110 protein-coding genes and 2 pseudogenes (2 of these 112 only partly in view) are annotated in these 112,657 nt (G+C 60.9%); 52 read left to right on the top strand and 60 right to left on the bottom strand.

What is annotated here, in order from left to right; all coding sequences use genetic code 11:
• From mdh to lpdA, 8 genes are all read left to right on the top strand, one after another.
• Window positions 1–169 carry the end of a malate dehydrogenase gene (mdh, locus tag EK369_RS09065; RefSeq protein ID WP_127113712.1) on the top strand. The gene continues 794 nt to the left of window position 1, outside the view, so only the last 169 of its 963 coding nucleotides appear in the window; its start codon lies off the left edge, out of view; its stop codon occupies window positions 167–169.
• Window positions 170–1,054 (top strand): putative nucleotide-diphospho-sugar transferase, encoded by an 885-nt coding sequence (locus tag EK369_RS09060; protein ID WP_127113710.1) that lies wholly within the window; start codon window positions 170–172, stop codon window positions 1,052–1,054.
• Between the two features lie 156 nt (window positions 1,055–1,210).
• Entirely contained in the window at window positions 1,211–2,404 is a 1,194-nt protein-coding gene (sucC, locus tag EK369_RS09055) for an ADP-forming succinate--CoA ligase subunit beta (protein WP_127113708.1), read from the top strand.
• Window positions 2,404–2,934, top strand: coding sequence for a hypothetical protein (locus tag EK369_RS09050; RefSeq protein ID WP_127113706.1), 531 nt, complete (start codon window positions 2,404–2,406; stop codon window positions 2,932–2,934). Before sucC ends, EK369_RS09050 begins: the two co-directional genes overlap by 1 nt.
• A 10-nt stretch (window positions 2,935–2,944) precedes the next feature.
• Complete coding sequence (sucD, locus tag EK369_RS09045; RefSeq protein ID WP_127113704.1) at window positions 2,945–3,826, top strand: succinate--CoA ligase subunit alpha; 882 nt, start codon at window positions 2,945–2,947, stop codon at window positions 3,824–3,826.
• A 734-nt stretch (window positions 3,827–4,560) separates the two neighbouring features.
• On the top strand, window positions 4,561–7,521 hold the full coding sequence (locus tag EK369_RS09040; RefSeq protein ID WP_127113702.1) for a 2-oxoglutarate dehydrogenase E1 component: 2,961 nt from the start codon (window positions 4,561–4,563) through the stop codon (window positions 7,519–7,521).
• 3 nt (window positions 7,522–7,524) lie between these two features.
• Window positions 7,525–9,030, top strand: coding sequence for a 2-oxoglutarate dehydrogenase complex dihydrolipoyllysine-residue succinyltransferase (gene odhB / locus EK369_RS09035; RefSeq protein WP_127113700.1), 1,506 nt, complete (start codon window positions 7,525–7,527; stop codon window positions 9,028–9,030).
• Between the two features lie 692 nt (window positions 9,031–9,722).
• Complete coding sequence (gene lpdA, locus EK369_RS09030) at window positions 9,723–11,123, top strand: dihydrolipoyl dehydrogenase (RefSeq protein ID WP_127113698.1); 1,401 nt, start codon at window positions 9,723–9,725, stop codon at window positions 11,121–11,123.
• A gap of 102 nt (window positions 11,124–11,225) precedes the next feature.
• Here the strand turns inward: lpdA and EK369_RS09025 are convergent, their stop codons facing one another.
• Genes EK369_RS09025 through EK369_RS09010 form a run of 4 tightly spaced genes read right to left on the bottom strand, consistent with a single transcriptional unit; the run spans window position 11,226 to window position 14,137 of the window.
• Window positions 11,226–11,831: a pyridoxamine 5'-phosphate oxidase family protein gene (locus tag EK369_RS09025; protein ID WP_127113696.1), complete on the bottom strand. Its 606-nt coding sequence runs from the start codon at window positions 11,829–11,831 to the stop codon at window positions 11,226–11,228.
• Window positions 11,818–12,558, bottom strand: a complete 741-nt coding sequence (locus EK369_RS09020; RefSeq protein WP_127113694.1) for a lysophospholipid acyltransferase family protein — start codon at window positions 12,556–12,558, stop codon at window positions 11,818–11,820. Before EK369_RS09020 ends, EK369_RS09025 begins: the two co-directional genes overlap by 14 nt.
• Entirely contained in the window at window positions 12,558–13,463 is a 906-nt protein-coding gene (locus EK369_RS09015) for a cell division protein FtsX (RefSeq protein ID WP_127113692.1), read from the bottom strand. Before EK369_RS09015 ends, EK369_RS09020 begins: the two co-directional genes overlap by 1 nt.
• Entirely contained in the window at window positions 13,460–14,137 is a 678-nt protein-coding gene (locus tag EK369_RS09010) for a cell division ATP-binding protein FtsE (RefSeq protein WP_127113690.1), read from the bottom strand. Before EK369_RS09010 ends, EK369_RS09015 begins: the two co-directional genes overlap by 4 nt.
• Before the next feature lie 153 nt (window positions 14,138–14,290).
• Between EK369_RS09010 and EK369_RS09005 the strand changes: the two genes are divergently transcribed.
• On the top strand, window positions 14,291–15,370 hold the full coding sequence (locus EK369_RS09005) for a zinc-ribbon domain-containing protein (RefSeq protein WP_164726948.1): 1,080 nt from the start codon (window positions 14,291–14,293) through the stop codon (window positions 15,368–15,370).
• A gap of 6 nt (window positions 15,371–15,376) precedes the next feature.
• Here the strand turns inward: EK369_RS09005 and EK369_RS09000 are convergent, their stop codons facing one another.
• The 6 genes from EK369_RS09000 to argH all read right to left on the bottom strand — a co-directional run bounded on the left by EK369_RS09000 (window position 15,377) and on the right by argH (window position 21,958).
• Complete coding sequence (locus EK369_RS09000; protein ID WP_127113686.1) at window positions 15,377–17,953, bottom strand: TIGR02302 family protein; 2,577 nt, start codon at window positions 17,951–17,953, stop codon at window positions 15,377–15,379.
• A gap of 34 nt (window positions 17,954–17,987) precedes the next feature.
• Window positions 17,988–19,253, bottom strand: coding sequence for a diaminopimelate decarboxylase (gene lysA, locus EK369_RS08995; protein WP_127113684.1), 1,266 nt, complete (start codon window positions 19,251–19,253; stop codon window positions 17,988–17,990).
• Between the two features lie 168 nt (window positions 19,254–19,421).
• Window positions 19,422–19,748 carry a DUF2834 domain-containing protein gene (locus EK369_RS08990; protein ID WP_127113682.1) on the bottom strand — a complete coding sequence of 109 codons (327 nt, stop codon included), beginning with the start codon at window positions 19,746–19,748 and terminating at the stop codon, window positions 19,422–19,424.
• A gap of 453 nt (window positions 19,749–20,201) precedes the next feature.
• On the bottom strand, window positions 20,202–20,339 hold the full coding sequence (locus EK369_RS21760) for a hypothetical protein (RefSeq protein ID WP_164726947.1): 138 nt from the start codon (window positions 20,337–20,339) through the stop codon (window positions 20,202–20,204).
• Between the two features lie 60 nt (window positions 20,340–20,399).
• Entirely contained in the window at window positions 20,400–20,588 is a 189-nt protein-coding gene (locus tag EK369_RS08980) for a hypothetical protein (RefSeq protein ID WP_127113678.1), read from the bottom strand.
• Entirely contained in the window at window positions 20,564–21,958 is a 1,395-nt protein-coding gene (gene argH / locus EK369_RS08975; RefSeq protein ID WP_127113676.1) for an argininosuccinate lyase, read from the bottom strand. Before argH ends, EK369_RS08980 begins: the two co-directional genes overlap by 25 nt.
• A 27-nt stretch (window positions 21,959–21,985) precedes the next feature.
• Here argH and EK369_RS08970 point away from each other — a divergent pair, with 27 nt between their 5' ends.
• Both EK369_RS08970 and truB read left to right on the top strand, forming a co-directional pair.
• A complete protein-coding gene (locus EK369_RS08970; RefSeq protein ID WP_127113674.1) occupies window positions 21,986–22,582 on the top strand; it encodes a TlpA disulfide reductase family protein in 597 nt (198 codons plus the stop codon).
• 249 nt (window positions 22,583–22,831) lie between these two features.
• Entirely contained in the window at window positions 22,832–23,737 is a 906-nt protein-coding gene (gene truB, locus EK369_RS08965; RefSeq protein WP_127113672.1) for a tRNA pseudouridine(55) synthase TruB, read from the top strand.
• On the opposite strand, the gene EK369_RS08960 is transcribed toward truB, so the two are convergent.
• Window positions 23,734–24,900 carry a hypothetical protein gene (locus EK369_RS08960; RefSeq protein WP_127113670.1) on the bottom strand — a complete coding sequence of 389 codons (1,167 nt, stop codon included), beginning with the start codon at window positions 24,898–24,900 and terminating at the stop codon, window positions 23,734–23,736. The two genes, truB and EK369_RS08960, sit on opposite strands and share 4 nt — an antisense overlap.
• Window positions 24,901–25,288: 388 nt before the next feature.
• Between EK369_RS08960 and EK369_RS08955 the strand changes: the two genes are divergently transcribed.
• The 4 genes from EK369_RS08955 (at window position 25,289) to EK369_RS08940 (ending at window position 28,983) form a co-directional block, all read left to right on the top strand.
• Window positions 25,289–25,828: a DUF1643 domain-containing protein gene (locus EK369_RS08955; protein WP_127113668.1), complete on the top strand. Its 540-nt coding sequence runs from the start codon at window positions 25,289–25,291 to the stop codon at window positions 25,826–25,828.
• 101 nt (window positions 25,829–25,929) lie between these two features.
• Entirely contained in the window at window positions 25,930–26,928 is a 999-nt protein-coding gene (locus EK369_RS08950; protein WP_127113666.1) for a calcium-binding protein, read from the top strand.
• Window positions 26,929–27,085: 157 nt separating this feature from the next.
• Window positions 27,086–27,355, top strand: a complete 270-nt coding sequence (rpsO, locus tag EK369_RS08945) for a 30S ribosomal protein S15 (protein ID WP_127113664.1) — start codon at window positions 27,086–27,088, stop codon at window positions 27,353–27,355.
• Window positions 27,356–27,672: 317 nt separating this feature from the next.
• A complete protein-coding gene (locus EK369_RS08940) occupies window positions 27,673–28,983 on the top strand; it encodes an FAD-dependent oxidoreductase (protein WP_127113662.1) in 1,311 nt (436 codons plus the stop codon).
• 249 nt (window positions 28,984–29,232) lie between these two features.
• On the opposite strand, the gene EK369_RS08935 is transcribed toward EK369_RS08940, so the two are convergent.
• Complete coding sequence (locus EK369_RS08935; protein ID WP_164726946.1) at window positions 29,233–29,913, bottom strand: SGNH/GDSL hydrolase family protein; 681 nt, start codon at window positions 29,911–29,913, stop codon at window positions 29,233–29,235.
• Between the two features lie 298 nt (window positions 29,914–30,211).
• Here EK369_RS08935 and pnp point away from each other — a divergent pair, with 298 nt between their 5' ends.
• The 5 genes from pnp (at window position 30,212) to EK369_RS08910 (ending at window position 35,878) form a co-directional block, all read left to right on the top strand.
• Window positions 30,212–32,362 carry a polyribonucleotide nucleotidyltransferase gene (gene pnp, locus EK369_RS08930; protein ID WP_127113660.1) on the top strand — a complete coding sequence of 717 codons (2,151 nt, stop codon included), beginning with the start codon at window positions 30,212–30,214 and terminating at the stop codon, window positions 32,360–32,362.
• Between the two features lie 23 nt (window positions 32,363–32,385).
• Entirely contained in the window at window positions 32,386–33,129 is a 744-nt protein-coding gene (locus EK369_RS08925; RefSeq protein ID WP_127113658.1) for a hypothetical protein, read from the top strand.
• 291 nt (window positions 33,130–33,420) lie between these two features.
• Window positions 33,421–34,077 (top strand): FkbM family methyltransferase, encoded by a 657-nt coding sequence (locus EK369_RS08920; RefSeq protein WP_164726945.1) that lies wholly within the window; start codon window positions 33,421–33,423, stop codon window positions 34,075–34,077.
• Between the two features lie 5 nt (window positions 34,078–34,082).
• The gene (locus EK369_RS08915) at window positions 34,083–35,132 is read left to right on the top strand and encodes a glycosyltransferase (RefSeq protein ID WP_127113654.1); all 1,050 of its coding nucleotides are present in this window, start codon (window positions 34,083–34,085) and stop codon (window positions 35,130–35,132) included.
• Entirely contained in the window at window positions 35,129–35,878 is a 750-nt protein-coding gene (locus EK369_RS08910; RefSeq protein ID WP_127113652.1) for a glycosyltransferase family 25 protein, read from the top strand. Before EK369_RS08915 ends, EK369_RS08910 begins: the two co-directional genes overlap by 4 nt.
• Here the strand turns inward: EK369_RS08910 and EK369_RS08905 are convergent.
• Entirely contained in the window at window positions 35,875–36,528 is a 654-nt protein-coding gene (locus EK369_RS08905) for a peroxiredoxin (RefSeq protein WP_127113650.1), read from the bottom strand. The two genes, EK369_RS08910 and EK369_RS08905, sit on opposite strands and share 4 nt — an antisense overlap.
• 225 nt (window positions 36,529–36,753) lie before the next feature.
• Between EK369_RS08905 and EK369_RS08900 the strand changes: the two genes are divergently transcribed.
• Entirely contained in the window at window positions 36,754–38,184 is a 1,431-nt protein-coding gene (locus EK369_RS08900; protein ID WP_127113648.1) for an aldehyde dehydrogenase family protein, read from the top strand.
• A gap of 131 nt (window positions 38,185–38,315) precedes the next feature.
• Here the strand turns inward: EK369_RS08900 and EK369_RS08895 are convergent, their stop codons facing one another.
• Complete coding sequence (locus EK369_RS08895) at window positions 38,316–38,972, bottom strand: RluA family pseudouridine synthase (protein WP_127113646.1); 657 nt, start codon at window positions 38,970–38,972, stop codon at window positions 38,316–38,318.
• A 116-nt stretch (window positions 38,973–39,088) separates the two neighbouring features.
• Here EK369_RS08895 and EK369_RS08890 point away from each other — a divergent pair, with 116 nt between their 5' ends.
• The 3 genes from EK369_RS08890 (at window position 39,089) to EK369_RS08880 (ending at window position 41,811) form a co-directional block, all read left to right on the top strand.
• The gene (locus tag EK369_RS08890; RefSeq protein WP_127113644.1) at window positions 39,089–39,499 is read left to right on the top strand and encodes a nuclear transport factor 2 family protein; all 411 of its coding nucleotides are present in this window, start codon (window positions 39,089–39,091) and stop codon (window positions 39,497–39,499) included.
• Window positions 39,500–39,578: 79 nt separating this feature from the next.
• On the top strand, window positions 39,579–41,105 hold the full coding sequence (locus EK369_RS08885) for a DUF2125 domain-containing protein (RefSeq protein ID WP_127113642.1): 1,527 nt from the start codon (window positions 39,579–39,581) through the stop codon (window positions 41,103–41,105).
• Between the two features lies 1 nt (window position 41,106).
• The gene (locus tag EK369_RS08880) at window positions 41,107–41,811 is read left to right on the top strand and encodes an SGNH/GDSL hydrolase family protein (RefSeq protein ID WP_127113640.1); all 705 of its coding nucleotides are present in this window, start codon (window positions 41,107–41,109) and stop codon (window positions 41,809–41,811) included.
• Here EK369_RS08880 and rarD read toward each other — a convergent pair.
• From rarD to EK369_RS08815, 13 genes are all read right to left on the bottom strand, one after another.
• The gene (gene rarD, locus EK369_RS08875) at window positions 41,793–42,695 is read right to left on the bottom strand and encodes an EamA family transporter RarD (RefSeq protein WP_127113638.1); all 903 of its coding nucleotides are present in this window, start codon (window positions 42,693–42,695) and stop codon (window positions 41,793–41,795) included. The genes EK369_RS08880 and rarD overlap by 19 nt on opposite strands.
• 81 nt (window positions 42,696–42,776) lie before the next feature.
• A complete protein-coding gene (locus EK369_RS08870) occupies window positions 42,777–43,334 on the bottom strand; it encodes an REP-associated tyrosine transposase (protein WP_127113636.1) in 558 nt (185 codons plus the stop codon).
• Between the two features lie 74 nt (window positions 43,335–43,408).
• On the bottom strand, window positions 43,409–45,859 hold the full coding sequence (locus EK369_RS08865; protein WP_127113634.1) for a GcvT family protein: 2,451 nt from the start codon (window positions 45,857–45,859) through the stop codon (window positions 43,409–43,411).
• Between the two features lie 140 nt (window positions 45,860–45,999).
• Window positions 46,000–46,521, bottom strand: a complete 522-nt coding sequence (locus tag EK369_RS08860) for a GNAT family N-acetyltransferase (protein ID WP_127113632.1) — start codon at window positions 46,519–46,521, stop codon at window positions 46,000–46,002.
• A gap of 8 nt (window positions 46,522–46,529) precedes the next feature.
• Entirely contained in the window at window positions 46,530–46,787 is a 258-nt protein-coding gene (locus EK369_RS08855) for a YjhX family toxin (protein WP_127113630.1), read from the bottom strand.
• Between the two features lie 278 nt (window positions 46,788–47,065).
• Window positions 47,066–48,052, bottom strand: a complete 987-nt coding sequence (locus tag EK369_RS08850; protein ID WP_127113628.1) for a GlxA family transcriptional regulator — start codon at window positions 48,050–48,052, stop codon at window positions 47,066–47,068.
• Between the two features lie 3 nt (window positions 48,053–48,055).
• Window positions 48,056–48,955 (bottom strand): homocysteine S-methyltransferase family protein, encoded by a 900-nt coding sequence (locus EK369_RS08845; protein ID WP_127113626.1) that lies wholly within the window; start codon window positions 48,953–48,955, stop codon window positions 48,056–48,058.
• A 67-nt stretch (window positions 48,956–49,022) separates the two neighbouring features.
• Window positions 49,023–51,479 (bottom strand): GcvT family protein, encoded by a 2,457-nt coding sequence (locus EK369_RS08840; protein ID WP_127113624.1) that lies wholly within the window; start codon window positions 51,477–51,479, stop codon window positions 49,023–49,025.
• 13 nt (window positions 51,480–51,492) lie between these two features.
• Entirely contained in the window at window positions 51,493–51,864 is a 372-nt protein-coding gene (locus EK369_RS08835; RefSeq protein ID WP_127113622.1) for a GFA family protein, read from the bottom strand.
• A gap of 10 nt (window positions 51,865–51,874) precedes the next feature.
• On the bottom strand, window positions 51,875–52,447 hold the full coding sequence (locus EK369_RS08830) for a helix-turn-helix domain-containing protein (RefSeq protein WP_127113620.1): 573 nt from the start codon (window positions 52,445–52,447) through the stop codon (window positions 51,875–51,877).
• Window positions 52,448–52,618: 171 nt separating this feature from the next.
• Window positions 52,619–53,077: a GAF domain-containing protein gene (locus EK369_RS08825; protein ID WP_127113618.1), complete on the bottom strand. Its 459-nt coding sequence runs from the start codon at window positions 53,075–53,077 to the stop codon at window positions 52,619–52,621.
• Between the two features lies 1 nt (window position 53,078).
• Window positions 53,079–54,122 carry an alpha/beta hydrolase gene (locus EK369_RS08820; RefSeq protein ID WP_164726944.1) on the bottom strand — a complete coding sequence of 348 codons (1,044 nt, stop codon included), beginning with the start codon at window positions 54,120–54,122 and terminating at the stop codon, window positions 53,079–53,081.
• A 414-nt stretch (window positions 54,123–54,536) separates the two neighbouring features.
• On the bottom strand, window positions 54,537–55,709 hold the full coding sequence (locus EK369_RS08815) for a thiolase family protein (protein ID WP_127113614.1): 1,173 nt from the start codon (window positions 55,707–55,709) through the stop codon (window positions 54,537–54,539).
• A gap of 189 nt (window positions 55,710–55,898) precedes the next feature.
• Here EK369_RS08815 and EK369_RS08810 point away from each other — a divergent pair, with 189 nt between their 5' ends.
• The 4 genes from EK369_RS08810 to EK369_RS08795 all read left to right on the top strand — a co-directional run bounded on the left by EK369_RS08810 (window position 55,899) and on the right by EK369_RS08795 (window position 58,746).
• Window positions 55,899–56,228, top strand: a complete 330-nt coding sequence (locus EK369_RS08810; protein WP_127113612.1) for an STAS domain-containing protein — start codon at window positions 55,899–55,901, stop codon at window positions 56,226–56,228.
• A 48-nt stretch (window positions 56,229–56,276) separates the two neighbouring features.
• A complete protein-coding gene (locus EK369_RS08805; RefSeq protein WP_127113611.1) occupies window positions 56,277–56,711 on the top strand; it encodes an ATP-binding protein in 435 nt (144 codons plus the stop codon).
• 67 nt (window positions 56,712–56,778) lie between these two features.
• Entirely contained in the window at window positions 56,779–58,356 is a 1,578-nt protein-coding gene (locus EK369_RS08800; RefSeq protein ID WP_127113609.1) for a gamma-glutamyltransferase family protein, read from the top strand.
• Window positions 58,357–58,359: 3 nt separating this feature from the next.
• Window positions 58,360–58,746: a rhodanese-like domain-containing protein gene (locus EK369_RS08795; protein ID WP_127113607.1), complete on the top strand. Its 387-nt coding sequence runs from the start codon at window positions 58,360–58,362 to the stop codon at window positions 58,744–58,746.
• A 106-nt stretch (window positions 58,747–58,852) separates the two neighbouring features.
• Here the strand turns inward: EK369_RS08795 and hspQ are convergent, their stop codons facing one another.
• Window positions 58,853–59,179 carry a heat shock protein HspQ gene (hspQ, locus tag EK369_RS08790; RefSeq protein ID WP_127113605.1) on the bottom strand — a complete coding sequence of 109 codons (327 nt, stop codon included), beginning with the start codon at window positions 59,177–59,179 and terminating at the stop codon, window positions 58,853–58,855.
• 83 nt (window positions 59,180–59,262) lie between these two features.
• Between hspQ and EK369_RS08785 the strand changes: the two genes are divergently transcribed.
• Both EK369_RS08785 and EK369_RS08780 read left to right on the top strand, forming a co-directional pair.
• On the top strand, window positions 59,263–60,144 hold the full coding sequence (locus tag EK369_RS08785; RefSeq protein ID WP_127113603.1) for an AEC family transporter: 882 nt from the start codon (window positions 59,263–59,265) through the stop codon (window positions 60,142–60,144).
• 76 nt (window positions 60,145–60,220) lie between these two features.
• Window positions 60,221–60,811 (top strand): transglycosylase SLT domain-containing protein, encoded by a 591-nt coding sequence (locus EK369_RS08780; protein ID WP_127113601.1) that lies wholly within the window; start codon window positions 60,221–60,223, stop codon window positions 60,809–60,811.
• 54 nt (window positions 60,812–60,865) lie between these two features.
• On the opposite strand, the gene EK369_RS08775 is transcribed toward EK369_RS08780, so the two are convergent.
• The 4 genes from EK369_RS08775 to EK369_RS08760 all read right to left on the bottom strand — a co-directional run bounded on the left by EK369_RS08775 (window position 60,866) and on the right by EK369_RS08760 (window position 67,033).
• Window positions 60,866–61,468 (bottom strand): LolA family protein, encoded by a 603-nt coding sequence (locus EK369_RS08775; protein ID WP_127113599.1) that lies wholly within the window; start codon window positions 61,466–61,468, stop codon window positions 60,866–60,868.
• 66 nt (window positions 61,469–61,534) lie between these two features.
• Window positions 61,535–64,378 carry a DNA translocase FtsK gene (locus tag EK369_RS08770; protein WP_127113597.1) on the bottom strand — a complete coding sequence of 948 codons (2,844 nt, stop codon included), beginning with the start codon at window positions 64,376–64,378 and terminating at the stop codon, window positions 61,535–61,537.
• A gap of 16 nt (window positions 64,379–64,394) precedes the next feature.
• Entirely contained in the window at window positions 64,395–65,570 is a 1,176-nt protein-coding gene (locus EK369_RS08765; RefSeq protein ID WP_127114057.1) for an aminotransferase class I/II-fold pyridoxal phosphate-dependent enzyme, read from the bottom strand.
• 128 nt (window positions 65,571–65,698) lie between these two features.
• Window positions 65,699–67,033 (bottom strand): amidase, encoded by a 1,335-nt coding sequence (locus tag EK369_RS08760; protein WP_127113595.1) that lies wholly within the window; start codon window positions 67,031–67,033, stop codon window positions 65,699–65,701.
• A gap of 102 nt (window positions 67,034–67,135) precedes the next feature.
• On the opposite strand from EK369_RS08760, the gene EK369_RS08755 reads away from it, so the two are divergent.
• A complete protein-coding gene (locus EK369_RS08755; protein WP_127113593.1) occupies window positions 67,136–68,350 on the top strand; it encodes an FAD-dependent monooxygenase in 1,215 nt (404 codons plus the stop codon).
• A 71-nt stretch (window positions 68,351–68,421) separates the two neighbouring features.
• On the opposite strand, the gene EK369_RS08750 is transcribed toward EK369_RS08755, so the two are convergent.
• The 12 genes and pseudogenes from EK369_RS08750 to EK369_RS08700 form a co-directional block, all read right to left on the bottom strand.
• Window positions 68,422–68,607, bottom strand: coding sequence for a Trm112 family protein (locus EK369_RS08750; protein ID WP_127113591.1), 186 nt, complete (start codon window positions 68,605–68,607; stop codon window positions 68,422–68,424).
• Complete coding sequence (locus EK369_RS08745; RefSeq protein ID WP_127113589.1) at window positions 68,604–69,248, bottom strand: LON peptidase substrate-binding domain-containing protein; 645 nt, start codon at window positions 69,246–69,248, stop codon at window positions 68,604–68,606. Before EK369_RS08745 ends, EK369_RS08750 begins: the two co-directional genes overlap by 4 nt.
• 27 nt (window positions 69,249–69,275) lie before the next feature.
• Window positions 69,276–69,548 (bottom strand): annotated as a pseudogene (locus EK369_RS22700) (tetratricopeptide repeat protein); the annotation flags it as partial.
• A 27-nt stretch (window positions 69,549–69,575) separates the two neighbouring features.
• Window positions 69,576–70,193 (bottom strand): annotated as a pseudogene (locus EK369_RS08740) (thioredoxin domain-containing protein); the annotation flags it as partial.
• A gap of 120 nt (window positions 70,194–70,313) precedes the next feature.
• On the bottom strand, window positions 70,314–71,102 hold the full coding sequence (locus tag EK369_RS08735) for an exodeoxyribonuclease III (RefSeq protein WP_127113585.1): 789 nt from the start codon (window positions 71,100–71,102) through the stop codon (window positions 70,314–70,316).
• Window positions 71,103–71,230: 128 nt separating this feature from the next.
• On the bottom strand, window positions 71,231–72,220 hold the full coding sequence (locus EK369_RS08730) for an adenosine kinase (RefSeq protein ID WP_127113583.1): 990 nt from the start codon (window positions 72,218–72,220) through the stop codon (window positions 71,231–71,233).
• Complete coding sequence (gene nth / locus EK369_RS08725) at window positions 72,217–72,861, bottom strand: endonuclease III (protein ID WP_127113582.1); 645 nt, start codon at window positions 72,859–72,861, stop codon at window positions 72,217–72,219. Before nth ends, EK369_RS08730 begins: the two co-directional genes overlap by 4 nt.
• A gap of 53 nt (window positions 72,862–72,914) precedes the next feature.
• A complete protein-coding gene (locus tag EK369_RS08720; RefSeq protein WP_127113580.1) occupies window positions 72,915–73,262 on the bottom strand; it encodes a hypothetical protein in 348 nt (115 codons plus the stop codon).
• A 64-nt stretch (window positions 73,263–73,326) separates the two neighbouring features.
• A complete protein-coding gene (locus EK369_RS08715; RefSeq protein ID WP_127113578.1) occupies window positions 73,327–74,169 on the bottom strand; it encodes a sterol desaturase family protein in 843 nt (280 codons plus the stop codon).
• Entirely contained in the window at window positions 74,169–74,714 is a 546-nt protein-coding gene (locus tag EK369_RS08710) for a TetR/AcrR family transcriptional regulator (RefSeq protein WP_164726940.1), read from the bottom strand. The genes EK369_RS08715 and EK369_RS08710 overlap by 1 nt, the downstream gene beginning before the upstream one ends.
• Before the next feature lie 90 nt (window positions 74,715–74,804).
• Window positions 74,805–75,623 (bottom strand): ion transporter, encoded by an 819-nt coding sequence (locus tag EK369_RS08705; RefSeq protein ID WP_127113574.1) that lies wholly within the window; start codon window positions 75,621–75,623, stop codon window positions 74,805–74,807.
• Between the two features lie 39 nt (window positions 75,624–75,662).
• Window positions 75,663–76,550 (bottom strand): fatty acid desaturase, encoded by an 888-nt coding sequence (locus EK369_RS08700; RefSeq protein WP_127113572.1) that lies wholly within the window; start codon window positions 76,548–76,550, stop codon window positions 75,663–75,665.
• A 205-nt stretch (window positions 76,551–76,755) separates the two neighbouring features.
• Between EK369_RS08700 and EK369_RS08695 the strand changes: the two genes are divergently transcribed.
• The 5 genes from EK369_RS08695 (at window position 76,756) to EK369_RS08675 (ending at window position 80,983) form a co-directional block, all read left to right on the top strand.
• Window positions 76,756–77,814, top strand: a complete 1,059-nt coding sequence (locus tag EK369_RS08695; RefSeq protein ID WP_127113570.1) for a DcaP family trimeric outer membrane transporter — start codon at window positions 76,756–76,758, stop codon at window positions 77,812–77,814.
• A gap of 85 nt (window positions 77,815–77,899) precedes the next feature.
• Complete coding sequence (locus EK369_RS08690; protein WP_127113568.1) at window positions 77,900–78,748, top strand: bifunctional helix-turn-helix domain-containing protein/methylated-DNA--[protein]-cysteine S-methyltransferase; 849 nt, start codon at window positions 77,900–77,902, stop codon at window positions 78,746–78,748.
• Between the two features lie 87 nt (window positions 78,749–78,835).
• Window positions 78,836–79,465 carry a LysE family translocator gene (locus EK369_RS08685; protein WP_127113566.1) on the top strand — a complete coding sequence of 210 codons (630 nt, stop codon included), beginning with the start codon at window positions 78,836–78,838 and terminating at the stop codon, window positions 79,463–79,465.
• Between the two features lie 222 nt (window positions 79,466–79,687).
• A complete protein-coding gene (locus EK369_RS08680; protein ID WP_127113565.1) occupies window positions 79,688–80,341 on the top strand; it encodes a YiaD family glycine zipper/OmpA-like lipoprotein in 654 nt (217 codons plus the stop codon).
• Between the two features lie 105 nt (window positions 80,342–80,446).
• Window positions 80,447–80,983, top strand: a complete 537-nt coding sequence (locus tag EK369_RS08675) for an NADPH-dependent FMN reductase (RefSeq protein ID WP_127113563.1) — start codon at window positions 80,447–80,449, stop codon at window positions 80,981–80,983.
• Here the strand turns inward: EK369_RS08675 and EK369_RS08670 are convergent.
• On the bottom strand, window positions 80,980–81,378 hold the full coding sequence (locus EK369_RS08670) for a VOC family protein (protein ID WP_127113561.1): 399 nt from the start codon (window positions 81,376–81,378) through the stop codon (window positions 80,980–80,982). The genes EK369_RS08675 and EK369_RS08670 overlap by 4 nt on opposite strands.
• A gap of 40 nt (window positions 81,379–81,418) precedes the next feature.
• On the opposite strand from EK369_RS08670, the gene EK369_RS08665 reads away from it, so the two are divergent.
• Window positions 81,419–82,222, top strand: coding sequence for an HTD2 family dehydratase (locus EK369_RS08665; protein ID WP_127113559.1), 804 nt, complete (start codon window positions 81,419–81,421; stop codon window positions 82,220–82,222).
• A 219-nt stretch (window positions 82,223–82,441) separates the two neighbouring features.
• Here EK369_RS08665 and EK369_RS08660 read toward each other — a convergent pair whose 3' ends face one another.
• A complete protein-coding gene (locus EK369_RS08660; protein ID WP_438672160.1) occupies window positions 82,442–83,542 on the bottom strand; it encodes an NAD(P)/FAD-dependent oxidoreductase in 1,101 nt (366 codons plus the stop codon).
• Between EK369_RS08660 and mnmC2 the strand changes: the two genes are divergently transcribed.
• Together mnmC2 and EK369_RS08650 are read left to right on the top strand one after the other, a co-directional pair.
• Complete coding sequence (gene mnmC2 / locus EK369_RS08655; protein ID WP_127113557.1) at window positions 83,541–84,215, top strand: tRNA (5-methylaminomethyl-2-thiouridine)(34)-methyltransferase MnmC2; 675 nt, start codon at window positions 83,541–83,543, stop codon at window positions 84,213–84,215. The genes EK369_RS08660 and mnmC2 overlap by 2 nt on opposite strands.
• Window positions 84,212–85,081: a DMT family transporter gene (locus EK369_RS08650; protein WP_127113555.1), complete on the top strand. Its 870-nt coding sequence runs from the start codon at window positions 84,212–84,214 to the stop codon at window positions 85,079–85,081. Before mnmC2 ends, EK369_RS08650 begins: the two co-directional genes overlap by 4 nt.
• On the opposite strand, the gene EK369_RS08645 is transcribed toward EK369_RS08650, so the two are convergent.
• Window positions 85,078–85,740: a DUF6629 family protein gene (locus tag EK369_RS08645; protein ID WP_127113554.1), complete on the bottom strand. Its 663-nt coding sequence runs from the start codon at window positions 85,738–85,740 to the stop codon at window positions 85,078–85,080. The genes EK369_RS08650 and EK369_RS08645 overlap by 4 nt on opposite strands.
• Before the next feature lie 155 nt (window positions 85,741–85,895).
• Window positions 85,896–87,845: a lytic transglycosylase domain-containing protein gene (locus tag EK369_RS08640; RefSeq protein ID WP_127113552.1), complete on the bottom strand. Its 1,950-nt coding sequence runs from the start codon at window positions 87,843–87,845 to the stop codon at window positions 85,896–85,898.
• 160 nt (window positions 87,846–88,005) lie between these two features.
• Between EK369_RS08640 and dapA the strand changes: the two genes are divergently transcribed.
• Window positions 88,006–88,878 (top strand): 4-hydroxy-tetrahydrodipicolinate synthase, encoded by an 873-nt coding sequence (gene dapA, locus EK369_RS08635; protein WP_127113550.1) that lies wholly within the window; start codon window positions 88,006–88,008, stop codon window positions 88,876–88,878.
• Window positions 88,879–89,012: 134 nt separating this feature from the next.
• Window positions 89,013–90,194 carry an anaerobic sulfatase maturase gene (locus EK369_RS08630; RefSeq protein ID WP_235871375.1) on the top strand — a complete coding sequence of 394 codons (1,182 nt, stop codon included), beginning with the start codon at window positions 89,013–89,015 and terminating at the stop codon, window positions 90,192–90,194.
• Here the strand turns inward: EK369_RS08630 and EK369_RS08625 are convergent.
• The 4 genes from EK369_RS08625 to EK369_RS08610 all read right to left on the bottom strand — a co-directional run bounded on the left by EK369_RS08625 (window position 90,191) and on the right by EK369_RS08610 (window position 93,432).
• Complete coding sequence (locus tag EK369_RS08625; RefSeq protein ID WP_127113546.1) at window positions 90,191–91,180, bottom strand: 4Fe-4S dicluster domain-containing protein; 990 nt, start codon at window positions 91,178–91,180, stop codon at window positions 90,191–90,193. The two genes, EK369_RS08630 and EK369_RS08625, sit on opposite strands and share 4 nt — an antisense overlap.
• A gap of 176 nt (window positions 91,181–91,356) precedes the next feature.
• Window positions 91,357–91,770 carry a thioredoxin family protein gene (locus tag EK369_RS08620; protein WP_127113545.1) on the bottom strand — a complete coding sequence of 138 codons (414 nt, stop codon included), beginning with the start codon at window positions 91,768–91,770 and terminating at the stop codon, window positions 91,357–91,359.
• Between the two features lie 15 nt (window positions 91,771–91,785).
• The gene (locus EK369_RS08615; protein WP_127113543.1) at window positions 91,786–92,499 is read right to left on the bottom strand and encodes a cytochrome c biogenesis CcdA family protein; all 714 of its coding nucleotides are present in this window, start codon (window positions 92,497–92,499) and stop codon (window positions 91,786–91,788) included.
• A gap of 57 nt (window positions 92,500–92,556) precedes the next feature.
• Complete coding sequence (locus EK369_RS08610; RefSeq protein ID WP_127113541.1) at window positions 92,557–93,432, bottom strand: DMT family transporter; 876 nt, start codon at window positions 93,430–93,432, stop codon at window positions 92,557–92,559.
• Between the two features lie 125 nt (window positions 93,433–93,557).
• On the opposite strand from EK369_RS08610, the gene EK369_RS08605 reads away from it, so the two are divergent.
• From EK369_RS08605 to EK369_RS08595, 3 genes are all read left to right on the top strand, one after another.
• Window positions 93,558–94,784: an MFS transporter gene (locus tag EK369_RS08605; RefSeq protein ID WP_127113540.1), complete on the top strand. Its 1,227-nt coding sequence runs from the start codon at window positions 93,558–93,560 to the stop codon at window positions 94,782–94,784.
• Complete coding sequence (locus EK369_RS08600) at window positions 94,781–95,155, top strand: VOC family protein (protein WP_127113538.1); 375 nt, start codon at window positions 94,781–94,783, stop codon at window positions 95,153–95,155. The genes EK369_RS08605 and EK369_RS08600 overlap by 4 nt, the downstream gene beginning before the upstream one ends.
• Before the next feature lie 141 nt (window positions 95,156–95,296).
• A complete protein-coding gene (locus tag EK369_RS08595) occupies window positions 95,297–95,983 on the top strand; it encodes a Crp/Fnr family transcriptional regulator (protein WP_127113536.1) in 687 nt (228 codons plus the stop codon).
• An 85-nt stretch (window positions 95,984–96,068) separates the two neighbouring features.
• On the opposite strand, the gene EK369_RS08590 is transcribed toward EK369_RS08595, so the two are convergent.
• From EK369_RS08590 to ade, 3 genes are all read right to left on the bottom strand, one after another.
• Complete coding sequence (locus tag EK369_RS08590; protein WP_127113534.1) at window positions 96,069–96,356, bottom strand: HU family DNA-binding protein; 288 nt, start codon at window positions 96,354–96,356, stop codon at window positions 96,069–96,071.
• Window positions 96,357–96,636: 280 nt separating this feature from the next.
• Entirely contained in the window at window positions 96,637–98,115 is a 1,479-nt protein-coding gene (locus tag EK369_RS08585) for an AMP nucleosidase (protein ID WP_127113532.1), read from the bottom strand.
• Window positions 98,112–99,923: an adenine deaminase gene (ade, locus tag EK369_RS08580; RefSeq protein ID WP_127113530.1), complete on the bottom strand. Its 1,812-nt coding sequence runs from the start codon at window positions 99,921–99,923 to the stop codon at window positions 98,112–98,114. The genes EK369_RS08585 and ade overlap by 4 nt, the downstream gene beginning before the upstream one ends.
• A gap of 72 nt (window positions 99,924–99,995) precedes the next feature.
• Between ade and EK369_RS08575 the strand changes: the two genes are divergently transcribed.
• A complete protein-coding gene (locus EK369_RS08575) occupies window positions 99,996–100,415 on the top strand; it encodes a VOC family protein (protein WP_127113528.1) in 420 nt (139 codons plus the stop codon).
• 306 nt (window positions 100,416–100,721) lie between these two features.
• Here EK369_RS08575 and EK369_RS08570 read toward each other — a convergent pair whose 3' ends face one another.
• Window positions 100,722–101,603 (bottom strand): LysR family transcriptional regulator, encoded by an 882-nt coding sequence (locus tag EK369_RS08570; protein WP_127113526.1) that lies wholly within the window; start codon window positions 101,601–101,603, stop codon window positions 100,722–100,724.
• A 107-nt stretch (window positions 101,604–101,710) separates the two neighbouring features.
• On the opposite strand from EK369_RS08570, the gene EK369_RS08565 reads away from it, so the two are divergent.
• From EK369_RS08565 to EK369_RS08555, 3 genes are all read left to right on the top strand, one after another.
• Window positions 101,711–102,466, top strand: a complete 756-nt coding sequence (locus tag EK369_RS08565) for a class II aldolase and adducin N-terminal domain-containing protein (RefSeq protein ID WP_127113524.1) — start codon at window positions 101,711–101,713, stop codon at window positions 102,464–102,466.
• Between the two features lie 70 nt (window positions 102,467–102,536).
• Window positions 102,537–103,505, top strand: a complete 969-nt coding sequence (locus tag EK369_RS08560) for a sterol desaturase family protein (protein WP_127114053.1) — start codon at window positions 102,537–102,539, stop codon at window positions 103,503–103,505.
• Window positions 103,502–104,467, top strand: coding sequence for a sterol desaturase family protein (locus EK369_RS08555; protein WP_127113522.1), 966 nt, complete (start codon window positions 103,502–103,504; stop codon window positions 104,465–104,467). The genes EK369_RS08560 and EK369_RS08555 overlap by 4 nt, the downstream gene beginning before the upstream one ends.
• Here EK369_RS08555 and EK369_RS08550 read toward each other — a convergent pair.
• Window positions 104,464–105,405: a GlxA family transcriptional regulator gene (locus EK369_RS08550; protein WP_127113520.1), complete on the bottom strand. Its 942-nt coding sequence runs from the start codon at window positions 105,403–105,405 to the stop codon at window positions 104,464–104,466. The genes EK369_RS08555 and EK369_RS08550 overlap by 4 nt on opposite strands.
• A 76-nt stretch (window positions 105,406–105,481) precedes the next feature.
• Between EK369_RS08550 and EK369_RS08545 the strand changes: the two genes are divergently transcribed.
• From EK369_RS08545 to EK369_RS08535, 3 genes are all read left to right on the top strand, one after another.
• Window positions 105,482–106,645 carry an acyl-CoA dehydrogenase family protein gene (locus EK369_RS08545; protein WP_127113518.1) on the top strand — a complete coding sequence of 388 codons (1,164 nt, stop codon included), beginning with the start codon at window positions 105,482–105,484 and terminating at the stop codon, window positions 106,643–106,645.
• Between the two features lie 105 nt (window positions 106,646–106,750).
• Complete coding sequence (locus EK369_RS08540) at window positions 106,751–108,781, top strand: acetate--CoA ligase family protein (RefSeq protein WP_127113516.1); 2,031 nt, start codon at window positions 106,751–106,753, stop codon at window positions 108,779–108,781.
• Between the two features lie 140 nt (window positions 108,782–108,921).
• On the top strand, window positions 108,922–109,707 hold the full coding sequence (locus tag EK369_RS08535) for a carnitinyl-CoA dehydratase (protein ID WP_127113514.1): 786 nt from the start codon (window positions 108,922–108,924) through the stop codon (window positions 109,705–109,707).
• Window positions 109,708–109,747: 40 nt separating this feature from the next.
• Here EK369_RS08535 and EK369_RS22295 read toward each other — a convergent pair whose 3' ends face one another.
• The 3 genes from EK369_RS22295 to EK369_RS08520 form a co-directional block, all read right to left on the bottom strand.
• Complete coding sequence (locus EK369_RS22295) at window positions 109,748–110,995, bottom strand: autotransporter domain-containing protein (RefSeq protein ID WP_127113512.1); 1,248 nt, start codon at window positions 110,993–110,995, stop codon at window positions 109,748–109,750.
• Window positions 110,996–111,185: 190 nt separating this feature from the next.
• Window positions 111,186–111,374, bottom strand: a complete 189-nt coding sequence (locus EK369_RS08525) for a hypothetical protein (protein WP_127113511.1) — start codon at window positions 111,372–111,374, stop codon at window positions 111,186–111,188.
• Between the two features lie 42 nt (window positions 111,375–111,416).
• Window positions 111,417–112,061 carry a class I SAM-dependent DNA methyltransferase gene (locus tag EK369_RS08520; RefSeq protein WP_127113509.1) on the bottom strand — a complete coding sequence of 215 codons (645 nt, stop codon included), beginning with the start codon at window positions 112,059–112,061 and terminating at the stop codon, window positions 111,417–111,419.
• Window positions 112,062–112,140: 79 nt separating this feature from the next.
• Between EK369_RS08520 and EK369_RS08515 the strand changes: the two genes are divergently transcribed.
• A protein-coding gene (locus EK369_RS08515) for an SDR family oxidoreductase (protein WP_127113507.1) crosses the window boundary here: on the top strand, window positions 112,141–112,657 show its 5' portion. The gene runs 341 nt beyond the window's last position; only the first 517 of its 858 coding nucleotides appear in the window; its start codon is at window positions 112,141–112,143; its stop codon lies off the right edge, out of view.

The raw sequence follows: 112,657 nt of genomic DNA, 5'->3' as shown, positions 1-112,657 counted from the left end.
CGTGAAGGACATGTATGTCGGCGTGCCCACCGTCATCGGCGCCGGCGGCATCGAAAAAATCGTCAACATCAAGCTGAACAAAGACGAGCAAGACGGTTTCAACACCTCCGTCAAAGCCGTTCAGGGCCTGATGGAAGCCTGCAAAGGTATCGACGGTTCGCTCGCATAAATGACACACGGCTTCATCTTTGCCGTGACAGGGCCAGACTATACCGGTCTGGCCCGCCAAGCCGCCGCCACCGTGGCGCAGCACAACCCCGACATTCCGATTGACCTTTATACCGATCAGCCCTGCGATGATCCGGTATTCGCCAAGGTACACCAGCTTTCAACCAGCGGCCCCCGCCCCCGGTTCGAAGCTCTCCTGCGCTCGCGGTTTGACCGGACACTCTATCTCGACGCCGATCTTTTCGTGATTGCCCCCCTGGATGATGTGTTCGACGTGCTCAAGCACTTTGACATCGCGGCCATCCACGACCAGCGCGGCAATATGGGCACGCACACCCTCGCGCTGCACAGCAAACCGATCCCGGCCGCCTTTCCGCAATACAATGGCGGCGTGATTGGACTGCGCAGATCCGATGCGACCCGCGCTTTCCTGACCCAATGGCAATCCGAATTCGAAGCCTCGGAGTCCGGCATTGATCAGCCAATCCTGCGCGAACTGTTGTTCGACAGTGACCTGCGCATTGCCACCCTGCCCGTTCAGTACAATGTCATCGACCCCGACCTGATTCGGTCGTTTGACAGCCGCACACCGGCACCGCGCATCCTGCATTCCTCGCTCTTGCGCGCAGGCTACAAAAAATCCACATCCAGGGCCCAAACACCCCAAGAGCTGTATGGCGCGCCCTTCATGGCATTTATCCAAGCCTGGCAAGAAGCCGACGGGACCCTGCAAAACCGTCCCCACCCGGCGCCGGTGCCATCGTTTGCCGACACGCATCCCAGCCAAAAGGTGCATCCGGAAAACGACTTTGCCATGCGCTACCGCAAAAATACCCGCTTGCGCCGGTGGTGGTCTGGATTGAAAGTACCTTTCATAGACAGTTGATTCATAGATTCTTTCGAATGTTTGCGCTTTTGTGATCACAGCTGCAAATCGTGTGATCACAAATTACGAAAATTTCATCAGAATCACAAAAACCTCTTAGAACACGGGTTTTTTGCCCGTATATCCGTTTCAATCGTAGCAAGATGGGACAGTTCCATGAACATCCATGAATACCAGGCGAAGGCTTTGCTTCGCTCCTACGGTGCCCCCGTTTCCGAAGGACGCCCCGTCCTGAAGGCCGAGGACGCCAAAACCGCAGCCGGTGAACTTGATGGGCCACTTTGGGTCGTCAAGGCACAGATCCACGCAGGTGGACGCGGCAAGGGCTCGTTCAAAGAGGCCGACGCTGGCGAAAAAGGCGGCGTGCGCCTGACGAAATCGGTGGAAGAAGCCGCCGAAGAAGCCAAGAAGATGCTGGGCCGCACCCTTGTGACCCACCAGACCGGCCCCGCGGGCAAACAGGTCAACCGCATCTATATCGAGGCCGGCTCCGGCATCGAACGCGAACTTTACCTCGCCCTGCTGGTCGACCGTCAGACATCACGCGTGTCTTTCGTCTGCTCGACCGAAGGCGGCATGGACATCGAAGAAGTTGCCGCGGCAACGCCTGAAAAGATCCTGTCGTTCAGCGTTGATCCGGCCACCGGCTATCAGGCCTACCACGGCCGCCGCATCGCCTTTTCGCTGGGTCTGACCGGCGCGCAGGTCAAACAGTGCGTCAAACTGATGGGTCAGCTTTACCAGGCCTTCATGGAAAAAGACATGGAGATGCTGGAAATCAACCCTCTGATCGTTGCGGATGACGGCAACCTCAAGGTTCTCGACGCCAAGGTCAGCTTTGACGGCAACGCCATGTACCGCCACGCGGACATCGCCGAGCTGCGCGACGAGACAGAAGAAGACAGCAAAGAGCTGGAAGCGTCCAAGTACGACCTGAACTACATCGCGCTGGACGGCGAGATTGGCTGCATGGTCAACGGCGCGGGTCTGGCGATGGCCACCATGGACATCATCAAACTCTACGGTGCCGAGCCTGCCAACTTCCTCGACGTGGGCGGCGGTGCGACCAAAGAGAAGGTGACCGAAGCGTTCAAGATCATCACCTCGGACCCCAACGTCAAAGGCATCCTCGTGAACATCTTCGGCGGCATCATGCGCTGTGACGTCATCGCCGAAGGCGTTGTCGCCGCGGTGAAAGAAGTCGGCCTGCAGGTTCCGCTGGTTGTCCGTCTCGAAGGCACCAACGTGGAAGCCGGCAAAGACATCATCAACAACTCCGACGTTGATGTGATCGCTGCCGACAACCTCAGCGACGGCGCCGAAAAGATCGTGAAAGCGGTGAAAGGCTGATGAACGCACTCCAAAGACCATATCTTGGATTTGTCTTTGCAATCAGCCTCGGTTTGGCGGCTTTGACGTCAAGCGAGGCGCATGCAGGCAAGAAGAAAGATCGAAAGCTAATGCAAGCCGCAGCGGTGGATATCGTTAACGTTTGCTCAGCTATTGTGGTGTCGAGAGACTCTCTGGATTCCGCCGTCTCTGGCAAAGATTTCGAGATCGCTAAGACCTCTAAAATCGGTCAGGCCTCTTTCAAAAAGGTTTACCGCAAAACCTACGGCAACGGAATGTTCAAAACCATCTCTGAAGTTGCTGTGGGCTCCAAAGGCGAATGCGTTACGAAAGTGACGAACAACTACGAGTCTGAAGCACTTTGGGGTGCGGTAGATTCTGGTCTGCTGAACATAGGTTATCAAAACAAAGACAAACCGATTGTGGCAAGTGGCATGTACATTGGCAGCTACAAGAAAGGCAGCAGAATCCTTGTCGCCATCGGGCGTTCCGGCCAGTCACAGTCAACAACAATCATTACGCGAAAATAGGAGAGGCCTAATGGCAATCCTCGTAGACGAAAACACCAAGGTCATCTGTCAGGGCTTCACCGGCTCGCAGGGCACCTTTCACTCTGAACAAGCCATCGCATATGGCACCAAGATGGTCGGCGGCGTGACGCCGGGCAAAGGCGGTATGGACCACCTCGGCCTGCCGGTCTTTAACTCGGTGCACGAAGCCAAGGCCAAGACCGAAGCCAACGCTTCCGTCATCTATGTCCCCCCGCCCTTCGCGGCAGACTCGATCCTCGAGGCCATCGACGCCGAGATGGAATTGATCGTCTGCATCACCGAAGGCATTCCGGTGCTGGACATGATGAAGGTGCAGCGCGCCCTTGAAGGCTCGGCAAGCCGCCTGATCGGCCCCAACTGCCCCGGTGTCATTACCCCTGACGCCTGCAAAATCGGCATCATGCCCGGCCACATCCACAAACGTGGCTCGGTCGGTGTTGTGTCGCGTTCGGGCACTCTGACCTATGAGGCCGTGAAGCAGACCGCTGACATCGGCCTCGGCCAGTCGACCGCCGTCGGCATCGGTGGTGACCCCATCAAGGGCACCGAGCATATCGACATCCTCGATATGTTCCTTGACGACGACGAAACCCAATCGATCATCATGATCGGTGAGATCGGTGGTTCCGCAGAAGAAGAAGCCGCCGAATTCCTCGCCAACGAGCGCAAGAAAGGCCGCTGGAAACCGACCGCTGGCTTTATCGCAGGCCGCACGGCACCTCCGGGCCGCCGCATGGGCCACGCCGGTGCCATCGTTGCCGGTGGTAAAGGCGGTGCAGAAGACAAGATCGAAGCCATGAAAGAGGCCGGTATCGTTGTCGCCGACAGCCCCGCGGGTCTGGGCGAAGCCGTGCTGAAAGCAATCGGCTAACCAATGACGGACCGTCCGGCATATGCACATAGGGTAGCGCCCGTCCCGACGGGGGGGGTGCAAAGCGCCCGCCCGTCACGCCAGAGGCGTGCCACTAACCTGCGGCGCACCTTTGGTGCGACGTGGGGCGGGACGGGCGCTGCCCGGCGTTGCCGCCGGGCGGTTCTCTCTACCTTTGTGCTGATCGCTACAACGGTTCAATCTTATGCGGTCGCCCAGACTGCGTCAGATGGGCTTGTTTGCGTAACCTCCGAAATTTCAAATGCGGAAAGGCGTGAGTTTTTCGCTACGGTAAGCTGGAGAGCCGATTCTAAGGCAGTGCCTACGGCGCTAGAAAGTGCGTTTTTTCTGGGAAACGTAGATGGTGACTCACCAGAGACTTGGACAGCTACTTACAATTGGGCCAAGGAACTTTCCGCATCGGGAACCAATCCTGATTTTGCCTTTTCTTGGGACAATTCAACCGTCCTATTCGGGCGCAACTCTGCCAACCAAGAATACTGCATACTGGTTTCGGACGTTAGCTTACTCGATGAATTGCGTCGCCAGTTGCCGGACGCGCCCGTCCACCAAATTGGACCAAAGCGCTTTCTACATTACGAAAAAAGCGCACTAAGAATATCGGCTAGCGAACTCCCAGCCGAGAGCCTTGCGGCTCAACCAAACCACAAGAACCCAGCGGTCTTCACCGCAACTTTGGTCAATCGCCAAAACACTGGCACGGAGGCAAACCAATGACCGACCAATCCCCCAACGACCAATTCCACGCCTCTTCCTTCATGCAGGGGCATAATGCGGAATACCTCGAACAGATGTATGCCCGCTTTGCCAATGACCCCAATGCGGTTGACGAAGCGTGGCAATCGTTTTTCCGTCAGCTGGGTGATGCCGAGCTGGACGTCAAAGCCGAGGCCTCTGGCCCGTCCTGGGCACGGGGCGATTGGCCGCCGATGCCCGCTGACGAACTGACCAGCGCGCTTACTGGCGAATGGGCACAGCCCGCCGAGGTCAAAGGGGCCGGTGACAAGATCAAGGCCAAGGCAGCCGAAAAGGGTGTTCAGGTTTCGGACGAAGCGGTCAAACAGGCCGTGCTCGACTCGATCCGCGCGCTGATGATCATCCGCGCCTACCGGATCCGGGGTCACCTTGTGGCCGACCTCGACCCGCTGGGCATGCGCGACGCGACTCCGCATCCCGAGCTTGACCCGAAATCCTATGGCTTTGCCGAATCCGACATGGACCGTCCGATTTTCATCGACAAGGTTCTGGGTCTGGAAATCGCCACGATGCGCCAGATCATCGACATCGTGAAACGCACCTATTGCGGCACCTTTGCCTTGCAATACATGCACATCTCGAACCCCGAAGAGGCCTCTTGGCTGAAAGAGCGGATCGAGGGCTACGGCAAGGAAATCGCCTTTACCCGCGAAGGCCGGAAAGCGATCCTGAACAAGCTGGTCGAGGCCGAGGGTTTCGAGAAATTCCTGCACGTCAAATACATGGGCACCAAGCGCTTTGGCCTTGATGGCGGCGAGAGCCTGATCCCCGCGATGGAGCAGATCATCAAGCGCGGTGGGAACCTCGGCCTGAAAGAGATCGTCATCGGCATGCCCCACCGGGGCCGCCTGTCGGTGCTGGCCAATGTGATGGCCAAACCCTACAAGGCAATCTTCAACGAATTCCAGGGCGGGTCGTTCAAACCCGAGGACGTGGACGGCTCGGGTGACGTGAAATACCACCTCGGCGCCTCGTCCGACCGCGAATTTGACGGCAACACCGTGCACCTGTCGCTGACCGCCAACCCCTCGCACCTCGAGGCGGTGAACCCGGTGGTTCTGGGCAAGGTCCGCGCCAAGCAGGATCAGTTGAACGATACGGAACGGACCAGCGTCATGCCAATCCTTCTGCACGGCGACGCAGCCTTTGCCGGTCAGGGCGTTGTGGCAGAGTGTTTCGCACTGTCGGGCCTGCGTGGTCACAAGACCGGCGGCACCATGCATATCGTGGTGAACAACCAGATCGGGTTCACCACCGCGCCACACTTCTCGCGCTCGTCGCCTTATCCCACCGACAACGCTCTGGTGGTTGAGGCGCCGATCTTCCACGTGAACGGCGACGACCCCGAGGCCGTGGTCCACGCCGCCAAGGTTGCCACCGAGTTCCGCCAGAAGTTCCAGAAAGATGTCGTCCTGGACATGTTCTGCTACCGCCGCTTTGGTCACAACGAGGGCGACGAGCCCATGTTCACCAACCCGGTGATGTACAAGAAGATCAAGGGCCACAAGACCACCCTGTCACTCTATACCGAGCGTCTGGTCAAGGACGGCCTGATCCCCGAAGGCGAAATCGAAGACATGAAAGCCGCCTTCCAGGCCTACCTGAACGAAGAGTTCGAGGCCGGGAAAGACTATAAGCCGAACAAGGCCGACTGGCTGGATGGCCGCTGGTCTGGCAAAGACAAAGAAGATGGCGTCTATCAACGCGGTCAGACCTCGATCAAACCCGAAACTTTCCAGGAAGTGGGTGCCGCGCTCAGCCGCGCGCCCGAGGGCTATCCGATCCACAAAACCGTCGGCCGCCTGCTGGAATCCAAGGCCAAGATGATGGAAACCGGCAAAGGGTTCGACTGGGCCACAGCCGAAGCGCTGGCCTTTGGCTCGCTCCTGACCGAAGGCTACCCTGTGCGGCTTGCCGGTCAGGACGCCACCCGCGGCACCTTCTCGCAGCGCCATTCGGGTATCGTCAACCAGGACACCGAAGAACGCTACTACCCGCTGAACCACATCCGCGCCGGTCAGGCGCAATACGACGTGATCGACTCGGCGCTGTCGGAATACGCGGTGCTGGGCTTTGAGTATGGGTATTCGCTGGCCGAACCCGACACGCTGACCTTATGGGAGGCGCAATTTGGCGATTTTGCCAACGGCGCGCAGATCATGTTCGACCAGTTCATCTCGTCAGGCGAGGCGAAATGGCTGCGAATGTCCGGTCTGGTGGTTCTGCTGCCCCACGGTTTCGAGGGCCAGGGCCCCGAACACTCGTCAGCCCGTCTGGAACGCTTCCTGCAAATGTGCGGCGGTGACAACTGGATCGTGGCCAACTGTACGACGCCCGCGAACTACTTCCACATCCTGCGCCGTCAGATCCACCGCAGCTTCCGCAAGCCGCTGATCCTGATGACGCCGAAATCGCTGTTACGTCACAAGCTCTGCATCTCCGAAGCCGAGGAATTCACCACCGGCTCGTCCTTCCACCGCGTCCTCTGGGATGACGCGCAAAAGGGCAACTCGGACACGCAACTGAAAGCGGATGACAAGATCAAGCGCGTCGTCATGTGCTCGGGCAAGGTCTACTATGACCTTCTTGAAGAACGCGACAACCGCGGTATCGACGATGTCTACCTGATGCGGATCGAACAGTTCTATCCCTTCCCTGCGCACTCGCTCATCAAAGAGCTTGAGCGCTTCAAAGGGGCCGAAATGGTCTGGTGTCAGGAAGAGCCCAAGAACCAGGGCGCATGGTCGTTTATTGAGCCCAACATCGAATGGGCGCTGACCCGTATCAAAGCCAAACACACCCGCCCGGTATACGCAGGCCGCCCCGCGTCGGCCTCGCCTGCAACCGGTCTCTCAAGCCAACACAAAGCACAACAAGAGGCGCTGGTGAACGCCGCCCTCTCGATGGAAGGAAACTAACCCATGACCGAAGTTCGCGTCCCCACCCTAGGCGAGAGCGTCACCGAGGCCACCGTGGCCACCTGGTTCAAGAAACCGGGCGATGCGGTCGCTGTTGATGAAATGCTCTGCGAGCTGGAAACCGACAAGGTGACCGTCGAAGTGCCGTCGCCCGCCGCTGGCGTCATGGGCGAAATCGTTGCCGCCGAAGGTCAAACCGTTGGCGTTGATGCGCTCTTGGCCACCATCGCCGCCGGCGAAGGCGCCGCCCCGACCCCGGCTGCCAAAGCCCCCGCCGCAGCCCCGGCTGACACAGGCAGCAGCGTTGACGTCATGGTCCCGACCTTGGGCGAAAGCGTGACCGAAGCCACCGTGTCAACATGGTTCAAAGCCGTGGGCGACAGCGTCAAACAGGACGAAATGCTCTGCGAATTGGAAACCGACAAGGTCTCGGTCGAGGTTCCTGCCCCCGCCTCTGGCGTTCTGGCCGAAATCATTGCCGCCGAAGGCGCCACCGTGGATGCCACCGCCAAACTGGCCGTGATCTCGTCTTTGGGTGCGCCCAACCAAAGCAATGACGCCAACAATTCCGAAGTTGTGATTTTCGACACAGAAGGCAAAGACGTCGAAAACGCCCCCTCGGCCAACAAGCTGATGGCGGAAAAAGGCATCGACCCGGCAACTGTTCAGGGCACCGGCCGCGACGGTCGCATCATGAAAGAAGACGTGGCAAACGCCTCGGTGCCTGCACCGGCCCCAGCCATCGCAGCCCCGGCCCCTGCCCCGGCAGCCGCCGCCGTGCCGCGCGCGCCGGTACCAGCCGACGACGCCGCCCGCGAAGAGCGCGTGAAAATGACCCGCCTGCGCCAGACCATCGCGCGCCGCCTCAAGGACAGCCAGAACACCGCCGCCATGCTCACCACCTATAACGAGGTGGACATGACCGAAGTGATGGCACTGCGCAACGAATACAAAGGCGAGTTTGAGAAGAAACACGGCGTCCGTCTGGGCTTCATGTCCTTCTTCACCAAGGCCTGCTGCCACGCGCTGAAAGAGGTCCCCGAGGTCAACGCCGAGATCGACGGCACCGACATCGTCTACAAGAACTTCGTGCACATGGGCGTTGCCGCCGGCACCCCCACCGGCCTCGTTGTGCCGGTGATCCGGGATGCGGACTCGATGAGCTTTGCCGCCATCGAAAAAGCCATCGCCGAAAAGGGCAAACGCGCCCGTGACGGCAAACTGTCCATGGCCGAAATGCAGGGCGGCACCTTCACCATCTCCAACGGTGGCGTCTATGGCTCGCTGATGTCCTCGCCCATCCTGAACCCGCCGCAGTCCGGTATCCTCGGCATGCACAAGATTCAGGACCGCCCCATGGCGATCAACGGTCAGGTTGTCATCCGCCCGATGATGTACCTCGCCCTCAGCTACGACCACCGCATCGTCGACGGCAAAGGCGCCGTGACCTTCCTCGTCCGCGTCAAAGAAGCGCTCGAGGATCCGCGTCGGTTGTTGATGGATCTGTGATCCGGGTGTCGGGCTAAAGCCCGGCCTACGGACAACCTGTAGGGTGGGTTTATAACCCACCACACGCAAACAATTCTCGGTAGGGCGGACTTCAGTCCGCCAGACCTTCACGCCAAAGGCAACCAGATGTCATCAATCGCGGTCATGCAAAAACTCAGGATACCCAAGATTGCCTTTTGGATTTTCTTGGCATTCTGTCTTTTGCAGGCCTGGATTCACTATCTAACCGCATATCGAACCTTCCCCTCGACCATTGCAGCTTTCGAGAGTCTGACTTCGTCAGCCGCGCGGCACGTTGGCTTTCTTGACTATGTTTATGCTTCCATGCCGATCGCGTTCTTAGCCTGCATTTTGCTGCTATTCACTCTGGCTGTCAGGAGCTTATGGAGCATCCCAATCGCCATTGGGATTGGGAGTTACGATTTGTGGTTTGCAGCCTATCATCCACTCAATCTTCGCAAAGGGTGGGAGAGTTTCGGGGAACACGGTGATTGGACACTCATTTGGATGGCAACACCGTTCGTGGTCTTGCCAATAGTTTTGTGGGTCCTTGGCGAAATAGTTCCGAGTTCCGGCAAACAGAGCGCAAAATGAAAAAAGCAGATTTGGATTCGGCCAAGGCAAATACACCGACGCAATACCGACACTATACCGACGTGATACCGACGTCGAAAAACAAAGGAAAATGACCCATGTCCCAATATGACGTCATCATCATCGGCGCAGGCCCCGGCGGCTACGTGTCGGCCATCCGCTGCGCCCAGCTGGGCCTCAAGACCGCAGTCGTCGAAGGCCGCGAAACCCTCGGTGGCACTTGCCTGAACGTGGGCTGTATCCCGTCCAAAGCGCTGCTGCACGCCAGCCACATGCTGCACGAGGCCGAGCACAACTTTGCCGCCATGGGCCTCAAGGGCAAAAGCCCTTCGGTCGATTGGAAACAGATGAAAACCTACAAGGAAGAGACCATCGGCCAAAACACCGGCGGTATCGAATTCCTGTTTAAAAAGAACAAGATCGACTGGCTCAAGGGCTACGGTTCGATCGAAGCCGCTGGCAAGGTCAAGGTGGGCGACACCTCTTATGAGACCAAGAACATCGTGATCGCCTCGGGCTCCGCCCCCTCGTCGCTTCCGGGCGTTGAGGTCGACAATGACAAGGGCGTCGTCGTCGACTCCACCGGCGCGCTGGAACTGCCCAAGGTGCCGAAGAAAATGGTCGTCATCGGCGCGGGCGTCATCGGGCTGGAGCTTGGCTCGGTCTACCAGCGTCTTGGCGCCGAAGTGACCGTTGTCGAATACATGGACGCCGTCTGCCCCGGCATGGACGCCGACGTACAGCGCAGTTTCAAGCGCATCCTTGAAAAACAAGGGCTTAGCTTTGTGATGGGCGCTGCGGTGTCCGGTGTCGAAGCCACCAAAACCAAGGCCAAGGTCAAATACGCGACCAAGAAGAAACCCGACGACGAGCAAGTTATCGACGCCGATGTCGTCCTCGTCGCCACGGGCCGCAAACCCTATTCCGAGGGCCTCGGCCTTGACAAGATCGGCGTCGCCATGACTGAACGCGGCCAGATCGCCACCGACACTCAATGGCGCACCAACGTCCCCGGCATCTATGCCATCGGCGACGTGATCGAAGGCCCGATGCTGGCCCACAAGGCCGAAGACGAAGGCATGGCCGTGGCAGAAGTCATCGCAGGCAAACATGGGCACGTGAACTATGGCGTCATCCCCGGCGTGGTCTACACCACGCCCGAGGTCGCCACCGTCGGCCAGACCGAAGCCGCGCTGAAAGCCGAAGGTCGCAAGTTGAAAGTGGGCAAGTTCATGTTCATGGGCAACGCCCGCGCCAAGGCTGTGCATCAGGCCGAGGGCGGTTTCGTCAAGATCATCACCGACAAGGAAACCGACCGCGTGCTGGGCGCCGCGATCATCGGCCCGGCAGCGGGTGACATGATCCACGAGCTATGCGTCGCGATGGAGTTCGGTGCCTCGGCCCAGGACATCGCCCTGACCTGCCACGCTCACCCGACCTATTCAGAAGCGGTGCGCGAAGCGGCGCTGGCCTGCGGCGACGGGCCAATTCACAGCTGAACCAGACCCAGAAAGGGCGGCCAATCGCCGCCCTTTTCTTACTTACTACACAGAATTTTCTAGAAAATTCTGGAACCCGAAAAACCTTCTAGAAGGTTTTTCCTACCACATCGTCTCTTTCGCCCGTGCCAACCAGCCGTCGTCATAGGGTTTACCTCCCTCGGCCCCATCGGTCATCTCGGCCAGAATATCCCCGGCAGACGGCAACCCCGCGCTTTCATCCCCGCTGGTCCAGAGCCGCGCCCGCATCGGCGCGCGGGCGCATTGGGTGTACACTTCGCCAATGCGGATCACGATGACCGAGCGCGGCTGACGTCCCTTGAACTGGAACCGGGCGCGCAGGTTGTCATCCACCGTCATCCGCGCATAGCCATTCACCCGCACAATCGTGTTCGACCCCGGCACCATGAACATCAGCGAGATGCGCCCGTCCTCGACGATGTTGCGGAGCGTGTCCATGCGGTTGTTGCCACGCCAGTCGGGCATGGCCAGCGTCTGTTCGTCCAGTTCTGCGACCACCGGACCATCATCCCCACGCGGGCTGCCATCGGTGCCGCTGGCTCCCACGGTCGACACCACGCAGAACCGCGAAGCCACGATCCATTTGCGATAACCAGGTGTCAGCCGGTCCGCCACCTTGTTCAGCGAGGCAGACCCCGGCGTGCCGTAAATCGACTCGAGCTCGGCAATATCCTCAATCCACTGCATGTCCGACAAACCCCGCTTCGCCCATCAACCTGTTCGAGCCATCCTCGATCACCGCTTCCAGCTCGGCCATAAAACCGTCCTGGCGTGCGCCGGGTTCAATCGGGTCCAGGAACTCTACCACGGCCAGCCCCGGCGTGCGCAGCATCGTGCCCTTGGGCCAGAACATCCCGGCATTGGTCGCCACGGGCACAGCGCGTTGGCCGGTTTCCTTGTAAAGCACGTAAGGACCCACCTTATAGGGGCGATACTCACCAACCGGTACGCGGGTGCCTTGCGGATAAATCACCAGCTGCCCCGGTGGGACACGGCCACTGTCCACATCGGCCAGCATCGATTTGATCGCCGCCCCGCGTTTGCCACGGCGCACTGGAACACAGCCCAGCCGCCATGCGTAGATGCCGATGACCGGGGTGAACAACAGCTCGTACTTCATGATAAAGCGCGGCTGTGGCACGGCCTTGAAGATCATCATGATATCCAGGAACGACTGGTGCTTGGCCGGGACTAGGCAGGCGCCCGAGGGCACCTCTCCGCGCACTTCAGACCGGATGCCAACCATCCAGCGCGCCGTCCAGATTGCCCAGGTCGCATAGGACTTGCAGGCCGCCATCGCGCCCTTGGGTGAAACCAGCGCCCAGGGCAGGAACACGATGCCCATCAACAGCATCATCACCGCGTTCTGGACGACAAAGAGAATGGACAAAACCCATTGAACAGCGAGGCGCATCAATCAAGCTCCGACAAGGTACGGCGCGCGGCGGCACCGGTTGCAAAATAGGCGACCATCGCGGCCAAAAGCGGAATCAACACCGGCCAGGCCCAACCCAGCCCCTGAAAGCCAAGCCCGGTCAGGAACCCTCCGGCCTCTTGTGCGGCTGGCAGCAGCATCACCGCCAACAGCCCGGCCACGGTGCCCACCAATGCCCCCAACAACGCCCGAAGAGTAAAGCGGCGCACAAAGGCATGGGCGATGTAACTGTCCTGCGCCCCCACCAACCGCAAGACCGCAATCACCTGCGCGTTCGCGGCCAGCGCGGCATTGGCCGCCAGCGTAATCATTGTGCCCGTCGTGGCAGCAATCAACAGGATCGACACCCAGCCCAACATGCGCAAACGGCCCGCAGCCTGTTCCAGCGGTTTGCGCCAGCGGGTGTGATCGTCCAGCACCGCGCCGGGCACCTCGGCGGCCAACCGCAGCCGCAGCCCCGCCGCATCATACCCATCCTCGGTTTCCTGAATTTCGATCAATTGCGGAACCGGCAAGGTTTCCAACGGCAAATCGGGTCCGAACCACGGCTCTAACAGGGCACCTTGTTCTTCGCCCGAAAGTGCCCGCGCCTCGGCCACGCCCGGCGTTGTCTCAAGCACCCGCAGCGCAGCGGCCGTCTGTGCTGCCATCTGTTCCACCGGCGCCGAGATACGCAGCGTTGAACTGCGCGCCAGCTCATCGCCCCAGCGCTGTGCCAAACGCCCCGATGCCAGCGACAGCGCCAGCGCGAATACCGCCAGAAACGCCATGGCGCCAGCGGCAAAGCTGGTCAGCCGCGCCGTAAAACCCGAGGGCGGCACCACGCGGTCCGCCTGTGCATCGCCAGCGACAAAGGCCCGGACCTTTTGCAACAGCGCGCTCACAGGTCCGCCCCCGCCAATTGCAACTTGCGGTTCGCAATGCGCAGCACCCGCGCCTGTACTTGACCCTTGGCCGCGCGGATCAGGTTCAGATCGTGCGTGGCAATCATGATGGTCTTGCCCATCTTGTTCAGCTCGATCAGCAATTGCAGCAGGCGTTGCGACATTTCCCAGTCGACATTGCCTGTTGGCTCGTCGGCCAACACCACCTCGGGCGACATGATCACGGCGCGGGCCAGTGCTGCGCGCTGGCGTTCCCCCCCCGAGAGCGTTGGCGGCAGCGCACCGGCGCGTTTGCCCAGGCCGACCCAGCCCATCAATTCCTTGAGATCCGCGACATGTTCGATGCTGTCCTTACCCGACACGGTCAGCGGCAGCATCACGTTGTCGGCAATCGGCAGGTGATCGAGGAACTGACAGTCCTGATGCACCACCCCGATGCGCCGCCGTGCCATCGCGTGGTCATCACGGTCCATGGCCCGCACATCCTGTCCAAACAGACGCACATCGCCCGACGTCGGCGACAGCGCGCCATAACAGAGCTTTAGAAAAGTTGTCTTGCCCGACCCGGACGGCCCCGTCAGGAAATGAAACGACCCCGGTGACAATTTCAGAGAAATCTCACTCAGAAGCTCGCCGCCCCCATAGCTATAGGCCATGTTTTCCAGTTCGATCACAGCGGCTGCCCCGTTTTTGTGCCTGCCCTGTTGTGCCCGAGCATCGTCCCGGTTTCAATCCGTCCCGTTACGGCTTTTGTCTTTCACTGGGCAAAGTTACGCCATATGCTTGGCGCAATAACCGGGAACCCGGGGGACAAGCAGGGGATCATCATGCGGCTGAGCTGCCCGAATTGCGGCGCCCAATACGAAGTACCTGTCGAGGTCATTCCGCAGGATGGCCGCGATGTGCAGTGCTCGAGTTGCGGCCATACTTGGTTTCAAATGCACCCGGATCAGGATGTCGAGATGGCATCCGATGTCGGGGGATCCCTTCCGGACGAAGGCTGGGATCCGAACGAAGATGCCGATGTCGCCGAAGAGCCAGGGCAGGAAGAGCAAAACCGAGAGGTCCAGCCGCCAGAACCCGAGTTTGATGCAGAGCCGGAAGAGGACTTGGCCGACTCTCTGGAAGAAACTGCCCCAGAGGCAGAGGACTACGCCCCCGTATCTGACGCAGAGCTGGAAGAGTATCCCGAGCCAGAAGACGAACCTGACCTTGCAGAGGAACCTGAGCCCGAGGACGACCCCGAGCTTGAGGACGACCCAGTGGCCGACGCGCCATCCGGCGAGCGCCAGCAACGCAAGGCCATCGACCCGGCCATTGCTGATGTTCTGCGGCAAGAAGCCGAATACGAATCTCAGGCCCGCGAGGCTGAAAACCGCGAAACACTCGAGACTCAGACCGAACTGGGCCTGGAAGAGCCTGGACCACAGATCGACAAGCGCGCCAGCGAAGCACGCGAACGGATGCGCCGCATTCGCGGGCTGGCGGAAATCGATGACGGCAACTCTGCGGATGAGCCTGAAACAGCCTCAGAGGCTGCCTTGGAAGAAGCGGCTCATGCCTCGCGGCGTGACCTGCTCCCGGATATTGACGAAATCAACTCGACCCTGCGATCCGCAGATGGCCGGGATGCTTCTGACGGTTCCGTGGTGGCCGTCGCGGCCCGCCAACGCAAGCGCAGCGGGTTCCGGCTCGGCTTTGGCTTTGTCATGCTCTTCGCGGCCCTGGTAATCATGGCCTATGTCTACAACAAGGAAATCATCGCGGCTTATCCCGCGTCTGAACCTTATGTTGTCAGTTTCATGGAAACCATGAACGACGTGCGCGTCTGGCTGGACACACAGGTGACTTCGGCGATGCTGTGGCTTGATAACATTGCAGGATCGGCAGGCGGCAACGTCAAATAAGTCCGATCAGAACCGATCCAGCAACCGCCTGAGATATCCGCGTTCCTGTTCCGTGCGCTCGGCCTCGCCCGCACGGCGGCGGATTTCGTCCAGCAATTCTCGTGCCTGTCGATAGACATCCTCACCCTGCAACAGGTCCTCTTCGGACCCGGCCGGCCCACGAGCACCATTGCTGCGCCCCAAGGGGTCGGACGCGTTGCCGCGGGCTTGTTCGCGACCTTCCTGCCCCTGACCCTGCTGCTGCGCCATGGCCTCGCCCAGATTGCGCATGCCGTCCCGCATGGCTTCCATGGCCTGTGCCTGTTGGTCAATTGCCTCGGCCAGGTCGTCATCGCGCAGCGCCTCTTCGGCCCCGTCCATCGCCTCGCCCGCACGGCCCAGCGCGTCGTTGGCGGCATCACCCTCGGGCGTGCCACGCCCTGGCATCTGTCCCTGCAGGTTCTCCAGCTGTTGCCGCAGTGCTTGCTGACGGTCTGCCAGGCTTTGTTGCTGGCCTTCGCCCGGCGTTTGACCTGACTCGCCGTCCTGCCCGTCACTGCCGCTGCCCTGCCCCGTGCCGTCATGGGCCTGACCCCGGCCTTCGCCACCGCTGAAGCCTTCGTTGTCCTGCGACTGCCCGGCATTGGCGCCCGGATTGAACTGTTCCTGCAACTCGCGGAATGCCTCATCCGACAGACCCTGCTGTTCGCGCAGAGTATCGGCCAGACCTTCCATGGTCTCTTCGCCCGGGCTTTGCTCACCATTGCCCTGACCCTGGGTGACACGCATGTTCTCCATCATGCGCTGAAACTCTTCGAGAGCTTGCATCGCCTCGGCCATGCGGCCCTCTTCCATCAATTCCTGAATGCGATCCATCATGCGCTGCAGATCGTCCGAGTTCAGCTGAATGGTGTTTTCTGCGGTCTGCTGATCTTCGCCGTTCTGGCCGCCATCCTCACGCTGCTGACGCGCCAGCTCGCGCATGTAATCCTGTGTGGCCTCGCGCAATTCCTGCATGAGACGGGCAATCTCTTCGTCACTGGCGCCGTTCTTCATGGCTTCGGCCAGCCGCTCACGCGCCTGCTCCATCCGCGCCATGGCATCACCCAGATCGCCCTCTTCCAGCATCAGCGCCAGGTCCCACATGGCCTCGACAATCTCGTCACGCTGAGGGTCTGCAAAGCTGTCGTTCTTCACCATGTTGTCCAACCGCCGCAGGATCGTACGGAACCGCAGATAGCTGGTTTCATCCGGAAACAGCCCCTCTTCGGGCTGATAAGACACCGCGCGCAACAATTGCACCACACGCGGAGCATTGAGCTTGGACCACAACAGATCGCGACGCAGTTCGATCACCGCCGCGGCCAGCGGATCAAAGAACCGACGCGCTGGCAGCACCGTCTGCAATTCGGGTGCCGTGCCGGTTTGCTCCAGCGCATCCCTAACGCTGAGCGATACACGCACCGGCAAATGTGCCCAGGCATGCTGCGAAAAATCCTCGATCAGCACCTCGTCAAAGGCCGCACGATCCCCTGCAATCGGCAGAGGCAGGGGCACTTCGATTTCTGCCACCTGCTCGGGGTCGACAGCCAAGCCATGCCGGCGATCCAGCGAGTCGAGGTCCAACGTGATCCGCGCCATGCCACCGGTGATCTCATAGTCATCCGCCGCTTCGAACGGCAGGCTCATTTCTCCCCGCCCGGAAACCTCGGCCTCACCGGTAATCGAAACCCAAGGCGGCTCATCCGCAAGCATCTCGACCTGCCAGCTGCGCCCACCCGGTCCATCCACAGACAGCAGTCCGGACGTGGTTACAACAAACTCCTGCTCGGGATCTGCGGCGCTCGGCACGCCGTCCACCCTCCCCGAAACCGACTCGGCCAAGGTCAACGCACCAACTTCGCCATAAAGCCGCACCAACACGCGACTCCCCTGCGGCAAGATCAGGGCGCCCTCGGGTTGATCCGGCAGGTAAAGAGCGGGCTTGCCGGTGTAAAGCGGCGGCTCGATCCACCCTTCCCAGCTGGGTCCCGTCAGCGGCGCGCCTCCACCCGAGGCCACATCTGCCACGGACCCAACCCGCGAAAACGATCCGAACAGCAAAGCCACCGACAACGCCAGCACAGCGACATAGCGCAACCCAAAGGGGTCGAGCCGTGATATCCGCAAATTCGGCTCGGGCGCCTCTGCTCCGGATGCCTGCGCCGCCATGCGCGCCTGGTGCACCCGCCACAAGCTCTCCGCCGCGCTGTCCCCTGCTCCTACCACAGGATGATCCCGCAACGCCTGCAAAGGGCGTCCGGGCAGGGTCGCGTCCAATCGCACAAAGGCCTCTTCCCGGCTCGGCACATGAAAACCACGAACACCCCGCCACAGGAACCAGACCCCGGCGAACCCCATCACCAGGGCACCTGTCCATAACGCCTCAAGGCTGACCTGTTCGTGGACTCCCATCATCAGCGCCGCCAGCGCGACAAAGGCTATCGACCACACCGGCCAGAAATTCCGCGTGACAGATTCGGCCAGCAGGCCCAGTCGCGTCAGCGCCAGAACCCGTTTCAGCCGTCTCAGTACCCTTTCGGGGCTATCTGTGGGTGTCGCCATTCATCCATCCGAACGGCCCGATTGGCAAAATGCCTCAGAGCCACTCTGGAATGGTATCTCGGTTTATCATTTCGTCCAAGGTCGGGCGTCGGCGGATAACCGCAAATTGATCGCCATTCACAAGCACTTCTGGGATCAGGGGGCGCGAGTTGTACTCGCTCGCCATCACCGCACCATAAGCTCCGGCACTGCGAAAGGCGATCAGATCCCCTGCCGCGATCGGCTCCATCATACGTTCCTTGGCAAAGGTATCGCCGCTCTCGCACACCGGACCTACAATGTCATAACGACGTTTTTCGATACCAGCTTCGGCCTCGACAACCGGCACGATGTCATGATGCGCCTCGTACATCGCGGGGCGGATCAGGTCATTCATCGCGCCGTCGACTATCATGAACTCGCGATCTTCGCCTTCTTTCACATAGATCACCTTCGACACCATGATCCCGGCATTGCCTGCAATCAGCCGCCCCGGCTCAATCTCGATCTCGCAGCCAAGATGTCCCAGGGTTTCCTTGACCAACGCGCCATATTCCGTCGGCAGGGGTGGCGCGTCATTCGACCGGGTATAGGGAATGCCCAATCCGCCCCCCAGATCGAGCCGGGTAATCTCATGTCCATCCGCGCGCAGCTCTTCCGTCAACTGCGCCACCTTCTCATAGGCCAGCCTGAAGGGCTCCAGCTGCGTCAGCTGGCTGCCGATATGCACATCAATCCCGATGACCTTCAGCCCCGGCAGACTGGCGGCATGGGCATAAACCTCGCGCGCACGGCTGATCGGGATACCGAACTTGTTCTCACTCTTGCCCGTGGCAATCTTGGCATGGGTCTTGGCATCCACATCCGGATTCACCCGCACGGTGATCGGCGCCACAACGCCCAGCTCCAGTGCAACCTCATTGATCACCGCCATTTCCGGCTCGGATTCCACGTTGAACTGGCGAATCCCGCCGCTCAGTGCTGCGTGGATTTCTTCCCGCGTTTTGCCGACACCGGAAAACACGATCCGTTCACCGGGCACGCCCGCCGCAATCGCACGGGCATATTCGCCGCCCGAAACCACATCCATACCCGCGCCCAATGCGGCCAATGTCTTCAAAATCGCCTGGTTCGACGCCGCTTTCATGGCGTAGCACACCAGATGCTCCATGCCTTCCAGCGCCTCATCAAACAGGCGGAAATGCCGCTCCAGAGTGGCCGTGGAATAACAATAAAACGGCGTGCCGACCGCGGCCGCAATCTCGGCCACCGGCACATCTTCGGCAAAAAGCGCGCCGTCACGATAAAGAAAATGATCCATGCCAGGGCCCTTCCGCCATCAAGTCCGCGCCCCTCATAGCCAGCACACTGATTTCAATCAATGGCTCCCTGTTCCATCTTGGTGGAAATACGTCCACCAGAGGCAATCCCGAGGAGGCGGGCCAACGGCCCGTCGACGAGATATCCTGCGCGCCGCAAGGCGCTCAATTCACGTGATAGGTCGCGACCGCAGATAAAGATAAAGCGGCAAACCACAGCTCACCCCGATCAGAAACGTCGCGGGGATGGCAATCAGCGCCAGCCAGTTCCGCCGGACCGAGACCTCGGCGACAATCCAGACCGTCAAGGCAATCGCCGCGATCACCAGGTCCCAATACAGGCCGGTCACCAGCTCATTGGCCTTCCAGGCCGCCACCATCGCCTCTAGCGTCGCAAGGCTCGCGCCGTTTTCCTGAACAAAGGGCCCGAAATAGGACATCGGGTGCACAGCCCCCCAGATCGCAAGCCCCAGAAAAATCAATCGCAACAAAGACATATCATACTCCTCGGGTCCAACGGCCCCGCAGTCAATCGTTCAGGAAATCTCGATTACCAGCAGGTATAACAGCTGCGCCCGTTCCCCACCGAAACTGAAAACGGTCCGCGATGCACGCTCGCCCGGCCAAAAACCCCGTCCGAGCTCACGCCGACCGTGCCGCTCATAGTTGGGGCTTCAGGCTCGCCATCAACCCCACATCCTGCGACGAACAACGCCACACACAAGACCGCAAGAACACGCATCTCAAATCTCCGCAATAGATACGGTCACCCTAACGCAGCTTTTGGCTGGCGTCATCCTTAACGGCCATATCCACAGTGCGCGCCACCGTTGCACATACCACCAGCTTCATAGCCGGGGCGTACAGCCGTGGGCGTGCCCGTAGTCTGGCACGCAACCAGCGCGGACAATGCCACCATCATCAATGCCAATCTCACAATTCGGCCCTTTCTATCTGTAGCCACCGCAATGGGCACCACCATTGCACATGCCCCCGGCCTCATAGCCTGCACGAACCTGGGTTGTGCCCGTCGTTTGGCACGCGGCCAGAACACCGAGCAGACCCATCACAACAATCAATTTCTTCATGACAAAACCTCAATTGCTCCACCACTTCAGATGGTGTGAAAACGCCCAAAGTCAATTGCCCTACCGCGAACGATACACCGCACCAACGCGCGCCGAGCCGCTGACGGTCACACCGGTGCCGTTCTGTGTCTGGGTCGTCTGGCTGCCATACTCGGGGTAGGGACTGCCACCTGGGTCACAAGCCGCAACAAGGCTCAGTGAAACAAGGGCTGCAACCAGCAGGCCTATCCGTTGATGCGCTCTTGCCATGCTTTCACCTGCGCGCGCACCTGAACCGGTGCCGTGCCCCCGTAAGAGGTCCGGGACGCCACGGAATTGTGAACCCCCAACACGCCGAACACATCGTCTGTGATCTCTGCGTGCACCGACTGCATATCCGCAAGGGTCAGGTCCGGCAAATCACACCCGCGGGATTCCGCCATTGCCACCAGCGTACCCGTCACATGGTGCGCGTCGCGGAACGGCATGTTCAGCGCCCGCACCAGCCAGTCTGCCAGATCGGTCGCGGTCGAGAAGCCACTGCCTGCCGCGGCCTCCAGCGAATCGCGGTTGGCCGACATGTCCTTGACCATGCCTTCCATCGCCGCCAGAGCCAGCATCAGGTTGTCGGCGGCATCAAACACCTGTTCCTTGTCTTCCTGCATGTCCTTGGAATAGGCCAGTGGCAACCCCTTCATCACCATCAACAGCGCGGTGTTCGCCCCAAATATCCGACCAATCTTGGCTCGAATCAGCTCGGCGGCATCCGGGTTCTTTTTCTGCGGCATGATCGACGACCCGGTCGAGAACCGATCCGACAAAGTGACAAAACGGAACTGCGCCGAGGACCAGATCACCAGCTCTTCGGCAAAGCGCGACAGGTGCATCGCGCAGATTGACGCAGCCGCGAGGAACTCCAGCGCAAAGTCACGATCAGACACCGCATCCAGCGAATTCGCCGCCGGGCGGTCAAACCCCAGCGCCTCTGCGGTCATGTGCCGGTCAATCGGAAACGATGTCCCCGCCAGCGCCGCAGCTCCCAGGGGCGATTCATTCATCCGCGCGCGGGCATCCTGAAACCGGCTCATGTCACGACCGAACATCTCGACATAGGCCATCATGTGATGGCCCCATGTCACCGGCTGGGCGGTCTGCAGATGCGTGAAACCCGGCATGACCCAATCCGCACCCGCCTCGGCCTGGGCGAGGAGCGCTCGGATGAGCGCGAGGAGCCCGTCGACCGCCGCGTCCATCTGGTCGCGCACCCAGAGTTTAAAGTCGGTCGCCACCTGGTCGTTCCGGCTGCGTCCGGTGTGCAGACGCCCTGCCGGTTCCCCGATCAGATCCTTCAGCCGCGCCTCGACATTCATGTGAATGTCTTCCAATGCGGTGGAAAATTCAAAACTTCCGCCCTCAATCTCTGACAAGACGGTGAGCAGCCCTTCCCTGATCGCCTGTGTATCGCTATCTGTCAGGATGCCCGTCTGGCCAAGCATCGCCGCATGGGCCCTTGACCCGGCGATATCCTGTGCCGCCATCCGCTGGTCGAACCCGATCGAGGCATTGATTGCCTCCATGATCGCGTCCGGTCCGGCGGCGAAACGGCCGCCCCACATCTGGTTCGAGGTCTTCTTGGTCATGATCTGCCCTTCGGAGGGAATGAAGTAATGTCAAAGTCCGCGCTGGTTTACCTTGGCGTTGCGGCAATCGCAATTGCCGCTATCGCCTTTGTTGCGCTCCGCAACCCCGCCACCACCGGCGCCGCACCCGACATGAGCGCCGTGGCTGCATTGCGCCAAGGGGACATGAAGAAACTCAACTTCCACCCCGAATTGCGCGAAACCTCCAAACTGACCTTTATCACCGCCGATGGCGGCACCGGATCGCTCGCCGATTACAAGGGCAAGGTCGTGCTCCTGAATTTCTGGGCCACATGGTGTGCGCCCTGCCGCAAGGAAATGCCCATGCTCGCCGAGTTGCAACGCGAACTGGGTGGCCCAGACTTCGAAGTCGTGACTCTGGCCACGGGACGCAACCCCGTCCCCGCCTTGAAAAAGTTCTTTGACGAGATCGGCGTCGACAACCTGCCCCTGCACCGCGACCCCAAGCAAGAGATCGCCCGCGAAATGGCTGTTCTCGGCCTGCCTGTCTCGATGCTCATAAACCGCGAGGGCATGGAAATCGCACGCCTGACCGGTGACGCAGACTGGTCCAGCAACTCGGCCAAGGCGATTCTGACCAAGGTGATCGAAGGGTCGAAGTAACGCGCAACAAAGGTTCGCGCCCGACCCCGAGGGTGGGCACCTTTCAACTTTCGCAACCTTGTTTGCAAAAACACACGTCGCGCCTCGATGACACCACAGGATCAATTTGCGCCCGCTCTGAGGGGCGGGGTCGGGCGCGGACCGGATCGCAAGCGATCCGGGGACCCTTCCATTCCCCATTTCCCAAATTGACAGCCGCCCGCCCGTGGGCTACCCCGCCGCCCTCACACATTGCATATGGATCGCATCATGGGACGCAGACGCAAGGGCCGCGATATTTCGGGCTGGCTGGTGGTGGACAAGCCCGCCGGGATCACCTCGACCTCGGTGGTGAACAAGGTCCGCTGGGCGCTCGACGCCAAGAAAGCAGGCCACGCCGGCACCCTCGACCCCGACGCCACCGGCGTTCTCGCCGTGGCATTGGGCGAAGCGACCAAGACCGTGCCCTACATTACCGACGATCTGAAATGCTACACCTTCACCGTGCGTCTGGGTCAGGCCACCAACACCGATGACGCCGAAGGCGAAGTCATCGCAGAAAGCGATGTCCGCCCGCCGGATGACGCGATCAAAGCCGCGCTCGGCGCTTTTGTCGGTGACATCCAACAGGTGCCACCCAAGTTCTCTGCCGTGAAAATCGACGGCCAGCGCGCCTATAAACTCGCCCGCGACGGCGAAGACGTGGAACTCGCCGCGCGGCCACTTTGGGTCGAGGAACTGGTGATGATCGACCGCCCCGACGCTGACCACGTGACGCTGGAAATGACCTGCGGCAAAGGCGGCTACGTGCGCTCCATCGCCCGCGACCTTGGTGAAGCACTCGGGTGCCACGGCCACGTGCGCGAACTGCGCCGCATCTGGTCCGGTCCCTTCCGCGCCGAAGACGGGCTGACGCTGGAACAGATCGACGACATGGCCAAGTCACCCGACCTCGACACATACTTGCGCCCCTTGGAAGAGGCGCTTACCGATCTCCCAGAGGTCAAAGCCACCCCCGAGGGTGTCACCCGCCTGCGCAATGGCAACGCAGGCATGGTCATCGCCCATGATGTCGACTACGGCGACGAAGCCTGGGCCTCATTCGAAGGGCAACCCGTCGCCATCGGTGTGTTCAAAGCGGGCGAGCTGCACCCCAACCGGGTGTTTGTACTCTAAGCACTCAGCCAGGACGGCGGCGGCACCTGGTACTCGTCATAAACGATCGCGGCGTGGCCATCCATGATGACAATATCCATGCCCTCCAACGCATCCCGGCTGATGGGGTTGCCTTCGGCGTCAAAACTGTCAGCACCACTGTCAATTTCTTCAAAGGCCGCGAAGCCGACGCTCAGGCCCGTGCGATCCCCTTCAAAGCACGCCACCTCATCACCGAACACCGTCAACGTAGTCCGGTCAGTGGTCACATCATAGCTCAGCTGTGTTGTCTCCAGCGCGCGCTCCAGATCAGCCTCGGGCCCAAGAGCATAGTGGACATGCAGCGAATCCTCGCCAGCAGTGAAATCCACGAACTCCGCGGGATCCCCCTCGCGCCCGCCGTGCGGGTCGGCCACCATGTTGAACGTGTCATCCCCCTCGCCACCGACCACCGTCGCGTTTAGACCAACCCAGATGTGATCGTCGCCGTCACCACCATCCACCAAAACCGGCTCATCCGTAAACAGCGACAGATACCCCGGATCATGGTTAAAGGCGTCGGGATCATCCCGGAAGGTCCAATAACTGCCCGAGCCAGTCTGAAGTTCGTCACCGCCATTGCCGCCAAACAGCACATGGTGCGCTGCCTGTGCCTCGTCCCACTCATAGAAAGAAAGACCCTCGGGATAATCCTCGGGCGACAGGGTGACAGTATGCTCTTCTTCACCCACCCTGTAGGTATAGCTCAGCGTCTCGCCATCCATCAGCTCCAGATTGGGCAGATCGACAAAGCTCTGCAGCGGCGCGTCTTCCTGCGCCAACCGGAACCCGGAGCCCTCGGGATTGCGATACAGCCGATACACGGGCTCTTCCGTCGCTGAGGTGCGGTCTTCAATAACAAGCTGATCTTCCTCGGGATCGAAATCCTTGATCTGCGACTGTCCATACTCGACGTCCCGGATATCCTCATCCGCCGGATTCTCCAGCCACTGGTCTGTGACGACAAAGGTCTCACTGTCCTCACTGCCATCGGCCTGATCCCCGGCTCCCAGGACAATCGTCTCATCCTCTTCGGGGGTCTCATCCTTTTCCGAGGCCGGATCCTCGTCATCCTGATCGTCGACCAGTGCCATGAGGCCCATGCCAACGGTTAAGGTTCCCAAAATCGCTAAAATGGTCAGCATACGACGACTCACTCAATTCCCGTCCAAGCTGTATGCGCGACCTGAACACACCTCAACCAGCAGCCAGACATCCTTTCGGTCTGACGCTTATCAGCAACATCTCCACTTTCCCCGGCCTCTCCTCCGGAGGCCAAGAAAATTCGAATTTTCTTGGCACAATCCCACGTTGGAATCTTGCACCGTGCGTTTCTGAAACGGTCTGCGTTCAGATCCAAAACACCGACGCAGTACCGTCGCGATAGAGATGGGGGTTTTGACCTTTAATCACAGGGTTTTCAGGCCGGTTCGCGCCAAGTGCCCGCAAACACCCGCTCACCGAGGTCAGACTCTCTTAACCACGCACGCCCGCCAGCTTGCCTGCACTCCACAATCCGGGCACAAGGCCCCTATGATCACGCGCCACCACCAAAAAGACGACGCGGCCTCGACCGCCGACTACTCGGATTGCGAGACCTATCGCTACGCCCTGACCCGCGTCTGGGACGATACGGCCCCCCGCGTGACCTTCATCATGCTGAACCCGTCAAAAGCGACCGAGGTTCAGAACGACCCCACCATCGAGCGCTGCGAACGGCGGGCCCGGGCGTTGGGCTTTGGCGGCTTCTGCGCGGTGAACATCTTTGCCCTGCGCGAAACCGACCCTCACAAGATGCGCGCCCACCCCGCCCCGGAAGGGCCGGACAATGACGCCGCCATCACCCGCGCCTGCCTTTGGGCGGATACCATTGTGGCGGGCTGGGGCGCGCATGGCGACCACAAAGGGCGTGGCAAGGTCATGCGCGACGTGCTGCGCGCCACGGGCCGCGACATTCATTGCCTTGGAGTGACCAAGGCCGGACACCCGCGCCACCCGCTGTACATCGCTTATGCACAACGCCCAGAGCATTGGAATATCAGTGCCTTAGACGATCTTGACGGCAACACATGAATCCGCTTCACGCCCGTTAACCAACAGCCCAGTTTTGGATTTACTGACCCCCGGATTTGCGAGAGAATACCGTGGGGCGATTGTGGGTGAGTGTGTGAACCATGTTGATTTTTGCAGGGCTGTTGGGGCTTGTGGCTGCGGGTGCCGCGGCCATGGTGACCTTTGACTCCGGGGTTGAAGACGTCGATGAAGACATCGATCAGGAAGAGACCCTGGACATTGACGAGGATGGAATCGACAACCTTTTCGGCCTCCCTGACATTCCCGACGACACGCCCCCCGCCCCACAAACCGAGGAAGACCAGATTATCGCCGGTTCGGAACCAGACGAGCTGATGAACGGCGGCGCGGGTGACGACCAGATCAACGGATATCAGGGTGACGACACGATCCATGGACACGACGGTGACGATCATCTTTACGGCCAGGATGGCAACGACAACCTGAGCGGCGATGCGGGCAGCGATCTTTTGCATGGCGAAGACGGTGAAGACAGCCTGAGCGGTGGCGCAGGTGATGACAGCTTGTTTGGCCACATGGGCGACGACCTTCTCGACGGCGGTGAGGGCGACGACAGCCTGACCGGCGGCTTTGGCGACGACACCCTGTCAGGCGGAGAGGGCGACGATGCCCTGCATGGCGGCTACGGCGACGATCAGATGCACGCGGGCGAGGGCGGCGACACCCTGTTTGGCGGCGATGGCAACGATGTTCTTTACGGCGCCGGGGACAGTGCGGCGAGCGGGCCTGACTTTCTCAATGGTGGAGACGGGGACGATACGATCACCGCGGGTGCCGGGGATTGGGTGACCAGCGGCGACGGCATGGACCTTATTTTACTGGACAACTGGCCATCCGAGGGCGAGGCGATCCGGATCGTCGACTTTGATGGACTCGAAGACAGCCTGGTGCTGTTGTACGATGCCTCCAGCGGCGTTGAACCCAGTGTTGAGCTGCGCGAGGACCCTGACACGCCCGACCAGTCCGACCTCTATGTCGAAGGTCTGCTGGTCGCCTCGATCCAGGGCGGCGCGGGGCTGACGGCGGCAGATATCGTGCTGCTGGCGCAGGATGCGGCGCCGCCGCCACCGGTGGTGTAACAGGGCCGGAACAGGGCAATTCGCACCACCCCCTTTTCATTCCCAGAAATATACCCTATACGCGCGCATCCCCTGTGTTTGCAGGGGATTCTCTCCATGGACCCTGCTGGACGACATCCCGGCTTGTGCCCTCAACCCTCAATCATAGGAGACCCCGATGTCGATCACTGTTGAAGAAAAAGCCCGCGTCATGGCGGAATACGCAACCAAAGAAGGCGACACCGGTTCGCCCGAAGTTCAGGTTGCTATCCTGTCGTCGCGCATCGCTACCCTGACCGAGCACTTCAAGACCCATAAAAAAGACAACCACGGCCGCCGTGGTCTGCTGAAAATGGTCGCCCAGCGCCGTAAATTGCTGGACTATCTGAAGAGCAACGACGAGGCACGCTATGCGGACCTCATCAAGCGTCTCGGCCTGCGTCGCTAAGAATTCGATCCCCTCGGATCACGAAAACGCCTGCTCTTTGGAGCGGGCGTTTTTTTGTGAAGTAACCATTTTGTACAGCTTTTTTCGGGGCGACTCTCTAATTTGTACAACATGGAGAGGTCCGGTTTTTCGTGAATTGCACGTTGATTTTCACCGGACCTTAACCTCTGCTCCGACCCATTTCCCCAGAATCACCCCCCTGTATCGCCCCCGGTATCGCCCCTGTTCAGTAACGCGCCGTTAAGGAAGTCGTTAACAGAGTTGCGCCGTCGCAAAGCGCGCCCTCTTAATGGTCGGACAACAGGATGAGGCGCGATATGGGTGATCTGACGACGGATGTGCTGGTGATCGGCGGCGGCACGGCGGGCTTTGGTGCCGCAGTGGCGGCGGCGCGGCAGGGGCTGGCGGTCACGCTGTTGGAGGCGGGCAACAAGGTCGGGGGCGTCATGGCCTTTTGCCCCGGCATGCCCTGGGGGGCGGCCTATCCCTGCGACACCAGCATCGGCGGACTGATGGAGGAACTGGCCGGACGGCTTTTCGCGATGACGCCCGCACGGGCGGAAAAGCGGGCCTGCACGCTGGAAAATTTTGGCGCCGAGATTGTCTATGACCACGACACGGCAATCACCACCATGTTCGACATGCTGGAAGAGGCCGGCGTGCGGGTGTTTCTGAATGCCGTCGCCCACGACCCGGTGATGGCGGACAACGCCATCGCTCAAGTCACCTTTCACGACCGCCACGGCCTGCACCGGATCTCCCCGAAAATGGTCATAGACTGTTCCGGCGATGGCGATCTGTCGGCGCGGGCGGGCGTGCCGTATACGCTGGGCGACGACACCGGCAACATGATGGGCGTGACCCTGTCCTTTATGATGGAGAACGCCGACTGGGGCCGGGTGTTTGCAGCCAACGATCCCTATTTCAGTGACTATGCCGCGCGCGGCATTGCCGAGGGGCGGCTGCATGAGGACCTGGGGCAACTGTACCTGATGAAGGGGTTTCACGAGAATACCGTGTTCTGCAACTCGGTGGTGATCCGCGGTGTTGACGGCACGGACGCCAGCGCCGTCAGCCGCGCCACGCAGGAGGGGCGGCGGCGGGCGTTGCAGATGGCGGCGTTCCTGCGCGACGACATTCCGGGGTTCGAAGCGGCGCATATGACCATGCTGGGGCCAACCGTGGGGGTGCGCGAGACGCGGCGGTTGCAGGCGATGTATCGCGTGACCGGGGCGGATCTGGCGGCGGGGAGACGGTTTGCCGATGGCATCGTCTGTTGCGACAACCCGATCGACGACGTCATGCGGGACAGCGATGCCATGACCCATGACGCCATTGTCGGCGCGGGCAGCTATTACACAATTCCGTTCCGGTCACTGGTGCCGGAAGAGATCGAGAACCTGATGTTCGCGGGGCGGATCATCTGTGCGGATGCCACGGCCTTTGCCTCGGTCCGGGGCATGCCGCAATGCATGGCCATGGGGCAGGCCACGGGCACAGCCGCAGCCATGGCGATCCGGGCGGGGGTCACAGTGCAAGAAGTGGACCACGCGGCGCTGGTGGCGGAATTGCAGGCGCAGGGCGTGCGGGGGTTGGGGGTAGAAAATCTGTGGGGGCAGGAAGCCTAAGTATAAAATGGACTGCTTAAATTAGATTTCTCATTTATTCCTCGATGTACCCGAACACGACCGGTACACCGTGAAGGCAAAAACTAATGCCAGAGTCATACCAGCCACTCTTAGCGGTCCTGCATCCAGCTTAAAACCCATCAAGAATGCTGCAACTGCGCAAAAGCCGATCCAGACGTTTTCTTTTATCGCGCTAGTCAGCCGCATGACGTTTTAAACACTCTCCGTGCACACCTGGCGATAGGCGCCCTACTCGTTCGCCTTGATCACCTCGGCCAGACGTTTGCCAATCGCTGCACTCCCCTTCACCGAGGGGTGGATCATGTCGACACCGTGAAAGCTGCGGTCGCCGTGGGGGACGAGATCGGCGATGGAGACAAAGTAGAGGCCCTTGTCGAGTTTTGACATGGCCTCGATCCGGGCTTCGAATTCATCCCCGGCGGGGCGGCAGCTGTCGATGACCGAGCCAACGCCGGGGCTGCGCAGGTAGCCGACATAGATCACCCGCGCGCCGGATTGCCGGAGATTGCTGACCATGCCCGGCACAACGCCCTTTTTGCCATCGTCCGAGATCATGCGGTTGAGGCGTTTGTCACAGGCGGTGCAACCACAGCCCAGCCACAGGTCATTGCCGCCGCCATTGACCACGATCCAGTCCCAGTCGCCCTTGCGGTACTGGTTGGTGATCTTCATCCCCATCGCGCCGCTGATCGGCAGGTTGTAGATGATGCGGGCGCCGCCAATGGCCTGACTGACCACCGGTTCGCCCAGTTCGTTTGAAATAACCTGCGGGATCGAGCGGCCTGACACGTTGTGCCAGGCCATCATGCTGTCGCCCATGGCGAGGATGCGGGGCCTGGGGTCTTCTGCCACCAGGACGGACGCCACCAGCGAGACCATGGCGACCAGGATCAGAATTCGTTTTTTCATGCCTACACTTTGACGTAACGGGCGTATGGGGGCGCACCCAGAATATAGTGTGACCCTTGCTCTCTCAAAGAGCAACAATCCGCGAAAACTGTGGAATTTTCATGGCCGAGGGGAAAAAAGTCGGCTGCACTTTCCAGTTTCCAAAGCACTTGTTTTCCTATATGGCCGCTCCATCTGAGACGTGGTGCCCTGATCCCGGCACCCGAAACCAGGATGAATAGGGATCGGCGGCATGGGGCCGCCATTGAAACGGAGGACCCGGGAGCGCCTGGGAGTGCCTCCAACTAGGATACGATATATGTTTGACGTAACGACGAAATCTATGCAGTGGGGCGAAGAAACCCTCACGCTGGAAACGGGCAAGGTTGCCCGTCAGGCCGACGGCTGTGTGATCGCCACTCTGGGCGAAACCTCGGTCATGGCCGCAGTGACGTTTGCGAAAGCGCCGAAACCCGGTTTCGACTTTTTCCCGCTGACCGTTCACTACCAAGAGAAATACTATGCCGCCGGTAAAGTGCCCGGTGGCTTCTTCAAGCGTGAGGCCCGCCCCACCGAGAAGGAAACGCTGACCGCGCGTCTGATCGACCGTCCGATCCGCCCGCTGTTTGTCCCCGGCTTCAAAAACGAAGTTCTGGTGATGTGCACCGTGCTGAGCCACGATCTGGTCAATGACCCCGACATGGTTGCGATGATCGCAGCCTCGGCCGCGCTGACCATTTCCGGCGCACCCTTCATGGGCCCGATTGCCGGCGCCCGCGTTGGTTTCGAGGACGGCGAATACGTTCTGAACCCGACTGTCGACGACATGCAGGACCTGCGCAACAACCCCGACCAACGTCTGGACCTTGTTGTGGCTGGTACCAAAGACGCCGTCATGATGGTGGAGTCGGAAGCCTACGAACTGGACGAAGCAGAGATGCTGGGTGCGGTGAAATTTGCCCATGACGCCATTCAGCCGGTAATCGACCTGATCATCGAACTGGCAGAAGACGCTGCGAAAGAGCCTTTCGACTTCCAGGCGCCGGATTACTCGGAGCTCTACGAAGCCGTGAAAGCCGCTGGTGAAGAGCAGATGCGCGCCGCATTCGCCATCAGCGACAAGCAAGAGCGCACCAGCGCTGTTTCGGCAGCCCGTGACGCGATCAAAGCCGCCCTGACCGAGGAACAGCTGGACGACAGCAACCTCAGCTCGGCGATGAAGAAGCTCGAAGCAGGCATCCTGCGCGGTGACGTCGTGAAAACCGGCACCCGTATCGACGGTCGCAAGACCGACGAAGTGCGTGACATCGTGTGTCAGACCGGCCTGTTGCCGCGGACCCACGGGTCGGCCCTGTTCACCCGTGGTGAAACTCAAGGCCTCGTCGTGACCACTCTGGGCACCGGCGACGATGAGCAGATCATCGACGCGCTGCACGGCAACTTCCGTTCGAACTTCCTGTTGCACTACAACTTCCCGCCCTATTCGGTTGGTGAAGCTGGCCGCGTGGGCCCTCCCGGTCGTCGCGAAGTGGGTCACGGTAAGCTGGCATGGCGCGCGCTTCAGGCGGTTCTGCCTGCGGCAACCGACTTCCCCTATACCGTGCGCGTTGTTTCGGAAATCACCGAATCCAACGGCTCGTCGTCGATGGCCTCGGTCTGTGGTGGTTCGCTGTCCATGATGGACGCAGGTGTTCCGCTGAAGAACGCTGTTGCCGGTGTGGCCATGGGCCTGATCCTGGAAGACGACGGTTCTTATGCGATCCTGACCGACATTCTGGGTGACGAAGACCACCTGGGCGACATGGATTTCAAAGTGGCCGGGACCGAAAACGGCATCACAAGCTTGCAGATGGACATCAAGGTTGCAGGCATCACGCCTGAGATCATGGAAAAAGCCCTGGCCCAGGCCAAGGACGGCCGGATGCACATCCTGGGCGAGATGAACAAGGCACTGGACGGTGCTGCGGACTTCTCGATCCACGCACCGCGCATCGAGACCATGCAGGTTCCGACCGACAAGATCCGTGAAGTGATCGGCTCGGGCGGTAAAGTGATCCGCGAGATCGTCGAAGTGTCGGGCGCCAAGGTCGACATCAACGACGATGGCATCATCAAGATTGCGTCGCCGAACGGTGACTCGATCCAGAAAGCCTATGACATGATCCACGCGATCGTGGCTGAGCCGGAAGTCGGCGAAGTCTACAACGGTAAGGTCGTGAAGATCGTCGATTTCGGCGCCTTCGTGAACTTCTTTGGCAAGCGCGACGGCCTGGTGCACGTCAGCCAGATCGAAAACCGTCGCCTGAACCACCCGTCGGACGTTCTGAAAGAAGGTCAGGACGTGAAGGTCAAGCTTTTGGGCTTTGATGACCGTGGCAAGGTGCGCCTGTCGATGAAGATCGTCGATCAGGAAACCGGCGAGGAAATCCCTCAGCAGCCGCGTGAGAAGAAAGAAAAGTCTGACGACTGATCTGACAGGCTCCCATGCTAACAATGAGACAAGCTAAAGCAATTGCCCGGTTCAAACTGGGCATTGCAAAATTTCATTTCATTCATATTCCCAAGAACGCTGGTATGACCTACCGCAACAGTAGGGAAATGCGTCGGAGAGTGCTTTTTTCTGATCCGTTTTTTCATGTCAGCAAAAAGTACACCCAAGAGCTTTTTCGGGTCATGGCGGAAAACGGTCACCACCATGGGTCGCAACATGCGCGACTGCGTGACATCAATCCCAAGGTCAGAAACTCACTCACCTCAGTTTCAATAGTACGTAACCCTTGGTCACGGGCCTATTCCCGCTTCACTTTTAGATACAAATATCTGGAACGCGAGGGGCACGATGTGGACTATTCCAGGGAGGCTTTTGAGGCCTTTCTTGAAGAAAGGCATGAATTTGCTAACCGACCGTTTTATTGGCACCGAGCCATACATGGTTGGTACCCACAGCTGGATTACATCGTAGATGATACAGGAAATCTTGCCTGCGATGTCTTGCGTCAGGAACACCTGAGAGACGAAACCTTGGCATACTTTGGGGACATTGAAATACGTGACCGCAACCGGAGCGGGTTGAAAGCTCCCCCATATCACGAGATTTACACCCAGGAAACCATTCAGATCGTTGCCGATTGGTACAAGGCCGATGTGGACGCATTTGGGTTCGATTTTGATACGCCCGCGCAGAAGAACTGCGTCTATACGCCGGATTCGGCGCGCCACGGTGCACCAGAACGTTGAAACACAGGAAGCCGCCTTGCCTTGGCGGGGCAGTTGATTATATCGGGCTGAACGCTGTTTTGACGAAGCAGTCAGTGAGGTCTGCCGTGGTGTTCAGAGTCACAGTCTGCTAAGAAACTCGAAAATCAACAGAGAGCATTCAAACCAGCCTTGTTGACCGAGGCAGAGAAAAGCGGCCTAACAAATTTGATGGACTCGAAGCCCGGGTTTACCAAAAGTCGGAGAAGATCAGCATTGGTTACGTTAAAAAAGTCGCCGTTCCGGGGTATTAGACGCCTTTGGCATCGCCTGTTGGACACCAAGAAGCTTCCACAGAACGGCATCCTGCTAAACACTGACGCTTCTGTCGTACCCAAAACCGTGCGTTACGGCGTGTTTGGCGGGGTTTATGAACTGGCCGAGGCCCTTCTGGTTCAGGCCTGTATCAAACCCGAGGATCGCGTGCTTGAGATAGGTGCGGGAACAGGGTTTATCGGTTTGCTGTCGGCGCGGATTTGCGGGGCAGAGAACGTGTTCTCGTTTGAAGCCAATCCGGCCATGGAACGCATTATCCGGGGCAACTATGACCTGAACAGTGTGCATCCCAAACTGCACATGATGGCGGTGACGCCGGACGGCAACCCGATCACCTTTCATTCGGCAGACAATCTGGTGTCGTCTTCGATCTTTGACCGCAACCTCGCAGGGGCCGAGGTCACCGTGCAAAGTGCGGCTTTGAATGATCTGCTGCGTGATCTTGAACCCACGGTCATCGTCATCGATGTCGAAGGCGCCGAGATCGGGCTGATGGCGAGCGCCGAGTTTGGAACCGTGGATCGGATCATCATGGAATTGCACCCGCATATCGTCGGGCAGGACGCCGTTGATACGATGCTGAGGGATCTGGAAACAAAGGGGTTCAGGGTCGCCGAGACCGTAGACAAGAACGTCTTGTTGGTGCGAGACTGATCGAGATGAAGCCTTTGAAGCTCCTCCATGTGCATTTCGGCAAAGAAGGCGGTGCCGAGCGGTTCTTTGTGGCGCTGGCGCAGGCGTTTGACCGGCACGGGCTGGAGCAGCAGTTCATCGTGCGACCCGACCGCACCTGGAGCGATGATATCAAGGCGCTTGGCAAGGTGACCGAGGGCAATTTCTCGCATTTCATTGCGGCGACTGGCGTCATGCAGTGGAAGATGCGGCGCATCTGCAAGACATGGCAGCCGGATGCGATCCTGGCGTGGATGCCGAGGGCCAGCCGGCTGTTGCCCAAGGCCAGCACCACCCCGGCGGTGCGCGTGACACGGCTGGGGGATTTCCCGCTAAGCCTGCGGTACTTCAACAATACTGACGTGGTGGTGGGCAACCTGCCGGATATCGTCACCCATGTGCATGGCTTGGGATGGACCGGTGCCTCGGAAACGATTTCAAACTTCCCGCGGCCTATAGACGCCAAACCGGTGAACCGCGCCGACTTTGACACGCCCGAGGATGCCTTTCTTGTGGTGGCGGGCGGGCGGTTCGTGAACCGCAAGGGCATGGACGTGGCCCTGCGCGCCGTGGCCAAGACGCCCGGCGCATGGCTGTGGCTGATGGGCGAAGGCCCCGAGGAAGAGATGCTGCGCGGCCTGGCTGCGGAATTGCAGGTCGAGGACCGTGTGCGGTTCCTGGGCTGGGTGCCCGAGGCGATCCATTGCATTGCGGCGGGCGATGCCTTTGTCATGCCGTCACGCCACGAACCGCTGGGCAACATGCTGCTGGAAGCCTGGCGCGCGGGCGTGCCCTCGGTGTCGACCCGCTCGGAAGGTCCGAACTGGTATATGCGCCCGGACGTAGATGGCGCATTGGTCGAGATCGACGATGTGGACGCCGTGGCTGGAGCGTTGGCACATATCCGGGCCAACCCCGAAGACGCCGCAATTTGGGCGCAGAACGCCAGCGACAGATTGGAAGAGATGTTCTCGGAAAAAGCCGTGGTCGAGGCCTATGTCAAAGTGTTTCAACAGGATTCGGCGGCGCTCAGATGACACTCAAAGGCTATGTCATCAACCTGATTTCCTCGCCCGACCGGATGACGCATGCCTCCGCCGAACTGGCCGCCCATGATATCGAGGCGGTGCGGGTGGACGGGTTTGACGGGCGCCAGATCGATCTGGACAGCTTTGCACCCTATGATGACCGCAAGGCGCGCAATTTCATGGGGCGGTCGATGTCCGGCGGCGAGATCGGCTGTTATGTCGGCCACCAGCGCGCGCTGACGGCGTTTCGTGACAGTGGCGACGACATGGCGATTGTCTTTGAAGACGACATCACCTTTGCGCGCGAGGCGGCTGAGGTTCTGGGCCCGTTGCTCGACTGGCTGCGGACCCGCGATGACTGGCACTGCGTCAATATCGGGGCACAACGTCTGAAGATCACCACACCGGTCGAAACTGTGGCCGGAGTCGACGTGGTGCGGGCCCATTATTTCCCCATGCTGGCCCACGCGTTGATCTGGAATCAGGCAGGCGCACAGTCGTTTCTGGACGCCGCTGAGCCGATCTATTGCCCGGCGGACAACATGATGCGGCAGGTGCACACGCGCACCGACATGGGATTGGCGACGCGCACGCCGCTGGTCAATGCGGGCAGTTTTGACAGCGATATCTCGGCGCGTTCAGGCGGCAATCGCGGCATCTATAAGCGGTCGAAATTCTACGGTTTCCGCAAACAACGCCGCCTGCTGCAGGAAAAGGCCATGGCCTTTTCCCACAAGATGCGCGGCAGGTCTTAACCCGGCAGTTTGGTCATGCGCAGGTAGGGGAAGTGGGTGGTGAAATCGCCATACTTCGCCCGCGCGTCCTCGTCGCTGACCGCCACCGGGATCACCACGTCGCCGCCCGGTGTCCAGTTGGCGGGCGTTGCAACGTTTTCCTTGGCCGCCGTCTGCAGGCCGTCCAGCGCGCGCAGCACTTCGGCAAAGTTGCGCCCGACGTTCATCGGATAGGTCATCGACAGTTTCAGCTGCTTGTCCGGCCCGATGATAAAGACCGAGCGCACCGTGGCGCTGTCGGCAGGTGTGCGGCCGTCGGGCATGTAGGCCTCGGCAGGCAGCATGTCAAAGGCCTTGGACACCGCGAGACCTTCGTCGGCGATGATCGGAAAGCCCGCAGAAGTGCCCGCGTAGCTTTCGATGTCGGATTTCCAGCCCTTGTGCTCTTCGACGCCGTCCACGGAGACGCCGATCACCTTGCAGCCGCGCGCGGCCCATTCATCGGCCAGCTGAGCCACGGCCCCGAACTCGGTGGTGCAGACGGGGGTAAAATCCTTGGGGTGCGAGAACAGGATGGCCCAGTTGTCGCCAATCCAGTCGTGAAAGGTGATCGCGCCCTGATCGGTCATGGCGGTGAAATTCGGAACGGTGTCGTTGATGCGCAGGCCCATGGGGTCCTCCTGGAGAATCTGATGAAACGTGATGGGGAAATAGAAGCCGGTTCGACTGGGAATGTATAGGGTGATTGTATCACGAGGGTGTGCGACCCTCCGTTGGATTGACAATTCCAATAATTTGATCAAATTCTCACGACGCTGCGACAGAGGCCCTTGCGGGGGCGCCTGCACACTGACAGAGTGCCCGCAAAATGGCCTAAGATTCCCTGGAGGAAACCCATGATTGAGAAACGCCAATTCTATATTAACGGTGCCTGGGTTGACCCGGCACAGCCCCGCGACATGGATGTGATTGATCCTGCCACCGAAGAGGTCTGCGCGGTAATCTCCATCGGCGATCAGGCCGACACAGACGCCGCCGTCGCTGCCGCCAAGGCCGCGTTCCCCGCCTGGGCCGCGACCCCGCTGGAAGAGCGCATTGCGCTGATCCGCAAGCTGGGCGAAGTCTATACCGCGCGCCGTGACGACATGGCCGAAGCCATGCGTGCCGAAATGGGCGCGCCGATCGATCTGGCCCGCGGTGGCCAGTGGGGCTCGGGCACCTGGCACATCGACGGCTTTCTGGATGCTCTGGAAGGGTTCGAATTTGAAAGACCCTATAAGGACGTGGATCGCATTCGCCTGGAACCCATCGGCGTCTGCGGCATGATCACGCCGTGGAACTGGCCGATGAACCAGGTGTTCCTCAAGGCGATCCCGGCGATGGCCGTGGGCTGCACCATGGTGCTGAAACCTTCGGAAATCGCGCCGCTGTCGTCGGTGCTGTTTGCCGAGATGGTGGACGAGGCCGGGTTCCCCGCGGGCGTGTTCAACATGGTCAACGGCGATGGCGTCGGCGTGGGCTCGCAGCTCTCGGCGCACCCGGATGTCGACATGATCTCCTTCACCGGCTCGACCCGCGCCGGCACCGCGATCTCGAAAGCCGCGGCCGACACGCTGAAACGTGTCAGCCTCGAGCTGGGCGGCAAGGGCGCCAACGTGGTCTTTGCCGATGCGGATGAAAAGGCCGTGAAGCGCGGTGTCATCCACTGCATGAACAACACCGGACAGTCGTGCAACGCACCAACCCGCATGCTGGTCGAGCGGTCGCGCTATGACGAAGCCGTGGAACAGGCCAAGGCGGCGGCAGAAGCCACCCAGGTCGGCCCGACCACGGAAAGCGGCCGCCACATCGGCCCGGTGGTGAGCGAGCTGCAGTACAACAAGATCCAAGGGCTGATCGAGATCGGCATCAAAGAGGGCGCAACCCTTCTGGCTGGTGGTCTGGGCCGTCCTGAAGGGGTCAACAAGGGCTACTATGTACGCCCCACCGTCTTTGCCGACGTGACCCCCGACATGACCATCTATCGCGAAGAGATCTTTGGCCCGGTTCTGGCCATGACCCCCTTTGACACCGAAGACCAGGCCATCGAGATGGCCAATGACACGGTTTACGGCCTGACCAACTACATCCAGACCGAAGATCCGGAAAAACGCCTGCGCATGGCCCGCGCGGTCCGCTCTGGCATGGTCGAGACCAATGGCATCGGCCGCCAGCTTGGCTCGCCCTTTGGCGGCTACGGCCAGTCGGGCAATGGCCGCGAGGGCGGTGTCTGGGGCATCGAAGAGTTCTGCGAGATCAAAGCGATCTCGGGCTGCCCCTGGGAGTAACCCTGCCCATCCCCAAAACCATCAAGGCGCCGGGCATCCCCCGGCGCTTTTCTTTGCCATGCTTCATTTCGCCAAAAATACTCCGGGGTGAATGGGCCGCAGGCCCAGAGGGGCAGCGCCCCTCCCCCCCGTCAGAACGGCGCCTTGGCCCGGAAACTCATGCCGCGTCCCCCATCCGGGTGGCGCAGGCGCAGCTCTTCCGAATGCAGCATGAGGCGGTCAAAATCCTCGCGCGCCGCACCGGTCGCATAGAGCGGGTCGCCCAGAATGGCATGGCCCAGCGCCAGCATATGCACCCGCAGCTGGTGGCTGCGCCCGGTCTTCGGCATCAGCCGCACGCGGGTCTCTGCATCGCTTTGCTTCAGAACCCGCCAATCGGTCTCAGCCGCCTTGCCGTTTTCATGATCCACCATCTGTTTCGGACGGTTCGGCCAATCCACGATCAGCGGCAGGTCGACGGTGCCGGTTTTCGGCTCGAGCCGCCCTTCGATGCGCGCCACATAGGTCTTTTTGGTCTGGCGTTTCTCGAACTGCAGCCCCAGATGTCGTTGCGCATGTGGCGTCAGGCCAAAGACCATCACGCCCGACGTGTCCCGATCCAGACGGTGCACCAAGAGCGCCATGGGAAAGGCCGCCTGCACACGCGCCAGCAGGCAATCGGCGAGATGTGCGCCCTTGCCCGGCACCGACAACAGCCCATGCGGTTTGTTGACCACGACAATCTCGTGATCTTCGTGCAGCACATCCAGCGGATCCTGCGGCGGGGTATAATCAGACGATACGGCCATGCGCCCGCTTTAGAGCCTGCGCCGGGCAGGGGCAACCCGACGTCAGGCTTGCGAGCGCGCGCGATATGGGCAGGCTTGGGCAAAACCCAGACCTGACAAAATTCGGAGGACACCCCATGCACCCGACCATTCAGCGAATGACCGAGATCATCGCCTCGGGGGACGACACCAAGATCATCGAGGTTCTGGCCGAGGACGTGAAGTTCCTGCCGCCGACCTATTGGAAAACCTGGACCGGGCGCGAACCCTGCGCCGCGATCCTGGGCCATGTGGGGCAGATTTTTCAGGACTTTGAATATCGCCGCATCATGGGCGAGGGCAATGACTGGGCGCTGGAGTTTCAGTGCAAGGTCAAAGAGTTCGACGCGGTTGGCGTCGATCTGATCACGCTCAACGATGACGGGTTGATCCAGACATTCGAAGTGGTGATGCGCCCCTATAAAACTGTCGGCGTGTTGCGGGATGAGATCATGGGGCGGGTGACCAAGGACCCGCGGTTCCTCGCGTTCCAGAATGCGCTGAGCTGACCCTGGAATCCGCTTGTGGCCCCCACCCGCCAACCCTAATCTGCGCGCGAAATTGGTTTGTATTCTTGAGGTTCACAGGATGACGTTTCCCCTGCTTTCCCGCCGCACCGCGCTGCTGTGCGCCACACTGATCCCCGCGCAACTCTGGGCGGATGTCACGCCGGAAGATGTCTGGCAGAACATGCAGGATATGGTGGCGCCGATGGGTGTGACGCTGACGGCCAGGGCCACCCGGTCGGGCAAGGCGCTGATGCTCGAGGATGTGGTCTATGCGCTGGCGCTGCCGTTTGACGCGGGATCAGTGGCACTGTCGGTGGGGTCGCTTGAACTGCAGGCGCGCGGCGATGGGTCGGTCGACATGATCTACCCACCCGCCGCAAGCTACACTCTGACGTTCACCAGCCCCGAAGGTATCAGCCAGTCCGGTGGCATGGGGGTGGTGTATGAGGGGATCGAGGTCATCGCCAGCGGATCGCCCGCCGACGTGACCTATACCTATAACGTCCCCCGCATGGATATGACGCTGGCCGATATCGTGGTGCCGAACCTGATCGACAGATTGTCGGGTCAGGGCTTTGTCGAAGACTACAAGGGCAGCTTCCGCACCACCGTGGGCGAGATGGTCGAGACATCGGGCAGCTATACAAGCGGTGCGCAGGCGTTCACATTTGCCCAAACCGTGACCGAGGACGGGGTGCAGGTCGACACCCAGGGCAAACAGGGCGCAGAGGCAATGCAGGGCGACATGCGGTTCGCGATGCCGCGCGATGGCATGAGCATTCTGGACCTCGCCGCCGCCCTGCGCGCGGGCCTGATGCTCGAGATTGAGGGAGACGCCACGGGCTATTTCTCGGACCAATCGTCAAGTGTCGAGGGTCAGGAGGTCATGGCGCAGTCGGTGGTGACCGAGCATTACGAGGTGCGGATGGTGCTGGATCAGAGCGGTTTCGGCATCTCGGGTCCGATGCGCAATGCACGGATGGACATGCAGTTGTCCCAGCCGGTGCCCTTGATGCTGGGCATGGATATTGCTGCCTTTGACACCGATATGCAGATTCCGCTGCTGAAGGACGACCAGTTTGCGCCCTACCGCATCCATCTGGAGATGACCGGTCTGAGCCTTGACGAGTCGCTCTGGGCCATGTTCGACCCCGGTGCGGTGTTGCCGCGCACGCCTGCAGACCTGGTGATGAAGGCCAGTGGCCATGCCCGGAACATGGTCGAGTGGCTGGACATTCTGAACGTGGAAACCGCCATGGACACCCTGCCCGGACTGGCGGTCGAACCGCAGGATCTGACGCTGGACAGCTTTGTGCTGCGTGCGGCGGGGGCCGAGGTTTCGGGCACAGGGGCGGTGTCCTTTGACAACAGCGCCGCACCACCGTTGCCAATCGGCACCGCGCGCTTTGACATCAAGGGCGCAAACACGCTGATCGACACGCTGGTGTCGATGGGGCTGCTCAGCGACAAGGATGCGAGTGGCGCGCGCATGGGATTGGCGATGATGACCAAACCCGCCGAGGATGGCAGTGCGGATAGGCTGCGTTCAGAGGTTGAGATGACCGCCGAGGGCCATGTCTATGTCAACGGCAACCGCATGAAATAACATGCTGGCACCCGATCAGATTGCCCGACTGCCGCTGGCACCGCTTTTGGCGGCAGAGGGGTTGTGGGTGCGCTGGCGGGCGTTGCAACTGCCCGAACCTCCCGGCCCGAGAGCGGGCGGAGATGGCGCGGGGCTGCGGGTGCTGATCCTGGGCGATTCTTCGGCAGCCGGGGTTGGCGCCGAAACGCAGGCCGCAGCCCTGAGCGGGCAATTGGCGCGGGCCCTGGGCGGGTCGGTGACCTGGCATCTTGAGGCGAAAACCGGGGCGACAACGCGGGAGTCCCTGGCCAAGGTCGACGGGTTGCCCGAGGGGCCGTTTGACCTCGCCCTATTGGTGCATGGGGTGAATGACACCACGCGATTTCGCAGCGCAAGGCGGTTTCATGCGGAGCAATCCCGGTTGATCGCAGAGCTGCGTGCGGCGCGTGGGGTCAGGGCTTTTGTGCTCTCAGGACTGCCGCCGATGCAGCATTTTCCGCTGTTGCCACAGCCGTTACGCTGGGTGCTGGGCTGTCACGCTGCGCGGCTGGATCGGGTGCTGAAGGGGCTGGCTGCGGCGCGCGAGGACTGTGTGCACCTGCCGCTGGACCTGCCGTATGAGCCCAGGTACGTGGCGCGCGATGGCTTTCATCCGTCAGAAGACGCCTATGCGGTGTGGGCTAACATGCTGTCGCAGGTGATCCGCGCTCAGGCGCGGCGCATCTGACGGATCATCGGGATCGAATAGACCACCAGCGCGATCCAGATCAGCGGAAAGGCGATCATGCGCCCACGGTCGATCTCTTCGCCAAACAGGAAGACGGCGATGAGGAAGATCATGGTGGGGGCAATGTATTGCAGGATGCCCATGGTCGAGAGTCGGACCAATTTGGCCCCATTGGCGTAGATCATCAGCGGCACCGCCGTCACCGCCCCGGCAGCCATCAGGAGGGCGGTGTTGGGCAGGGTGGTCAGGAAGTGCCCCTGCCCCGAGGCCTGTATCCACGCAACGTAACCAAGGGCGGGAAGCAGAAGGATCAACACTTCCAACAGGAACCCCTGATTGGGGCCGATGGGCAGCGACCGCTTGAACATCGCGTAAAACCCCCAGGAAAACATCATGCCAAGCGCGGCCAGGGGCAGGCGTCCGGCCTCGAAAATCAAGACGGCGACACCGGCACCGGCCAGCCCGATCGCAACAAACTGTGCCCGTGTCAGGCGTTCCCCAAGGAAGATGGCGCCAAGAGCAATCGAGAACAGCGGGTTCATGTAATAGCCGAGCGCCGCGTCCAGCGCGTTGCCGCTGGTGATGGCCCAGACGTAGATGCCCCAGTTCACCGAGACCAGCGCCGCAGTTAGGCAGGCCATGGCCAGCATGCGGGGATTGCCAAGGGCGGCGCGCAGGTCGCTCGTGCGGCGCAGGGCGATCAGCACCAGACCGGCAAGCGGCACCGACCAGATGACCCGATGCGCAACAATCTCGGCCGGTGGAACATGCGACAGCAGTTTCATGTAGAGCGGCAGAAAGCCCCAGAGCACATAGGCCGACACCGCAAGGGCAAAGCCCTGCGGCGTATCCCGGTTTTCGGGTTGGGTTTGGGGGTTGGCCATCTGCCACTCCTGCCAGAGATCACCGGATGTTTATGGCAGGTTCGGGGGCAGAAGAAACATTGAAAAACGTGAAACGACAGATCAGCGGATGTGATGGACGCCGGGGTAGGTCGGACAGGCTGTCCGACCTACGCGGGGCGGCGGCACCCAGTCCGGGGGCAGGCCGCCTTTCTGTTGCCTGATGCGATGGATCGAGGAATAGGGCCATGCCTCGGGCCGCGCGACGAGGCCCTGATTGACGGGGCTGAGGTGGAGGATGTCCAGATGTTGCCGCAGGTCGTGGGCGTCGCGGATGCGATGTTCCCAAAAGCGGTTCTGCCAGACGCCTTTTTCGCCGGGTCGGCGGGCTGCGGCGCGAAAGCTGGCACAGTCGGGCAAAGCGCGCGAGAACCGCCCCTTGATCGACTTCCACCGGGCGGAAAAATCCGCGTCCCCCGGTGGCAGGGTCCAGATGCAATGCATATGGTCCGGTAGTACGACCCAGGCGTCCGGTCGAAACGGCAGGTTGATGCGCGCGCCCATCACGGCGCGACGCAAGAGCGCGATCTCTCGCACCAGAAGATCGCTGGAGCGATCCCGCAGGCACACGGTAAAAAACCATGTGCCGCCCGGAGTTCTATCTCGGATGTACCTTGGCATGCCTCAGAGTGGGCGCACCAAGGTTAACGTACGGTGAATCGTAGGTCGGACAGTCTGTCCGACCTACCCGTGCCTCAGACTTTCACGCGTTCCGACTTGGGGTCATACATCGGCTTGAGGCTGACCTCGGCGCGCACCTTGGTGCCCATGACGTCGATCTCATAGGTCGAGCCCAGCACATCCGCCGCACTTTCCCCGGCGCAGGGCACGTAGCCCATGCCGATGGCAGCCCCCAGCGTGTGGCCATAGTTGCCCGAGGACAGGTACCCAACATACTCGCCATCGCGAATGATCGGTTCGTTGTGGAACAACAGCGGTTCGGAATCAGTCAGCTTGAACTGCAGCATCCGGTTCTGAGGTCCGCTTTCCTTGCGCGCCAGCACCGCCGCCTTGCCGATAAAGTCCTCTTTCGAGGTCTTCACCGCAAAGCCGAGGCCCGCGTCAATCACGTTGTCTTCGCAGGTGATGTCATGGCCGAAGTGGCGGAAGCCCTTTTCGATCCGGCACGAGTCCATCATGTGCATGCCACAGAGTTTCAGGCCCATGTCCTGACCGGCCTCGTGCAGCACTTCGAACGCATGGCCAGCCATGTCGGAGGAAACGTAGATCTCCCAGCCCAGCTCGCCCACATAGGTCACGCGGTGGGCGCGGGCGAGCCCCATGCCCAGCTCGATCTCTTGCGCGGTGCCAAAGGGGTTGGTGGCGTTGGAGAAGTCCGCCGGAGACACAGATTCGAGCAGTTTGCGCGAATTTGGCCCCATCACGGCCAGAACACCTTCGCCCGGGGTGACATCGGTGATGACCACGCGGAAGTCGCCCTTGTGACGTTCCATCCAGGTTTGATCCGCCAGACGTGTCGCCGCCGGGGTCACGACCAGATACGAGGTCTCGGTCAGACGGGTGACGGTCACGTCCGCCTCGATCCCGCCGCGATTGTTGAGGAACTGGGTATAGACGATCTTGCCATTCGGCACCGAATAGTCGCCACCCCCGATGTAGTTCAGATAGGCCTCGGCGTCCGGCCCCTCGACACGGATTTTGCCAAAGGACGACATGTCGTACATGCCGACATTTTCGCGCACGGCCCGGTGTTCTGCGGCGGCATTCTCAAACCAGTTCTGGCGTTTCCAGGTGTAGTGGTATTCACGTTCCTGACCCGGATTGGCAAACCAGTTGGCCCGCTCCCATCCGGCGATCTCACCCATCACGGCACCCTGCTCCAGCAGCTGGTGGTGGAACGGTGTGCGGCGCACGCCACGCGCGGTGGCCTTTTGGCGATAGGGGTAGTGATCGGCATACAAGAGGCCCAGCGTTTCCTTGGAGCGCTCGAACAGGTATTGCTTGTTGCCCTGGAACGGCTGCATCCGGCTGATGTCCACGTCCCCGAGGTCAAAGGGCTTTTCGCCGCTGTCCATCCACTCAGCCAGCGCCATGCCTGCGCCACCTGCGGACTGGATACCAATCGAGTTGAAGCCCGCGGCGACCCAGACGTTGTCCATCTCGGGCGCGAGGCCGAGGTGATAGGCGTCATCCGGCGTGAACGACTCAGGCCCGTTAAAGAAGGTGTGAATCCCCGCCTCGGCCAGCATCGGCATGCGGTTCACAGCCCATTCAAGGATCGGTTCAAAGTGATCGAAATCCTCGGGCAGCTGGTCGAATTCGAAATCGTCCGGAATACCCTCCATCGCCCAGGGCTTGGACTCGGGTTCGAACGCGCCGAGCATCATTTTTCCTGCGTCTTCCTTGTAATAGGCGCATTCATCCGGCACCCGCAGCACCGGCAGTGGCTTCAAGCCTTCGATCGGTTCGGAGACGATGTAGAAGTGTTCGCAAGCGTGCAGCGGCACGTTCACGCCGGCCATGCGGCCCACCTCGTGGCCCCACATGCCCGCACAGTTCACCACCATGTCGCATTCGATATGACCCGAGGCCGAGCCATCATCGGCAACCCAGTCGACACCAGTGACCTTGCGGCCCTGTTTCACGATCTCGGTGACCTTGATGCGTTCCTTGACGATGCCACCGCGTTGGCGCGCGCCCTTGGCCAGCGCCAGTGCGATGTTGGCCGGATCACCCTGCCCGTCAAGCGGCAGGTACACTGCGCCCACAACGCCTTCGAGGTTCAGGTGGGGGTACATTTCCTGCACGCGTTCGTTGGAAATCTCTTCGACCTCGACGCCAAAGGCGCGCGCCATGGCGGCCTGACGATAGATCTCTTCCTTGCGCTCTTCGGTCAGGGCCACGGTGATCGAGCCGACCCGCTTGAACCCGGTCGCGACGCCGGTTTCCGCTTCGAGGTTGCCGTAAAGCTCCTGGCTGTATTTTGCCAGTTTGGTCATGTTGGCGGTCGCCCGAAGCTGCGCGATCAGGCCCGCCGCGTGCCACGTGGTGCCCGAGGTCAGCTGTTTGCGTTCCAGAAGGACAACGTCCTCCCAGCCGAGTTTGGTCAGGTGATAGGCCACCGAACAGCCCACGACACCACCGCCGATAATGACCACACGGGCCTTGTTGGGAAGATCAGCCATCATGCTCTCCTAGGATCTTGAGTCGCGGTGACACTGCCACAGTCACCCGACAAAAAATGTGCCATTTCCGACAAATTCCCCCGGCTGTTCCACCGCACAAAAGGGATCGTCGTGACACTTGATAGCCCCTCTGCCCGGACCTACCCGCGGCCCGAAGTGTCCCAAAGCTCGGGCACCATAAAGGGCGTCACGGCTCTTGTGGCACCGCCCAACGCCTGCACGGCACCCGGGTGCAGCTCTCGCACCATCCAGGCCTCTGGCGTGGTCAAAAGCTGTGGAAAGGGCGTCTGCTTGTCGGTCGGCGTGAACCCATACCTGGGATAGAACCCCGGCACACCCAGCACAAAAACCGCCGCCGCCCCCGTGGCTTGCACGGCAGCAATGCCCTGTTCCATCAGCTCTCTGCCGACACCATGCCCCTGAAACTCGGGCAAGACGCCATTCGGCGCGAGCAGATAGCACCTCACTTTCGGATGTTCGACAAACACGAAGGGGGTGAACAGGACATTGCCCGCAAGCACCGAGCCACGCGTTACACTGACCGAGAGCGTGTTGGGCAAAGCCAGAAAGCGCACCGCAAGCTGCGCGATCTCTGCTCCTTCCTTCGGGCCAAAGGCCCTGCAATGAATGCTTGTGATGGCTTGGATATCTGAGTGTTTCATGGCGTGATCTACCTCTGGTTCATTTGCGCGCGCACCGATTTGACCCCCAGGGCCGAAGCACGATAGGGACGTCCGTTTTTCGATTGGATAAAGCGCCGCTTCAGAAGACGGGTGAACACGGCCAGCGTGCAGTCCTCCAGCACGTGACCATTGCGCGTGTAGCAGGTGACGTCGTGAATTTTGCCGTTTTCCAGGCGTTCATAGTGAATGGACCCGCCAAGGGCGAGCTCATGCAAAACACGTTGCTCGTGCTTTGAGATGTTCATTGGAGTGTCTCGATTTTACGAAACTACAACGAAGGCCGCTCAGCCTCTCGCGTGAGCGTCCCTTAATTGCTGGTGTTCCTGTATTTTCGTTTGCCAGGAACGGGCGTCAGGCCCGGGTCTCTTTCATAAAATCTCCATTGCGCGAGGCGACGTGCCTCAAGCGTAGGTCTCAATTAGGTGCCGCGCGCAGGAACATCAAGCCGCTGCAATCCGCAACCGTTTTGGGTTGTTGCATTTCGCACACGGGACGCTCAAGGGCGCGCGGTGCCCCACAACGATCAGGCCCGCGACATGCGCCGCTGCTTGCGCATCACCAGCGGTGTGATCCCGAAGAAGGTCTTGTAAAGGCCGGAAAAGCCGCTGCCAAAGCCACAGGCCAAGCCGATTTCACGCACGCTGAGCGTGGTGTTCATCAACAGGTTATTGGCCTTGGCCAGCCGCAGTTCGCGGTAATAGGTGTTGGGCGTGGTATCCAGATAGGTGCGGAACTTGCGCTCAAGCGAACGGTTGGAGATGCCCAGCAGCCCGACAATTTCGTTGATCGGCAATGGGTCCTCGATGTTGGCGCTCATCAGGTCGATGCATTCGTCCAGCTCACCGTCTCCGGTTCGGGTGCCACGGGTGCCGCTAAAGGGTTGTTGGGTCGAGAAATCGCGGATGCGTTCGTGCAACATAATGTCGGCCACGGTGTTGCGGATCGCGGCCGAGACATGTTTGCCAATCAGCGCAAGCGTGATGTCGACGGTGGCCTCCATCCCGGCGCAGGTGACAACGCTGCCATCCTGCACGGCCAGCGCGGTGCCGGCCTGAAACGAGATGTGGCGTTCCCGCTGCAGGGCGCTGTTTTCCCAGTGGGTTGTGACAGAGGCGTGTTTGTCACCAAACTCGGCGATGTAGCGGCTGGCGGCTTCGGCCAAGAGAAACACCTGCGCGTCACGATGAATGTAGCGGCGCAGGCGGTTGCCGACAGACAGAGCGGGATTGTCCGGATTGGAGTTGCCCAGCACAAAGAGGTAATCTGCCTCGGGGCGCTCAGGCAGGGGTTTGGTTTCGACCAGCGCGCCGGTGCGAGAGCGCATGTACCCCCCCGCCAGAGACCGATAGGTCCATTCAAAGATCGGGCGCACGCTGACCCGGTTGGCGATCATCAGCACGTCCACCACGCCGGCCAGTTCGGTCAGGACAAAGTCATCCGCCACGAGGATGTCAAAGTGACAAAGCGTTGTGGCGTTTTCAAACTGGATGTGACGCGCTTCGAGGGTCATGGGTCAAACCACCTGATGTCCGGCCGCCTGCAGGCGGCGCGCGAGTTCCTGAATGTGATCCGGGCCGACCTCGCAACAGCCGCCCACGATCGTCGCCCCCATATCGACCCATCCCATGGCAAAGTCGGCATAGGCGGCGGGATCGAGATCGCTGCGCTGTTCCAGCGCGTCAACGGTGGGCGCATCTTTCAGAAAGCCCTCGGAAATCCGGGTGAAGCCGTTGGCATAGGCGCCAAAGGGCTTTCCAAAGCCCTTGATGATGTCCAGCGCCGCGGCCACGGCCTCGGGGCGCGAACAATTCACCAGAACCGCGTCAGGGGCGTATTGTGCAACAATGCCGGCGAGATCCCCGACAGGCTCGCCCGAGCGCAATTTGGTGCCGTCGTCGTCGTCCACCGACACCGAGAGCCACACAGGCTTGCCGGATTTCACCGCCGCCCGCAGCGCGCCTTTGGCCTGATCGACCGAGGACATGGTTTCGATCAGCAGAATATCGACATGGGGCGACAACAGGCGCACGGGCTCGGCATACATCTCTGCGGCTTCACCGGCGGGCGGGCAGATGTCGGGGCGATAGCTGGCCATCAGCGGGCCAAGCGATCCGGCCACACGGCCCGATCCATGCGCGTCACGGGACCGGGTGGCCATGGTGACGGCGGTGTCTGTCAGCGCTTCGACCTTGTCGGCGAGGGTCGACAGGCGGGCCAGACGATCCCGCAGCACCGCATAGGTGTTGGTCGTGGCAACGGTTGCTCCGGCAGCAAAATAGGCGTCATGCACCTGCCCCACCAGATCGGGGTGGTCAATCATGACCGAGGTCGACCAGAGCGGCGTGGCCCGGTCGCCCGAGCGCTTCACCAGTTCCTGGCCGATTGAGCCGTCGAGTAGCGTGATGTCCGTCATGGCGGTTTCTCGCGTTGGGCAAAGGTAGGTCGGACAAGATTGTCCGACCTACGGGGTTGGTTTCACATCAGGCGCGCAGGCGCTCGTTGGCGGGGTCCCAGAGCGGCTGATCTTCCTGCACCACGGCGCGCACTTTCTCGCCGTAGATTTCAACCTCGAGCTCGGTGCCCGGTGCGGCATGCTCCGGTTTCACCATGCCCAACGCGATCGAGGCGTTGACACGGTAGCCCCAGCCACCCGACGTCGTTTCGCCAATGATCTCACCGTCTTTCCAGACGCAGGACATATAGGGCGCATCCGCGTCGCCTGCATCCAGCACCATGGTCACGAAGGTCTTCTTCACGCCTTGCTGCATCTCGTTCTGGATCGCGGCCTTGCCGGGGAAGTCCTGAGGCTTGTCGAGCTTGACAAAGCGACCCAAGCCCCCTTCGAGCAGCGAATAGTCGGTCGACAGGTCGCCCTTCCAGGCACGGTAGCCTTTTTCCAGGCGCAAGGAGTTCAGCGCATACATGCCGAACGGCTTGGCGCCCCCTGCGAGGATTGCGTCAAAGATCGCAGGCATGTCCGCGTTCAATGCGTGGACTTCCCAGCCCAGTTCGCCAGCAAAGGACACGCGCACCAGATGCGCCGGTCTGCCCGCGACGGTTGCCGCCTGATGGGTCAGCCAGCCGGTGCTGAGATCAGCATCGTCGCTGAGGCTCGCCAGCAGCTCACGCGACTTGGGCCCGGTCACGATCAGCGTGTCGCGGGTCGTGGTGACATCTTCGACCGTCACGGTCGCGGGCATCGCGTTCACGAGGATATCGCGGTCATGCCATTGCGCGGTCGCGGCGGTGATCATGACAAAGTCATCCTCACCCAGACGCATACAGGACATTTCGGTCAGGATACGGCCACGGTTGTCGGCAATGTAGACCAGGTTGATGCGGCCGATCTTGGGCAGGCCACCGGTGACCAGACCCCGCAGGGTCTCTGCGGCCCCGTCACCTTTGACCAGAAAGCGCGAGAACCCCGGCAGGTCCAGCACACCAACACCGTCACGCACGGCCTCGCATTCTTCCTTGATGCGCTGCTGCCACGGACCCGAGCGGCCCCATGTATGGGTTGCCTCTTCCGAGGTGTCATCGCCAGCCTGCGCATACCAGTTGGCACGTTCCCAGCCGTTGTAGGCGCCCATCTGGCCGCCCAGGTCCTTGACCTTGGCATGCACCGGCGACAGTTTCTTGTCGCGGGCCGCGGGCCATTCGTGGTGCGGGAAGTGCATGGCGTATTCGTTGCCGTAGACTTCCATACCCTTCTGGTCGCAGTAATCCTGATCGGTGTAGTCGGTGTAGCGGCGCGGATCGACCGCCCACATGTCCCACTCGGTCGCGCCATCGACGATCCACTCGGCCATGACCTTGCCGGCACCGCCACCCTGGGCAATGCCAAAGGTAAAGACGCAGGCCTCGAACGCATTCTTGACGCCCGGCATCGGCCCCATCAGCGGCAAGCCATCGGGAGCGTAGGGGATCGGCCCGTTGATGACACTGGACACGCCCGATTCCGCCATCAGCGGCACACGTGCCATGGCGTCGACCACGATATCTTCGATCCGGTCGAGGTCTTCCTGCCAGAGCTGGAACGAAAAGTCCTCGGGCATCTTGTCATCGGTCGAGGACAGCCAGTGGCCTTTGCAGTTCGGCTCGTAAGGCCCAAGGTTATAGCCGTGCTTTTCCTGACGCAGGTAATAGGACACGTCCACGTCGCGGATCAGGGGCAGTTTCTTGCCGCCATTCTCTTTGGACCAGGCTTCGATCTCGGGGATCTGTTCGGTCAGCAGATACTGGTGCTCCATCACCATCATCGGCACGGTGCGCCCGCCATAGGGCAGGAACCATTCGCCGACACGCTGGGCATAATAGCCCGCCGCGTTCACCACGTAGTCACAGGCGATGTCACCTTTGTCGGTGTGCACGATCCATGTGTCATCCTCTTGCTGGGTCACACCGGTCGCCGGGCAGAAGCGCAGAATCTTCTGACCCATGTCGCGCGCGCCCTTGGCCAAAGCCTGGGTCAGCTGGGCGGGGTCAATGTCGCCATCCGACGGATCCCAGAGTACGCCCATCAGGTCGTGGGTTTCCAGGAAGGGATACCGCTCTTTGGCCTGCTCCGGTGTCCACATCTCCATTTCGATGCCCTGATAGCGGCCCATGGAACAGGCACGCTCGAACTCTTCCATACGTTCCTTGGTATGCGCCAGACGGATTGATCCGGTCTGGTGGTAGTTCATCGGGTAGTCAACCTCTTCAGCCAGCCCATCATAAAGCTCGGTCGAATAGCGCTGCATGTTCATGATCGCCCAAGAGGTCGAGAACGTCGGCACGTTGCCCGCCGCGTGCCAGGTGGACCCGGCGGTCAGCTCGTTCTTTTCCAGAAGAACACAGTCGGTCCAGCCCTTCTTGGCCAGATGGTACAGGGTCGAGGCGCCCACGACGCCGCCGCCAATGATGACAACCTTTGCTTTGGTTGGGAAATCGGACATTGAACTCTCCTACTCAGTCCTGTTGCGGCACGCCGTCCGCGATGTCGTAATAATCACCCTTGTCCGCGACAAAGATGTGTTTCTCGAGGCTGAGACCTGTGGGGCCATCAATGGCACCAAGGGCAAAGCTGATTGTGGTTTCGTCGTGGGCTTTCCAGAATAGGAAGGCCCCGCAGCGCGGGCATGAGCCGCGTTTGGCAACGTCACTGGATGCATACCAGGACACGTCGCCGGAAATTGTCAGATCGGTTTCAGGCACAAAGGCTGAGGACCATACGCCACCGGATTGCTTGCGGCACTGACCGCAATGGCACATCGACACGCCCAAGGGGGTGCCGGACACCTGAAACCGGATATCGCCACAGAGGCAGCTTCCGCGCAGCATCGCACCCACCTCAGTACACCGGAGGTGCGATGACCCAGATCGCAACGCAGGGTTCGTCATAGGGGTTGGCCCATTGGTACACCTCGCCGCGAAACCGGAAACTGTCGCCGGGGCCAACAGTGAACCGGCGCGCGCCGATGGTCAGGTCCAGCCTGCCCGACATCACATACCCCACCTCTTGCGTGGGGCGCTGTGCGGGCACTTGCATCGACGAGTTGGGTTGAAAGGTGGAATGCACCATCTCGAAGTCATCGGTCAGGTCCGGTGACAGCAGCTCTTCGATCAGGCCTTCGGTATGAGAGCCCATCGGGCGGCGCGCGCCGGAACGCACGACATAGCCCTGTTCCTCGGCCGGGGCGTTCATGTGACCGAACAGCATCGACATCGGCACGCCCAGCACTTCGGCAATCTGGCGCAGGTCGGAAATGGACGGTTCGGATTTGTCGCGCTCGACCTGGCTGAGCCAGCCAACCGAGCGCCCCAGCTGGTCCGCCATGTCAATCAGCGTCAAACCACGCGACTTGCGCAGCGCCCGCAGATCCGCGCCCAGCGTTCCCAAGTCTTGTGGCTTTTGATGCAGCATGCGCCGACTCACTTCGTGAAAAAATCAATCAGATTTTCACGTTGCGTCACTTTCGTGAAATTTCCAAGCATTTTTTCACGGAGGAGCAAAACAATCCTGCGCCCCGTGCTTTATGTTTTCAGAAATACTTTGAAAGAGCCGCCTTGGCGCAAGGGGCCGCGCGCCCGAGGCCTAGCAGGCGTCGTGAAACACCCGCGCGAGGATTTCCATAATTCTGTCGGCATCTTGCCGGGTAAAGGCATCAACCTGATCGCTGTCGATGTCAAAGACCCCAAGCAGCTCGCCGCGACCGTTCCTCACCGGCAGGACCAGCTCGGACCGGGTCGACGAAGAACAGGCGATGTGATCGGCAAACGCCTCGACATCGGGCACCAGCTGCACCGCGCCGGTGCGCGCCGCCGCGCCGCAGACCCCGCGCGAAAAGGGAATCACCAGGCACCCGTGACCGCCCTGATAGGGGCCGATCTTGAGCAGGTCCGGCGCAACCACGCGGTAAAAGCCGGTCCAGTCGAAACGATCATCGCTGTGGTGCACCTCGCAGGCCACGGTGGCCATGAGCGACACGGTATCGGTTTCACCCGAGGTCAGGGCATCGAGGGTCTGGCTCAGATCGTCGTAGGTCACGCGCATGTCAGTTCGTTCTCATTGTCGTTTTTAGCCACCCGGCGGTGCGTTCAATCGCTTCATTGCCCTGTGGCAGCACCTTGGTCAATGACATGAAGGCATGGATTTGGCCGGGATAGTCAAACTGGTCGACCTGAACACCGGCCGCGCGCAATGCCCCGGCGTAGCGTTGCGCGTCATCCCAGAGCGGATCATGACCTCCGGCGACGATCAGGGCAGGCGGCTGTGCGGCATGGGTGTCCGAGAACAGTGGCGAGATGCGCGGATCAAGGCGATCGTGGCCCTCGGGGATGTACATACCGAGATACCAGTCAATGCGGCTGGCAGGCAGAAGAGGTTGGTCACGCAGGTCCTGCATCGAGCGGCTTTCCAGCCGCGCATCCACGCCGGGATAGAGCAGGAGCTGCGCCCGAGGCATGGGCAGCCCGGCCTTGGCGAGATCATGCATCAGGCAGGCGGTAAGATTGCCGCCCGCACTGTCGCCGCCGACAATCAGCCGGGCGGGGTCGATGGCAAGGCCAGTTTCCCCGGCAACCAACGCCTTGTAACAGGCAAGAATGTCATCCGCTGCGGCGGGAAAGGGGTCTTCGGGCGCAAGGCGATAGGCGTATGAGACAACCCGGATGCCCGCGAGATCCGCAAGCCGCGCGCACAGCCCGTTGTGGGTTTCGATGGCGCCCTGTATCCACCCCCCGCCGTGCAGATACAGCAAGGTTTCCACGGACCCCATGGGGTCGATGTCCCGCGGCGTATAGACCCGTGCCCGGCGCTCTCCGGCCGCTCCGGGCAGCATCACGTCGCGCGCTGCCACGCTTTCCGGGCCGGGACGTTCGAGTTTTTGCGCCATTGTCAAAAGCTGTGCCCTGCTTTCCTCGACCGTGGGCATGTCGTTGATGTCGCGGATCAGGGCGACCAATTCGCCAAACGCCTGCGCCTTGGGGTCGATGGTGCGCCCCGCGACCACCGTCCGTCGCCCCAGATAAAGCAGCCGCACAAAGGGTTCGGGCAGCTGGATTATCAAAAACCCCAATAGAATTCTCAGTTTGCGCATACCGGCCCCCATGTTTGGTTCCGACAATAGTGCCGATCGCGGGTCACACCTCAAGCCGCACGCGACGTCAGATCACCACACATGAGGCCCGCGTCAAAGGCACCGCAATCGGGCAGCTTCGTGTCACAGACGGCCAGAATTTCACTTTATTTGGGCATCATCTTGCCGTTGTTGCAGGGTATGCGTGTCTCACGAAACTGGAAAAATAAGGATTAGGCACAATGCTTGCTATCTCGAATATTCTTCTGGTCGTGTTCAGTGTGGCGCTGATCTACAAGGTCCGCTCCACGCCGGTGTCCATGGACAACGCGGTCTGATCGTGTAAGCGCCGGAGGCAATGTTCGCCTCCGGTGTTTTACTTTGCCGCCGGGATACTTTCCAACAGTGTCATTCAAGACCTTGGCCTGAGAGGTCTCAGACCCGCTCAATCGCGATGGCTGTGCCTTCGCCACCGCCGATGCAGATCGCGGCGACACCGCGTTTGAGGCCACGTTTCTCGAGAGCATTGAGCAATGTCACCATGATCCGCGCGCCCGAAGCACCAATAGGGTGGCCCAGCGCGCAGGCACCGCCGTTGACGTTCACGATGTCACGGGACAGGCCCATTTCGTGCATAAAGGCCATGGGCACAACGGCAAAGGCCTCGTTCACCTCCCAGAGGTCCACGTCATCCTTGGTCCAGCCGATTTTTGCGAGCAGTTTCTGAGCGGCGGGCACCGGTGCGGTCGTGAACAGACCCGGAGCCTGTGCATGGCTGGCGTGGCCGACAATACGGGCGCGTATGTTGAGACCCTGCGCCTCGGCCGCCTCTTCCGAGGCCAGCACCAGCGCCGCCGCCCCGTCCGAGATCGAGGACGAGTTCGCAGGTGTCACGGTGCCATCCTTGCGGAAGGCGGGTTTCAGTTGCGGGATCTTTTCGGGGCGGGCATTGCCCGGCTGTTCATCTTCGCCGATGACCACGTCGCCTTTGCGGGTGGTAAGGGTCACGGGCGCGATCTCGCCTTCAAACGCGCCGGTCTTCTGGGCTTCAAGCGCGTTGGACAGTGATTTCAGGGCATATTCGTCCTGGGCCTCGCGGGTGAACTGGAAGCTCTCGGCGCAATCCTCGGCAAAGGTGCCCATCAGGCGGCCCTTGTCATAGGCGTCTTCCAGACCGTCGAGGAACATGTGGTCCTTGACCTCTTGATGCCCGATCCGCGCGCCGCCGCGCATTTTCGGCAGCACATAAGGCGCGTTGGTCATGCTCTCCATGCCACCGGCGATCATCACGTCGCGGTCACCCAGCGCAATGGCGTCAAAGCCCATCATCGCGGCCTTCATGCCGGAGCCGCACATCTTGTTGAGCGTTGTGGCAGGCACCTCTTCGCCCAGGCCCCCGGCAAAACCCGCCTGACGCGCGGGCGCCTGACCCTGACCGGCGGGCAGAACGCAGCCCATGAGAACCTCGTCCACGGTATCGGTTTTTGCATCCGCCAGCGCCGCCTTGATCGCGGCCCCGCCCAGCGCTGCGGCCTCGACCCCGTCAAAGGCGCCCTGGAAACCACCCATCGGGGTCCGTGCGGCCCCTGCAATCACAACGTTTTTCATCTTTGTTCTCCTGTGGCGTTCTGCATCCCTGACCACCTGTCCTGCGGCAAAATCATTGCAGGGATGTTTCAGACACTATCGATGGCACGGTGCCCAAGGTCCATTCCGCAGAAATACGGGGGGCGGATACCTCTTGGTAAGACTTGGCCCCTAGAGTCACGAAAACGACGACTTGAAAAGGGATGTGCGATGGATTTATCGAGCAATGCCGAGAATGGAACACTGGTGGTCACGGTGAACGAAAGCCGCATTGATGCGGCGGTGGCAATCCAGTTCAAGGACAAGATGCGAGAGAGCACCGAAGAGGCAGGTGACAGGGTCGTGCTGAACCTCGCTCAGGTGAGCTTTATCGATTCCAGCGGTCTCGGGGCAATTGTCGCCGCGATGAAACAGCTGGGCAAGGATCGGCGGCTGGACCTGGCTGGCCTGAACGAGGATGTTGACCGGGTGTTTCGGCTGACGCGCATGGACACGGTCTTTAAGATCCATCAATCGCTTGGGGACGCGCTGGCGGGGTAACCGGCGATTGCGCAACACCAGGCCCCATCTCTACCGGGACAGGCGGGCATGTCTGAGAACAACATCTGTTTCTCCGTGACGTTTCGCGGCTCGCCTTCTGGTGTGCGGCGCGCGCTCCGGATGACTCGTGCAGAGATCGCTGCCAGCGGCGCCAGCACGGATATGCTGGGCAGGGTCGAGACCGTGCTGGCCGAGGTGCTGAACAACGTCGTGGAACACGCGCTGCGTGACCGACCGGGCGAGCTGGTCAAGGCCAGCGGACATCAAAAGCCGGACGGCTGGCATTTCCGGATCAATGACACAGGCTGCGCCCTGCCGGACGGGGAATTGCCCGGCAGTGCCTTTCCCAAGCTCGACACCGCAATCGAAGATCTGCCCGAAGGTGGCTTTGGCTGGGCCATGGTGCACCTGCTGGCCCGCGATCTGCACTATTGCCGCCTGCCGGGCCGAAACTGTCTGAGCTTCCGAATTCCGTTTGAGTAACGGCGAGAATTGGCAAATGACTGCGACCGCCCTAATGTCTTGGCTACACTCTGCTGGGGAGCAAGACATGCGAGACTTTCAAATGCCGGGGCGATCCGGTGTTTTTGTCGAGAACGGGATGTGCGCGACATCACACCCGATCGCGGCACAATCCGCCGTTGATATTCTGAAACAGGGCGGCAACGCCATGGATGCCGCGATTGCGGGCGCCGTGTTGCTGGGGGTGTGCGAACCGCAGAGCACCGGGATCGGCGGCGACTGCTTTGCGTTGGTTGCCCCTGCGGGCAGCGACGAGGTGTTTGCCTTTAACGGCTCGGGCCGCGCCCCTGCGGCAGCCAGTGCCGCCGACCTGAGGGCGCGCGGGCTGGAGGCAGTGCCGCTGTTCAGCCCCGAGGCTGTCACCGTGCCCGGCGCGATTGACGGGTTCTGTCAACTCTCCGAGACCTATGGCAAGCTTGGCCTCGACAGCATTCTGCAACCGGCCATACACTATTTCGATGCCGGGGTGCCCATCGCGCCGCGGGTTGCCTTTGACTATGAGCAGGCCAGCAAAGTTCTGAACCCAGCCGGGCGCAGGCACTATCTTATCAACGACAAGACCCCGGCCATCGGGTCCCTGTTCCGCCTGCCCGGTCAGGCCGAAGTGTTGCGCCGGGTCGCCGCCAAAGGCCGCGACGCCTTTTACGAGGGCGAGATTGCCGAGGACATGGTGACCTCGTTGCAGACGGCAGGTGGTGTTCACGAGATGTCGGATTTTGCGACCGTACGGGGCAATGCCACGGACCCGGTCAGCGGCAGCTACAAGGGCACCGAACTGGTTGAGCATCCGCCAAATGGCCAGGGGGCCACGGCCATTCTGATGCTCAACATCCTCAGGCATTTCGACATTGCGGGCATGGATCCGCTGGGCGCTGAGCGCGTGCATATCGAGGCCGAGGCTGCCAAACTGGCCTATGACGCGCGCAACCGGTTCATCGCGGACCCGGATCACACGACGCGGATTGACCATATGCTGGCGATGGAAACCGCCGACAGACTGGCCGCGCTGATCGATCCGAAACGGGCCATGCCCGCCGCCGCGCCCCTGACCGAGACGGTGCACAAGGACACGGTCTATATCACCGTGGTCGACAAGGATCGCATGGCGGTGTCGCTGATCTATTCGGTGTTCTATGGCTTTGGCTCGGGCATTGCCTCGGAGAAATTCGGCATCCTGATGCAGAACCGCGGCGCGGGCTTTACCCTGCAACAGGGCCATCCCAACGAATTGGCCGGAGGCAAGCGCCCGATGCACACGATTATTCCCGGCATGCTGCGCGAAAACGGGCGTGTCGCGATGCCCTTTGGCGTGATGGGCGGGGCCTATCAGCCGCATGGGCATGCGCGGTTCCTGTCGAACATGGTGGATTTCGGCATGGACCCACAAACCGCCATCGACACGCCGCGCACCTTTCCCGAGGATGGCAAGCTGAAGGTCGAGCGCGGCTATTCGGACGCGGTGCGACAAGACCTTGCGGATCTTGGCCACGCGGTTACCATCCCGCCGGGTCCGATTGGCGGTGCCCAGGCGATCCGCATTCACGAAAGTGGCGTGCTCCAAGGCGCCTCGGACCCCAGAAAAGACGGCTGTGCAACAGGATATTGAGTGATGGCGATTACCCCGGTGAAAACCCTCGTGACCGAGGCGAAAGAGCAAATCGAAACCCTCTCGCAGGAAGAGGCGCAGGCCCGCGCCGAAGCCGACGAGACCCTGATGGTGGATATCCGCGATATCCGCGAGTTGAAACGGGACGGGCGCATTCCCGGTGCCATGCACGCCCCGCGCGGCATGCTGGAGTTCTGGGTTGATCCCGAGAGCCCCTATCACAAGCCGGAATTCGCCACAGACAAGAAACTGGTCCTGTTCTGCGCCAGCGCCTGGCGTTCGGCCCTGGCGGTCAAGGCCCTGCAGGACATGGGCGTCGAGAACATCGCCGAAATGGAAGGCGGGTTCAGCGCATGGAAAGGCCGGGGTGCCCCGGTTGAAAGCGACTAGAACGTTTCAAGGGTAATCTGCGGCACGGGGTTGATTTCGCCCCCATCGACAGCAACAGGGGCCGAGTGCATCGACCCGTTGCCGTGGTCTATCAGGTTGAGCCGCTTTAGTTCAGCTGGAAATGCAGCGGATAGGCGCCGTCTTCGAATGGGCCAAACAAATCGCCGATATCGGGATGACCCACAGGCTCACCAGAATAGTCGGCAACAAGGTTCTGTTCCGAGACATAGGCCACGTAATAGGTCTGATCGTTTTCCGCCAACAGGTGGTAAAACGGTTGTTCCTTGACCGGGCGAACATCCTCGGGGATGGCCTCGTACCATTCCTCGGTGTTGGCGAATTCGGGGTCCACGTCGAACACGACGCCCCGGAAGGGAAACTTCCGGTGACGGACGACCTGTCCGAGATGATATCTTGCGCGTGTCTTCAACATTGCTTGCAGCCCCTACCCCCCAAAGGTAGTCCTTTCAAGGGGCTTTTGTCCAATGATCGGGGCCATTTTTGGGGAAACAGTCTGTGAACATAGTCTTAACAGTCTTGGAAATCGTGTCGCCTGTGTTTCTGCTGGCAGCGATTGGGTTTACATGGGTCAAGGTTGGATTCGAGTATAGAATTCAATTTGTTACGCGTTTGGCCATGACGCTTGCGGTGCCTGCCCTGATATTTGGCGCGTTAATGAAATCCGAGGTTGATCTGGTCGCTCTGGGCCAATTGACGATGGCTTCGGTGCTGGCTTACGGCGGAATCGGGCTGGTGGGCGGCGTTCTTTTGGCGGTTCTCCGCTTGGATCGACGCACCTATCTGGCGCCATTCATGTTCGGCAATACCGGCAATCTGGGCCTGCCTCTTGCCCTTTTTGCCTTTGGTCAGGCGGGGCTGGAGCGGGCGGTTGTTGTGCTCGCCGTCAGCTCGATCCTGTCGTTCACGCTGGGCATCTGGCTGGTGGCGGGGCGAGGGTCTTTCCTGAAAATACTGAAGGAACCGATCATCGGCGCGACGCTTTTGGGGGCGCTGTTCCTGTGGATGGGCTGGGAGACGCCGACCTTTCTGACCAACACCATTGATCTTGTGGGTCAAATGGCGATTCCGTTGATGCTGATCACGCTGGGCGTCGCCGTGGCGCGGCTGACACCGGGGCGTGTGGGGGCAGCCATCGGGCTTTCGGTGGTCAAACTGCTGGTCTGCGCGGCCATAGGCTGGGGCGTTGGGTTGTTTTTCCAGCTGGACGAGATTTCCTTTGGTGTGCTGGTTTTGCAGATCTCGACACCCGTGGCGGTCACGGCCTATCTGCTCGCCGAGAAATATGGCGCAGATGCCGAGGCCGTGGCGGGTTTCGTCGTGGTGTCGACCCTGACCTCCGTTGCCGGTCTGCCGCTGTTGCTGGCACTTCTGGTCTGAGACGCGGCTTTGTGATTTCCCCTTTGGGGGCAATCCGCTACACTGCGTGAAAATAAAAAAACATAGCGAGAGGCAGATGAGCAGATTCTTTCGCGCGTTGGTGATCCTTGTGCTGGTCGCATCCTGTGGTGGAGGTGGATATGATACGCCGCCCCGCAATCTGGATGATGCCTGTTCGATCCTCAAACAGCGCCCGCAATTCATCAAGGCGTTCAAGGCCACCAAGCGCAAGTGGGGTGTGCCGATCAACGTGCAAATGGCGATCTTGTATCAGGAGAGCAAGTTCGACGCAGACGCGCGTACGCCCTACAAATATGTGCTGGGTGTCTTGCCCATGGGCCGGCAGAGCAGCGCGTTCGGCTATGCCCAGGCGCTGGATGCGACCTGGGACCAGTACCGCCAGGAAACCCGCAGCCGTGGCGCACGGCGCGACAATATCCGCGACGCGACGGACTTTATGGGCTGGTACATGACCGAGACCAAGAACCGCAATGGCGTGTCGTTGAAGGATGCGCGCAACCAGTACCTGGCCTATCACGAAGGTCACACCGGCTTTGCCCGCGGCACCTATCGCAACAAGTCGTGGCTGATGCGGATCGCGCAAGAGGTCGAGGACCGCGCGGTGATGTACCAGTTCCAATTGGAAAAATGCGCGCGCTTCCGCTGATGTGACACGCAAAAGGTAGGTCGGACAAAATTGTCCGACCTACGAGACGCCGTGTTACTGCGTGCGGCCCATTTGCATTTCGATGTTAAAGAGTGTGTTCTTCAGTGGCATGCCGGTTTCCATTTCACCAAGAATGACCGTGGTCTTGCCACCGGCCCCGTCATTGATGATCCACTGTTTCAGCGCGACCGGCTCGGCCGAGAACATCAACTGGATATTGCCGTACTCGGGGTTGTCCGGATCCTGCGCCGTGACAATCGTGGCCTCGCCGTCATAAGCGTGCCCCACCACCATGTTGGCCTTGGCCAGATTGACCTTGCGCGCGAGGATCACCGACAAGGGCGTGCGTTTCAGCGGGTAGGTTTCCGGCGGCTGGTTTGAGCGGCCATCAAAGATCGCCACGGTATTGGCGCTGGCCAGCACCATCGCTTCGACCGGCGGGTCATATTCAAAGCGCACGCGGCCGGGGCGTTTGATAAAGACCTGCCCGGTTGAGATCGACCCGTCGTCATTCACCTGCGTGAACGGGGCCTGGGCTGTTTTCATATCGTTCAAATAGTCGGAAATGTCCTGCAACGGCAGGATGTCGGCCATGGCAGGCAGGGTCATCGCCAAGAAGGCGGCGGCGGGTGCGGTCAGGCTACGCAACATCTTCATGCCCCTTAGCTAAAGGCTCATCGCGCCGGATACACCCCCGGCGCGATCATATTGTCGTGCATCGGCTTATTGTTGCTCAGGCACAAGGATCTCGCGTTTGCCGACGTGGTTGGCGGCGCTGACAAGACCTTCGTCCTCCATTTGCTCCACAAGCCGCGCGGCCTTGTTGTAGCCAATCGCCAGTTTGCGCTGGATGTACGAGGTCGAGCACTTGCGGTCCTGAATGACAATGGCAACCGCGGAATCGTACAACGCGTCTTCGCCATTGGTGTTGCCACCCAGCCCCAGCACCGCGTCGATATTGTCGGCCTTTTCATCGTCCGGGCCTTCGACCACGCCACCAACATAGTCCGGCGCGCCAAAGCTCTTGAGGTGATTGACGACTTCTTCGACCTCTTCATCGCTGACAAAGGGGCCGTGACAGCGGGTGATCTTGGCGCCGCCCGCCATGTACAGCATGTCGCCCATGCCCAGAAGCTGCTCGGCGCCCATTTCGCCCAGAATGGTGCGGCTGTCGATCTTGGAGGTCACCTGAAAGGAAATCCGGGTGGGGAAGTTCGCCTTGATCGTACCGGTGATCACATCGACCGAGGGCCGCTGTGTCGCCATGATAAGATGAATCCCCGAGGCCCGCGCCATCTGCGCAAGACGCTGAATGCAGGCTTCGATCTCTTTGCCCGCCACCATCATCAGGTCGGCCATCTCGTCGACGACCACCACGATATAGGGCATCTTTTCGGGCATCAGCTCTTCGGTCTCGAACACCGGTTCGCCGGTGTCATCGTCAAACCCGGTCTGTACCGTGCGGCTGAACATCTCGCCCCGGGCCAGCGCATCCGCGACGCGGCTGTTGTAGCCGTCGATGTTGCGCACACCCATCTTGGACATCTTGCGATAGCGCTCTTCCATCTCGCCGACGGTCCATTTCAGCGCGACAACGGCCTTTTTCGGGTCGGTCACAACCGGCGACAACAGGTGCGGGATGCCGTCATAAACGCTGAGTTCCAGCATCTTGGGGTCGATCATGATCAGGCGGCATTCTTCTGGTGTCAGCTTGTAAAGCAGCGACAGGATCATGGTGTTGATGGCCACGGATTTTCCCGAGCCGGTGGTGCCCGCAATCAACAGGTGGGGCATCTTGGCAAGGTTGGCGACAATGGGGTCACCACCGATGTCCTTGCCCAGCGCCAGTGGCAGTTTCTGGTTGCCGTCACCATAGTCGCGGCTCGACAGGATTTCGCGAAAACCTACCATCTCGCGGTTTTCATTGGGCAGTTCGATGCCAATCACGCTGCGCCCCGGCACGGTGGACACCCGCGCGGACAGCGCCGACATCGAGCGCGCGATATCGTCTGCCAGACCAATCACCCGGCTGGCCTTGAGACCCGGCGCGGGTTCGAGTTCGTACATGGTGACCACAGGGCCCGGGCGCACCGAGACGATCTCGCCTTTGACGCCATAGTCATCCAGCACAACTTCGAGCATGCGGGCGTTTTCTTCCAGCGCTTCGTCACTCAGATGGTGACGTTGAATGCTGACCGGGTTGGTCAACAGGCTCAGCGGCGGCAGTTCGTATTCGACCTTGTTGTCTTCAAACGCCAGCGAGGGCTGGGCCTCTGCCTTGGCGCGGACCGAAGGTTGCACGGCCTTGTTCTGGCGCGGCTGCACCACTTTGCGCGGCTCGGCGACCGGGATGACCGGTGCGGCGGCGACCTCGGGTTGATGGTGCAAAGGCAGCGCGGTTTCTTCCGGTTCGGCCTGCCATTCCAGAACATCCTCGGCCATGGGCGCCTCGGTCGACGTGGCGGTCAGAGGTGGCTCGGGCGGGAGATCGCCATAGGGCATCGAGTCCAGAATAAGAGGGTCCGGACCGCGACCGCGGCCACGTGTCAGCGGAGCAATCTCATCAATCGATTGCGCGACCGGCACTTCGGCTTGGGCTTTGCGGGCCCGGATCGCATCGGCGATCTTCGAGCGGATACGGTCATCCCCCGGCGCATCGTCGAAATCGTCTGCAAAGACGTTCTCGATCAACTCGGGTTCCGGCAACTCTGTCGGCTCAGCCCGTTTGATCAACGCGGGCATACGCGACAACAGCCCCTGTTTCTGCGGCTCAGGCTCGGGGGTTTCGAACAGCGGTTCGGCCTCCATCACCGCATCGTCCCAACCGGCCTGCGCGGCGACCTGCATGTCGGCCTCGGCCTGGGCCTTGCGTTCGATGCGGCGTTGCTTGGCGTTTTGCGCGGCCTGTGCGGCACCGCCCATGCCCTTGCCCAGCAGCGTCATGATCTGCGCATAGGTCAGGATCACGCCCACGATCAAAAACCGCAGGACCTGTTTCAACTCGGCCTGAACAAAGCCCAGCACAAACAGCGCCAGTGCCAAAAAGGCGACACCAACCAGCAGTGACATGATCTTGAGGCCCGTCGCGGCGCCAATCGGCAAAATCGTCAGAACAGCGCCCAGCACCGTGTCACCGAACAGACCACCCAGCCCAAAGCTGTGTGTCCAGCCCGCCCCGGGAACAAGGGTCGAGGCATAGACAGAGGCCAGCGCAATCATGATCGGCGCAAAGATCACCCGGCTCAGCGCGCGGTCTTCGCCCATATGCAGCACAAATCGCAGGCCCCAGGCCATGAACATCAACGGCAGCCCCCAGGCGCCCCACCCAACGATCATGAACAGGGGCGCGGCAATCGACGCGCCAAGCCCCCCCATCCAGTTCCGGACCGGGGCGTCCGTGGCGGAAATCCAGCTGGGGTCGTTCGGGTCATAAGACGCAATCATCGCAGCCGCCATGCAGCCCAAAAGGATCAGCGTGATGCCGATCAGTTCCTTGCCGCGTTTCTCAATCGCCGCCTGCGTTGTGCTGTCCAAGAGCGGGTCGCGTCCCCGTGCCTGATATGCCATTTTCGTTCCCTCGTTCTTATCCGTAGAGACAGTCTCGCAGCGTGATCAACGCCGACTGCACCTCGGTTTTTGGGGCCACCAGGGCGACCCGGATGTATCCTTTGCCGGGGTTCCCGGCCTCTGTATCGCGGCTGAGATAGGCGCCGGGCAAAACCCGCACACCTGTCTCGGTCCATGCTTTCAACGCGGCGGTCTCGCCGTCTTTTACCGGCAACCACAGGAAAAACCCGGCGGCTGGGCTGACATAGCCCGGAACCCCCGACAGGATCTCATCCGCGACGTCAAATTTCTCACTGTAAAGCCGGCGGTTCTCTTCCACGTGCAGCTCATCCGCCCAAACCTTGGCCGCCGCCATCTGCAGCGGCAACGGCAGTGGTGCGCCGGAATAGGCCCTGAGCTGGCGGATACGGCGCAGGCTCTCGGGCCCGCCCGCCACAAAGCCCGAGCGCAGCCCGGGCAGGTTCGAGCGTTTGGACAGCGAATGAAACACCACCACACGCTCTGGATCGGCTGCCATTTCAGCGGCCACTTCCAGAGCGCCCACGGGCTGTGTGGTTCGGTAAATCTCGGAATAACACTCGTCCGCGAAGATCTGGAAATCGTGCTTTTCGGCCAGCGCAATCAGATCGCGCCAATACTCCCGGCTCGCTACAGAGCCCTGCGGATTGGCCGGTGAACAGATATAGGCAATCGCCACCCGGTCCAGAACGTCCGCGGGCAAGCCAGCATAGTCCGGCAGGAACCCATTCTCAGCCGTCGCATTTACAAACACCGGCTCGGCCCCGACCGACACGGCGGCCACCGCGTAAACCTGGTAAAACGGATTTGGCGTCAGCACGACGGGCTGCTTGCCATTCTTGGTCTCGGGGCAGAGCGCCATGGCGGCGTTGTACAACCCTTCGCGCGTGCCATTCAGCGCCATGATCTGATCGGCGGGCATCGAGACGCCATAGCGCCGCGTCACCCAGCCGGAAATCGCATCAAGCAGTTCAGGGGCACCGTCGTTCGGGGGATAGCGATTGAAACCCTCGGCATGGTCCGCGATCACGTCCTTGACCCAGGCCGGAAACACATGTTTCGGCTCACCAATGGTCATATGCACAATCGCGCCGCCGGGCTGATGGTGATCCAACAGCGCACGCAAACGTGGAAACGCATAAGCCGGTAGGTTCGCAAACCGCTCGGGAAACATCTTCAAACTGCCTCAAGGTGCGGGGTCATTAGCGCCCCGTTTGAGACCAAATTACCCAAGGGCGCGGGCCACGTCCAGAAAAATGCCCGCGAATCCGCAAGTTGTGGCTTTTGAGTCAATACGCGCGGCTACAGGGTGCGGATCACCGGTTCCACCGCTGCGGCAACACGCAACAGGCGCTCTTCTTCCATGGGTGCGCCGAGCATCATCAAACCGCAGCTGGGCACGGTCGTCGGCAGTGAAACACCGCACAGACCCATCAGATTTCCCACCCGGGTATTGCGCAACGCCATCAGGTTTTCGGTGACGTAATAGTCCTGATCGCTCATCAGCCGCGCGGCGTCCGGTGGCAGAATGGGAGAGGTCGGCAAAAGCACGGCGTCATAGCTGGCGACGCGGGCGTCCCATTCGATCCGCATCTCTTCCAGTGCTTTCCAGGCAGAGACATAGGTCGGCCCGTCAAAGCTGGCCCCGATGCGGAACCGTTCCAGCACCTGGTCGAACATCAGGTCCGGGCTGGCCTCGATCACGTCTTGCCACAGGCCATAGGCCTCGGCCGTGAACAGCGGCCCCGAGAGATCCAGCGCCCGCGACACCTCGGGCGCGTCGATCTCGTCAATTTCGACACCCATGTCCGTCAGCCGATCAACCGCCGCAGTGAACCCCGCCAGCGGAGCCTCGCGGATATCGTCAAACGCAGCGGTGCGCAGAATGGCAAACCGCTTGCCCTGCAGGCTACTGCCCCGCAGATCCGGGGCCGTGCCGCCTTCGAGCATGGCCAGCATCAGGGCGGCATCTTCAACCGTGCGACACAAGGGGCCAACGGTGTCAAACTTCTCGCACAGCGCCACAACGCCGTCGGCAGACACCCGGCCCTCGGTGGTCTTGAGACCAACAAGGTCGTTCCATGCCGAGGGAATGCGCACCGAGCCGCCGGTATCGGACCCGATCCCCGCCGCCGCCAACCCAAAGGCCACAGAGGCCGCCGCGCCAGAAGACGAGCCACCCGGCACCGCCTTGGGGTCATTGATACAGGGCGGTGTTGCGGTCATCGGGTTCAACCCAAGACCGGAAAACGCCAGCTCGGACATATGCGTCTTGCCCAGACAGACCAGCCCCATGGCGGTTGCGTTGATCAGCACCTGCGCGTCCTGATCCGGCACCCGATCCTTGAGCAACAAGGACCCCGCTTCGGTCGCCACGCCCGCGCTGTCAAACAGGTCTTTCCAGCTGATCGGCACACCGTCCAGCAGCGACAACCGCTGCCCGGCCCGCGCCCGTTCCGCCGCCGCTTCGGCCTCGGCCATGGCGCGATCGTGGGTCACGACGGTGTAGATCCGGTCGCGCGCATCATGACTGTCAATCGCGCCCAGAAACGCCTGCGTCAGCGCCACCGGGTCAATCGAGCCATTGCCAATCCCGCGTCCCAGATCCGCAGCACTCATCTCCAGCCAGTCAAACATGCCCGTCCCCCGCATTTCGTTCAGATGTGACGGTAGCGGCACTGGGAAATTTGGACAATGGGTAGCATGGACAATCCCACGGGGCCGCGCATATTGAGAGGCATGAGCTATGACACCGATATTCTGATTGCAGGGGGCGGCCTGAATGGTCCCGCGCTGGCGCTGGGGCTGGCACAGGCCGGGTTTGACGTCACCGTCGTCGACGCCCGCCCGGAAACCGCCCGCGCCGATGACAATTTCGACGGGCGCGGCTATGCCCTCGCGCTGGCCTCAAAACGTCTGCTCGATGCCATCGGTGTGTGGAAACACGTCGCCGACAACGCCCAGCCGATGCTCGAGATCAAGGTCTCGGATGGCCGCGCCGGCGAAGGTCCCTCGCCGTTTTTCCTGCATTTCGATCACGGCGAGATCGAAGAGGGCCCGATGGGCTTCATGCTCGAGGACCGCTTTCTCTATCGCGCCTTCCTGAGCGCGATGGCGGCAGAAGACCGCATCACCAGGATCACCGAAGACAGCGTTGAGTCACAAGCCGTGGATGCCACGGGCGCCACGGTCACGTTGAAGTCCGGCAAAAGCCTGCGGGCGCGCCTGCTGGTTGGCTGTGATGGCCGCCAGAGCGGCGTTGCCCAACGGGCCGGGATCAAACGCTCGGGCTGGGGCTACGGGCAAACTGCGCTGGTCTGTGCCATCGCCCATGAAAAACCCCATAACGGCATCGCGCACCAATTCTTCATGCCCCCCGGCCCGCTGGCGATCCTGCCGCTGCCCGGCAACATGTCCTCGATCGTCTGGAGCGAAACCGACGAAAACGCCCGCCGTATTCACGCGCTCTCAGACGAAGACTACATGCAAATGCTACGCCCGCGCTTTGGCGATTTCCTCGGGCAAATCGAACTGGCAGGCGCGCGCTTCACCTATCCGCTGAACCTGACCGTTGCCAACCAGTTCGTGGCCGAACGCGTTGCCCTGGTCGGAGACGCCGCCCACGGCATGCACCCCATCGCGGGCCAGGGCCTGAACGCCGGTTTGCGGGATGTCGCCGCGCTGGTGCAGATCCTGACCGAAGCCCAAAAGCGCGGCGAGGATTTTGCCGCGATCAACGTGCTCGAGCGCTACCAGGAATGGCGCCGCTTTGACACGCATGCGCTGGTGGCCGCCACGGATCTCACCAACAAACTGTTTTCAAACGACAATCCCCTGCTGCGCCTCGGTCGTGACATCGGCATGGGACTGGTCAACGCCTCCCCTGCCCTGCGCCGCACCTTCATGCGCGAGGCCGCAGGTCTCACGGGTGAACTCCCTGAACTGATGCGCTGACCCACAGCTTCATCTTGCCAGAAATACTCCGGGGTGAATTGGCCCCCCGGGGGCCAAGAGGGGCAGCGCCCCTAATCCAGCAGCCGTGCCTCATCCACCAGCATCACCGGAATGCCATTGCGGATCGGAAAGGCCAGACGCGCGGCTTCGGAAATCAGTTCCTGCGCGTCTGCATCATACCTCAGAGTGCTGCGCGTCTGGGGGCAGATCAGCGCCTCCAGCATCCGTCGGTCCATTGTGGGCTTTGCATCGCTCATTGAATCAAATCCTCTCCGGCGCCGCCCAGCAGCGCAAATTCGATCAGGGTGATAAGCGTTTCCCGCCGGGTTGCCAAGCTCGGGGCTTCCAGCAGCGCCTGTTTGTCCTCAGGCGCAAAATCCAACAGCATCGACAATGAATTCACCAACAACTCATCCTCGGCCTCTTTCAGCGTGTCCCAATCCGTCGACAGGTCCATCGTGCTGAAATACCGCTCCAGCAAGTTCAGGAAATCAGAGCGCCGAAAACACTCATCTTTCTCTGTAGGCCCAAGATCGCGGCCAAACCCGTCCCAGCTGACGTCACAGCGGCGGTAGGGCTGAAACCCCTCGACCTCTTGCACCACACGAAACCGCGACACGCCACTGAGCGTGATAAGATACCGGTGATCTTCGGTTTCGGAAAACTGCGTCACACGTCCGGCACAGCCGATCACATGCAAACCGTTGCCTTCACGACCGGGAACATCCATCGGCTGGATCATGCCAATCAAACGTCCCGGCGTTTTCAAGGCATCCTCCAGCATGGCGAGGTAACGCGGCTCGAAGATGTGCAAAGGCAGACGCGCACGCGGCAAGAGCAACGCCCCAGGCAACGGAAACACCGGCACCGTATCGGGCAAATCAGCGGCTTTAAACATAAAGGTAAGCTTAGCGCAGAAGCGCGATCAGGCAAATATCATCGAGCTGAGCTTCCGCCGCCCGTTCAGCACGACAGGATCATTGGCCGGCAGCGCGTCAAAGATCGTGAAGAGCTGCGCCTTGGCGGCACCGTCATTCCACTCGCGGTCACGTCGGAACATCTCCAGCAGTTCGTCCACCGCCGCTTCGGCTTCGCCAGCCGCATGCAGCGCCAGGGCCAGATCAAACCGCGCCTGATGATCATTCTCGTCGGCGGCAACAGCAGCCCGCAGTTCGGCCACCGGACCGGCATGTTCCGCCTGGCGCGCCAGCTCCAGCTGGGCGCGCGCGGCTTCGATCTCGGGCGCATCCGCAAATTCAGCCGGGGTGCCGTTCAACACGGCTTCGGCCTGATCCAGGGCACCCATTGCGATATTGGCACGCGCCAACCCACCAAAGGCGGCGACGTTTTCCTGATCCTGCTCAAGGATCGCGGCAAAGGTTTCACCCGCCGATTGCGCATCCCCTGCGGCCAGCATTTCCTCGGCGGCTGCCACGGCCTCTTCCAGACCACCATCCTCGGCTTCACCACCGCCCGCTTCGACCACGCGCTTGACAAAGTCTTCTATCTCGCTTGGCGGCACAGCACCCTGAAACCCGTCAATCGGCTGACCCTGCCAGAACGCATAGACCGTCGGAATCGATTGTACACGCATCTGACCCGCGATCATCTGGTTCTCATCCACATTGACCTTGGCCATCTTCACGGCCCCACCCGCTGCGGTCACCGCCGCCTCAAGCGCCGGTCCCAGCGTCTTGCACGGACCGCACCAGGGGGCCCAGAAATCGACGATCACAGGCACCGTCTGCGACGCCTCGACCACATCCTGCATGAACGTCGCTTCCGAGACGTCCTTGATCAGATCGCCCGCCGGGGCCGCGTTGCCTTGTCCAAGTTCAAGCATGGGTCAATTTCCTAAGACTACAGTGTGCCGTCTAGATGGCGTATGGACCGTCCCAGTGCAAGGGCCTAGGAGTCGGTCCGGAACACCGACGCAATACCGACACAATACTGATGCGGTTTTCTAGAGGTCGAACGTCGCAAACACCGGCGCGTGATCGCTGGGTTTCTCCCAACCGCGCGCATCGCGCAGAACCCGGCTGCCATGGCCTGCGTTCGAGATATCCGGCGTCGCCCAGACGTGATCCAACCGCCGCCCCTTGTCCGCCGCATCCCAGTCGCGCGCCCGATACGACCACCAGCTGTACAGCAATCCTTCGGGGATATCCTGCCGGGTGATGTCCACCCAGTTGCCCGCATCCTGCGTCTGGGCCAGATGCTCGACCTCGACCGGGGTGTGGCTCACGATCTTCAAAAGCTTCTTGTGATCCCAGACATCATCTTCACGCGGGGCAATATTCAAATCCCCAACCAGAATGGATTTTTCCGGCTTGTCCCCGTGAAACCAGTCGCGCATTTCAGTAAGGTAGTCCAGCTTTTGGCCGAATTTCTCATTCACCTCGCGGTCCGGCTTGTCGCCACCGGCAGGGACATAAAAGTTGTGCACGGTGACGCCGTTTTCCAGCCTGCCCGCAATATGGCGCGCATGGCCAAGCGCCGCGAAATCCTCAGCACCCGCCTCGACCATCGGGATCTTCGACAGGATCGCGACACCGTTATAGCCCTTTTGCCCGCGCGCCACCATGTGGGTATAGCCAAGCGCCTTGAAGCCATCCGTCGGAAACTTGTCGACCGGGCTCTTGCACTCCTGCAGGCACAGCACGTCCGGCGCTTCTTCTTCCAGCAATTTCAAAACGATAGGTTCGCGCAGACGCACGGAATTGATGTTCCAGGTGGCAAGGGTAAAGGACATGGGGGCGCGCTCCAACACAATCAGATCGCGCCCACCCTAACCAGTCTGCACATCAGTTGCTACTGACAAAACCGTGGTCTTCGTATTGCCAAAAATACTCCCGCCGGAGGCTCCGACGGGGTCACGAATTACCCGATCAGCCCTTCTTTGCGGAACAGCTCTTTCACGTCCACCTCTGGTCGCGCGCCATAGTGGCTGATCACCTCAGCCGCCGCGACACAGCCCATGCGCCCGGACACTTCCAGCGATTGCCCGGTCGCATAGCCATACAGGAAACCTGCCGCGAACTGATCGCCCGCGCCGGTGGCATCCACCGGCACAATTTCGTTCACCGGCACCACGGCCTCTTCATCGCCACGCACCAGCACCACGTCATGGCCCGAACGGGTACACACAACCATGCCCGCATCCTGCGCCGCCTGCTCCAGCGCCGACGACAGGTCGGTTTGATACAGCGAAGCCCATTCGTGCTCATTACCGATCACGTAATCCAGCTCTTTCACCAGGCGACGGAAGTCGTCGCGGTGACGCTCCACACAGAACGGATCAGACAGCGCGATGCCCGCCTTGCCCCCTGCATCGCGGCACAAACGGGCAGCCGTTTCAAAAGCTTGCTTGCCTTTGGGCTTGTCATAAAGATAGCCCTCAAGGAACAGGATCTGCGCCTGACCGGCCACGTCATCCGAGACATCCTCCGGCCCCAACTCGGCCGAAATCCCGAGATAGGTGTTCATCGACCGCTCGCCATCGGGTGAGACAAAAATCATCGACCGCGATGTCGGCAACTCGCCGCCCGGCACAGGCGGGTTCACGAAATCGGTTCCATCGGCCTGCATCTCAGCGGCATAAAACTTGCCCAGCGCGTCGTCATGCACCCGGCCAATAAACCCGGTTGACAAGCCAAGCGAGCCAAGCCCCGCAATTGTGTTCGCCACCGAGCCACCCGGCGCCTGCGTGCGATTGGTCATACCGGCATAAAGCATCTCGCCACGTTCGCGCTCGACCAGCTGCATGATGCCTTTCTGGATGCCCATCAGGTCCAGAAACGAGTCATCCGACTGCGAGATTACGTCCACGATGGCGTTGCCGATGCCGACAACCTGATAATTCTTGCTCATAGGTTCTTGTCCTCAAACATACAAAGGTCCCGGATCAGGCAAGTGCCGCACATGGGCTTGCGCGCCTTACAGACATAGCGTCCGTGCAGGATCATCCAGTGATGGGCGTGGTGTTGAAAATCCACGGGAATATTGTCTTCGATGGCGCGTTCCACCGCGACCACATCTTTGCCGGGGCAGACGCCCGAGCGGTTGCCAAAACGGTAGATATGCGTGTCCACGGCCTGCGCCGGATAGGACCACCACATGTTCAGCACGACATTGGCGGTCTTGCGGCCCACACCTGGCAGGCTTTCCAGTGCGGCGCGGGAGTTGGGCACCTCGCCGCCATAGTCATCCACCAGAATACGGCTCAGCTTCATGACGTTCTTGGCCTTATTGCGATACAGACCAATCGTCTTGATATGCTCAATCAGCTGCTCTTCGCCCAGATCCAGCATCTTTTGTGGGGTATCGGCGATCTTGAACAGCTCATGGGTGGCCTTGTTCACGCCGACATCCGTCGCCTGTGCGGACAGTGCCACGGCGACCACCAGCGTATAGGCGTTCACATGATCCAGCTCGCCCTTGGGCTCGGCTTCGGATGCCTGAAAGCGGGTGAAAATCTCGCGAATGGTGTGATAGTCAAGTTGCTTGGCCATGGCCCCCTAATGCCGCGAAGCGCGGCAGGGGTAAAGCCCTTGGCACACAGAGCCTAATCCAGTTGCAGGATGAACACGTCCTCGGCCCAGCCATCCACATTGTCACGTGCGCGAATGTGCAGGGTTTTGGTGTCGTCTGGAATGGCAACGCCGGACAGCGACCGGGTAAAGGGTTGCTCGGTCACATGCGGATGCAAAAGCTCGCGCACCCCCAGAACCTCACCCGAAGGCAGCTCGACGCGCCAGCCGTCCGCATAATGATCCCAGCCCGTATCCGGGTGCGTTAGGGTCACATCAAAACGCCAGCTTGTGCCGGAGTGACTGGCACGGACGTCTTCAACAACGGGCGCATCGGCAAACACAGGCACCGCAAGGAACAACAAAGGGATCATAGCTTTCATGAGAAAACCCTAGGCCCCGAGATCGCCGGGGCCTAGGGCCAATCCGCTCACGAAGGATCACAAATCAGGGTTTCCAGCCGGGCCCCATGAACAGGTAGTTCCAGACCTCGCGCCCTGATTTGGCCTTGCGCAGGTCGCGCACCAAGGCGGGGATTTCCGAGAACCACACCTTCAACGGGTTCTGGCTGTCAAAATCCGTCGTCAACCCATAGCGCGGGCGTTCCTCTTCCTTTTGGAAAGTACCGAACATGCGGTCCCAGATGATCAGGATGCCGGCATAGTTGCGATCCAGATACTTGTCGTCGCTGCCGTGGTGCACCCGGTGGTGCGAGGGCGTGTTCAGCACCCATTCCAACGGCCCCAGCTTGCCAATCAGTTCGGTATGCAGCCAGGTCTGATAGGCCAGCACCACCAGCGCGCAGCCAAAGACCACCTCGGGGCTGAACCCGATCAACACCATCGGGATGTGAATGATAAAGGCCCAAACCCCTTCAAAGGGACCAAAACGCACCGCTGTCACGATGTTATAGTCCCGCGACGAATGGTGCACCGCGTGCTGGGTCCACAACAGCCGCACCTGATGGGCGATCCGGTGTTCCCAGTAGTAGGTGAAATCGGCCAGCAACAGGGCAAGCGCGATGGTCCAGACCGTCGTTGGGATTTCCCAGCTGATGAACTCGTAACTGATAAGGTAGAGCCCACCATAAGCGGCGGTCATGATGAACACTTCGACCGCAATCGACGGGATCTGGGTCGACGCGCTGGCGATCATCTCGAGCAGGGTCTTGCCACGGGCACTGCCCTTGAACAGCACCTCGGCAATTTCGATCAAAAGAATGGCCGCGCCGATCAGAAAGAAGACTTCGTCAATCTGTTCGGCCAGCGCGAAAAACGCTTCGGGCATCATCAGGCGTCACCCGCCAGACCGCTCTCCAGCGTCTGCCATGCCAGGGCCGAAGCCTGTTTCGGCGTTGCTTCGCCATCCTTGACCATGGACCATGCGGTATAGATCATGGCTTCATAGGTCTTGACCGCCCATGCCGTGGGAATGTTGGCGGCGATGCTGCCCTCTTTGCGGACCTCTTCCATGGCATCGGTCAGCTCTTTGCGTTGGCGGTCGTACTCTCTGGCAACTTCGGGCACGTGATCCAATGGCTCGGTTTCCAGAAACGTCTGGCGATCCGCGAGAGCCGTCATCGCATCCAGCCCCAGACGCATCGCGTCGGTATAGCTCTCTGCGTCGCGCGTTGCCTCTTCAAAGGCCGTGTCGATGTCTTTGATCGCTTTCAGGGCAAGGGCAGTCATGAGATCCTCTCTTCCTTTGAAATGCCGGTGCAGGGTCGCCCGGCCTATGCCGGCCGCCGTGGCCACTTCGGCAAGCGTTGCTGTGGGTTTCTCCGCATATGTGGCAAAGGCGGCGTTCAGAATTGCGGCTTCAGTTTTATCAGTCATGATACATAATTGTCTCATTTGAGACACCAATGTCAATACCGAGCACAAAAAAGGCCGCGCGTGGCGGCCTTAACCCTCTGAAATTCCGACTTACTTTTTCCCGCTGCTCGGTGGCCGCTCTCGCAACGCGGCCTCGATATCCGCCAGTCGGTTTAACACTTCATCGCGGTAGGTGTCGGTGCGTTCATCCGCTTCCTGGTGGTGCGCGTCCTGCATCGAGTTCACGACCAGACCGACAACGAGGTTCAGAATGATGAATGTCGTCAGCAGGATGAACGGGACAAAGAACATCCACGCATAGGGTGCCTGTTCCATCACCGGGCGCACGATGCCCATGGACCAGCTTTCCAGCGTCATGATCTGGAACAGCGAATACATCGACGCCCCCAGCGTGCCGAACCAGTCCGGGAACATGGCCCCGAACAGCTTGGTCGCCATCACCGCACCGATGTAAAAGATCAGCCCCATCAACAGAAACACCGACCCCATCCCGGGCAACGCATTGATCAGCCCTTCGATCACCCGGCGCAGGGAAGGCGCCACCGAGACAACGCGCAGCAATCGCAGGATACGCAGCGCACGCAGCACCGACAGCCCCTGAGCCGCGGGCACCAGCGAAATGGCGACAATGGTGAAATCAAACAGGTTCCATCCGTCGCGCCAGAACTGCCCCCTCTGCACGAACAGCTTGGCCAGAATTTCCACCACAAAGATCGTCAGACAGGCCCCGTCGAGAAACAGGATCAGCGGCCCGACGGCCTCCATCACCGACTCCGAGGTTTCCAGCCCCAGGATGACGGCGTTGAACAGGATCACGCCCAGAATCGTGTTGCGCACGATGGGCTTGTCGATGGTTCCGGCAAGCCGGTTGCGGAATGTGGATTGGGCGGGCGCAGGTGTCTCAGTCATGGCCGCTATATGGGGCGGCGGCGTCCCGGGAACAAGCGCTTAAAGCCCCCTGAGCGTGTCCAAGGTAAAGCGACTGTACCCGTCTTGTTCATGCAGCAGATGTGCCTGCATCACATCGTGCAGCTCGGGAAGCTTGTGAAACGGCACGGCGGGATAGACATGATGTTCGGTGTGATAGGGCATGTTCCAGGCCAGGAACCGCACAACCGCCGTGGTGTAGGTGGTGCGCGAGTTGTCGAGCATATTGGCGACCTGCGGGCAACGGCCATGTTCGGCCATCAGGTAAAGGCGCAGGAACGGCTGCCCGATCAGGGCTGGCAGCATCCACACCCAGAACAAAAGCGGTGTCCAGAACAGGCTGAGTAAAGCCGCACCATAGATCAGGATCATCCAGCGCGCCTCGGACCTGATGCGCGGCATGGCACGGGCGGGCAGATAACTTGCCACGCCACGCCCGGCCGCGTTGGCGACTGTCTGGCGCACCATGCTCGCCCAATAGGGCAGGCCGGACACATGCCACAGGCACGGCGCCCAGGCCTCGTATTGCTTTTGCCCAGCGGCAAGCTCGGGGTCCTTGCCGGGAATGTTGGTGTAGCGGTGATGAGCCAGATGGAAATAGCGAAACCACTCGAACGGCAGAACCAGCAACAGGCCACAGCCCCGCCCCACCCACTCGTTCAACGTCTCATTGGCAAAGGGCGTCTTATGCGTCGCCTCATGCTCCAGCGTAAAGAGAAACACGATGGCGATACCCTGCACGACCAGAACCGCCCACCAGAGCGGCGCAGCACTTGCGATCCAGACACCACAGCCTGCGATCAACGCCAGATGCCCGGCTAGATGGCGCAGACCTTTGACATCGCTGCGGCGGGTCAGGCGGGTCTGTGTGTCATGGGACAGTGATTTCAGAAACTGCTTGTGATCCATCGCCTAACTAAGGCCGGAACGAGCCCCAAGGTCAAAGCAAATGCTTCGCACCAGCCAGTGACGCCATACGGCAACAACACCCCTGAACCTGTGGTGCGTCCCTTGGATTACGGGACGTTCAGTGCCAGTCTGAAAGAGCTTCGTGTAGCAGTTGCCGCGCCCTTCGCGCCGCGTATCGCATCCCTTGACCAAGGCGGACCCCGACATGACCCTTTTCAAGCATCTTTCCGGCGCGGCTTTGACGACCACGCTGTTCGTGGCCCCGGCACTGGCCGAAGACAACAACCCGCTAAGCTTTGATCTCGGCGGCGGGTCGAGCCTGACGTTTTATGGGTATATCAAGGCCAGCTTCATCAGCGATTACGACTATGACCTCGGCGACACCACCTTTGGCCTGAAAAACATCGGCCTGCCGGGTGGCCCCACGGCGGGCAGCTTCACCGACGCGCATCTGAACGAAACCCGGTTGGGTGCGGACCTGCGCTTTGGCGACGTGCTGGTCAAATACGAAGGCGACTTTTTTGGCACCAACGATATCAACTTTCGCACCCGGCACGCCATCATCGCATGGCAGGGGCTGATGGTGGGGCAATACTGGACCAACTTCATGTCGGTCGAGAACCTTGGCAAGACGGTCGACTTTCAGGGGCCTGCCGGTGTGCCCTTTGCGCGCCTGCCACAGATTCGATACACACATGAGTTTGCAGGCGACTGGAAGGTGTCGGCCTCGGTGGAAGAGGACAAATCCAACGACAACGACGTGCACTACACCCTGGCCGCCCGCAAAGGCTTTGACAACGGCATGGTGCGCCTTGCCGGGCTGTACCGTGACACCGACATTTCCGGCACCAAGGTACAGGGCTGGGGCCTGAGCCTCGGCGGTTGGATCAACGCCTGGGAGGGCGGACGGCTGAGCGGGATCGTCACCACCGGCGAAGGGATCTCTGACATTCTGGCCTTTGCGCTGGGTGGAACTGCGCTCAGCACAGGTGGCGATGAGGTCGGAGTCACCGCCTTTTCCCTGGGCGTGCAGCAAGAGGTCGGCGAGAAATGGACACTCGCCGCGACCACTGGCTGGACGAACCTGGACACTGCCGCAGGAACCGACACCAAAAAACTGACCACCCTGCACCTCTCTGCCTTTTACGATGTGACGGACAGTGTGCAGCTGTCCGCGGAATACTTCACCGGCACCCGCAAACAGGGGGACGGCACCTCGTTTGATGCGGACCGGGCCATGATGGCGGCAACCTTCACGTTCTGACCTACGCCCGGATTGCACAAGAATCGGGTCGCATGCATCAGGCTGCGGCCCTATTCTTTTGGGCAAGACATAAGCGGAGAGACCCATGACCAACATGGAACAAGGCTATCATTTCAACGTCATGCGGCGTGCGATCGATTTGATCGACGCAAACGAAAACATGTCACTGGAAGAGCTATCGCGCGCCATGGACATGAGTCCCGCACATTTTCAGCGCCTGTTCACCAAATGGGCCGGGGTGTCGCCAAAGAAATACCAGCAGTATCTGAAACTCGGCCACGCCAAGGCCCTGTTGCATGACCATTTCACCACGCTTGAAACCTCGAACGCCGTGGGGCTGTCCGGCTCGGGCCGCCTGCACGACCTGTTTCTGCGCTGGGAGGCGATGAGCCCCGGTGATTTCGCCCGCAAAGGCAAAGACCTCACGATCTATTGGGGATGGTTCGACAGCCCCTTTGGCCTGAGCCTTGTCATGGGTACGGAAAAGGGCATCTGCGGCATCGGATTTGCCTCGGAAACCGGCGAAGAAGAGGCGATGCGCGATCTGGTGTCACGCTGGCCCAAGGCACGCTTTGTCGAAGATCCGATGTTCCTGCGCCCATGGGTGCTGTCGGCCTTCAACGAATCCACCGGAGAGCTGGGCAAAACGCCGGTCTACATGATCGGCTCACCGCTGCAGATCAAGGTCTGGGAGGCCCTGATGCGCATCCCTTCGGGCCAGGTCTCGACCTATTCCGAGATTGCAGGTTCCATCGGCATGCCCCGCGCGGTGCGGGCCGTAGGCACAGCGGTCGGGCGCAACCCGGTCAGCTGGCTGATCCCCTGTCACCGCGCTTTGCGCAAATCGGGTGCGCTGGGGGGATATCACTGGGGCCTGCCGGTCAAACGGGCACTGCTCGCCTGGGAAACCGCCCGCGCCGAGGCTGAAACCTAGATGTCCCGCTATGGCCCGCGGTAAGAACCTTTGACCCAACTGGTAAAGTGGTCGTAGCCTTGCAGGAACAAGTTAGGGACCACAATAATGGCCATAGAAACCTATTTGATTTATCTGGCGGCCGTTGCCGTGTTCTTCGCGACACCTCCGGACACGAGTCAGCTTCTCATCATATCAAACAGCGTCAGGCATGGACTCAGACGCAGCACTTTTACGATCGCCGGAGATTTAACGGCCAATTGCCTGCAGATGACCGGCGCAGCCTTTGGTCTTGCCGCGGTCATCGCGACCTCGGCAACGGCGTTTGAATGGATCAAATGGCTTGGCGTTGCCTATCTGGTGTGGATTGGTCTGCAGCTTGTGGTTTCACGCGATCAGGCACACGAGGTCAATGCCAACACCTCTGGCCAAAGTTTTCGCCTGTTTCGCCAAGGCTTTGTGACATCCATGGCCAACCCCTTTGCCGTGGTGTTTTTCGGTGCACTTTTCCCGCAGTTCATTGACCCGGCCCTGCCAGTATTGCCGCAACTTGTCATTCTGGGCCTCACTTACATCGTGATTGATGGCGCAATCCTCTTGCTCTGGGGTTGGCTCGGGATGCGGGCGGCCATGATGCTAAAGCGATATTCCTTTGGCTTGTTAAACAAGGTCTGTGGCGCGCTAATGATTGCCGCGGCCGCGCTTTTGGCCAGCAAGGATTTTCAGCCACAGAAATAGGCCCGTCACCTCGCTGATAAAGTGCATTCTGGTTGTATTGCACGGGGAAAAGGGGCGCTCAGCCGGACATTTACGGGCAAGCTGGCCTGCCACACGACCCCAAAAGCGCGGGAAATTGCCGAAAAAATCGCCCGAGACCTTTGGATTGGCATGCCGTCACGCTTATATGTAAGGCATGAACAGAGCCGGATAACCGGCCAATAAGACCCAGAGGCAGCAGTGATGACCAGATTTACCCTTCCCGTACTCGTGCTTTCCATGGCCGCACTTGGGGCCTGTACAGACCCCGGATATGTCACCGGTGACGCCGAAACCCGCGACGAATACAAGAACACCAAGACCGGCGCTGTGATTGGTGGCCTCTTGGGCGCAGGCGTCGGCAAGGCAACCGGCGGCAGTGTCCTTGCAGGTGCCGCCATCGGCGCAGGTGCCGGCGCGATTGTCGGCAACAGCCTGGACAAGCAGGCGGCTGAGCTGCGCGAAGACATCGACAACGAAGGCGTCACGATCGAGAACACCGGCGACAGGCTGATCGTGACCCTGCCACAGGACATCACCTTTGACTCCGACAGCTATGCCGTGCGCCCCGGTCTGACCAATGACCTGGTGGCCGTTGCCGACAGCCTCAAGAAATACCCCGACTCGGTTGTTCAGGTGATCGGCCATACCGACAGCACCGGGTCAGCCGAACACAACCAACGCCTGTCGGAGAACCGCGCCAACGCGGTGGCGGACAAGCTGATGGATGCAGGCGTCGCCTTTGAACGGATCGAGACCCTGGGGCGCGGCGAAGACCAACCTGTTGCCTCGAACCTGACCGAAGACGGCAAAGCGCAAAACCGCCGGGTTGAGATCGTGATCTTGCCGAACGGCTAACAAAGCCCCTGATTTTTGAAACGCCGCACATGGCCTGTGCGGCGTTTTTCATTGCAACCGGGCCTCGCGTGACTACCTCTGATCCTGCAACAGGAGTAACGCACCATGTCTACATTCACGCTTTTGGGTCTCTCGGGATCGCTGCGCGCAAATTCGGCCAACACCAAGCTTCTGCACGAGGCGGCGCGGCTGTCAGACGCACACTATACCGGGGCCGACCTGCACCTGCCGCTCTATGACAACGACGTCGAAGACGCAAAAGGTCTGCCCGAGGCGGTCGAAACCCTGGTGCGCCAGATCGCCGAGGCGGATGCGGTGGCAATCTCAACGCCTGAATACAACTCCGGTGTCTCAGGCGTGCTGAAGAACGCGCTGGACTGGATCAGCCGGTCTTCGGGAAACCCCTGGGCCGACAAGCCTGTGATCCTGATCTCTGCCGCCGCAGGGCGATCCGGCGGTGCCCGCGCGCTGACCATGCTGCGTGCCTGCATGGTGCCGTTTCGCCCCCTTGTCATGGCTGGCCCCGAGGTCGCGGTGGCAGACTGCAACACTCAGTTTGATGACAACGGCCATCTCACCCCGCGCTATGAAAAATCGCTGCAAGAGCTGATGGTGTCCCTCAGGCAAGCCGCCGGGCACTAAGCGCGGTTGCTGATCTCCAGCAGATTGCCGTCCGGATCGCGTAGATAGATCGAAGTGATCGGCCCTGTCGCTCCGGTGCGCTGAACCGGCCCGTCTTCGAGCTTTACGCCCTTGGCCGCCAGATGCGCCTGCCATTCCTCCAGCGGCGTGTCGCTCAGGAAACACAGGTCCGCTGAACCGGGCATGACGGCACCGGCCTTGGGCTCGAACTCGGCACCGGCCTGATGCAGGTTGATCTTTTGGACGCCGAAACTCAGCGCCCAGCGCGTGCTGCCATCGGCTGGCGTAAAGCGATCGGCGGTCATACCCAAAAGACCTACATAGAACCCGATCGTGACCTCGACCTCTGCCACGGTCAGCACGAGATGGTCCAGCGACGTTACATGAGGTGTCATGGGGCTTGCTCCTGTCAGGGCGTGGTTCTAGCGTCTGGACATGAATGATGACCTGTCCCAAGCCCACAGTCAAAGCGACGTGATGGACCCGGCCCGCGCTGCGGCCTGTCTTGCCACGCTTGATCTGCCGTCAGAAGTTGCGCTGGGCGACGCTCTTCCACCGTTTTTTCACTACCTTTATTTCTGGGAGGCACGGCCACCGGGCCATTTGGGCCGGGACGGGCACCCAAAGGTTGGTGGCGTGATCCCCGATATGGGTCTGCCACGCCGCATGTGGGCCGGTGGGCAGCTGGAGTTTCACGCGCCCCTGCGCGCGGGAATTGAAGCGACCAAGACAACCACGGTCGCGTCGGCCAACTACAAGGAAGGGCGCACCGGGCCATTGGGGTTTGTGAAACTTCGCCACGCGATCACACAGGGTGGCCAGCTCTGCGTCACGGAATACCAGGACCTGGTCTATCGCGAAGACCCGGACCCCGGCGCGCCCAAGCCAGTGCCGCCAGTCGCCCGCAGGGATGAGGTCAAGCACGAGACCATGGGCTTCGACACCACTATGCTGTTCCGCTATTCGGCGCTCACCTTCAACGGCCACCGCATCCACTATGACGTCAACTATGCCAAGACGGTCGAAGGCTACGACGGGCTGGTTGTACACGGCCCCCTGCTGGCGCAACTTCTGATGCTGATGGCTGAACGCGAGCTGGGCAGCCTCAGACGCTTTTCCTTTCGCGCCACGGCGCCCCTGATGCATTTCGAAAAGGCCACGTTCTGTTGGGGTGGGGACGGCACCTGTTGGGTGCGTGGGCCGGACGGACGACAAAACATGCTGGCCGAGGTGGGCTAATGCCACCTCCGTAGGTCGGACAATCTTGTCCGACCTACCGACCGGACCGTTAACCTCGCCCGATCCCGGCACCAACACCGACGCAATACCGACCTTATACCGACACGATACAGACCCCGGTCTGGGCCGTTAACCCCAGGGATTTCAGGGCGATTCGCCCCATGGCGCCGCGCTGACCTGCGCCCGCCCGCGTGAGCCTCTGTTAACCATCTCCGGAAATCACAGCGATGCCTCCGGCCTGAACCTCTCAGGGATCGCGTCAACTCTGTCCAACACAAGGTCGGCCATGACCTCCCCCACTTTTGGCGCCATGCCAAAGCCGATCTTGAAACCTCCGTTGGCGATAAAGTCGCCTTCTCGGGTGGGATGCACGCCCAGCATCGGCGCGCGGCTCTTGGCGCGGGGACGCAGGTTGGCCCAGCGCTCGACAATGGGGGCAGACGCCAACATCGGTAAGACCGCGCAGGCGCGTTGGATCAGGTCTTCGAGCTGATCGTCTGTCTGGTCGGGTGACGCGTATTCACGCTCTGACGTGGACCCCACCGCGACGGTGCCATCCGCATGGGGCACGACCAACACGTCCCCGGCAGAGGTGATCGGCGCGCCACGCGCATCCAGCCCGAGGATCGCAGCCTGCCCTTTGACACCATTGCCAACCTGTTTGCCCAAACGCGCGCTGATCTCTTGCAGCCCCGCCACGCCAGTCGCCCAGACAGTTTTGCCCAGACGCTCTGAGGCCTCGCCGATCACGATCTCGCCGCCCATTGCGCGGATCGCAGCGGCAAGCGCATGACAGGCCTGGCGCGGGTGGATACGCGCGCTGAGGGTTTCGTGGATGACCAGCCCAGTGGCCGTCTGAGGGCACCAATCCCCGGCCCCTGCGGCCTCGATCACCTGCCAGGTTGCCTGACCCCGCCAATGCTCGGCCGCGTTGTCCGCCCGTTCCCGCGCCAGACCCAGGGCGCGCTCGGTGTCGATGGGTTGCAACCGGCCAACCCGGTCATAGCCGCTCATCTGTCCCGAGACCTCTTCGACCTCGCGCCAATAGCGCTCACCGCCAATCAGGCTCTGAAACTGAAACTCCTTGATGTCGTTCCAGCGCTCGGGCGCATGGGGTGACAACATCCCGACCACACCGCCGCTGCACCCAGCGGCCACACCGGTCCGGTCAATCACCCGCACCCGCGCACCACGTTTGGCGCAGGCCCAGGCCGTCGCGAGGCCAAACACCCCTGCCCCGATCACCGTCACATCGACCATTGCCAAATCACCCGCCTTGCCCCAATGCTCATCCCGTTCGGTTCTAGGGCAATCTTTCATGAGCGACCAGCAGGCAAATCTGGAGTGGCGCGACGGCGCGGTCCCGGTCTCGACCCGGTTCGATGACCCCTATTTCAGCCTGGAAAACGGGCTGGCCGAGACGCGTCACGTCTTTCTGCAGGGCAATGACTTGCCTGCGCGGTTTGCGCCCGGGTTTCACATTGCCGAACTGGGCTTTGGCACCGGCCTCAATCTTTTGACCACATGGGCCGCGTGGGAGGCGGCAGGCATGACCTCTCCCTTGCGCTTTACCAGCTTCGAGGCCTTTCCCATGAACGCCTCAGAAATGGCCCGCGCCCTCAAGGCTTTTCCCGAGCTTGCGCCCTATGCTGCGCGGTTGGTGACAGCCTGGGCCGAGGATACCACGCTGGCCACGCTAAACGGAATCGACGCTCAGGTGGTGATCGGCGATGCCCGCCAGACCTTGCGCAAAGCGCAATTTGCAGCGGACGCATGGTTCCTTGACGGCTTTTCCCCCGCCAAGAACCCCGAGCTTTGGGATGCAGAGCTTATGAACCAAGTCGGCGCGCATACCAAACCCGGCGGCACCATTGCGACCTATACCGCGGCTGGGTTTGTCCGCCGCAACCTGACCGACGCCGGCTTTGACGTCACCCGCAGCCCCGGCTTTGGCCGCAAACGCCACATGACCACCGCACGGAGGTTGCCATGAGCGGCAGCAACAATCGTCTTGGCATCCTGTTGATGATCGCCACAACCTTTGTCTTTGCCATGCAGGACGGCATCTCGCGCCACCTGGCGAGTGAATACAACGTCTATCTGGTGGTCATGATCCGCTATTGGTTCTTTGCGGCCTTTGTCGTGGCTCTGTCGGCGCGACGCACCGGTGGCCTGAAAACAGTGATCGCCACCAAACACCCGGTTTTGCAATGCATCCGTGGCGCCTTGCTGGCGCTGGAGATTGTGGTGACGGTTCTGGCCTTTACCCTGCTTGGCCTTACAGAGACCCACGCCATTTTCATCTGTTACCCGCTGATCATCGCAGCCCTTTCGGGACCCATCCTGGGCGAGACCGTTGGCTGGCGCCGCTGGAGCGCCATCGGCATTGGCATGGTGGGCGTGCTGATCATCCTGCAGCCGGGCTTTGGCGTGTTTTCCCCGGCAGCCGTCATCCCATTGGTCGGGGCCTTGATGTTTGCCGTTTACGGGCTGCTCACGCGCTATGTCGCGGCCAAAGACAGCAGCGCCACCAGCTTTTTTTACACCGGCACCGTGGGCATGGTGGTGATGACCTCCATCGGCATCTGGTACTGGGAGCCGATCAGCGGACCCAATTGGATCTGGATGATTGCGCTTTGCATCAGCGGCGTTCTGGGCCACTGGCTGCTGATCAAAACCTATGAGTACGCCGAGGCCAGCGCGGTACAGCCCTTTGCCTATCTGCAACTGCCCTTTGCCGCCGCGCTTGGCATGCTGGCCTTTGGTGAAACGCTGCGAACAAATGTTGCCATCGGGGCCGTGATCGTGGTTGGGGCTGGGTTGTTCACGCTCTGGCGCGAGCGCCAAAGCCAAGCCTAGGCACGGCGGCCTGTCCACAAGATCACCCCCAAAAGATACAGCGACAGGATCGCCGCGAAAAAGCACCAGACCGAAATGAACGCATGGGCGTAAAAGACAAAGGTCAGCGCCAGCGACAGGGCAATCAGGATCGCAAACAGGCGGATCGGCCAAAGCGTCGACAGGAACAACGCCCCCAGCACAATCGCCGCATAAACCACACGGGTCATCGCGCGAAACACCGGATAATCATAAAGCGCAGGGGTCTTATAGACGAGCGACTGCTGCACAATCAGGATGTCGTTCCAGTCACGCCACATCACAGACGGCAAATAGATCATCGCCCCATAGCTCACGCCCGCAATGCTCAGCCAGCCGATCCAACGTTTGCGTCGTGGGTCCGGCTCGCACAGCCAGGCTGAGACCGGCGCCCAGGCCGGCCAGAAGAAATGCGAAAAGAACAAAAAACCGCGCGAGCCACAGAACAGCATCGCCGGATCATTCTGTGCCATGGCAATCCAGACAAGCCCCTCAAACCCCTGCTGAATGCCAAAGGCCAATGGATAGATTGCAAAGGGCACATAACGTCCCCCGGCCTGCCGTGCCTTGATCAGTGCCAGCACACCAAGCGGCACAAGCACACCGCTCGCCGCAAAGCTGGCAGTTGCCGAAAAGCACATCACGACTGCTCCTGCTCTCTTTTCCTTCGGCCTGACTATAGCGGACCCTAGCCGGGCGCTGGCAAGGGCCGTCCACCTGCCGCCTGAGCCCAAAGCCTTCTTTTGGCCAAAAATATCCCCGCCGGAGGCTTCGGATCACAACGTGATCCGAATTCTTACCGGATCGGTTTCACCGTGCTGCCAACCAGCTCTTTGCTGAACGGCACCGGGTGTGGATTATTGCCCAACCGCGCGCGGTAGACCGGCAGACTTTCCGAGACGCGCATCACGTAGTTCCGCGTTTCGTTGAACGGGATATGCTCGATCCAGTCGATGATATCCATGCCCCCACGCCGTGGGTCTCCCCGGTCGCGCATCCATCGTTCCGGACGCCCCGGACCCGCGTTGTACCCCGCCGCCACCATGATGACATTGCCGTTGAACTGCTCACCCAATCCCGCGAGATAGGCTGTGCCCAGTTTGGCGTTGTATTCCGGTTTCGAGGTCAGCCAGGCGTGGCTGTAGGTCTCACCAATAGCGCCCGCGACCTGTCGCGCCGTGCCCGGCATCACCTGCATCAGCCCGCGCGCGCCCGCGCCGGACACCACCACCGGATCAAACTCGCTCTCACGGCGCGCAATGGCCAGCGCCATCTCGGTCGGCACCGGATGGCGTGTGTTCACCATCGGGTGCAGCGGATAATACGGCCCCGGCAAAACGATGCCCCGGCGCACCATCTTCTTGCTCAGCATCACCGCGACATGCGGCGCGCCCAGCTCTTGCACCATGGTGCCCATCTGGCCCAGAGTCGTACGCTCCTGCGTTTCCGACAGATGCACCCAGAACCGCTCGGCCAGGGACAGCTCTCCTGCGTCCAACAGCATCTTCGCCGCCTGATGCACCGACGATTTGGTGAACGCCGCTTTGCGCCAGTCTGGGAAGACCTCATCACCGCTCAGAGACGGATCCACGGCCATCCCGGCCTTTTCCGCCGCCAACAGGCCATAAAAGCTGGTTTGATGCGCGCCACCGGCAAGATAGGCAACCTGTGCGTTGGTGCTGTCACCCATCGCCTCATAGGCCCGGCCCCGCCAATAGCCCGCGCGGCCCAGCGAAATCGGGGTCGCAACCGACCGTTCAAAACGCAGGAAGTGCTGTGCGGCTACGCCCGGTTTGTTCAGGAACCGCAAGGCCACATAGCCTGCCAGCCATTCGCAGTCGGAATAGGCATAACCGTCTTCCGGTGTCAGGCCATGCGTCGCGGCGATGCGATAGGCCATGCCATAGTTGCCGGCACGCATCTGACTGCGCATCAGCGAACGGCGACGCTGGGACCAGTCTTTGGCCTGACCCAGCGTATCCGCCTCGCTGCGCTCCACCAACAGCTCAATCGCCGAGGCCGTCAGGCCTTTTCGTGCGCGCCAGACAAAACGTTCATAGGCCAAACCCGGATCGCCCTTGAGTGTTGCAGGCACAGCCGCAACCAACCCGTCAACGCCATTCACCTGTTGCCGCAACCCTGCCCGCGCCTCGGCAAGCTTCTTCCAGTCGTTGCTCATCAAAGGCATCATGCGGCTGGTGTTGCTCTTCCAGCCCTTCCACAGAAGCATGTCCATGCGCGCCGTATGGTGCGGCTTTAACAGCTTGCCATGCGCATCAAGGTATTTCTGATGCGTCTTCGGACCAATCGCCATGGTCTTCCAGGCATTGATCAACAGCGCGGTGCCAGCCTCTTTGTTGCCACCCTTGATCATCACATACGCCTGATCCAGAACGCCCTGCGCTGTCTGCGCGTCGCCGTACTCGTAGAATTTAATGATCCGGCCCGCAGGCAACCCGGTAAAGGCATCCTCGGACTGTTTGCGCAGATAGGGCAGACCCGGCCAATCCGGGCGCCGCTTGAGAAAATCCAGAACCTCGTCCGCGGCCCCCTCTCCGGCGCGCAAACGGTGCCACTCAACAATGTCCCGCGCGACGCTGCCCGAGCCACGCACTTCGCGGGCCGCGCTGTCCCAATTCTTGGCGCGCACGTCATCCATGGCGCGGCCCAAGGGCGAATCGGACTGTGCCATGGCGACACAGGTCCACAAAATCAGCGAAAGAATCCCGGCGAAGGCGCGCAACATGTCTTGCAATTTCCAATGTGACAAAGGATAGAACCCATCAATAAATGCCACTCAGCCTGCCGACAAATCACAAACTTGGCAAGGCGGCATCGGGCCGCTAGGGTCCGCGCGAGTTCATCAAAGGGCGTCCTGCCCAGCACCGCAAGAAAAGGAGCGTGTCATGTTCAAAGGGTCTCTACCCGCACTCGTCACGCCGTTCACGAACGGCGAGCTGGATTTGGAAACGCTCAAGAAGCTGGTCGAGTGGCATATCGGCGAAGGGTCGACCGGGTTTGTGCCTGTCGGCACCACGGGCGAAAGCCCCACGCTGACACACGAAGAACACGACGCGGTTGTGGATACCGTTGTGCGCGCCGCCGCTGGCCGTGTGCCGGTGATCGCCGGGGCCGGGTCCAACAACACGCTGGAGTCCATGCGTCTGGCGCAAGCCGCTGAAAAAGCGGGCGCGGATGGTATCCTTGTGGTGACCCCCTACTACAACAAGCCGACCCAGCGCGGGTTGGTGGCGCATTTCACCGCTGTGCACGACTGCTGCAACCTGCCGATCATCATCTACAATATCCCCGGTCGTTCGGTTGTCGACATGTCGCCCGAGACCATGGGCGAACTGGCCGCGCTGCCGCGCATCGCCGGTGTAAAGGACGCAACCGGTGATCTGGCGCGCGTCCCGCAGCAGCGCATCACCTGTGGCACGGATTTCATCCAGCTCTCGGGCGAAGACGCCACCGCGCTTGGTTTCAACGCCCACGGCGGTGTTGGCTGCATCTCGGTCACCGCCAACGTGGCGCCGAAACTCTGCGCCGAGTTCCAGGCAGCAACCCTGGCTGGAGATTTCACCAAGGCACTGGAATATCAGGACAAACTGATGCCATTGCACATTGCGATCTTTGCCGAGCCGGGTCTGGTCGGCGCGAAATACGCGATGTCGAAACTGGGCCTGTGCAACGAAGAGGTCCGCCTGCCCCTGGTGGGTCTGAGCGATGGCGTCAAAGCGCAGATCGACGCTGCCATGGCCCATGCCGGCCTGATCTGAGGTCAAAGTCTCTCGACGCTATCAAAGGCCTGCCACGCGCAGGCCTTTTTCTTTTGCCTGAACCGTGGTTTGACCCTAGATGTAGCGAACCACCGCGCACCGAGGACAGCATGCACCCGAAACCCTTTCACATCATGGCCAAACCAATGGGGCCGCGCTGTAACATCGCTTGCGAGTATTGTTATTACCTTGAAAAGGAAAAACAATTTCCGCAGGAGAAGAAATTCAAGATGGGCGATGACGTGCTGGAGACCTATATCCGGCAGCTGATTGAAACCTCGCTCGAGGGCGGCATGGCCGAGGTGCCTTTTGCCTGGCAGGGGGGTGAGCCGACGATGTTGGGCGTCGATCACTTTCGCAAGATCGTGGCGCTGCAACAAAAGCATACGCCCAAGGGGGTGAAGGTCACCAACGCCTTTCAGACCAACGGAATCTTGTTGGATGATGACTGGGGTACCTTCCTGAAAGAAAACAACTTTCTTGTTGGGATCAGCATTGATGGACCCAAGAAAGTGCATGATCGCTATCGGGTTGACCGTCAACAACGGCCCACTTTTGACTCAGTGATGCGTGGGCTTGAGGTGCTGCAACGTCACGAGGTTGAGCATAACGCCCTGACAGTTGTGAATCGGGGCAACGGCGGTAAAGGCAAAGAAGTTTACAAGTTTATCAAGAGCTTAGGGATCGACTTTATCCAGTTCATTCCAATCGCCGAGCGCAACGCAGCCACCGGTGACGGGCTGGCGGCAGCACCGCAGGTGGACATGGACCCCGGCAACACCGTGACCAAGTGGAGCGTCAGCCCGCGCGCCTATGGCAAGTTCCTGTGTGACGTCTTTGACACCTGGTGGGCCAACGACATCGGCAAGATTTTTGTGCAGTATTTCGATGTGCAACTGGGGCTTTGGATGGGCATGCCCAGCACGCTTTGTGTCTATGCCGAGACCTGCGGCAACGGGCTGGCGGTGGAACATGACGGCAGTCTTTATGCCTGTGACCATTTTGTTTACCCCGAGTATCGTCTTGGAAACATTATGGAAAATCCACTGCGCGAGATGGTCTGGACGGATCGGATGGAGGATTTTGGTCAGGCGAAAAAGACCGATCTGACCCAGCAATGCCAGTCCTGCCAATTCCGCTTTGCCTGTAACGGCGGCTGTCCGAAACAGCGCTTTGCCACGTCCAAAGATGGTGAGGCGGGGCACAACTATTTCTGCGAGAGCTACACGATGTTCTTCCGCCACGCTGGCGAGCGGATGCAGCGCATGGTGCGCACGCTGCAGGCTGGCAGACCGGCGGCGGACGCGGCGCGCTAACCTTCGTTTTCGAGCCGCTCGGCTCGCCGCGCGAGCTTGGCGGCAAGGTTGGGTCCGACGCCGGGCCGGGACCACGGACAGACCGCGATACAGATCGCACAGCCATGGGTCTGGTTGAAGAACGGCAGGCATTTGTCAAAGTTGACGTACCACTTTGACTTTCCTCTAACCATTTGTTTTTCCTGAAATATCGCCTCTGGCGGACAGGCGTCTTCGCAGATTTTGCAGCTGGCGCAAAACCCATCGATGCCCGCATCCACGGCCGGGGTTGGGGCGAAGGGGGCGTTGGTGAGGACGGCGGAGAGGCGGAAGGAAGAGCCATAGGTGGGGTTGATGATCGAGCCGTGTTTGCCCAATTCGCCAAACCCCGCGGAAAGGGCTGCGGGGATCATCAAAAGCGCGCCGGACATCGGGCCGGTGATCGGTTCGGCGTCCCAGCCCTGTTCGCGCAGCCAGCCTGCGACGGTCTTGGCAGCGGCGGCGGCACGGCCATATTGCGCCATGACCTCAAGCCCGGCGGCAGGATCGGGCGCTTGTGATATTTCGCCATAATCGTGCACAACGCCCAGAACAATGACGCGAGACTGGGTGATCTCGTGGCCTTCCATGATCCAATCACCGCGCACTTCGGCCACGCCAGCGAGTTCGCAATCCCCAGATTCAATGAATTGTGTCAGTGAGTTAGTCCATCCCTCGGGACTGTTTTGCACAATCTCAGGCGCGACAGCAGGCAGGGGCGCGTCAAGAACCTCTTGCCGTTTGGCGCGGGCCTCGGCAAAGGCAGGGACTTTGGCGCTTTGGCCATAAAAGTACATCTGCAGATCGCCATGCGGGATGTCTGGCGGGTTCGGCGCCCAGTAGATCATGCGCACAGGCCGGGGCGTTTCCTCGCCCAGTCCGTTGACGTCATTCCCCGAAATCTCGGGGAACACAGCCATCTGTTCGGGGTCTGGCGTGAACGGGCGATGTGGGTTTTCTCGGGCCATGGCGCAAGCGTAGCGGCCCACGGCGGGCTGGCAAGGATTTGTTAACCTGGCGGGCCGGATTCCGCAAAATGACCAAGTTGTACAACATTTTTTCGGGCCACTGCCCATGTTGTACAACATTTTTCAGGGGGTATACCCAAGTTGTACAACATGGGTATTTCACTGGAATCGGGCGATCAGGCGCTCATCGCGGCGGTCAGGGCGGTGTCCATCAGCGCCTTGATGTCGGCCTTGGATGTGCCGGCCACGATGCGGCCCAATTCGTCCTTGCCCTTTAGAACGACAAGGGTCGAGCGGCGCGGAATTTTCAAGGCGCGGGACAGGTCGGCGTCAGAATACTCGTCCCAGTCGACATCCACGAAGACGATGTTTTTCTCGTAGGCGGGATTCTCGGATTTCAGCGCATTGATGACACGTTCCTGCGCGGCACATGTGGTGCACCAGTCGGTTTTGAAATCCAGAAACACGGTGTCGCCCGCATCAAGGTGCTTTTGCACGAGGCCGGGGGTGTAGTTGGCTGCCGCCACTGCAACGCCGGGCAGGGCCACGGCGGCTGCGGTCGACAGAATGAGAAAGTCACGACGGTTCATGGGTAGGTCTCCTGTTTAGACGGATACGGAAAGATCGATCAGCCAGGCAGGCAGCACGGACAGCAGCCAGGCCTCGAGCATGTGGTGGACGTTGAGCAAAAGCATCAGGCCAACGGCGACAAAGACGATGCCCATCACCGGGCGCGCGGCAACGGCGATGCGGCGCATCAGGGCCTGACGCTTCATCAGCGCGGACCGTGCGCCATAGCCCAGCGCAAGGATGATGGTGGACACACCAAGGGCAAAGAACACCATGATCGCCGCAGCCCATCCAAGGCTCTGCCCCTGACTGGCCAGCGAGATGGCACCGCCAAGGGTGGGACCGACGCAAGGGCTCCAGACCGCACCCAAGAGCATGCCTCCAAGGAACTGGCCACGCAGGGTTTTGCGGTCGACAGTGTCCAGACCGGCGTCTGCACTGGCCGCGACCCCGGCGGTGGCGGTGGAAAACGCGGCGGAAAAACGTGGCACCAGCAGGATCAGGCCAAAGCCGATCATCAGAACCGCACCGGCGCGGGCGATGTCCTGTTCATTCAGGCCAAGGGCATAGCCAAAGGTGGTCACGGCCATGCCAAGGGTCACAAAACTGAGGCTCATGCCTGCCGCCAACACCAGCGGCCCGTGGCGGCTGGCCTGCAGCGATGTGGCCAGAACGATGGGCAGGACCGGCAGAACGCAAGGGTTGATGAGGGTCAGAAGCCCCGCGATATAGGCAAAGACGAGTTCCATGCCCCTTGTGTGGCGCGTTTGGAATGTGTTGTCAGTACAAAGACCTCTGACAGGTCATCACTTGGGCGTGTTGGATTGTTTCGAAAGCTGCACGGCAAGGATACCGGCGGCAATGATGACAACGCCGATGACATCCATCATCCTCAGGTCCTCGCCCAGGATCACGGCCGCGACAGCAACCCCGAAAAAGGGGTTGAGAAAGTGGAAGGTCGCCGCCTTGACCGCGCCGATACGGGCCACAAGGGCAAACCAGATCCACGTCGCCAGCAGCCCCGGCGCGAGGATCGTATAGGTCAGCGCGGTCAGCATGCGTGCGTTCCAGTTGAACACCCAGGTTTCAAAGATCAGCGAGGCCACGAACAGCACGGCGGCCCCGACGAACATCTGCAGGCCGACGATCATCATCATGTTGCCACCCGACGAGGCGCCGCGCACCATCAACGTGGCCACCGCCAGCGCAATGGCGCCAATCACGCAATAGGCAAGACCAAGAAGATCAACACCGGTCCCCATGCGTGCGCCCATGATGATCACCACGCCCGCAAACCCAAGGGCAAGGCCAAAGGCCGCCATCGGACGCAGGCGTTCACGCAGGATGGCCCAGCCGATAAAGGCCACGATCAGCGGCATGGTCGAAGCTACGATCGAAGCCAGGGACGCCTCGACCGTGGTCATGGCCAGAAAGTTCAGGCCAAGATAAAGCGCGTTTTGGCAGAGGCCAAAGATCAGCGTCGCCCGCCACTGGTCACGGGTCAGATGCCACGTCTGGCCCAGCGCGCGGGCAATGGCGACGCCGATGATGCCGGCAATGGCAAACCGGATGGCCGAGATGGCGAAAGGCGGCGCATCCGCCACGATGATCCGCGCCGAGGTAAAGGCCGAGGACCAGATAAAGGCAAACAAGAGCCCCATCCCAATTGCGCGGAAATCCATGACCTGTCTCACATGTTAAGTTTCGCGCGATGTAAGCCTATTCCACCGGGGTCTGCAACGCGCATGTCGCAGCTCATGTCGCGATTGTGCTTGCGGTGTGAAGAAACCACAGGCAAGCCAGAGACATGAGAGCAGATGGTTTCCTTCGCGCCAATGCGCCGTTCCTTGCGGCGGGTGCCCTGATGACGTTCATGTCCAGTTTCGGGCAGACGTTTTTTATCAGCATCTTTGCCGGGGAAATTCGCGCGGAATTTGGGCTGAGCCACGGGGAATGGGGTGGCATCTATATGATCGGCACCAGTGTCTCGGCGGTGGTGATGATCTGGGCGGGCGTGCTGACGGATCATTTCCGGGTGCGGGTGTTGGGGCCGGTGATCCTGATGGGGCTGGCCCTGGCCTGTCTGGTGATGGCGACCAACCAATGGGCCTGGGCGCTGGTGGGGGTGATCTTTGCCCTGCGGTTCTTTGGGCAGGGCATGAGCACCCATATCGCGGTGGTCGCCATGGCGCGCTGGTTCGTGGCCACGCGGGGACGGGCCCTGTCGGTGGCGAACCTCGGGTTTTCGCTGGGAGAGGCGTTGCTGCCGGTGTTGTTCGTGGCGCTGATGGTGGTTGTGGACTGGCGCCTCTTGTGGGCCGTGGCGGCGGCGGTCAGCCTGTTGGGCATCCCGGTGCTGGCGTGGCTGCTGGGCAAAGAGCGCACGCCGGGTCAGTTCATTGAGAGCAGCGCCAGTCTCGGCATGCAGAACCGGCATTGGACACGGACCGAGGCCCTGCGCCATCCCTTGTTCTGGGTCATGGTGCCTTCGATCCTGGGCATGTCGGCCTTTGGCACGGCGTTCTTTTTCCATCAGGTGCATTACGCGGCCCTAAAGGGCATGAGCCACGTGCAGCTGGTCGCGTTTTTTCCGGTGTTCACGGCCATGTCGATCGGGTCGATGGTGGCCACGGGCTGGGCACTGGACCGTCTTGGCACCGCGCGGCTGATCCCGTTTTACCTGTTCCCGGCGGCCATCGGGTTCCTGTTCTTTGCGCTGACGGGCGGCAGTCTGGGCCTGTTTGTGGGGCTGTTTTTCTTTGCGCTTTCAGCCGGGGCCAATGCCACGCTGCCCAATGCCTTTTGGGCCGAGTTCTATGGCACCGCCCATATCGGCGCGATCAAGGCGCTGGCGGCGGCGGTGATGGTGCTGGGATCGGCCATCGGGCCGGGATTGACGGGTGTGCTGATTGACCTGGGCCTTGAGCTGGGCCCGCAATACATCGGTGTGGCGGTCTATTTCGTGATGACCACGCTGGTGTTGATGTGGGGTGTCAAACGCTCTGCACGCGACCTGCCACAGGAGGGCGGATGATGGAGATAACGGGCCAGATTACGGGCCAGATCACCTGGGTCTACACGCATGACCTTGTGGCCTCGGTGGCCTTTTACCGCGACGCGCTGGGATTGCCCGTGTGGCGCGATGCCGGGGCGGCGGTGATTTTCGAACCCCTGCCCGGCGCAAAGATCGGCGTGTGTACGGCGTTTGAGGATCGGGTGGTCGAGCCAGCGGGCAGCATGATCACCCTGCTGACGGACGACGTGGACGGCTGGTATGACCGTCTGGTTGCCGCAGGGACCACAGTGAAAGGGCCGCCGGAAAAGCTGGAACGCTTCGGCATCTACAGTTTCTTCTGCGAAGACCCGAGTGGCTATACTATTGAAATTCAAAAATTTATTTCCTGAGGCTGGGAGCGATCTGCCCACCAAAGAAAATCAAACAAGTGCGTAAAGCCCCTATTTTTCGCCGGCCTTGATCTGCCTCAAGTCGCAATTCACCACACTTGCGTAGTGTTTTAGTTCACACTTGAAGGAAAATCGCCCGCAATGGCCAGCTCTCTGACACATCTCGTTGACGCAAGCGCATTGCTGCGTGCGCTGTCTCCTCAGGTGCGCGAGTGTCTGCTGGGGCGGGCGCGAACACGCACCCTGTCCAGTGGCGAGACACTGTCCATCCAAGGCGAGCAGGCAGGCACGTTGAAGATCGTCGTCCGGGGCTGGGTCAAAGTGTACCGGGTCAGCGAAAACGGTCACGAAGCGGTTCTGTCAACCTTGGGCCGGGGCGAAAGCTTTGACGAGGTGCCCGCCATGACGGGGGGCGTCGCGGCCAACGGTGCCGAGGTGATTTCGGATTGTGAGGTCCTGATGCTGGATCTGTCGGATATCTGCTCGTGTAAAAACGCCCGTGCCGAACTTGCCACTGCCGTTATGACCGCCGCCCAGGGACACCTGGACAATATGACCAGCCAGATCGAAAGCCTGAAGGTCAAGACCGCCACCCGTCGGCTGGGTGAATACCTGCTGGACCTGACTGAACAAAATGGTGGTGGTGGCAGCGTCGCCCTGCCATTTGGCAAAGTGGTCCTGGCCGGATTGCTGGGGATCAAACCGGAAAGTCTGTCGCGCGCCTTTGCTCGTTTGAAACCGGTGGGGGTGCAAAGCGAATTGCGCGCCGTTCGGATCAAAGACCCAGTCGCTTTGCGGGAATGGACCGAGCGTCAGGCGGCTGGGTAAGCATCCCGCTTTCACGGCGCCCAAATCCCCCAAACAAAAAGGGTCGCCCCAAGGCGACCCTTTCCGTAATTCAGTAAGCGAAAGCTTAGCCGTTGACGCTGTCTTTCAGCGCTTTGGCGATGGTCATTTTGACCACTTTGTCGGCTTCTTTCTTGATCTGCTCACCGGTGGCCGGGTTGCGAACCATGCGCTCGGGGCGCTCGCGGCAGTAGATCTTGCCAACGCCGGGCAGGGTCACTGCACCGCCACCCGAAACTTCGCGGGTGATCAGGGCGCAAACGGCTTCCAATGCGGCAGCAGCGGATTTCTTGTCGGTGCCCATGTCATCGGCCAGTGCGGCGACGAGTTGGGTCTTGGTCATCGGTTTTGCCATTATAGGTCTCCTTAGTCTGCCCGATTTGTAGGGCCTCGTGTCGGGCATTTAACGGGATATGGTGTGTGAACACAACGAATAGTGGTTGCGAAAACCCCTTTTTTTGCGGATTTCCACCGATTTTTTGACCAAATGGGTCAAATCCGCTGACTGACCTCGGGGAAACCAGCACGTTTTGGCCTAGTCTTGGGACCGCTGGTGTTGGTGCTGCACCCGGAACCGCCAAGTTTTTATGGGCGTTTCCGAGTCAGGGGGCAAGGCAAAACACCCGGAATATGCGCTACAGGAACGCGGTTTCGTCAAAGCTGCGCAGTTTCCGGGAATGCAGGCGTTCCAGCGGCATATCGCGCAGGGCCTCCATCGCGCGGATGCCGATCATCAGGTGACGGGCCACCTGGGTCTGATAGAAATCCGAGGCCATGCCGGGCAGTTTCAATTCGCCGTGCAGCGGTTTGTCCGAGACACAGAGCAGCGTGCCATAGGGCACCCGGAACCGAAATCCGTTGGCCGCGATCGTCGCGCTTTCCATATCCAGTGCGATGGCGCGCGATTGTGACAGACGCTGGACCGGCCCGGACTGATCCCGCAGTTCCCAGTTGCGGTTGTCGATGGTGGCGACGGTGCCGGTGCGCATCACACGCTTGAGGTCATAGCCCTTGAGGTCAGTCACCGAGGCCACCGCCTGTTCCAGCGCAATCTGCACCTCGGCGAGCGCCGGGATCGGCACCCAGACGGGCAGGTCGTCATCCAGCACGTGATCTTCGCGCAGGTAAGCGTGGGCGAGGACAAAATCCCCCAGTGACTGCGAGTTTCTGAGGCCCGCACAGTGCCCGACCATGACCCATGCATGGGGCCGCAACACGGCGATGTGGTCGGTGGCGGTTTTGGCGTTCGAAGGGCCGACGCCGATATTCACCAGCGTAATGCCCGAGCCATCGGCGCGCTTCAGGTGATAGGTCGGCATCTGCGGTTGTTTCGGCACCTGTGGGATCAGCGTGTCACCGTCGGTGATCTCGACATTGCCGGTGCTGACAAAGGCGGTGTAGCCGCTGGTGGGATCATTTAGCTGCTCGCGCGCAAAGGCTTCGAATTCCGAGACATAGAATTGGTAGTTGGTGAACAGCACGTGGTTCTGAAAATGCTCGGCATCCGTGGCCGTATAATGGCTGAGCCGGGCCAGCGAATAGTCCACGCGCTGCGCCGTAAAGGGCGCAAGCGGCGCGCTGCCATCCTCGGAGACAAAGGTGCCGTTGACGATATCGTCATTGGTGGTCGACAGAACCGGCACGTCAAACACGTCGCGCAGGGTGAAGGCGGTGGCGCCCTCTTGTGGCACGGTCAGGTTGGTTTCCCCCGAAACGGCGAAATGTACCGGGATCGGCGTGGTCGAAGGGCCGATGATGACGGGCGCATTGTGGTTACAGACCAACAGGTCGATCTGTTGCTCGAGATAGCTGCGAAACAGGTCGGGCCGGGTGATCGTGGCCACATGGGTTCCCGGCTCGGCCACATGCCCAAAGCTGAGGCGCGAGTCGACCTGGGCAAAGCTGGTCGTGGTGATGCGGATCTCGGGGTAAAAGGCGCGAAAGCGTTTTTCCTTGGGTCCGCTTTCCAGCACAAGGCGAAACTTGTCACACAAAAAGGTGGTCGCGGCCTGGTAAAGCTGTTCCAGCCGGTCGACGGCGGCCTTTGGGTCGGTAAAGGCCTCGGGCGCGGGCAGTGTCGGGGTGACGACGCGGGCGTCTTTTTGCGGGGTCATTCAGCGGGCTCCAAAAGGTCGATGCGTTCAAAGGTTCTGACATCGACGATGCCGAGATCGGAAATGCGCAGCTCGGGGATGACCACGAGGGCCAAGAGCGAATGCTGCATATAGGCGTTGTTGAGCGTGCAGCCACAGGCCTCCATCGCCTCGACCATCTTTTGCGCCCGTGCCGCGACCTCTTGCGCCGGGCTGTCGGACATGAGGCCGGCAATGGGCAGTTCGACCATGGCAATCTCTTGCCCGTCCTTGAAGACGGTGACACCACCGCCCACCTCGCCCAGCCGGTTCGCCGCCAGCGCCATGTCGGCGCGGCTGGTGCCGACCACGATCATGTGGTGGCTGTCATGGGCCACGGTCGACGCCATGGCCATGTTGCCAGTGTAGCCAAAGCCGGAGACAAACCCGTTGGTCACATCGCCTGTGGCGCGGTGACGCTCGACCAGCGCGATCTGGCAGATGTCTTGCGCAAGCTCCTCGGTCTCTGCGAGCCCTCCTCGCACCGGGATGCGTTCCTGCAGCGCCTTGGTCGGGGCCTGATTTTCGACCACACCAATGACGTTGGCGATGACCTCGGTGGCACCTGCCGGGGCGGGAATCTCGAAATCTTTGGCGGTCAGGGTCTTACCCAGATGCACGGTGTTACGGGCAGTGTCGGGCCAGTTGTAATGCGGGCAGTCGATGGTGATCTGGCCGTCGCGGGCCACGGTCCGACCCCGCGCAATGACATGTTCAATGGGCAGATCGGTCAGGTCACTGGTCAGGATCACATCCGCGCGCCGTCCGGGTGCAATCGAGCCCAGTTCACGCTCCAGTCCAAAGTGTGTCGCGGTGTTGATCGTCGCCATTTGCAAGGCAATCACCGGGTCACAGCCGCAGGCAATGGCATGGCGCACCACACGGTTCATATGGCCTTCATGCACCAGCGTGCCGGAATGGCAATCGTCGGTGCAGAGGATGAAACTGCGCGGATCAAGCCCCTTTTCCGTCACGGCGGTGATCTGGGTTTCGACGTCATACCAGGCACTGCCCAGCCGCATCATCGAGCGCATGCCCTGCCGCACGCGGGCGATGGCATCCGCCTCGCAGGTGCCTTCGTGGTCATCCGCCGGGCCACCCGCCGCATAGGCGTGGAACGCGGGGCCAAGGTCGGGGCTGGCGTAATGCCCACCCACGGTTTTCCCGGCATTCTGCGTGGCGGCGATCTCGGCCAGCATCTGTTGCGAACCGTTCACCACACCGGGAAAGTTCATCATTTCCCCCAGACCGATGATGCCCGGCCACTGCATGGCCTCGGCCACATCGTCGGGTCCGATCTCGTACCCCGTGGTTTCCAGCCCCGGCGCCGAGGGGGCGCAGGACGGCATCTGGGTAAAGATGTTGACCGGCTGCATCAGCGCCTCGTCATGCATCATGCGCACGCCATCAAGGCCCAGCACATTGGCGATCTCATGCGGATCGGTGAACATCGACGTGGTGCCATGAGGGATCACCGCGCGGGCAAATTCGGCCGGGGTCAGCATGCCGCTTTCGATATGCATATGGGCATCGCAGAGGCCGGGGATCATGAAACGCCCGTTGGCTTCGATGATCTCGGTATTGTCGCCAATGCAATGGCTGGCATCCGGGCCGACATAGGCAATACGGCCCTCGGCCATGGCGATATCCGAGTGGGGCAGAATTTCGCGGGTGTGGACGTTGACCCATTGGCCCTTGCGGATCACGGTGTCTGCAGGCGCGCGACCGGCGGCCACGGCGACGAGACGGGGGGCACATTCGGCCCAGGTTTTGATTGAGGTTTGCTCCATAGCGCACGTTGACATGTGCAGGGGCGAGGATCAAGCTCGGGACGAATGAAGGTTTTGCGAAAGGTGTTTTAGATGGATTTTGAAACTGTCAAAGCGGCGGAGTTCGGCGCCTCGTTACGCGGCATCGGGCTGAACCTTCTGGTGCGGGACGTTCCGGCTCTTTGTGCCATGTTAGAGACTGTTTTTGACATGACATCCCATCAGGTGACCCCGGATTTCGCCATCGTGACCTATGGCGATCAGGTGTTTCAGATCCATGCGGATGGCACCTATCATTCCCACCCCCTGTTGGGCCTGCTGCCCGAGTCCGGCGTGCGTGGCGCAGGCGTGGAAATCCACCTCTATGACACCGACCCGGATGACGCGGTGCAGCGCGGCGAGGCCGCAGGCATGCATGTGTTGGCCGCAGCCGCCGACAAACCTCACGGGTTGCGCGAAGCCTATCTGATGTGTCTAAACGGCTATGCCTGGGTGGCCTCGCGTCCGCTGTAACAGGGGGCCAGCCCCCGTCGCCCATGGCGACTCCCCCGGGATATTTTTGGCCAAAAGAAGCAAGGGTTTCTTAACCACACTGCTGTTTACTCGTGCGGCGGTACAGGCGGGGACGCCGATGGCCGCGCCAGGAGAAGCTCCCCGGCCCAGCGGCTGGGGAGAACCCCTGGGGTTCTTTTGGCCAAAAGTATCCTGGGGTGAATGGGCCATCGGCCCAGAGGGGCAAGGCCCCTCAATAGGCTCAGCTCTGCTGAGCCACGCCCAACGAGGGCGCATCGCGCCAGCGATGTGATCGAGGCGGGAGAGCTACCTGCTACCAGAATCCTCCAACGCAATCTCTTCGATCAACCAGTCGGAAAACAGCCGCGCCGCCGGGATGTCGCGCGCGTGGGGGGCGATCATCAGGTAATAGGCCTCTTGCATGGCGACGCGGTGTTCAAACGGCGCCACCAGCTTGCCCTCGGCGATCAGGCCGGCGGCGATGGTGTCATGGGCCAGCGCGACGCCGCCCCCGGCCGCGGCCACGGCCATGCTGACCGAGTAGGTCGTGCAATAGGTGACATGGGGGTTCGGCCACTCCAGCGCCTGATCTTCGGCCCAGGAGGGCCAGTTGCACATCAGGTTGGCGCAGTCGTAGAGCGGATGCTTTGCGAGGTCCGTCAGACGGGCCGCGTAGCCCGGCGCTGTCACCGGGTAGTAGTGATCCTGCCGGATCAGGCGCGCATCAAGGTGTTGCGCGGGGCGCAGGGAGTAGCGGATTTCCACGTCCGCGCCTTCGGCCATGTCGCGCGGCTCCCACAGTTCGGTGCGAATGCTCAGCTGCACCTCGGGGTGGCGCGCGTGAAACCGGCCCAGTCGCGGCGCCAGCCAGTGGATGGCAAAGGTGATGTTGCTTTGCACCTGCAGGACCTGCTCCTGTGGTCCCAGCACCGCGCGGGTGCCACGGGTCAGGGTGCGAAAGGCCTCGCGCACCACGGGCAGGTACATGAGTCCCGTCGGCGTCAGCTCGAGCGTGCGCGGGCGGCGGTGAAACAGCGGCGTGCCCAGATGCCCTTCGAGCGATTTGATTTGCTGGCTGACGGCGCTTTGGGTCATGTGCAGTTCACCGGCGGCATCGGTGAAGGACAGGTGCCGTGCCGCGGCCTCGAAGGCGCGCAACCAGTTCAGCGGCGGCAGGGTATTCTGCATTTGCATAATCCACACATTAGTTTGACTTATGAGATAGCCGCGTTTTTTTCGTTGGTAAAGCCGCGCGGGCCACGGCAAGTCATGAACAGAACAAGGAGATATCCCTGATGAGCGTGACAGACCTTCGCCCCAACCTCGATTACTGGCAGGAACGTGTGGACATGGCCGCGGCCTTTCGCTGGACCGCCCGGCTGAACCTGCATGAAGGCGTTGCCAACCACTTTTCGCTGTCGGTGAATGACGACGGCACCAAGTTCCTGATGAACCCCAACCAGGTGCATTTCAGCCGGATCAAGGCGAGCGATCTGTTGTTGCTGGACGCCAACGACCCGGACGTTCTAAGCAAACCCGGTGCACCCGATCCGACCGCCTGGGGTCTGCATGGCAGCATTCACCGCTATTGTGGCCATGCGCGTTGCGCCATGCATGTGCATTCGATCCACGCCACGGTTCTGGCCAGCCTCGCGGACAGCCGCATGCCGCCGATCGATCAGAACACCGCGACCTTTTACAATCGACACGTCATCGACGAAGAGTTTGGCGGGCTGGCGTTTGAATCCGAAGGCAAGCGGTGCGCCGCCATGCTGACCGACCCCAAGGTCAAGACCATGATCATGGGCAATCACGGTGTCATGGTGATCGGCGATACCGTCGCCGAGACCTTTAACCGGCTCTATTATTTCGAGCGCGCCGCCGAGACCTATATCCGTGCGCTGCAAACCGGCCAGCCCTTGCGCGTGCTGAGCGACGAGATTGCCGAGAAGACCGCACAAGAGCTCGAGGATTACCCCGAGCAGGATGTGCGCCATCTGGCCGAGTTAAAGGCGATCCTTGACGACGAACAGTCAAATTACGCGAGTTAAGCCGGAATAGAGACTGTTATTGTCCCATAAGGGAGGATTGGAATTGAGCGAACTGCCCCCATTGCAGGACATGAGCCGCGAATGGAATTACCACCCCGAACTGCCCCTGCATGACCCGTCGATCTTTCACTGGCCGCCGCGGCCTGCGCATCTTTTGCGCTGGGTTGCGCACAACTGGCTGACCCTGAGCGAGCGGGTGATGATGGTGGTCCTCGCCGTGCTGTTGTGGCTGTTTGTCTACCCCTCGCTTGAGGTGGCGCAGAGCTTTGCCCCGGGTTGGATCGCGCAGGTCTGGGTGGCGAATTTCCTGTTGATCGCGGCCTCGGCCGGCGGCTTGCACTGGTTCTTTTACATGCGCAAAGGACAGGGCAAAAAGCTCAAGTTCGAGCACCGCGATCAGGGCAGGAACAACAAGCTCTGGGATTTCAGCGATCAGGTCAAAGACAACATGTTCTGGTCGCTGGGGTCCGGCGTGGCGCAGCTGACCGGGTTTCAGGTGGTGACCATGTGGCTGATGGCCAACGGCTATGCGCCGACCATCACCTTTGCCAGCGCGCCGGTCTGGTTTGTCCTGTGGCTGGTGCTGATTCCGATCTGGTCGGCGTTTCACTTTTACTGGGTGCACCGGCTGCTGCATCAGCCGTTCCTCTACAAGCGCGTGCATGCCCTGCATCATCGCAACGTCAATATCGGGCCGTGGTCCGGGTTCTCGATGCACCCGGTTGAGCATTTTATCTACCTGTCTTCGCTCTGCATCCATTGGGTCGTGGCAAGCCATTCGATCCACCTGTTCTTTCACGTGGTGTTTCAGGGGCCCGGCGCGGCGATGACCCACACCGGCTATGAGGATCTTTTGATCCGCGACAAGCGTCGGCTGGCGCTGGGGACATTTTACCACCAGCTGCATCACCGCTATTATGAGTGCAACTATGGCAATCAGGAGATGCCCTGGGATCGCTGGTTCGGCACCTTCCATGACGGATCGACCGAGGCCACGACCGAAACCCGGGCGCGCAAAAAGCGGATGCATGCCCGTTGAGTGATCGCAAAGAGTGGAACTATACCCCTGAGCTGCCGCTTGGGGTGAATCCGCTGTTCCAGAGGCCCTGGAAACCGGTCGAGATTTTCCGCTGGTACTGGGACAGCTGGTTTCCACTCTCGATCAACCTTGGCATCGTGGCGCTGGCCTGTCTCAGCTACGTCTACGCCAGTCCGACGCTGGAGCAAGCCACCACGCCGGGGCTGTGGATCGGGCTGATCTGGCTGCGCAACTGCATCCTGGCCACGGTGCTGGCCCATGGGCTGCACATGGTGTTTCACCGCTATGCCCTGCAAGGCACCGAGCACAAATTCGACCCGCGCCCCTATCCCCGCGACGGCCGTATCTTTAGTTTCGGCAACCAGCTGCGCGACAATATCTTTTGGGCCATCGCCTCAGGCGTCACGATCTGGAGCGGTTACGAGGCGCTGATCTGGTGGTCGATGGCAAATGGCTATGCCCCAACCCTAACGTGGGCGCAAAACCCGGTCTGGTTCGTGGTGATCTTTTTCCTCATCCCGATCTGGGAGAGTTTCTATTTCTACTGGATTCACAGGGTGTTACACTCGGACCTCTTTTACCGGTTCCACGCCCTGCACCATCGAAACACCGACATCGGCCCGTGGTCGGGGCTAAGCATGCATCCGGTGGAGCACCTGTTCTATTTCGGCACCGTCTTTGTGCATTTCCTCCTGCCCACACACCCCGTGCACCTGATCTGCCATCTGATGTTCTATGGCCTTTACGCCATCATCACCCACACCGGGTTCGAAGGGGTCTGGGCAGGCGGGCGCAAACGCCTGCATCTGGGCAACTTCCACCACCAGCTGCACCACCGCTATTTCGAGGTGAACTATGGCACGCTGGAAATCCCGTGGGACAAGCTGTTTGGCACGTTTCACGATGGCTCGCCCGAGGGCAAAGCGATGATGCGCGAACGGCTGAAAACCCGAAAGCGCTAGCCCCGGCGCAATTGCTGCGGGGTTGTCGCGAACTCGGCCTTGAACGCGCGGGTCATGGCAGCGGGTGTCTCATAGCCCGTGCGCAACGCAATCTCGGACACAGTCAGATCGGTCTCGGTCACCAGCTTGCGGGCGAGGGTCAGTCGCAGGCGGCGATAGACCCGCTGCGGCGTCGCCCCGAGGTCCGCCATCATCCGCACCTCGAGCGCCTTTTGCGTGCGTCCCACGCGGCGGGCGATCTCGGCAATGGGCAATGGCTCTTCCAGATGCTCCTGCATCACCGCCAGCGCCCGGTTGACCACCCGGCTGGCCGCCCCTGCCCCACCCGCATGGCTGCGCGCGGAATCGCGGGTCATGAAGAGCTGCGAGACCTCTAACGCCAGCGCCTGTCCGTGATCCCGCCCGATCATGTGCAACACCAGATCAAAGGCCGCCATGGCCCCGGAACAGGTGATCCGATCCCGGTCAATCACGAAACGCTCGCGCCGCGTGTCAACCTCGGGAAAGCGTTCCTCGAACCCGGTCAACTCTTCCCAGTGGATCGTGGCCTGATGCCCGTCCAGCAACCCCGCTTCGGCCAGGAGCCAGCTGCCCGTGTCCAGACCCGCCATCGCGGCGAACCGCTGAGACGCCGCACGCAAAGCCGTCTGAACCTGCCACCCCGTATAGCTTTGGAACCCGTATGACGGCATCACGGCCAGCACATCCCCCGACGCCTCGGCCAGCCGCTGATGCGGCGCCACCTGCAACCCGCTGGAGCTTTGGGCATTCTGCCCGCTCAGCGTCAGGAACTGCCATTGATACAATGCCTGCCCCGACAGCATATTGGCCGCACGCAGGGGTTCGACAGTGTTGGCAAGACAATGGTTGGAGAACCCATCAAACAGCAGCACGCCGAATTGCTGCGTGGCAGCATAAGTTTTGGCCCATCTTTGCATGTATTTCTTCTAATTTCGCATGATACGGGTCGTCAAGCCGCCTAATCCTGACTGAAACCGCAATTGGAGCGCGCCCATGCAATTTGGAATGACCGAAGAACAGGCCATGATCGTCGACACGACGCGGGCCTTTGTCGAGAACGAACTTTACCCGCACGAGCTGGAAGTGGAACGCACCGGCCATCTTGATATGGACCTTGTGCGCGAGATCCAGAAAAAGGCGATGGAGGCCGGGCTATACGCGGCCAACATGCCCGAAGAGGTGGGCGGCGCGGGTCTCGATACGCTGTCATGGCTGCTCTACGAAAAGGAACTGGGCCGCGCCAATTATGCGCTGCACTGGACCGCTGTGGCACGGCCCTCGAACATCCTGCTGGCAGGCACTGAGGAGCAGAAGGAAAAGTATCTCTATCCTTGCATGAAGGGCGAGAAATGGGACTGTCTGGCGATGACCGAGCCAGGTGCCGGATCGGACCTGCGCGGCATGACCGCCAGCGCCCGCAAGGATGGCGATGACTGGATCCTGAACGGCACCAAGCATTTCATCAGCCACGCCGACATCGCCGATTTCTCGATTGTCTTCATGGCGACCGGCGAAGAGGACACCCCGCGCGGGCCCAAGAAAAAGATCACCGCGTTTTTTGTCGACAAGGGCACGCCGGGCTTTTCCGTGCGCGAAGGCTACAAGAATGTCAGCCACCGCGGCTATACCAACGCCGTACTGGAATTCGATGATTGCCGCCTGCCGTCCTCGGCGGTGCTGGGCGAGGTCGACAAGGGCTTCGAGGTTGCCAACACATGGCTCGGCGCCACCCGCCTGCAGGTTGCCGCCACCTGTCTGGGCCGCGCCGAACGCGCGCTGCAACACTCGGTCGAATACGCCGCCGAACGCAAACAGTTCGGCCAGCTGATCGGCAAGTTCCAGGGCATCTCGTTCAAGCTCGCCGATATGGCGCTGGAGCTGAAGGCCGCGAACCTGTTGACCTGGGAGGCCGGCTGGAAGTTCGATCAAGGCACCGTGACTGAGACCGACATGTCCATGGCCAAGCTGAAAGCCACCGAGATGCTGGCCTTTGTCGCGGATGAGGCGATCCAGATTCACGGCGGCATGGGGCTGATGGACGAGCTGCCGCTGGAACGCATCTGGCGGGATGCCCGCGTGGAGCGCATCTGGGAAGGCACCTCGGAAATTCAGCGCCACATCATCAGCCGCGAGCTGCTCCGCCCCTTGGGCGCATAAGATTTCATGCCTCCGGCGGGAGTACTTTTGGCGAAATGAAGCTTCATCTTGCTACAAATACTCCCGCCGGAGGCTTCTTTGGTTTCCGCAAGCACAAGGTGAGTGATGACACGCGATCTTTCGAGACTATTCCGCCCTAAAACCATCGCCGTGGTCGGTGGCGGCGCATGGTGCGCCCTGGTGATCGAACAGTGCCACAAGATGGGTTTTCAGGGCGACATCTGGCCCGTGCACCCCAAGGCGGACCAGGTGGGCGGCTTGCCTGCCTTCAAAGATGTCGGTGCCCTGCCCGAGGCGCCGGATGCGACCTTTATCGGTGTGAACCGCTTTGCCACAATCGACGTCGTGCGCGCCCTGTCGGCACGGGGCGCCGGGGGGGCCGTGTGTTTCGCCAGCGGGTTCCGCGAGGCCGCCGCCGAGGATGCCGAAGGCGAGGATCTGCAAGAGCAATTGCTGGACGCGGCAGGCGATATGCCGTTTCTGGGGCCCAACTGCTATGGCTTTGTGAACTATCTGGACGGCGCGCTTTTGTGGCCCGATCAGCACGGCGGCATAGCCTGCGACAAGGGCGTGGCGATTGTCACGCAAAGCTCAAACATCGCGATCAACATGACCATGCAGATGCGCGGCCTGCCGGTGGCCTATGTGGTCACCGCGGGCAATCAGGCGCAGTCAGGTGTCGCCCATATCGGCGAGGCGTTGCTGGACGATCCCCGCGTCACCGCGCTGGGGCTGCACATCGAAGGGTTCGGCGATCTGCGCGCGTTCGAGGCCCTGGCCGACAAGGCCCGCGCCCTGGGTAAGCCGATCATCGCGCTGAAGGTGGGCAAGTCCGATCAGGCCCAGGCCGCAACCGTGTCTCATACCGCCTCTCTCGCCGGGGGGGATGCGGGCGCCGAGGCGTTGCTCGGACGGCTGGGCATCCCGCGGCTCCATTCGATCCCGGATTTTCTGGAGACGCTGAAGCTGCTGCACGTCGTCGGGTGGCTGCCGTCGAACCGCCTCGCCTCGATCAGCTGTTCGGGGGGCGAGGCCAGTCTCGCCGCCGACACCGCCCATGGGCGCGGCGTGGTCTTTCCGCCGCTGAACGAGACGCAAAAGACCGACCTGCGCGCGGCCCTGGGGCCGATGGTGGCGCTGGCCAATCCGCTGGATTACCACACCTATATCTGGCGCGACGCCGAGGCGATGACACGGGCCTGGGGTGCGATGATGGACCCGTCGCTTGCCATGACCCTGTTGATTGTGGACTTTCCGCGCCCCGACCGCTGTGACCCGCGCGACTGGGATTGCGCGGTCAAAGCTGCCATCGGGGCCAAGACCGATCGCAACGCCAATGTGGCCGTCGTCGCGACCTTGCCAGAGCTGATCACCGAAGACATCGCCTCGGTCCTGATCGAGGCGGGCGTCGTGCCCTTTGCCGGGCTGGACGAAGCCATAGCCGCCTGCGAGGCGGCATCGCGCCCCCGCCCCGGCGAGACGCTTCCGGTTCTCCTCCCCACGGACAGCGTCTCGCCGGAATTGATCCCCGAGGCCGAGGCCAAGCGGCGGTTGGCATGGCACGGGCTGCGCACGCCGAACTTTAAACGCGTGACCTCGTCCAGCGCGGCGCGGGCCGCAGCGGTCGACATCGGCCCCCCTGTGGTGCTCAAGGGCGAAGGCATCGCCCACAAGACCGAAGCCGGGGCCGTGGCGCTGAACCTGATGTCGGGGCGCGAGGTCAGTGAAGCCGCCGACAGAATGCCGACCGACCACTTTCTTGTCGAAGAGATGGTGACAGGCGCTGTTGCAGAGTTGTTGATTGGTGTGGTCAAGGACCCCGCCCATGGCTTTGTCATGACCTTGGCCGCCGGCGGAACCCTGACCGAGGTGATGCAGGACAGCGCAAGTGTGCTGTTGCCCGCCACCGACGCGATGATCTCGGACGCTTTGGCCGCTTTGCGTATCTCAAAACTGCTCGACGGCTACCGTGGCGCGCCCGCAGCTGACCGCGACGCCCTGATGAAAGCCATCCGCGCGATCGAGGCCTATGTTCTTGCCAATGCCGAGGGTCTGGAAGAGATTGAGGTGAACCCCCTGCTCTGCACCCCCACCGACGCGGTGGCCGCAGATGCCCTGATGCGGCGAAAGGACTAGACCCTCATGCGCACGATCGGCACCTTGAATTGCGACGACATCGGGATATCCGGCATGCTCTGCGGTGCTGCTGTCCGGTGCGGCATCCCTGCGGGTACAGACCCTAACTTTGACCTTTTTACCCTTTCTGGAGATCTAACATGACCGACAGCCCCGTCAAAACCCGCCGCGACGGCGCCATTCTCGAGGTCACGCTGGACCGCCCCAAGGCCAACGCCATCGACCTCGCCACCAGCCGCGTCATGGGCGAGGTGTTCCGCGAGTTCCGCGATGACCCCGAGTTGCGCGTCGCCATCCTGACCGGGGGCGGTGACAAGTTCTTCTGCCCCGGCTGGGATCTCAAGGCCGCAGCCGATGGCGACGAAGTGGACGGCGATTATGGCGTCGGCGGCTTTGGCGGATTGCAGGAACTGCGCGACATGAACAAGCCGGTGATCTCGGCGGTGAACGGCATCGCCTGCGGTGGCGGTCTGGAACTGGCCATTTCCGGCGACATCATCCTTGCTGCCGATCACGCCAGCTTTGCCCTGCCTGAAATCCGCTCGGGCACCGTGGCCGATGCCGCCAGCATCAAGCTGCCCAAGCGCATCCCCTATCACATCGCCATGGAGCTGTTGCTGACCGGTCGCTGGTTCGACGCGGATGAGGCGCATCGCTGGGGTCTGGTGAACGAAATCGTGCCGGGCGACCAACTGATGGACCGTGCCTGGGAGCTGGCGCGCCTGTTGGCGAGTGGCCCGCCGCTGGTCTACGCCGCCATCAAAGAGGTGGTGCGCGACGCCGAGGACCTGAAATTCCAGGACGCCATGAACCACATCACCCAGCGCCAGCTGCGATCCATCGACGTGCTCTATTCGTCCGAGGATCAGCTGGAAGGCGCCCGCGCCTTTGCCGAGAAACGCGATCCGGTGTGGAAGGGGCGATAACACCTTGGAAAGGGGGCGCGCATGACGCCCCCAATCGACATCAGAAACTGCGGCTGAACAGCACTGTCAGGCCAACATCATTGGTGCCATCCGCAATTTCGCCACCGTCCAGATCAACGGTAAAGGTGCCCGTGCGGCTCTCGATCTTGAAACCGGCGGCCAAGCGGGGCGACACATAGGTGTCACCACCCCCCAGACCATCGTCAAAGTCGTTGAAATCCAGACCAACGGTCAAGTAAGGGAACAGCCCGCCCTGGGTCTCGTGGAAATCCATTCGCAGCGACACATTTGCGGTGTTCTGGCTCACGGTGCGTGCCGGAACCGCCGTCAGCCCAACTGTATGCGCAGGCATCTTTTCCGAGAACCCTCGGTACCCGACCGACGGGCGCAGGACCGCCCAGTTCACCGGCACCTCTCCGGTCAGCTTGAGGCCACCAAAGACCCGCTCGGCATCAAACTTTGTGGCCCCCGCAACGGTATAGTCCGGCTCGCCGTACATGACGTAGGCCTCCAGCTCCAATCCGCCGCCAAACCGTGTCTGAAGATAGGGGCCAATCGCAAAGGTGTCCGCCTCGTACCTTGTACCCGATGCCGTGATGTCGAGCATGCCATATGCGCCCGCCAGACCCAGGATCGTGTTGCCGCCGACTTCCACATCGACACCAAACACCAGATCGACGTTGTCGCCGTCAAAGTCCCCCGAGAAGTGACGCCCACTGAGTCCGGCCCAATAGGACCACGTGCCGCTTTCGCCTTGTGTTGAAAGGAACATGCCATTGCGCGTCGCGGTCGCCCCGCCATTGCCGTTTCGTCCCGCCAGCGCATTTCCCAACGCATTGCCCACGGCGGTGTTCTGGCCACCCGCCCCGACGGCCGCTGCGGCGGCCCCCTCAGCCGCGGCTTCGCTGGAGGTTCCACCACCACCGCCTCCGCCGCCTGTCCCACAGGCAAAGCTGTACTGCGCCCCGACCGGACCGGAAACACCTGCCGAGGTATAGACAACTTCGATGCTGACCGACTCGGCAGAAGCCGCCGTATAGGTCACACCCTGACATGACCCGCCAGAAAACCTCGGGCCGCACAGCGTGCTGCCAATCTCCATATTGGTTGTGGTCGGTGTCGTTGTTCCCGCCGTGATCGTCTCGCCAGCCTGCAGCGAAACGCTATACGCCTGCCGGATGGCAATTGTCCCCGATGTTCCGTTGAAAGTGTCACAAGTAAGTGCCTGTGCCAGGGCAGAATTGGCCCCAAGTGTCATCAGGCACAGAAAAGCCAGAGAACGTTTCATGGATAACCCGTCAAAAAAAGTTGCAATAATGGCATAAAAATAGAAGAATCGCAGGCTATCCTGTCAATATTTTTTTAACACGTCCTGAGATATTGTTGCCGGTTCGTTACTCGGGCGCTGTCTCGGGCCGCACATAAGGACCCCTTGAGTTTCGGGGCGACCGTGAGACCCGGCACTCGGGCACAACGCATCAGAAACCTGGCGCGATCACCTTCTCTAACACCAGATTAAGGCCAATGCGCTGGCGCTCTTGGAAATGCACAATGGCCACAAATCGACACTTCTGATTGACCGAAGGCAACCTCGGCCAGGACCGCTGTGCCGGATGTGCCACGCTTGTGACCAAGAGCTGACCGATCGGGGCGCGGTCGCGTGGCATCTGCCCCATTCCAGTGCAAAACCGGCCGTCATTCACGAAACATCAGTCTCTAACCTTGCGGAAAAGCGCGACATAGCCGGTGTCATCCTTGTGATCCCCGGTGGCATTTTCGCCGTAGAACCGGATCACCGGCAGGCGCAGATCGGTGATCTGATCTGACAGGGCCTCCAGCTTGGCCTCGAACCCTTCGGCCACGTAATGCTCGGTGTTGATCGACAGGGCAAACTGCGCGCCGGGCCGGGCAATGCGCAGCAGCTCGTCAAAGGCTTCGGGTCCCACATGGCCATTGGTAAAGGTGCCCGAGCTGACAATCCCGGCATAGCTCTCATCCGCCACCGGCAACTGCGCGGTCAGATCGCCGACAAACAGCCGCGCATAAATGCCCTTGGTCGCGGCCACGTCCAGCATCTCTTGCGAGATGTCCGTCGCCTCAACCGGCCCCACGCCCAAGCCCACCAGCGCCGCGCCGCACAGCCCGGTGCCCGCGCCGACATCCAGCACCGGCCCGCATCCGCCCGCCTCCCGAAAGGCCTCGGCCACCAAACGCGGCGACAGGTAATCATGCGCCTCGGCAAAGGTTTCATCGTAGCTCTCGGCCCATGTGGCATAAAGCTTCTTGGAATCTTCCGGGGTCTTCAGCGCGTAAGCCCCGTCAAGGCTGGGATCGGTCTTGGGTTTCTCTGTCATCCCCCCACTGAACCGCGTGACTTTGTCTCAATCAAGGGTTTCGCTTGATTGCCCCGCCCCAAATCGGCAGTTTCCTTCCATGACCAAGACTTTGCTCTCCCTCGGCCACGGGTTTTCCGCCCGCGAACTGGGCCGCCAACTGGTGCCGCTCGGCTGGCGCGTCATCGGGACCACCCGTAAACCTGAAAAATGCGCCGCCTTTGAAGCGGAAGGCATCGAACCTCTCCTGTGGCCCTGCGACATGGAGCAGGCGCTTCGGGGTGTCACCCACCTCCTCACCTCGATCTCTCCGGACGATCAGGGCGACCCTGTCCTGCGCGATCACCGCGCGGCCATCCTCGACGCCATGCCGAACCTGAAATGGGTTGGTTACCTGTCGACCACGGGCGTCTATGGCGATCACGACGGTGGCTGGGTCGATGAAGACTCACCCACCGATCCCGCCACCCTCCGCGGCCAGCGTCGGGTGCTGGCGGAACGCGAATGGCGCGACATTCCCGGCCTGCCCATCCACATCTTCCGCCTCGCCGGCATCTATGGCCCCGGTCGTGGCCCCTTTGCCAAACTGCGCAAAGGCACCGCCCAGCGTATCATCA

It is taken from the genome of Shimia sediminis, from assembly GCF_003990645.1.
GTDB classification, from domain to species: Bacteria; Pseudomonadota; Alphaproteobacteria; order Rhodobacterales; family Rhodobacteraceae; genus Shimia; species Shimia sediminis.
Note: the sequence above shows the minus strand (reverse complement) of the source record. Positions and strands in the feature narration are given on the sequence as shown.

Bases quoted from the DNA above. Each gene is read 5' to 3' on its own strand.
- EK369_RS09060 (WP_127113710.1), top strand. From the start codon at position 170: ATGACACACGGCTTCATCTTTGCCGTGACAGGGCCAGACTATACCGGT.
- sucC (WP_127113708.1), top strand. From the start codon at position 1,211: ATGAACATCCATGAATACCAGGCGAAGGCTTTGCTTCGCTCCTACGGT.
- EK369_RS09050 (WP_127113706.1), top strand. From the start codon at position 2,404: ATGAACGCACTCCAAAGACCATATCTTGGATTTGTCTTTGCAATCAGC.
- sucD (WP_127113704.1), top strand. From the start codon at position 2,945: ATGGCAATCCTCGTAGACGAAAACACCAAGGTCATCTGTCAGGGCTTC.
- EK369_RS09040 (WP_127113702.1), top strand. From the start codon at position 4,561: ATGACCGACCAATCCCCCAACGACCAATTCCACGCCTCTTCCTTCATG.
- odhB (WP_127113700.1), top strand. From the start codon at position 7,525: ATGACCGAAGTTCGCGTCCCCACCCTAGGCGAGAGCGTCACCGAGGCC.
- lpdA (WP_127113698.1), top strand. From the start codon at position 9,723: ATGTCCCAATATGACGTCATCATCATCGGCGCAGGCCCCGGCGGCTAC.
- EK369_RS09025 (WP_127113696.1), bottom strand. From the start codon at position 11,831: ATGCAGTGGATTGAGGATATTGCCGAGCTCGAGTCGATTTACGGCACG.
- EK369_RS09020 (WP_127113694.1), bottom strand. From the start codon at position 12,558: ATGCGCCTCGCTGTTCAATGGGTTTTGTCCATTCTCTTTGTCGTCCAG.
- EK369_RS09005 (WP_164726948.1), top strand. From the start codon at position 14,291: ATGCGGCTGAGCTGCCCGAATTGCGGCGCCCAATACGAAGTACCTGTC.
- EK369_RS09000 (WP_127113686.1), bottom strand. From the start codon at position 17,953: ATGGCGACACCCACAGATAGCCCCGAAAGGGTACTGAGACGGCTGAAA.
- lysA (WP_127113684.1), bottom strand. From the start codon at position 19,253: ATGGATCATTTTCTTTATCGTGACGGCGCGCTTTTTGCCGAAGATGTG.
- EK369_RS08990 (WP_127113682.1), bottom strand. From the start codon at position 19,748: ATGTCTTTGTTGCGATTGATTTTTCTGGGGCTTGCGATCTGGGGGGCT.
- EK369_RS21760 (WP_164726947.1), bottom strand. From the start codon at position 20,339: ATGAAGAAATTGATTGTTGTGATGGGTCTGCTCGGTGTTCTGGCCGCG.
- EK369_RS08980 (WP_127113678.1), bottom strand. From the start codon at position 20,588: ATGGCAAGAGCGCATCAACGGATAGGCCTGCTGGTTGCAGCCCTTGTT.
- argH (WP_127113676.1), bottom strand. From the start codon at position 21,958: ATGACCAAGAAGACCTCGAACCAGATGTGGGGCGGCCGTTTCGCCGCC.
- EK369_RS08970 (WP_127113674.1), top strand. From the start codon at position 21,986: ATGTCAAAGTCCGCGCTGGTTTACCTTGGCGTTGCGGCAATCGCAATT.
- truB (WP_127113672.1), top strand. From the start codon at position 22,832: ATGGGACGCAGACGCAAGGGCCGCGATATTTCGGGCTGGCTGGTGGTG.
- EK369_RS08960 (WP_127113670.1), bottom strand. From the start codon at position 24,900: ATGCTGACCATTTTAGCGATTTTGGGAACCTTAACCGTTGGCATGGGC.
- EK369_RS08955 (WP_127113668.1), top strand. From the start codon at position 25,289: ATGATCACGCGCCACCACCAAAAAGACGACGCGGCCTCGACCGCCGAC.
- EK369_RS08950 (WP_127113666.1), top strand. From the start codon at position 25,930: ATGTTGATTTTTGCAGGGCTGTTGGGGCTTGTGGCTGCGGGTGCCGCG.
- rpsO (WP_127113664.1), top strand. From the start codon at position 27,086: ATGTCGATCACTGTTGAAGAAAAAGCCCGCGTCATGGCGGAATACGCA.
- EK369_RS08940 (WP_127113662.1), top strand. From the start codon at position 27,673: ATGGGTGATCTGACGACGGATGTGCTGGTGATCGGCGGCGGCACGGCG.
- EK369_RS08935 (WP_164726946.1), bottom strand. From the start codon at position 29,913: ATGAAAAAACGAATTCTGATCCTGGTCGCCATGGTCTCGCTGGTGGCG.
- pnp (WP_127113660.1), top strand. From the start codon at position 30,212: ATGTTTGACGTAACGACGAAATCTATGCAGTGGGGCGAAGAAACCCTC.
- EK369_RS08925 (WP_127113658.1), top strand. From the start codon at position 32,386: ATGAGACAAGCTAAAGCAATTGCCCGGTTCAAACTGGGCATTGCAAAA.
- EK369_RS08915 (WP_127113654.1), top strand. From the start codon at position 34,083: ATGAAGCCTTTGAAGCTCCTCCATGTGCATTTCGGCAAAGAAGGCGGT.
- EK369_RS08910 (WP_127113652.1), top strand. From the start codon at position 35,129: ATGACACTCAAAGGCTATGTCATCAACCTGATTTCCTCGCCCGACCGG.
- EK369_RS08905 (WP_127113650.1), bottom strand. From the start codon at position 36,528: ATGGGCCTGCGCATCAACGACACCGTTCCGAATTTCACCGCCATGACC.
- EK369_RS08900 (WP_127113648.1), top strand. From the start codon at position 36,754: ATGATTGAGAAACGCCAATTCTATATTAACGGTGCCTGGGTTGACCCG.
- EK369_RS08895 (WP_127113646.1), bottom strand. From the start codon at position 38,972: ATGGCCGTATCGTCTGATTATACCCCGCCGCAGGATCCGCTGGATGTG.
- EK369_RS08890 (WP_127113644.1), top strand. From the start codon at position 39,089: ATGCACCCGACCATTCAGCGAATGACCGAGATCATCGCCTCGGGGGAC.
- EK369_RS08885 (WP_127113642.1), top strand. From the start codon at position 39,579: ATGACGTTTCCCCTGCTTTCCCGCCGCACCGCGCTGCTGTGCGCCACA.
- EK369_RS08880 (WP_127113640.1), top strand. From the start codon at position 41,107: ATGCTGGCACCCGATCAGATTGCCCGACTGCCGCTGGCACCGCTTTTG.
- rarD (WP_127113638.1), bottom strand. From the start codon at position 42,695: ATGGCCAACCCCCAAACCCAACCCGAAAACCGGGATACGCCGCAGGGC.
- EK369_RS08870 (WP_127113636.1), bottom strand. From the start codon at position 43,334: ATGCCAAGGTACATCCGAGATAGAACTCCGGGCGGCACATGGTTTTTT.
- EK369_RS08865 (WP_127113634.1), bottom strand. From the start codon at position 45,859: ATGGCTGATCTTCCCAACAAGGCCCGTGTGGTCATTATCGGCGGTGGT.
- EK369_RS08860 (WP_127113632.1), bottom strand. From the start codon at position 46,521: ATGAAACACTCAGATATCCAAGCCATCACAAGCATTCATTGCAGGGCC.
- EK369_RS08855 (WP_127113630.1), bottom strand. From the start codon at position 46,787: ATGAACATCTCAAAGCACGAGCAACGTGTTTTGCATGAGCTCGCCCTT.
- EK369_RS08850 (WP_127113628.1), bottom strand. From the start codon at position 48,052: ATGACCCTCGAAGCGCGTCACATCCAGTTTGAAAACGCCACAACGCTT.
- EK369_RS08845 (WP_127113626.1), bottom strand. From the start codon at position 48,955: ATGACGGACATCACGCTACTCGACGGCTCAATCGGCCAGGAACTGGTG.
- EK369_RS08840 (WP_127113624.1), bottom strand. From the start codon at position 51,479: ATGTCCGATTTCCCAACCAAAGCAAAGGTTGTCATCATTGGCGGCGGC.
- EK369_RS08835 (WP_127113622.1), bottom strand. From the start codon at position 51,864: ATGCTGCGCGGAAGCTGCCTCTGTGGCGATATCCGGTTTCAGGTGTCC.
- EK369_RS08830 (WP_127113620.1), bottom strand. From the start codon at position 52,447: ATGCTGCATCAAAAGCCACAAGACTTGGGAACGCTGGGCGCGGATCTG.
- EK369_RS08825 (WP_127113618.1), bottom strand. From the start codon at position 53,077: ATGCGCGTGACCTACGACGATCTGAGCCAGACCCTCGATGCCCTGACC.
- EK369_RS08820 (WP_164726944.1), bottom strand. From the start codon at position 54,122: ATGCGCAAACTGAGAATTCTATTGGGGTTTTTGATAATCCAGCTGCCC.
- EK369_RS08815 (WP_127113614.1), bottom strand. From the start codon at position 55,709: ATGAAAAACGTTGTGATTGCAGGGGCCGCACGGACCCCGATGGGTGGT.
- EK369_RS08810 (WP_127113612.1), top strand. From the start codon at position 55,899: ATGGATTTATCGAGCAATGCCGAGAATGGAACACTGGTGGTCACGGTG.
- EK369_RS08805 (WP_127113611.1), top strand. From the start codon at position 56,277: ATGTCTGAGAACAACATCTGTTTCTCCGTGACGTTTCGCGGCTCGCCT.
- EK369_RS08800 (WP_127113609.1), top strand. From the start codon at position 56,779: ATGCGAGACTTTCAAATGCCGGGGCGATCCGGTGTTTTTGTCGAGAAC.
- EK369_RS08795 (WP_127113607.1), top strand. From the start codon at position 58,360: ATGGCGATTACCCCGGTGAAAACCCTCGTGACCGAGGCGAAAGAGCAA.
- hspQ (WP_127113605.1), bottom strand. From the start codon at position 59,179: ATGTTGAAGACACGCGCAAGATATCATCTCGGACAGGTCGTCCGTCAC.
- EK369_RS08780 (WP_127113601.1), top strand. From the start codon at position 60,221: ATGAGCAGATTCTTTCGCGCGTTGGTGATCCTTGTGCTGGTCGCATCC.
- EK369_RS08775 (WP_127113599.1), bottom strand. From the start codon at position 61,468: ATGAAGATGTTGCGTAGCCTGACCGCACCCGCCGCCGCCTTCTTGGCG.
- EK369_RS08770 (WP_127113597.1), bottom strand. From the start codon at position 64,378: ATGGCATATCAGGCACGGGGACGCGACCCGCTCTTGGACAGCACAACG.
- EK369_RS08765 (WP_127114057.1), bottom strand. From the start codon at position 65,570: ATGTTTCCCGAGCGGTTTGCGAACCTACCGGCTTATGCGTTTCCACGT.
- EK369_RS08760 (WP_127113595.1), bottom strand. From the start codon at position 67,033: ATGTTTGACTGGCTGGAGATGAGTGCTGCGGATCTGGGACGCGGGATT.
- EK369_RS08755 (WP_127113593.1), top strand. From the start codon at position 67,136: ATGAGCTATGACACCGATATTCTGATTGCAGGGGGCGGCCTGAATGGT.
- EK369_RS08750 (WP_127113591.1), bottom strand. From the start codon at position 68,607: ATGAGCGATGCAAAGCCCACAATGGACCGACGGATGCTGGAGGCGCTG.
- EK369_RS08745 (WP_127113589.1), bottom strand. From the start codon at position 69,248: ATGTTTAAAGCCGCTGATTTGCCCGATACGGTGCCGGTGTTTCCGTTG.
- EK369_RS08735 (WP_127113585.1), bottom strand. From the start codon at position 71,102: ATGTCCTTTACCCTTGCCACCTGGAACATCAATTCCGTGCGTCTGCGC.
- EK369_RS08730 (WP_127113583.1), bottom strand. From the start codon at position 72,220: ATGAGCAAGAATTATCAGGTTGTCGGCATCGGCAACGCCATCGTGGAC.
- nth (WP_127113582.1), bottom strand. From the start codon at position 72,861: ATGGCCAAGCAACTTGACTATCACACCATTCGCGAGATTTTCACCCGC.
- EK369_RS08720 (WP_127113580.1), bottom strand. From the start codon at position 73,262: ATGAAAGCTATGATCCCTTTGTTGTTCCTTGCGGTGCCTGTGTTTGCC.
- EK369_RS08715 (WP_127113578.1), bottom strand. From the start codon at position 74,169: ATGATGCCCGAAGCGTTTTTCGCGCTGGCCGAACAGATTGACGAAGTC.
- EK369_RS08710 (WP_164726940.1), bottom strand. From the start codon at position 74,714: ATGACTGATAAAACTGAAGCCGCAATTCTGAACGCCGCCTTTGCCACA.
- EK369_RS08705 (WP_127113574.1), bottom strand. From the start codon at position 75,623: ATGACTGAGACACCTGCGCCCGCCCAATCCACATTCCGCAACCGGCTT.
- EK369_RS08700 (WP_127113572.1), bottom strand. From the start codon at position 76,550: ATGGATCACAAGCAGTTTCTGAAATCACTGTCCCATGACACACAGACC.
- EK369_RS08695 (WP_127113570.1), top strand. From the start codon at position 76,756: ATGACCCTTTTCAAGCATCTTTCCGGCGCGGCTTTGACGACCACGCTG.
- EK369_RS08690 (WP_127113568.1), top strand. From the start codon at position 77,900: ATGACCAACATGGAACAAGGCTATCATTTCAACGTCATGCGGCGTGCG.
- EK369_RS08685 (WP_127113566.1), top strand. From the start codon at position 78,836: ATGGCCATAGAAACCTATTTGATTTATCTGGCGGCCGTTGCCGTGTTC.
- EK369_RS08680 (WP_127113565.1), top strand. From the start codon at position 79,688: ATGACCAGATTTACCCTTCCCGTACTCGTGCTTTCCATGGCCGCACTT.
- EK369_RS08675 (WP_127113563.1), top strand. From the start codon at position 80,447: ATGTCTACATTCACGCTTTTGGGTCTCTCGGGATCGCTGCGCGCAAAT.
- EK369_RS08670 (WP_127113561.1), bottom strand. From the start codon at position 81,378: ATGACACCTCATGTAACGTCGCTGGACCATCTCGTGCTGACCGTGGCA.
- EK369_RS08665 (WP_127113559.1), top strand. From the start codon at position 81,419: ATGAATGATGACCTGTCCCAAGCCCACAGTCAAAGCGACGTGATGGAC.
- mnmC2 (WP_127113557.1), top strand. From the start codon at position 83,541: ATGAGCGACCAGCAGGCAAATCTGGAGTGGCGCGACGGCGCGGTCCCG.
- EK369_RS08660 (WP_438672160.1), bottom strand. From the start codon at position 83,542: ATGAAAGATTGCCCTAGAACCGAACGGGATGAGCATTGGGGCAAGGCG.
- EK369_RS08650 (WP_127113555.1), top strand. From the start codon at position 84,212: ATGAGCGGCAGCAACAATCGTCTTGGCATCCTGTTGATGATCGCCACA.
- EK369_RS08645 (WP_127113554.1), bottom strand. From the start codon at position 85,740: ATGTGCTTTTCGGCAACTGCCAGCTTTGCGGCGAGCGGTGTGCTTGTG.
- EK369_RS08640 (WP_127113552.1), bottom strand. From the start codon at position 87,845: ATGTTGCGCGCCTTCGCCGGGATTCTTTCGCTGATTTTGTGGACCTGT.
- dapA (WP_127113550.1), top strand. From the start codon at position 88,006: ATGTTCAAAGGGTCTCTACCCGCACTCGTCACGCCGTTCACGAACGGC.
- EK369_RS08630 (WP_235871375.1), top strand. From the start codon at position 89,013: ATGGCCAAACCAATGGGGCCGCGCTGTAACATCGCTTGCGAGTATTGT.
- EK369_RS08625 (WP_127113546.1), bottom strand. From the start codon at position 91,180: ATGGCCCGAGAAAACCCACATCGCCCGTTCACGCCAGACCCCGAACAG.
- EK369_RS08620 (WP_127113545.1), bottom strand. From the start codon at position 91,770: ATGAACCGTCGTGACTTTCTCATTCTGTCGACCGCAGCCGCCGTGGCC.
- EK369_RS08615 (WP_127113543.1), bottom strand. From the start codon at position 92,499: ATGGAACTCGTCTTTGCCTATATCGCGGGGCTTCTGACCCTCATCAAC.
- EK369_RS08610 (WP_127113541.1), bottom strand. From the start codon at position 93,432: ATGGATTTCCGCGCAATTGGGATGGGGCTCTTGTTTGCCTTTATCTGG.
- EK369_RS08605 (WP_127113540.1), top strand. From the start codon at position 93,558: ATGAGAGCAGATGGTTTCCTTCGCGCCAATGCGCCGTTCCTTGCGGCG.
- EK369_RS08600 (WP_127113538.1), top strand. From the start codon at position 94,781: ATGATGGAGATAACGGGCCAGATTACGGGCCAGATCACCTGGGTCTAC.
- EK369_RS08595 (WP_127113536.1), top strand. From the start codon at position 95,297: ATGGCCAGCTCTCTGACACATCTCGTTGACGCAAGCGCATTGCTGCGT.
- EK369_RS08590 (WP_127113534.1), bottom strand. From the start codon at position 96,356: ATGGCAAAACCGATGACCAAGACCCAACTCGTCGCCGCACTGGCCGAT.
- EK369_RS08585 (WP_127113532.1), bottom strand. From the start codon at position 98,115: ATGACCCCGCAAAAAGACGCCCGCGTCGTCACCCCGACACTGCCCGCG.
- ade (WP_127113530.1), bottom strand. From the start codon at position 99,923: ATGGAGCAAACCTCAATCAAAACCTGGGCCGAATGTGCCCCCCGTCTC.
- EK369_RS08575 (WP_127113528.1), top strand. From the start codon at position 99,996: ATGGATTTTGAAACTGTCAAAGCGGCGGAGTTCGGCGCCTCGTTACGC.
- EK369_RS08570 (WP_127113526.1), bottom strand. From the start codon at position 101,603: ATGCAGAATACCCTGCCGCCGCTGAACTGGTTGCGCGCCTTCGAGGCC.
- EK369_RS08565 (WP_127113524.1), top strand. From the start codon at position 101,711: ATGAGCGTGACAGACCTTCGCCCCAACCTCGATTACTGGCAGGAACGT.
- EK369_RS08560 (WP_127114053.1), top strand. From the start codon at position 102,537: ATGAGCCGCGAATGGAATTACCACCCCGAACTGCCCCTGCATGACCCG.
- EK369_RS08550 (WP_127113520.1), bottom strand. From the start codon at position 105,405: ATGCAAAGATGGGCCAAAACTTATGCTGCCACGCAGCAATTCGGCGTG.
- EK369_RS08545 (WP_127113518.1), top strand. From the start codon at position 105,482: ATGCAATTTGGAATGACCGAAGAACAGGCCATGATCGTCGACACGACG.
- EK369_RS08540 (WP_127113516.1), top strand. From the start codon at position 106,751: ATGACACGCGATCTTTCGAGACTATTCCGCCCTAAAACCATCGCCGTG.
- EK369_RS08535 (WP_127113514.1), top strand. From the start codon at position 108,922: ATGACCGACAGCCCCGTCAAAACCCGCCGCGACGGCGCCATTCTCGAG.
- EK369_RS22295 (WP_127113512.1), bottom strand. From the start codon at position 110,995: ATGAAACGTTCTCTGGCTTTTCTGTGCCTGATGACACTTGGGGCCAAT.
- EK369_RS08525 (WP_127113511.1), bottom strand. From the start codon at position 111,374: ATGCCACGCGACCGCGCCCCGATCGGTCAGCTCTTGGTCACAAGCGTG.
- EK369_RS08520 (WP_127113509.1), bottom strand. From the start codon at position 112,061: ATGACAGAGAAACCCAAGACCGATCCCAGCCTTGACGGGGCTTACGCG.